This is a genomic window from Brevibacillus sp. NPDC003359, from assembly GCF_042878995.1.
Lineage (GTDB): Bacteria > Bacillota > Bacilli > Brevibacillales > Brevibacillaceae > Brevibacillus.
Map to the genome: position 1 here is coordinate 1 of NZ_JBIAOR010000002.1, position 115,343 is coordinate 115,343.

Sequence of the window (115,343 nt, forward strand, 5' to 3'; positions counted from 1 at the left end):
CCATCTCCCAGTGACAGCCGAAGCCGCCTTTTCTTTTCGGATCATGCGATCCAAAAACCTATCCGGTATTAGCATAAGTTTCCCTATGTTATCCCGGTCTGAGAGGCAGGTTGCCTACGTGTTACTCACCCGTCCGCCGCTAGCCTCCGAAGAGACTCGCTCGACTTGCATGTATTAGGCACGCCGCCAGCGTTCGTCCTGAGCCAGGATCAAACTCTCCAATAAAGTTTGAAGATGAATCTGACTTCAAGTAAAACACAAGCTTCATTTCACAGATTAATTCTATTCCGGTTTTCAAGGAGCATTTTATTCCATCCGCCCCTCAAGCAGAGGCGACGTTTTTTAATATAGCATAGACTAAAACCTAATGCAATAGGGAAAACTAAATAAGTTAAAAAATGACGTCAAAAACAAAAAGGAAGTGAACTAGGTTGCGTGTAGTCAGCTACAACATTCATAGCGGCCGTGACCTCTGGTGGCGAAAACGTCTGAACGAAATGACGCTTACTTTAAAGGACTTGCAACCAGACATCATTGGTCTTCAGGAGATCCATCAAAACGGGAAGTATGGGTATCAAGCGAACTACATCGCTGATCAATTACAGTATCACCTGGCCTTCTCCCCTTCCATCGCGATAGGAGACGGATATTACGGTAATGCACTGCTATCAAAGTATGCACTCGAAAATGTCGAGGCCATCGTTTTGCCAGCCAAAAAAGAGCAACGAACCCTCCTGTATGCATCCTTCCAAGAATACGGTCGTACGATTACGCTTTGCGTTACGCACTGCAGCTTAAATCAAGTAAGCAGACTTGCCCAGCTACAGTTCATGTCGGCATTGATACAGCAACACGCAAAAGACCCACTACTCCTAATGGGGGATTTCAACGCGAGTAATGTGTCTTTTACTCCACACCTTATGGACTGTGCTCTTGTCTCAGGTAAGGAAAAAAGACCAACGCTTCCTACCTTCCGCCGACGTCTTGACTATATTTTCGCTTCTCATCACTGGAATATTGAGCGCTATGATCTGCTACCTGTCAATTGGTCTGATCATGTCCCCGTAATTGTAGACCTGAGGCTATCGGAATCCCCAGCTCACAGAGAATAAAGTCTTTGACATCAACCAATCTTGCAGGGAGTGGAAACATCTCCGAAGCACCTGCAATCACTAACGGAATCAGCGAATCTTGCTTATGCAGCGATCCGTGACTTCCGCCACCTAAATGCGTAGGTGCACATTCCGATAAAAATTCATAGCTCTTGGCAGCAGTCACGACTACCACCTCAGCTGTCTGCGAGAACAACGACCCGTATAGTCGAGAAAAAGCATCCGGGTATGTATCAAACGAAAGACGCTCTCCATCATATTGCACATCCAGCACAGAGACGTCTCCTTCAACGGACCAAGAAGAGCCGTACGCATCATGATACTCCCCATTTCTCCAAAAACACATCTCCTGTTGTGTTCCGCCCCGACGCACCTTTACCTTCTGTCCCTCTTTCCATGAAATCAAATCAATTCTTTCTTCCATACTAACCGCATCGACAATAGAAAGTGGCGCCGTTCCATTCACTGGATACAAAAAGGTCATACGCTCATTATTGCAAATGACCACCTCCACTTCAGGCGTCACGTCAGTACCAAGCGCATGAATGGAAAAACTCGTCAGGAGATGATCCAGCGGAATATTGTGGTCTTCACTTGCACCTATGACCGTTTGTCCATGATCACTAATCAAAATGCACACGTTTCTCTCCAGCATTTGCTCCCATGATGCGAAGCTATCCAGCAAACGTGCCAATTGCTTGTCCACATCTGCCAAGTGCTGTACGGCATCCTCCGGAGAATTGTGGAGCTTATGATCATTCTCTGGCAGATAGACCAGTGTAAAATGTGGCTGCTGACCGCTGCGTATTACCTCAATCATGACATCGATTGCATAGGTATCATTAATTCCGTAGCCTTCCAGAGCGGATTGGGAGAAATCCCACGGGACAGTACGAAATAACGCTGGGCGTACCAGTGTCCCCATACTCATGATCGTTGGACCACTCACATGCTCTCGCAGGGAAAAAGATGTGATGGCATCAAGCAAGGTAGGCATTTTCACCTTATGCTGCTTATGTCCGCGATGGGCTATGACATTGATGGAACCGGATACGAGATTGTTTTCTTCCAGTACCTCATGAATGGTTTTGACATCCTTGCTAAGATGACGTTCATTCATATCAAAAAGGACATTTCCGCCACAGCTTGAAATCCCTATTTTTCGTACGGGAGTGGCGCCATTAATATAATTCACCATCTTTTTGCGCTCTGCATCATACCACACTAACCCCGGTACTTTGTGCTGATCGGGGTAAACTCCCGTAATGAGGGAGCAATCTATCGAAGCTGTCATCGTAGGAAAAACGGTGACACAATCGGGTATGTACTGGCTATGCTCCATGAAAAACCGAAGCGCCGGTGCTTTATTGGCAGCAATGCATCGCTCCAGAACGTCAGGCATCATGGAGTCGATCAGGAAAAGTATGACCTTTTTCATCCGGCTGCCACCTTTCTCGTCGTAATAGTCATAGTCGCACCTGATAGTGTTCTATTTTCCATGAACGAGTATACGCCCGAAAAAGAAAAAGCCCCTGTTCGCCAGAAACGACAGGGGACGATGATCACGAAGTAAATGTAAGGGTGTTGATACCATTTTTCGTTTGCAGTTTTAGTGTTGGATACTTTTTCAAATAAGGAGCAAGTACCACGTAATCTTTTTCGCCAATGGACGGATCACCTAGCAAATGCGAAAGTACAGCAGCTCGGATTTGCAGCCCTTGAGGCGTTTGTTTAAAGAGAGGATCCACTGTTGGGAAAGGAATTCCATTGATGACTGTATCGCCTTCTGCGTCACTCAGTTCCCACGTATTGACGTTCAATGACTGGAGAGCTTCTACTACTTGCGCGCCATAATCCTCCACAACCATATCCGGTTGAAGTCCTACGTGATTCACCACGGTATGCTTAGGTGTAAAATATTCATTCAGTGTAAGCTTGAGTGCGTCACCGTCTGACAGCGGAATGACTTGTTGGGCACTCCCTTTTCCATATGTTTTGGTACCCACAAGTTTTGCGATGCCATGATCACGCAAGGCACCTGACAACAGCTCAGATGCAGAAGCTGTTCCGCCGTTTACTAAAATTCGTACAGGAATGCCGATATCCTGCCCATTTCTTACCCACGTCTCTACCTCTACCCCATTGCGATTCGTGGTGTACATGAGCAAGCCTTCTTCCATAAAGAGACTCGCGATGTCCCGCGCTGTGGACAAGTATCCCCCGCCATTATCCCGCAGGTCTAACACCAATCCGGACAAAGGGTTTTGCAAACGGGAAAGTTCAGCGAGCTTATCCCTTACCTGAATGGCTCCTTCTGATCCGAATGTTTCAAGACTGATATAGCCAACCGAGCCTTTTGTAAACATCTGTCCTTCCGCTTCTGGCAGGGTCATGAATGCACGCTTCAGCTTCACCTGGTGCTCCCTTTTGTCGGATGGACGATACACAGTAAGTATGGCTTCGGTCCCTTCGTTGCCCTTCAAATAAGCATATGCTTCTTCAAAAGTCTTTCCGACCAATGAGGTCTCATTGACTTTGATCAATTGATCGCCTCGTTGCAAGGAGGATGCTGCTGCTGGAGAATTCGGAACGATTTCACGGATGATAATATGATCTTTTTGCAGCCGCAGACGAAAGCCAAATCCAACAAATTGATTTTCAACGTCAGATTGGAACAGACGTAATTCATCTTGAGTAAAAAATACGCTGTGCGGGTCATTAAGCGTGGAGAGCATTCCATCGATCGCCCAAGTGTTCATCGTCGGCGTATCAAACCCGCCTTTCTTCTGCCATTCTGCCAACCTCAATTCCAGCTCGTCCCAAGTATCATCTTCTTCTGAAACTTTGAACTGAAGTTGTTTTTTCTGTTCGGCCTGCTCACTGACTTCCTCTAGAGCCCCTTTTACCAATTGTTTGGCAGCAGGCTTGCTCAAGTGGCTCTCCATAACGTGCAGGAACACTTCTTCTGTTTCCTCATAAGGATACTCTGCAGCTTGTACGGGAAGAACAGCTGTGAGTATCAGGACAATCGCTACTGCCCATTGACTAATTCGTTTCATGGCGCCACCCCTTTTCGAACATCATCAGGTATCGAGAATGCAACATTGCTTGTAAAGTCGTAATTGTCGGTACCCGAATAAGCTACATAGCCGTCGCCCTCATAAATTTCTTCATAACGCCACGTATGTTTAACAATTTGGTCACTAGCTCGATCAATATAATACTTGTTCATGAACAAAGGAACGTCTTTTACTTTTCCTTGTCCGAGCGCAACCTTCTTTGATTTCTCTACCAGCATCGAGCCCGGAATCCACTCCGTAATGACATCGTACTTTCCGTATGATTGCTTGTAGTAGCGAGCATGAAGCTCCTTGGCCCGATCGGTTACCTTGACCGCACCGACCCATTCGTGCAAAAAGTCAACTTTGTCAGTTCTGTTCTTATCCCAAGTCTGCCGATCCGTATCGTACGAGTATTGCGTGTTTGTTTTCCCATCTGTATAGGAGAGCAGCTTGTCTGATATTAGTTTTTGCGGAGATTGATAAAAGCCGGATATTCTGCTTATTTGTTTTTCCTTATTAATATCCTGCGTATAAGAGAACGTCAATCCACTCAACACTGCTTCACCTTTCACTTGGTAGGTGTCAGCATTGTCCAACTGGCGCAAAGAGTATCCCAAATCAGAAATAATAGCTGGCTGATCTTTTAAAGATTCAAACTCTTGACGCAACAATTTGTGCAACTGATTCATTCTGCTGTCTGACGCCTTCGGTTTCATCGCAGCAAGAACATCTTCTGCTTCCTGCATACGACCTTCCTGCAAATAATAATAAGATGTATTCAACAATGCTTCTGGACTCCTGTCGACAAAACGCTTGTAACGCGCCAACGCCAGTTCTACCTGATCATTCCTGATTTCGAGTGCCCCCAGATACATGGCGAGCGATTCCCATTCTTTGGAGTCTTGCTTCACTTTTTGTTCATACGCACTGAGTCGGTCGAGCACTTTTTTGTATTGGCTTTGATCCTTGTTCCCTAGCTGCAAGGCAATATCGTACACATTGGCACTCAATAGCCCGAGTGTGTCCGGGAGAATGATTTTGTCTTCGAAGTAAGCGTCGATAGCAAGAAATGCTTCCTCCAGATTGGTTTCAATCGGTGTTTCAGGATTCCAGCTCAATAAATAGTGAACTCCAACTTGATTGGGGAAGGAGGAATCCGCCAGCTTGCGCAACTGTTCAAATGTCTCTTCACTATCATTTCTAATGCGAATAGCGGAAGCCGCATCTACATAAATCTGTTCTTCTGTTGTTTTGGGATCTGTATAGGTTGCGAATAACGGCAATACCTCATCGACATCCGGGACCATTGGGAACTTTTTCCCATCGTAATTCAAGAGAGGCATGATTCCATCCTGAAGGAAATAGTTCACCATGCGATCAGCTGCGACCGCAGCATCTCCCCGCTTCACCCGATCCATTTTTTCTCCCTCTAGCCATCCCCAGGAACGCACTTCTTCCCAAGCATTTTTACTATCTGGAGACATGGTGAACATTTGCAATATCTTGGCAGCTTCTTCGTTGGTGATCGGCTGATTCGGATTCATCATTTCACCAGGAAAAATATACTGAATCGCATTCGGGCCATACAGTCTATCCAAGATCGTAGAGATGCGCAGAGTTGGTTTGTACATCCACGTCAGGCGATCGACATCTTTGTAAGGTAAATACGGTTCCTGAAAACCTTCTGCTCGCGACCACTCCGAGTGCTCAGATAGGAAGGTAAGCGGATAAATATGATACTGCCCACCGTAATAGAGACGATCGATCATGACGAGAAATTCCGCACGCGTCATGTCACGATTTGGGTAAAACTTCGGAACATTTGGGCCAGCCTCAAACAAACCAAGCTGCACACCTTGAACGATTGCGTTTTTCGCCCAGTGCTTGTTGATGTCACTGTATGGCAATAAGCCCCCAGCCGCTGATGCGACGCCGGGGGTGAGCAAGCTTAACGTCAGTAATCCACAAGAAATCGTCCGGATTAGTTTTTGCACATAAAATCCTCCTACACTTCATCTGGCAGCCAACATTAAGGTGAACCGGCTACGTTTTAAACAAACTGGAATGGATCTGTGTGCACGCGCGAAGGAATAACTTCTGTTTCGTAACCATTTGCCTGCAATTGTTCCAGCAAGATGGTTGCCAGCTTTTCTTTCATGATTTTTTCGATATTGTGACCAGCATCTACGATGGACAAGCCTTCTGCTTGCGCATCGTGTGCGGTGTGATAACCAATATCTCCAGTCAAATAAACATCCGCGCCTTTAAAAATGGCTTTGGAAACAAAAGAGCTACCGTCTCCACCTACTACCGCTACTTTTTTGACGGTCGCATCCATGTCACCAACCACGCGAAGACCATGGAGGGAAAATCGTTCTTTTACAAGTAAAGCAAACTCACGAAGTGTCAGTGGCGTGGGCAGCGTACCGATTCGCCCAATTCCGTATACAGTACCGGACTGTTCCAGAGGAATGATGTCATACGCGACTTCTTCGTAAGGATGGGCAGCAAGCATTGCTTTGACCACAGCTGATTGCCTGGACGCAGGAACAATCATCTCAATGCGAACTTCCTCTGCTTTTTCCAGCTGACCAGTCGAACCGATATGGGGATTCGTTCCTTCCCCTGGCAAAAAGGTTCCCGTGCCTTCGGTTTGAAAAGAACAGTGGCTATAGTTGCCTACATGTCCAGCCCCCGCTTCTGCAAGAGCGGTGAACACTGCTTCCTTATGGGTAGCGGGTACAAATACGACGAGCTTCTTCCAAGCCTCTCGGGAAAGAACATCCAGTACATCTACGTCCGTGAGTCCAACCGCTTCTGCGAGCCAGTCGTTCATTCCTCCATACGCAACATCCAAATTCGTATGGGCCGTGTATACCGCAATGTCGTGCTTGATCAGCTTTTCAAACACACGTCCTGCGGCGAGATCCGTCCGGAGGTGTTTAAGCGGTCGATAGATGACGGCGTGGTGAGCCACAATCAGATCTACACCCTCTGCAACGGCTTCATCAACCACAGATTCAAGCACATCTAGTGCGACCATCACTTTTTTTACCTTTTTTTGCAAGGTGCCTACATGAAGGCCAATCTTGTCGCCTTCCATCGCCAACGATTTTGGCGCCAGACGTTCTACATATTGAATTACTGTTTGTCCGTGCGCAAGCATGCGATCACCTCATCCATCCATCTTACTTCTGCTTGAATTTCTTTAATTCGTTCTGCTGCTTCCGGCTTGTCCGAACGATTTAATTGAACGATAACCTTTTGCCATTTTTCTTGCTCGTGCAGCCACTTCTCTTGTAAAACCTCTGATTTTTCATCCCAAAGAAATGGACCAATGCGCAGGAGCTCTTCCTGTGTACGATCTTTGCCCTCATAAGGCAAGGTAGGATTGCCTCGTTCTGCGACGAGAATCTCATAAATCACGCCATCCTCCTGCAAAATGGACTCCGCGATTAACTGCCAACCATTTTCTATCATCCACAGGCGAACCGCTTCTTCCCCTACGTTTGGTTGCAGAATCAAGCGTTGCACACCTTCCAGCTTGTCTTTTCCTGCTTCCAAAATGGAAACGATCAATTGTCCGCCCATCCCTGCAACGCAGATCACATCTGCTTCGCCAGGATGTAATACCGCGAGCCCGTTTCCTTTTCGCACCGAAGCGCGATCTTTCACCTGCAATGTATGTATTTGTTTTTGTGCCGCTTGAAAAGGCCCTTCATTCAATTCGCCTGCGATCACGAACGAAGCAATTCCTTTTACAAGCAAATAAGAAGCCAACAACGCATGATCCGACCCGATGTCGGCGACGCGGGCTCCTTGTGGACAATAGCGGGCAATCGTTTGTAGCCGCTTAGATATTGATACTGATGTCATCTGTATATTCACCTTCCGTTGCCTCTATTCTACCCTATTTGGCAGCAATTGCGAAATGCTAATTCCCTAACAGATGATCAGCAAAGAATGACAAAATCCTCGCTGTTGCACCCAGCAGGGACAAGGCAACGAAGAGGGGAGTCTTGGCTAGTAGTCGGGAGGCTTACAGGTGGCCATTCTGTTGGATGTAATGTTCGGAATAACAAGGAAAGTTTTTAAACATGACGATATTATTGTTATTTTATGTAATTTAACTTAATTTTTACCAAATTGTGAACTTTATTTTAATAAATAAATATTTACAAATTTTTTACAGATATGTATATTAACGCCATGCACATCATGAACTACACAGACTAAATAACTTTCAAGGAGGAGAACAGTTTGAAAAAAAGAACCGGCAAGTGGTGGGCAATGGGTTTACTCTCTTCGACGCTAGTGATGAGTGTCTTCACAGGTGTGGGGGCAGCCAGTAATGATTCAAACAGCGAATTCAGTGAACTTGGTACTGCACGGGTATTAATTCAGTCAGATTCGGATGTGAGAACTGGTTATTTTGCTGAACCATTGGACGTACGCCATGATTTTGGTGAAGAAGGCTTCTCCCTTGATGTAAATAGTGATCAACTTAACCAACTAAAAAGCGATCCCAATGTAAAAATTACCGTGTTGAAAAAATTAAAGATCGCTGAGTATATAGAAGAAGATCAGGCAAGCGAGCCAGAGTTCTCTCCTGCGGCAGTCGTTCCGTGGGGAATTAAAGCGATCTATAAGAACCAGTCCCTCTCCGCTACGACTGGAGGTGCAGATGTTCGTGTTGCAGTCCTGGATACTGGCGTGTTCACGCAGCACCCGGACCTAACCGCTAACGCAGAGCAGTGCAACGATTTCACGCAAGCTTCTCCTGTTGTTACCGGTGCTTGCAATGATGCGCATGGTCATGGAACACACGTCGCTGGAACTGTTCTCGCTGATGGCGGCGGTGGCGCAGGCATTTATGGTGTAGCACCAGATGCAAAGCTATGGGCATATAAAGTATTGGATGACTCAGGCTCCGGCTATGAGGATGACATTGCCTATGCAATTCGTTACGCTGCTGACCAGTCCGCTCAATTAGGCGTGAAAACGATCATCTCTATGTCCCTTGGCTCTAGCAGAAAGAGTACCCTTATGGAAAGTGCCATCACGTATGCAAACCAAAACGGAGTATTAGTCGTGGCGGCAGCAGGTAACTCTGGACCAACAGTGAATAGCATTGGCTACCCTGGGGCATTAGTGGATGCAGTAGCCGTAGCAGCGTTAGAGAATGTTCAACAAAACGGTACCTACCGTGTGGCTGACTTCTCTTCTCGTGGTCAGAGCGGGCAAGCGGGAGACTACGTGATTCAAGAGCGCGATGTGGAAGTATCAGCACCAGGACGCGCTATTCAGTCTACATGGAATAACGGAGGCTATAACTCCATTAGCGGAACCTCCATGGCAACACCACACATTTCAGGTTTGGCTGCAAAAATCTGGGCATCCAATCCATCTTGGAGCAATCAAGATGTTCGCGTAGAATTGCAAAAACGTGCGACAGGAAATGACATCAAAGGTGGCTCAAACGCTGCTGTAGGTGACGATATCGCTAGTGGCTTTGGATTCCCAACTGTACAACCTGGCGATCAATAAAAAAATAAGAAACAAAAAAAGAGCCATGGCTGTCAGTTTTCGCTGGCAGTCATGCTCTTTCATTGTAAACAAGGAAAGGCTAGCACCCGATTTCTCTTGCGATGACATTACGTAAAATCTCTGAAGTCCCCTCGCCGATCTCTAACAGCCGGGCATCGCGGAAAAATCGTTCCACCTGATACTCCCGCATATAACCATAGCCACCGTGAATCTGAATAGCCTGATGAGTAGCAGACATGGCAATCTCCGAAGCATACAATTTTGCCATTGCTGCTTCTTTCGTAAATTTGCGGCCATGATCCTTCAGCCAAGCTGCTTTATACACCATCGTTCTCGCTAGCTCTATTTGCATCGCCATATCCGCCAGCTTGTGCTGGATCGCTTGAAAATGACTCAAAGAATTACCAAAAGCCGTTCGCTGCTTGGAGTATTGCAATGCCTTGTCGTAGGCAGCCTGTGCAATTCCTACAGCCATAGCGCCTATCCCGATTCGCCCACCATCAAGTGTAATGAGGAACTGCTTGAAGCCTTCGCCCCTCTTCCCAAGGATGTTTTCCTCTGGCACCCGGACATTTTCAAGCACGAGCTCGGTCGTATTAGAGCTGTGCAAGCCGAGCTTTTCATAGTTCGCCAGCACTTGAAAGCCAGGCGCATCTGTCGGAACGATAAAAGCAGTAATACCGCGTGAGCCCTGCTCTTTGTCAGTGACAGCAGTCAAGGCGAGAAACGAGGCATAGGAAGCATTGGTAATGAAGCATTTGGAGCCGTTAATTGTCCACTCCCTGTCAGCCAAGACCGCATTTGTTCTCGTACCTCCTGCGTCAGATCCTGCATTCGGTTCCGTCAAGCCAAACGCGCCAAAGCTTTCGCCCGAACAGATTTTGCTTAAATAGTTCAGCTTTTGCTCTTCCGTGCCAAACAAAGCCAATGGAGCGCCACCTAACGAAATATGCGCCGAATACGTGATTCCTGTAGAGCCGCACGCACGACTAAGCTCTTCTACAACAATCGCAAAACTCGTGGAATCGGCTCCCGCACCCCCGTATTTCTCAGAGAAGGGAAGACCCATCAAGTTCAGCTCACTCATCTGCTTGAATATTTCGACAGGGAATTGTTTGGTTTGATCGCGTTCATCTGCTCCTGGCGCTACTACCTCATCAGCGAATTCGCGTATCATTTTTTTCAACATTTGTTGTTCTGAAGTCAAATCGAAGTTCATAATCGTCGCCCCCTTGAAAACGCTTTAGTAAAGAACTATCAAGAAACACACAATTTTGACTGAGCGTTTGTTCAGAATACTCTTACCATTATACACCACGATTTGGATTCATGTGGGAATTTCTCAAAAAAAAAACACACGCCTATGATCGGCGTGCTCCCAATAAAATTGCTCCCAAAAAAGATACGGAGGCTGCTATGTATCCGATGCTGTATGTATTTACTCCTGTAAGCTTTGCTGCTGTTTCTCCACCCAGAAAAATAGCCGCCAGCAAAATACCGAATAAGACCTTCCACTTGTTGTCCATTTATTCACCTCGTTTACTCTCTTCTGAAATTGTAACAGATAAGCTGGGAGAGGAAAACGAGAAGTCAGCCATAGTCCTACAGTCGCAACCACGCATACCAGTATCCACGCGTGAAGAAGAACAAAGCTGACACCATGAACACCTTAATGAATAAAAGCAATTGAATCATATCCCGCTTCGCTGCTGGAATATACAGAGCCTGTATCTCTGCACCAAAGAAAAAGGCAAGTCCGCATACGGCAAATACTCCCGCCCATTTCGTATTAGCCTTGTTCATCAAGAAGCCCATACCTGTGAGTAAGCACGCCAGTGGAACCCAGTACAACTCCGAAGTCCACCATGTATAATCCATCTCTACCCGATAAACGGTTGTAATGCCATACAAGATGGCCAATCCGAGCAACCCTGCATAAAGCAAATAAGCATAACCGAAAACAATTGCGCTGATGCACAATAGCATGCAAACGAAGCCTAAATAAAACAGGACAAACGGCAAGTTTCCATCCAATTTTTGGATGCAGTAAACGCCTCCCGCTATCAAGATCACAAAAGACAAAGCCAAGAATAAATGCGTCAATGGCGGGGACGATCTCCGATAAGCGAATCCCAGAATATAGAAAACAAGAGCGAAACAGGCAAAGATGGTAATTTGCATTGGGGTTTGAAAACGGTTAAAATGAAAAGCAAGTAAGATCAAACCAGCAATGACAAAGGCACCAAGGAGCCATGCCACTACCATTTTCCCCGTCACTGGAGAGACAGTTCTAGGTGCATATGTATTCTTGACTGATGAAGATGAATTGCCTTTTCCTGACAGCACACCCGGTGCCGTTTCCACTCGCTCATTCCCGCCTGCGGACGCCGGTGTATTTGGCCGATCCCCTTCTGTATATAGATTTAACAAGAAGATGCAGTAATGTTCAGGCAGTAAATGGTTGCGCCGCCAGTTTTCAATTTCGGCGATGATCGTGCGCTTGCGCTGGTCGTCCAACGCGGCCCCTCCTAACTACGGCAAAAAATGCTTACCTTCAAGAATAAGAAAAGCCTACGTCGGCTAACGTAGGCCACATACTTCTTATATCGGTTATTCCAAGAAATCTTTTAAGCGTTTACTTCTACTCGGATGACGCAATTTGCGAAGAGCTTTGGCTTCGATCTGACGAATCCGTTCACGGGTTACGCCAAACACTTTACCTACTTCTTCTAACGTCCGTGTACGTCCGTCATCTAATCCAAAACGTAGACGCAGTACGTTTTCTTCCCGGTCTGTTAATGTATCCAAAACGTCTTCCAACTGTTCTTTCAAAAGTTCATAAGCAGCTGCATCAGATGGCTCCAATGCATCCTGATCCTCAATGAAATCACCTAAGTGGGAATCGTCTTCTTCCCCAATTGGAGTCTCCAGGGACACTGGTTCTTGGGCAATCTTCATGATTTCCCGAACTTTTTCTGGAGTGAGATCCATTTTTTCAGCGATTTCTTCTGGCATAGGCTCACGACCTAGCTCTTGGAGAAGCTGGCGGGAAACGCGGATTAACTTATTGATTGTTTCCACCATATGAACCGGAATCCGGATTGTTCTAGCCTGGTCTGCAATTGCACGGGTAATCGCTTGGCGAATCCACCAAGTTGCATACGTACTGAACTTGTAGCCCTTGCGATAGTCAAACTTTTCCACCGCTTTAATCAGACCCATGTTCCCTTCTTGAATCAAGTCGAGGAATAGCATGCCGCGTCCTACATAACGCTTCGCAATCGATACCACCAATCGCAAGTTCGCCTCAGCCAGACGTCTTTTTGCTTCCTCATCACCTTGTTCAATTCGCTGTGCCAGTTTAATCTCCTCTTCTGCGGAGAGCAGAGGAACTCGACCAATTTCCTTCAGATACATCCGTACAGGGTCATTGATCTTGATTCCAGGCGGAACGGAGAGATCGTCATAATCGAATTCTTCGTTGTCCTCGTCCTTGCTGATCATTTGATCGACTTCATCGTCGTCATCTTCATTCTCATTGTTGTTAATTTCAATGCCTTGATCACCAAGATATTCAAAAAACTCATCCATTTGATCAGAATCCTGCTCAAAACCTGCGAGACGAGCAGTAATCTCCTTATACGACAGTGCGCCGCGTTTCTTACCTAATTCGACCAACTGTTCCTTCACTTGTTCGATGGACATTGCTTCCATGTCGGAAGTGATATTTTGCTTGTTCATCTACTTTCCCTCCTTCCCCGGGAATGATCTGAAGCTACCCTTCTTTTAAAGCATTTTCCAATTCAAGAATCTTCATCCCTGTAACGGCTGCTTGAAGTTCAAGTTGTTTGCGCGCATCCTCGCTGTCCGCTGCGGCCGCTTGGAGGTGTAAGCTCCGCTGCTCATCGCGCAATCGTTCCAACTCGGCACGCTTCGGGTAGTTATTCACTTGTTTGATGTAGTCACCGATCTCTAATTCAGATACGTCGTTGTTGCACTCCATCATGGCCAATCCCGAGGCTAATTGCTTTAACAAATCGTCTTGCACATAATGTATAAACTTTCCAGGGTCTTCCGGGTTTCCCTCTGCATAGTAGGCGTACAGGTAGGCAGCCAACGCATCGTGTTCATCCACCTGAAAGTGGGCGCTGCATTCCTGTTGGACGCGGGCGGCTATTTCTTCATTCCGCATCATGTAGTAAAGCAGCATGCGCTCAGCCGTGTGATAAGCGGGTGGCAGTGTTTTCGCGAGCGTAACTTTGCCATTATTTATACTATTATTCCATGCTGGCGTCACTTTATCCCTTTGGCGCTCACTTTTTTGCTGATTGTATGCGCGTTTGGACTCCCACTTGAGATCACCGAGAGTCAGGGAGTATTCTTCTGCCAATTGCCGTTGATACATGTCCCGTTCCACCGGGCTGCCGAGCTCGTTGATGATCTCGACCGCCTTCGCGATTAAGCGAGCTTTGTCCGTCTCATCTTTTATTACGAACTGGCTGCGTAAATGTTTCAGACGGAAAGCCGTAATTGGCATCGCCTGTAACAATACCTGCTGGGAAAATGCTTCAGCCCCATGTTGGCGGATGTAATCATCCGGGTCCACTCCTTGTGGAAGTGGAGCGACTCGAACGATCAAACCGGCTTGCTGCAAAACGTGAATCGCTTTGCTCGTTGCTTCTTGTCCTGCAGCATCTCCGTCATAACAGAGTACAACTGACTCCGTATTACGACGAAGAATTCTGGCCTGCTGCTCCGTCAAGGCTGTTCCCAAAGTGGCAATACCTTGCATAAAACCCGCCTGCCATGCCGATATGACATCGACATATCCTTCAAACAACAGCGCCTCTTTTCTCTTTCTAATAATGGGGCGCGCACGATGAAGATTAAACAGCGTAGCGCTTTTGTTGAACAAAAGGCTTTCCGGGCTATTCAGATACTTGGGTTGAGACTTTTGGTTGGAATTGGGCTTCGATCCTTGCAGTAAACGCCCACCAAATCCGATGACGTTACCTTGGGAATCCTGGATCGGAAACATGATACGACCTCGAAAGCGATCAAAGACTTTTCCTGCATCGCTCCTGGCCAATAGCCCTGCATCCACCATCAATTCCTGTAAAAATCCCCGCTTTGCTAACTGTTGCGTTACGAAATCCCAGGAATCCGGAGCGAATCCGATTTGGTATTCGGCTATTGTCGCCTCAGACATTCCGCGCTTTGCGAGATACTTCATCGCTTCTGTGCCATAAGGGGTTTTCGTAAGCACGTAGTGGTAGAGGCGTGAAACGAACGTATGCGCTTCCTGCATCGCATGCTTCATCCGTTTTTCAGGTGAGTCCTCTACTTGCTGCGGCTGGGGCACAGCTATCCCGGCACGCTCCGCCAATTTGTGCAGTGCCTCTGGAAAAGTCAATTGCTCCAGTTTCATTAAAAAGGAAAAGATATCCCCACCTGCTCCACAGCCAAAGCAATGAAAAAACTGTCGCTCTGCATTTACGTTGAAGGAAGGGCTCTTTTCAGAGTGAAACGGACATAGACCGAGAAAGGCACGACCGCTTTTTCTCAGTTGAACGTACTCTCCTACAACGTCTACGATGTCGACAGCGGCACGCACTTGATTTACAAATTCATCTGAAGTGGGACCAGTCATGTCTTTCCACCTTTATAAGGAGAATTGCACGTGAGAATATTTAGTTCGTCAAAATTCGTCAATTTCCTTCTTTGCATCAAACTTCTTTTCTTCTTTTCTACTTTTCCACATTTCTAAGTGCAATAAACGCTGAGAAACTCAGTATGATAAGTACCTCGGCTAATTGATTTTCTACAAAAAACGTCAAAATCCTTCTTTCGGCCTATTTCCTTTCATTACGGAGATTATTTTTTCGAATCATCTCCAAAATGATGTTTGCCGTTTCTTCCACTGCCTTGTTGGATACATCGATAACTGTACATCCGAGGCGCTCAATAATGCGCTTGGAATATGCCAGTTCTTCTGCAATCCGTTCGAGATTGGCGTAGTTCGCTTGTGCAGTCAAGCCCAGCGCCTTCAAACGCTCAGTCCGAATTCCGTTCAGTTGCTCCGGATTGATGGTAAGCCCAATACAGCGTTCTATTGGCAATTGGAACAATTCTTCTGGTGGCTCTACCTCCGGGACAAGCGGAACATTGGCAACCTTAAGTCGCTTGTTAGCCAAATACATGGAAAGAGGCGTCTTGGAAGTACGCGAAACGCCAATCAAAACGACATCTGCTCGCAACAGGCCGCGTGGGTCCCGTCCATCGTCGTATTTGACGGCAAACTCGATGGCGTCTACTTTGCGGAAATACTCTTCATCCAGTCGGCGTACTAAGCCCGGTTTTCCTGTTGGCGGCTCTTTCAACATACCCTGTAATGTATTCATTAGAGGCCCCATTACATCAAGAGCTGGAATCCCGTGAAGAGCAGCTTGTTGTGTAATATACGCATTCAACTCCGGAATGACCAGAGTGAACACGATCATTGCCCGCGATTCTTTTGCCGAAGCAATAATTTCGTCAATGGATTCCTTGTCTTCTATATACGGATACTTTTGTACGTCAAACAAAAAACGATCAAACTGACTAGCTCCTGCGCGAACGACAAGTTCGGCCGTTTCGCCGATGGAGTCTGAGACTACATAGATGAGCTGTCCTTGCTGATTACCTTGCATCGCTTCTCCTCCTACACTTTCGGTTCGCTACCCAATTCTACAAATGCTTTCGCGATCGTCGTCTTGGTGACGCGCCCCAACAGCTCCATTTGCTTCGGATCTTCCTCGCCAGGCCTTACTACAGGCAGAGAATCGATCTGAAAATCAATCAGCTTTTTGGCGGCTGTGTACAAGGACTCATCAGGTGCGCATGTAATGATATTCGGCATCCTAGACATGATAATGCTGACCGGCACATCCTCCAACGTCTTATTGCCTAGAGAAGCCCGCAGGAGGTCTTTTCGTGAGATCACGCCAGCCAAATATCCTTTTTGATTGACGACGAATAACGTGCCAACATCCTCCAAAAAGAGGGTAACGATGGCGTCGTATGCCGAGGCGGATTCGGATACCACGATCGGCACCGCCTTGTAGTCATTGACGAGAAGCTTGTGAAGCCGTTCACTTATGACTGAGCTTGCGGGTCTGCCGGCATAAAAATACCCGACCCGAGGTCTGGCTTCTAGATATCCTGACATTGTGAGGATGGATAAATCAGGGCGCAACGTCGCGCGAGTCAAATTCAGTCGCTCCGCGATATGCTCTCCTGTTATCGGTCCGTCATCCTTCACTATCTGTAAGATGTGCTCTTGTCGTTTGGTAAGCTCGATGACCAATCACCCCGGTTCTGTCTTTACCTCTTCCTAGTATTACTCTATTCGACGGGATATTCCTTCTTTCACGGGGAAAAAAGGTGCCCCCGCCTGATTTTCAGACGAAGGCACCGGTTTTATTTTGTTTATGCGAAGACAATTTTGGAAAAATCTGCGTAGCGATAAAGCACACGAGAAAGCTGCAAGAGAAGCCCCAGACGATTCGCGCGAACAGCCTGATCTTCTGCCATGACCATTACCTTATCAAAGAAAGCGTTGATCGGCTGACGCAGGGTTGACAAGGTTGCGAGCACCTTCTCTTGATCCTTCAGACCTTCTACGTCCTTTTGAACAGCTTGGAATGCCTGATACAGTGCACGTTCCACATCTTCTGCGAACAAAGCCTCGCTGACTTGGTCTGCTTCCGCTTTTTGTGCCAGATTGTTTACCCGGTTAAACTGCTCCACAATCAGCTTGAATTCTTCTGTTTGTACGGCTCCCATCAGTGCTTTTGCTTTTGCCAGGACTTCTGGAACCAGTGTCAGGTCAGCAGCAAGAACGGCGTCGATGACATCGTAGCGAACGCCATGATCCTGCAAGACATTTTTCAGACGGAGTGCGAAGAAGTCTACCAGGTCTTTTTTCACGTCTTCTGCGGCTCTTTTGTCTACGCCTTGCGCTACATAGCCTTCCATTGCGGCATCCCACAGATCGGCAAGAGAAATTTGCCAGTCGCGCTCCACCAAAATAGAAACGATCCCCGCTGCCATACGGCGCAGACCATACGGATCCTGTGAGCCAGTAGGCACAATGCCGATCGAGAAGCAGCCTACGATCGTGTCCATCTTGTCAGACAGGCTGACAATAGCACCTTGGGGGGAAGAAGGCATTTTGTCCCCTGCAAAACGCGGGAGGTAATGCTCGAATACGCCGCTTGCGACGAGGTCGGACTCACCCGCTTTGCGCGCGTAATCTTCCCCCATAATCCCTTGCAGTTCAGGGAATTCGCCTACCATGTTGGTAACGAGGTCAAATTTTGCGATTTCTGCAATGCGGTCTACTTGTTTGGTTTCTTCCGCGCTCACACCCAGCTTGTTTGCAATTTGCCCAGCTGTTTTGCGTACACGGCGAACTTTATCGCCGATTGTTCCCAGCTCTTCATGGTAAACGATTGTCTCCAAACGTTTCAGGCAGCTCTCAATGGACCGCTTTTGGTCCTCCACGTAGAAGAAACGAGCATCAGACAGGCGTGCGCGAAGAACTTTTTCATTCCCTTTCGCTACGTTTTCCAGAGCGCGGCTGTCACCGTTACGCACAGTCACAAAATGATTCAGCAATTGACCCTGTGCGTTTTCAACAGGGAAATAACGCTGGTGCTCCCGCATGGAGGTAACCAAAACCTCACGTGGAATGGAAAGGAATTCTTGCTCGAATGTACCGTAAAGGGCGGTTGGATATTCTACAAGATGGACTACCTCATCCAAAAGACCTTCGTCCATTGGAATCGTCCAGCCATTTTCCTTCTCCAAGCGATGAATCTGTTCGACAATTGCTGCTCTGCGCTCATCAGGATTCACCATGACATATTGCTCAGCTAGCTTGCTCACATATTCGCTTGGGTGATTGAATGTAACCTCTGTTCCCAAGAAGCGGTGTCCACGAGAAACGCGCCCGCTTGTTACGCCTGCAATCTCCAGATCGATCAATTCATCGCCGAACAAAGCAACCAGCCAACGAATAGGACGAACGTATTTCAATTCGCGTGCGCCCCAGCGCATGTTTTTCGGGAAGCTCATTCCGGTGATCACTTCATCCAGTTGCGGCAAAAGCTCGGTAGTCGGTTTTCCCGCTTCGGATTTGCGAGCATGCACATACTCGATCCCGTTTACTTCTTTATAATACAGTTGGTCTGGCTCAACATTGTTGCTTCGTGCAAATCCGAGTGCTGCCTTGGACCAGTTACCCGCTTCATCTTGAGCAATTTTGCGTGCAGGGCCTTTCGCTTCATCATTGCGATCAGGCTGCTTTTCTGCCAGTCCATTGATCAACAGGGCAAAACGACGAGGTGTTTCTAATGCCGTAATTTGATCAAACGGCACGCGCTCAGCAGTCAGCCACTTTTCTACTTTTTCCTTGAATTGTGCCGCTGCCTGTGCGACAAAACGAGCAGGCATTTCTTCCAAACCAACCTCTACGAGTAGATCGCGCTTACTCATTTGTATCCTCTCCCTTCACCTGATTCACTTGATCCGCAGCGACGGCGTTGCCTTTTTGCAAAAGCGGGAAACCTAGGCGCTCACGCTCTTTATAGTAGGTTTGTGCGACTTCACGAGACAGATTGCGTACTCGAGCGATGTAGCCTGTACGCTCCGTCACACTGATGGCTCCACGCGCATCAAGCAAGTTGAAGGTGTGGGAGCATTTCAGCACGTAGTCATAAGCTGGGTAAACCAGTCGCTCCGCCATTAATCTCTTTGCTTCTGCCTCATACGTATTGTAGAGAGAGAACAGCATGTCGACATCAGACAGCTCGAATGTGTATTTGGAATGCTCGTATTCTGGTTGCAGGAATACATCTCCGTATGTGTACCCGTTGCACCATTCCAGATCGAACACATTTTCTTTTTCCTGAATATAGGAAGCCAAACGCTCCAGTCCGTAAGTCAGCTCGACTGCCACTGGTTTACATTCAAGACCGCCCACCTGCTGGAAGTACGTGAACTGTGTAATCTCCATTCCGTCCAGCCAAACTTCCCAGCCTAAGCCCCATGCGCCAAGCCCTGGGTGCTCCCAGTTGTCCTCTACAAATCGGATATCATGCTCCAGCGGCTCGATTCCGAGTTCGCGCAAGCTCTCCAGGTACAGCTCCTGAATGTTGTCCGGCGATGGCTTCATGATCACTTGGAACTGGTGATGCTGATACAAACGGTTCGGGTTTTCCCCATAACGTCCGTCTGCCGGGCGACGGGAAGGCTCTACATATGCCACATTCCACGGCTCAGGACCAATGGAACGAAGGAAGGTCATCGGGTTTAGCGTACCTGCCCCTTTTTCAACGTCATACGGCTGGACAATGAGACAGTTTTGCTTTGCCCAAAAGTTTTGCAGCGTCAAAATGATGTCTTGAAATGTCATTTTCATGCTTTTTCCTCCTCTAAACTTATTAGAACTTGGCTTTACGTCGAAACTAAAAAAACCTCCCGCCTCTACACTGCCTAATGCGACAGTGTAGGGACGAGAGGATTCTCGCGGTTCCACCCTACTTGGCGAATGACTTCTTCGCCCACCTTACAATCAAATTGCTCCAGAACGCCCTTCATCAGCATGGTGACCGGGCTCACACTATCCCCGATTCGCTATTCACAGCCAGTGGCCGACTACTCTTTTCCTTCATGGCAACATTCGGTATACAAGTTTGGTTCTTATCATAACGAAAACAAATTCGTATGTCAATTAGTCCTGATCGGATTGCGTCATTCTTTCCATACGCTCCAGTTGTTCCAGAAATGCTCGACTTTTCAGCCTGATATCCAGATACTCGTCCATGAAGCTCCGCAGTACATGCTTGAGCTGGTTGCGTGTTGCCGGTTTTACTTCAATGTCACCAAGCCGCTCCAAATCAAATACCTGGAACAGCCGTAACAGCTTCCAGGTCGAGGGTGTAACCGCCATAGCATACGGATCGGAAGGCTGGCAAACTGGGCACAACAGTCCACCCTGTCCTACACTGATAGCATAGGGCTCACGCTGTTCGCCACAGTTTACACATGCCGTGAGTTGTGGGGAGATTCCCGCCACAATTAGCATCTTGGTCTCAAAAATACGACACAGGATCTCAGCATCTCGTCCTTCATCCAAGTGGCGGAACGTATGAAGAAGAAGCTGAAACAAGTAGGGATTCGGTTCCCTTTCCTGCGTCAATCGATCCAAAAGTTCTGCTATGTAAGCGGCATAAGCCGTAGCAGTTAGGCTTTGCCGCATATCCCGGAACGAATCAAGCATATCTCCCTGAGAGAGATCGGGCATTCCCGTACCGGGTCCTGTCTTGCATAGATAATAACTATGCGAAAACAACTGGGAGACGGCGGCAAGACGGCTTTTGGTCTTTTTGGCACCACGGGCCATCACGCCTAATTTGCCGTTCTCCCGTGTAAACAATGTCACCACTTTGCTGGACTCACCATAGTCCACACTGCGAATGACAATCCCTTCCCACTTTACAAGCATGCCTGCGTGTCACCCAATTCTTCCTGGGCGAGATCAAACGAGGTTTCCTCGCTGGAAACATCCGTTTGATGGTGATCACGGTAGAGAAGGTAAGCATGGATGTCACCGGTTGAAGCGAAAACTCTCCAAGAAAAGTCACGAAGCAAGGAGCATCATCCTTTCCTATATCGGGTCTATCCACTTCCTTCTTAGAATCACCTTTGCCCGTTATTCTATGCCTTGGAAAAATTAACACATCGCGATGGGAATATTATTGCTCGTTGTAGAAACCGAAGTTACGCAGCATCCGGTCTTGATTGCGCCAATCCTTTTTCACTTTGATCCAGAGCTCCAAAAATACTTGGTCCCCCATCAGCCTCTCGATATCCTTGCGCGCGCGTTGACCGATTTCTTTAAGCATCTGGCCTTTTTGTCCGATCAAAATACCGCGCTGGGAATCCCGCTCTACGTAAATGGCCGCATAAATGTAAAGCGTTTTGCCATTTTCGCCCCGCTTCATCTCTTCAATGACGACAGCGATGGAGTGAGGTACTTCTTCTCTCGTCAAATGCAGAACCTTTTCCCGAATCAACTCGGCTGCAACAAAGCGTTCCGGATGGTCTGTCACCTGATCTGCAGGGTAATACATTGGGCCTTCTTCCATTTCACCCAAAATAGCCTGCTGCAATGATCCGGTATTGTTACCTTCCAGTGCAGAGATTGGAACAATTTGCTTGAAATCATACAATTTGCGGTAATCGTCAATAATCGGCAGCAGTGCTTCCGGGTGCACTTTGTCAATTTTGTTGATGACCAAAAATACTGGAGTTTTGACTTGCTTCAACCGCTCGATGATGTAGTCGTCCCCGGCTCCGCGTTTTTCTGTTGCATCGACAACAAACAAAACGAGGTCTACTTCGTTCAATGTATTTTCGGCAACCGAAACCATGTAGTTTCCGAGTTTGGATTGAGGCTTGTGAATCCCCGGTGTATCCAAGAAAATAATTTGTCCCTCTTCCGTCGTATGCACAGCCGTAATTTTGTTACGTGTGGTTTGCGGCTTATTCGACATGATCGCGATTTTATGTCCCACAATATGATTCAACAGTGTTGATTTCCCAACATTTGGACGTCCCACAATGGAGACAAACCCCGATTTAAACGATTGCTTGGTCTTGCGATTATCCACGTAAATCCTCCTTGGTGAATGCGCCTGGCAGCAGGGCAGATACTGTCGTTTCCCAAATGTCGCCTTTGAGATTCGTCAAAAATACAGGCATGTCCGGCGGGCAAAGTTCTGCTATGACTTGTCGGCAAGCCCCGCACGGTGATACAGCTTGCGGCGTATCGGCAGCGACGGCTAATGCCTTGTAAGTCTTATCGCCTTCCGAGTACGCTTTAAAAAGAGCCGTACGCTCTGCGCAGTTACACAGCGAGTACGCCGCATTTTCAATATTACCTCCCAAGTAAACTTTGCCACTCTCAGCTAACAGAGCTGCTCCTACCTGAAACTTGGAGTACGGAACATAAGCGAGCTTTCTGGCTTCGATTGCTTGTGCTAATAATGCTTGTTTATCCATTCTCATCATTCCTCATATGATTGGTCTTTAACATCATTTCACAACAAAATGTGTCCAAAGAGACACGAAGAAACCAGACTGAATGGTCAACTGGAATGACCCGTCCGGTACTTCATTTGGCTTATGAAAAAATTTCTTCTTCTCTACTAGTAAAAACTATCCCCATACTTTTTGCAACAGTGGCTGTCCAAACACGAGGACACCGATGATAATAGAGAGGATCGCCGCCATAAGTACAGCTCCTGCTCCCACATCTTTGGCAATCTTCGCCTTGGCATGCCATTCCGGGGAAGCTAAATCAACGACTGCTTCGATCGCGGTATTAACCAGCTCAAGGGATGTGACCAGACCGATAGAAAAAAGGACCAGCAAAACATCGCTGCGGGGTATCTGCAGCCACCACGCTGCCACCAGTACCATGATAGCAGCGGCTACGTGGATTTGCATGTTTCGCTGTGTCCGTACGGTATAGGAAATTCCTTGCAGAGCGTAGGTGAAGCTGCGAGTCAATCGCCGCCATTCCTTCAACGTAATCTCCTACCTCGTCAAGCCGATTTGTTCCAGCACCTTTTCTTGACGTGAAAACATTTCCTTCTCTTCTTCTGGTGTTCCATGATCATAGCCCAGTAGGTGAAGAAAACCATGAACCGTGAGAAATCCGAGTTCGCGTTCGAATGAATGGCCATAGTCTTCGGCCTGCTCATGTGCTTTTGGCACCGAGATGATGATATCTCCAAGCATATTCGGAAACTCGCCGGCCTCATCCTCATCGATAAAGATTTCCATTTCCCCTTCACCTGGCTCGTTCATCGCAAAGGACAGAACATCTGTAGGCCGATCAACGCCACGATAGTCGCGATTCAGCTCGTGGATGCGCTCGTTGTTCACCAGCGTGACAACTACTTCTCCTTGTACGTCTTCCAGCTGTGCCGCTGCTTCCAGGCAACGGACAAGCAGGTTTTGCAAATTCTCATCGATTGGTTCGATTTCTTCATGAAGGATTTCTACAGATAACACAGGTAAACGATCTCCTTTTTGTGATGCTATTTATCAATAGCCATGATCTACTTCTTCCTTGGCATAGGCAGCGATGATTTTTTGTACCAGACTGTGGCGAACGACGTCTCCCTCTTGGAAATGAATAAAGGCTACATCAGAAATCGGATTTAGGATGCGCTGTGCTTCGCGCAATCCAGATTTCTTGCCTTTTGGCAAATCCACCTGGGTCACATCACCCGTAATGACCATTTTGGAACCAAAACCAAGTCGGGTCAAAAACATTTTCATTTGCTCGGGAGTCGTGTTCTGGGCTTCATCCAAAATGACAAACGAATCTTCGAGCGTACGACCACGCATGTACGCCAAAGGTGCAACCTCAATGAGTCCGCGTTCCATCATTTTGGCGACTTGTTCATTGCCCAGCATGTCGTACAAGGCATCATAGAGCGGACGCAGGTAAGGGTCTACTTTTTCCTGCAAATCTCCTGGCAAAAATCCAAGGCTCTCTCCCGCTTCTACGGCCGGTCTGGTAAGAACGATCCGTTTGACGCGCGCATTTTTCAACGCATTTACTGCTGTGACAACAGCCAAATACGTTTTTCCGGTACCAGCTGGTCCAATTCCAAACACAATGTCATGCTTCTTGATCGCAGACAAGTAATGACGCTGGCCCAAAGTCTTTGCCCTGATTAGTTTGCCACGTTGGGTACGAGCGACTTCTTCATCATACACATCGAGCAACTGGGCACCTTCTCCCCGTTCAATCAACGACATCGCATACGAGATATCTCGTTCGGACAGGGCAATCCCTCTGCGAATCAACTGCAACAGAATATCAATCAACTCTGTCAGTTTGTCCACTTCCGGCTTATCCCCGCTAATAACCAGTTCGCCTTCTCGGGTCATAATTTTGGCGGAACTTCTTTGCTCGATCAGTGTTAGGTACGCGTCATGTGGTCCGAACAACAGCAAGGCCTCAGATGCGTCTGAAAACGGGATTCTTACCTCATCTTGTACGTGCAACAGGCTTCCATCTCCTTGCAACGGTAATCAGCAATGCGTCATTTGCTTGCCGTCCCTCACTGGCCCACGAGAGGTTGTTCAATGGCAATATCTTCAATGACGGAAAAATGAATGCTTACGTAAACTTTACCATTCTCTGTTGTGACGTGCAAAACTTTTTCGTCCTGAATGAACGCATCTTTCCCAGCTTTTTGCAAGATATCCTCCCTGGCGAATTTTTTTGCCAGTTCCGTCGCTTCCGCCACGCTCAATTCTGTTTGAGCGGGTTCTGTTTGCGCGTACGTTACTGTCTTCCAGCCAAGCGGTGAGGTATATCCCGCATACGAGGGTAAAAACCGTTGTTCTGCAATTTCTGCTTGTGCAAAGGACTGCTTCTCAAATGGCCACACGTATATTGCATAAGGGCCTACCAGCAGGTATTGATGCTCCAGCTTTTCTCCTGTCAGACGGTGCGTCGTTTGTTTTAGCGGAACCGATGTGTTGCTCATATACCACACTTCCCCTTGCACCTTGCCTCGCGCTGATACGGCTTGTTGGCGTGCGTCGTTGCCAATGATCCCAGAAATGAGCACTTGGCCTTTTTCTACCAATTGATTGCTCACAACCTGGCTGCGACCAACCTCCGGGAGAATTTTATGGACAACCGCCCTCTTTTTCGCTACAAGATGGCGGGGACCTGTTGCAAGCGGCTTTACGGGAGCATCTTTTTCAACCACTTGAAGCATGACCTTGGTTCCTTGAATCTCAATTCCAACCCAGGACGCTTCAGGCAGCAGACTCAACAGCTCTTTTTGCAAAACCAACGGTTCTTTTAGTTTGACCTTCCATGCCCCTTCTTTAATCCCCACTTGTTCAGCAGCTTGAATCACTCGTCGTGGATCAACCATTTTTGTCCCACTCACTTCAACACTCCAGACAAAAGAGGAGAGCATGTACAATCCGATGAAAAAAAGAGCAGCCCCAATTGCCAATCCAGATCGTCTGCGCATACGCAGTAGCCAGAAAGGCAGCCCGTCTCTTGCCTCGACGTGACTACGACAGCCTGTCTCTTTTAAAAGTGGCCGCAAACGAAAATAATCTCGAATCAAAATATCGCAGCGAGTCACCTCTTCTCCTACCCTGCGAATATTCCAGATTCGAATTCCATCCCGTACGGCCATATTTAGCATCCGCTCAAACCGCTTCCCCCGAACGGTAATGGTTACATGTCCATCCACCCACTCCTTGATTCCATTCCGCATACGTGCCGCCCCCTACCTCTGACAAAAATTATGAGCTTTGTGGTCCCGTCTCCAAAAATTTCACGCCACCGATTCTACCTTCTAACAGAACCTCCTCAGGCAAAATCGCTCGGATGACAAGCTGTTCACCTGACACAATCATTTGTCCGTTCGTCAACAACAGACGAAGTTCTTTTTCGCTAAAATGCAAGACTCCTCGATGATTCTCTATATACATTTGCAAATGACCGATCATCGTAATGCGCGGGACTTCCAGGACTACATCTTGCGGCAGATCCAACACACCTCCGGCCAACTGGCGCAGACGGCGGCTCCAACGCTTCATGGATTAGCCCCCCTTCTCGTTCTATATATTGGCGAATATGACGGTCTCATCTGTTTGCAGGTGCAAAACCATTCTTATCTATGCGTATGCGCGAGCATAAAGAGGCATTCATCAAAAACAGCCACAAAAAAAGAGCCCTCGGCGCTCGCGATTTAGCAAGCAGTTGAGAACTCAATCTTTGAAATACATTCAACAAAACTCATCGATTATTTGCTTTCTTTTGCAGCAGAAACCAACTCTTTTTCTTTTGTAAGCGCCTTCCATTTTTTCATGACTCGTTTTACTTTCTCAGCTGAACACCCGCACGCGATCGCCGTTTCATATACTGATTTGTTTTCGAAGATGGCAAGCCGAATCACTTTTTGACGAAACCGCCCCATTTGTTCAAAAATTTGTTGATTCATCGCTTGACCTCTACTCCTTCTTCTATTAGAAGAATTTTCTTTACATTCAGGATAGTCAACCAGCATACGAGAAACAAGATAAGTTATTCGATATATTTCGACACGAAAACATTGCCTATCAAAAAAAACAGGCGAACCGAAGTTCACCTGTTTGACTAGCTACTGTTATCATATTTTTCTTTGTCGAACCTGCTGGGCGTACGGAGCTTTTGAGCGCGGCTCGCCAAAAATGAGTGCCCATTTCATCCCATCACGCGGATTGCCGTGTTTCGATGTGAATGTTTTCGCTCGTTCCGAATCAGCGACCTTCATCGGTTCCGATTGCTTCACTATGATAGTTGGACCTGTTGAAGCGCGCGCTGTCCTGGAGAATGCCCATTCCTGCTCGACTCCAACACCTTCCATCGATTCAGGCTGGGTAGGCTCATATTTGGCGGATGCCCGCACCGTCTTTCTGCCGTAATCCTCAGTTTCCATAGGGATATCTGACGTACTTGTCGGGGTAAGCGGAGGCATTTTTTTGCCTTGTGACATCTTCTTTCCGGCTTTGCCAAGCGCTTTATATCCTAAGTAACCAAGGATGACAAACCAGAACTTGCCGATAAGAGGGATGATCCACTCAACTAAACCCAGTAAATCTACGACGAGATCCATGAGATCTTCCATGGCACTCGCCCTTATTCTTTCTCATCTGGCAAAGCAGGATCTTGTTTGTCACCTGCATGCCCGAAGGATTGACGCATTTGTGTATCAGCAGCAATGTTTTGCATGTTGTAATAATCCATTACGCCCATTTTGCCACTTTTCAATGCTTCGGACAAAGCGAGTGGTACCTGTGCTTCTGCTTCTACTACTTTTGCTTTCATTTCTTGTACGCGCGCAATCATTTCCTGCTCTTGGGCTACCGCCATAGCGCGACGCTCTTCCGCTTTCGCTTGGGCAATACGTTTATCTGCTTCCGCTTGATCGGTTTGCAATTGTGCCCCGATGTTTTTCCCTACATCTACGTCGGCAATATCGATCGAGAGAATTTCAAAAGCAGTTCCGGCATCCAGACCTTTGTTCAATACGGTTTTCGAGATCAAGTCCGGATTTTCCAATACGTCTTTATGTCCTTTTGACGAACCAATTGTCGATACGATCCCCTCACCTACGCGGGCGATAATCGTTTCTTCACCAGCACCACCGACCAATCGATCGATGTTGGCACGAACCGTTACTTTTGCACGAGTGCGCAGCTCGATACCGTCCTTTGCCATTGCTGCTACAACAGGTGTTTCAATCACTTTCGGGTTAACACTCATTTGTACCGCTTCTAATACATCACGACCAGCGAGATCAATTGCTGCTGCTCGTTCGAAGCCGAGCGGAATATCTGCGCGCTGTGCTGCTACGAGCGCATCTACTACACGGTCTACATTACCACCTGCGAGATAATGACTCTCCAATTGGTTTGTATCCAACTGCAAGCCCGCTTTGCGCGCTTTAATCAACGGATTCACGATACGAGATGGTACGACGCGACGCAAGCGCATAGCGACGAGGGTAATTATTCCGATATTCACACCGGAAGCCAGTGCAGAAATCCAGAGCATGACTGGTACGAACGAGAAGAAAACCGAAAGTACGACGATGGCTACTGCCACCATAAAAATAAGGGGAATCAAACCGCCTTCAAACATGAAAAGCTCACTCCTTTTGTTCTAGTTCGGCAACGACGATACGCGTGCCTTCTACTTGCACAACGGTGATGGTGGTACCCGCTTCAATGAAACCACCAACCGATACGGCATCCACACGTTTACCTTCCACCTTGACGACCCCTGCCGGGCGCAATGATGTAAGGGCGATGCCTGATTTTCCTTCCAGCTCACGCTGATCGCGCGGAGCTACGTAACCTTCTTCATTTTGCTGCGTGTCACCCAAGATAAACTTGTTAAATAGACCTTTGACCCCGTATTTCTTCACTAACATGAACGTGACAATTGCCGTGATCAAAGCGGCCACACCCAGAGATGCGAGTCCTTGCTGCGTGTCGTAGGCTGCCATCACGAGACCTGTCACAATGCTCACGAAACCAATCGCACCGACAATGCCACCCGGAAGAAAAATTTCCAGAAGCATCAGTAAGATTCCGATGACAAACAGTCCGATGTGCAACCAGTTGGCAAATCCCGCAACATAATGCCCGAAGAAATACAGACTGAACGCGACGAACGAAACCGTCCCTGCCACACCAAAGCCAGGGGCAAACAGTTCTACGACAATTCCTCCCAATCCAATGATGAGCAGAAGACTCATCACAATGGGACTCGTCACCCATCTAGCTACCAGCTCTCCGCCCGTTGGCTCAATCGCCTCAAGAGAATCTGGCTGAATACCGAGCTTTTTGAGCAGATCTTCCTTATTGGATACCACATCGTCCGCATAACCCAACTGCTTCGCTTGTTGGGCATCGAGAGAAAGCACCGTGCCTTTTGGCTTTAATCCAGGGAACTCCGTATCGATTTCCACCATCGCGCGAGCGACATCAGGATTGCGATTGTTCAGCTCAGCTGCCGCCTTCATTTTATTGCTCCAACCGGAAATGAACTTGATGTCTGCTGCATTCCCTGCCAAGTCAATCGGTGTGGCTGCTCCCATACTACTACCTGGAGTCATAATAATTTCATTTGCATTCAGGGCGATGTAAGTTCCCGCTGAAAAAGCCTGGTTATCAATGTAGGCTATTACATGCATGGGAGCCTGACGGATCAACTGCCCAATCTGGTCGGCAGCGTTCACTTCTCCACCTGGCGTATTGATATGCAAGATAACAAGGTCTGCCTGCTGATCCTGTGCGTCAGCAAATGCTCTGTGCAAAAAGCTCTCCAGTCCTCGCTCGATCGTGCTATCTACTGGAATCCAGACAGCTTTTTGATAGGTCTGAGCTGTTGTGGTTGCGGGAGCAAGAAGCATCGTCATTCCCATAATCAAGCAAAGAAGTGAAAAAAGCAATCGCACGCGGCTTTTTACTAGCCTTGTTGCACTCATTGCATGTACCTCCTTCCTTCTATCAGCTTCAACGTATGTGCAATAAGGTATACGAAAGAAGGGGGCAATTGTTTCATATTTATTTCACATCTTGGAAAAAAGAAAAAACCCAACCTTTACAGGTTGAGTTTTTCTGTTCGTATCTATATGAGGTGTTACTCTCGTCTACGATGGTAGTTCCTCAGATACAATCTTTTGCACGAGGTTTCCGTCTGCTCTGCCTTTCACTTTCGGCATGATCGCACCCATCACTTTGCCCATCTCCTTTTTGGAGGAGGCATTGGTAGCTGCGATACCGTCCCGAACGATATCACGAATTTCTTCTTCGCTAAGCTGAGCGGGTAAGTAAGCGGAGAGCACGTCGATCTCTTCGCGCGTTTTCGAGGCAAGTTCCACGCGGCCTGCCTTCTCAAATTCGTGGAGGGATTCACGGCGTTGTTTTAACTCACGAGTCAAGATGGTCAGCACTTCGTCTTCAGACAAAAGTCTGCCCTTGTTAATCTCTTCGTTCTTTAATGCGGCTTTCACCATGCGAATAACAGAGAGTTTTAGAGCAGCTCTGTCCTTCATTGCTTGCTTCATATCTTGATCGAGTCGCTCCATTACACTCATGATGAGCCCTCCGTCAATTAAAACTTGCGCTTGCGAGCTGCTTCGGATTTCTTCTTGCGCTTAATGCTAGGCTTCTCAAAGTGGCGACGTTTACGCAGTTCCGCCATCACCCCGGATTTTGCGCTTTCACGCTTGAAGCGGCGAAGTGCGCTATCCAAAGACTCGTTTTTCTTGACTCGAATTTCTGCCATTTGTCTTCCCTCCCTCCGCTAAAACCGTGGGACGCCTGAGTCGAACGTACGAACAGACTGTCACACTTCATTATAGGATAGATGACTAAAGAAGGTCAACCTTTAGTTGAATTTTATTCGTAAAAACCGGACAACAGGTGATAATGAATGTGGAAAACCTCTTGTCCACCCTCTTTCCCGCAGTTGTTAATCAGGCGAAACCCTGACAACTCTAGCTTTTTCGCCAAGTGCTGTGCTACATGGTGGATATGCCCGATCAGCGGCAGGTCCTCAGCGCTTACATCCATTAAAGTCGGAATTGGCTTACGCGGGATAATCAATAAGTGAACGCGTGCTTTTGGTGCAATATCGTGAATGACAATGACGTGCTCGTCCTCATACTCGATGCGAGCAGGGATTTCACCGTCCATGATTTTGGTAAAGATACTTTTTTCCATGGGAGACTCCTTTCCTTCCTATGTAGATGAATCGTCATTATGTAAGAATCGATCGTATCATATTCCCTCACTTTTGTCTTGCGGCGCTACCTAACGCATGGTAGCATGACTTCGAGGTTACTACTGGATCATTAGAAAACTTGGCTTCGCCAAGCTTTTTGGTGAAGCCTTAGTTGCACTTATGTCGATAAGAATTTCTATAAATTCTTATCTACCAAGAAAAAGGAGTTCGTGCAGATGAAACCAATTGCACTGGATCAGGCAGCAATCAAAGCAGAAGGACTTTTGCTCGCTGGTTCCCCAGGGCTTGCCTTGTCATCCATTCACTTTGATACCCGCGAGCTGACTGCGGGATCTTTGTTTGTAGCGCTGACAGGCGGTGCAAGGGATGGACATGATTTTCTTTTACAAGCCGCTGAACAAGGAGCTGTAGCTGCTCTCGTTTCGAATCAGGAGAAGATTCCTGCGAACTTGCCCAACGATTTTGGGTTAATTCTCGTCAATGATACACTGCGTAGCTTTCAAAAGCTGGCTGCCGCTTATCGAAAAAGCTTTTCGTTCCCTCACATCGCTATTACCGGAAGTATCGGGAAAACAACCGTGAAGGACATCGTGGCTCACGTACTTACGAGCCGCTCTCCCGTATACAAGACGTATAAAAACTTCAACAATCACATCGGCGTACCTTTGTCGTTATTACAGATGGAGGAAAAGCATCAAACTGCTGTACTGGAGCTCGGGATGAACCACGCTGGGGAAATCGATCTTCTCGCTTCGCTGGTGCAGCCTGATATTAGCGTGATTACATTTATCGGCGAGTCCCATATTGAGCATTTTGGCACGCGTGAAAAAATTGCCCTTGCGAAGGCGGAGCTCCTTCCACATACCGCTACTGACGGGCTCGTGCTGCTCAACAAAGATAACGAATATCTACGGTTGGTCGCCCATCTGTATCCGGGTGAAATCATGTACTACTCTGTTAATGAGAAGGCGGATATTTGGGCGGAGCAAATCGAAACGGTTGAGGGTGGGACCCGCTTCAAAGTGTGCTTTGCCTCCGGCGAACATTTCGAAGCATCCCTTCCGCTGCATGGCCGCCACAGTGTCCTGAATGCACTTCCTGCTGTCGCGATTGCCAAAAGGCTCGGGATGGATACGGTGCAAATCATTCACGCCCTGTCCACCGTGCAGCTCTCCGCCATGCGCTTTGAGCAGATCAACTCCAAGCACGGTACTGTGTATATCAGTGATGCGTACAATGCCAGCCCCGTCTCCATGGAGGCTTCCGTACGGACGTTTGCTGAGCTGTACCCTGAGCACGCAAGAGTCGTCGTGTTAGGTGACATGTTTGAGCTCGGTCCAGAAAGTGCGGCTATGCACGCGGGCGTCGGAGCCTTGATTCAAGACATAGCTGAGCGCTTCGAGCTGCTCGTGACAGTCGGTGAGAATTCACGCCATCTCCATGACGCCTATTCGGGGAACAAGCTGCATTTCGCTACCAAAGCAGAGGCAATAGCTGCTCTACTGCCGCTGCGGAATGAAAAGCATGCATTTTTGTTCAAGGCATCCAAAGGAATGTCATTATGGACGCTTATCACTGATCTGGAAGGTTACGAATAAAAGATAGAGAACAGCCGCCTCTCGTATTAAACGGGAGACGGCTTCTTTATTTACTGCTTGTCATTGTCATTCCACAGACGTTCTACCTGGATCAATTGATCTAATTGAGTAATCATCGCAGTTCAATGACACCGTTGGAGGGACTCAACTTTTCAAGCGGAAAATCGCTATGGTGAGTAGACGCCAGATCAGCTACATAGTACGACTTCCCATCCTTCGCCCAGCCGATGATGCGATGATTGTCACTTAAATCATAGTAACCACCAACTCCCTGATCAGGACCACCAAATGGATAGCTGGATTTCGTGATTTGCTTGTAAGTTTGAATGTACATATACGAATCTTGGGAGTTGGAAGTTCTATAGTGCTGTTCTACCGCCAATTGATGTCCTGAAGGCGACCAAACAATCTTGCCCAAGGAGCTCTCAGTGACAACGGGATCTTTCAAATTGATCTTTTTCCCCGTCTGCAAATCCAGCATATACTCTTCCGTAAAAGTCCGTATATAACGGTACTTCATATCATTCGAGTAAGATGGAAATTCAGTCATTTTATGCTCGTATTTCAGGCCAGTCGGCAAGTCCAGTTCCTTGGTTGCGGTCTGGGTTTTGTAAAACAGCTTTTTCGAATTCGGCACCCAGTAATACATTTCTTCAACTGTACCAGTCCGCCACTCATACTGGTCATTCTTTTTCATTTTGAGAGTCGGCAAATGCTGCAAGATCAGGTGAGCATTTACCTTGGTATTGGATGAGAGCATATCCATTCGGGTAAAAGCCATGTACTGTTCATCCGGTGAAACGGAGAAATCACGAACGGGATAACTAGCTGAACCTGCGACCAGTACTGTTTTTTTGCCGTCTGGTAGACTCAGCTTCGCGATCCCGTTATTTTCTCGGATGTAGAGCAAGTCTTGCTTTGACGACCATTTGCCATAGCCGGATAATTGCGTCATTTTTTTGGTTTGCATGTCGTACAGGTACGGAATGTTTCGGTCTTCCTTCCCGTATCCGATTCGCTCCCCGTATACGAATCTTCCCGATGGCGACATGCTCGCATGGTGCATCAAAGGCATGTTTGTAACGGTTTTGGTGATCTTACCTTCTACTCCTACTTGATAGATGATAACTGGTTCTGGCTGACGAGGGTCTGCTTTCGCTGGCGTAGCGGCATTGATTTGTCCAGGGACAAGGATGCCGATCATCGTAATCAGCAAGCATGAGAGCAAGAAGCATTTTTTCATTCAAGGGTCCTCCCGAATAAGTGGTCGATATTTAGACGCTTACTGGAAGCACTTGGTTTCCGCAAAAGAAAAAAGATCGGAAGCAATACCCGCTCCCGACCGTTTTTATCACTTACGCACTAACATCATAGCTTTCCGCAACCATTCTACCTCATCTACCAAAACACGCTGCGGACTGTGACCAAACCATTCAATTGAAGCAAACAAATCTGTATCTGCAATCTTCTCTACGATCGGACCATAATCTACAACACCTTCACTGAGTGGTACCATGCCCTCGCGATCGCCATTCGGAGCGTACACATTATGCGGAGCAAATACTGGCAGATGATCGGATGAAATGATATTTTTCAAATGATAATGAGCTACCCACGGCTTCAATTGGTCGTAGCTGTCGAGTGGATCCGCACCCGATTCCCAAACATGAAGAAAATCAAGGTTAACTTTAAGCGCCGGATGATTTACCTCCTGTAACAGAGCAAGCGTAGAGCTCATCTGATCCGTGAGCGTGTTTGGATGTGTTTCGACCAAGAGCTGAATGCCGTGCTCCTGACACATCTCACATAAGATTTGCAAATGATGTACATAGCGCACACGCTCATCTGGCCCAACGTCTTTGCTTGCCTTCTGTCCAGCAAATGTCCTGATTTGCTTTACATTCAGCCATTTCGCCAGCGCAATCAGTCTTTTTGCTTTTTCCAGCAAACGGGCAAATCCAGATGAAGTCGCAATATCCAGATAATCACTTAGCATAGTGATACTCATGCCTTGAGCCTTGAGCAACTGCAACTGTTCCTCCACCTCTACGCGATCATGATCGTACAGATGTTGGGCGTGGATTCCCCACAACTCAATTCCATCAAAATGATGACGATGAGCAAAACGAACGATCTGCGCAAAAGAAATCAACTGGTGGCGAAAAGAAATGGTGCACAATGAGAGTTTCATTTCACCTTACCTCCACCCTGTTTCGTCTACAGTGACGAGATTTTTATCCATTTGGGTCCACAGAACAAACTGACGTTCCAACTCTCTCTTCACTTCAAGTTCGATCAGATCAATCTCTTCTAACGCCTCGATAATCGGAGGTAACAGCGACATGTTCTTGGTCATCGCCATTTTGACAGACAAGTACTGAGCTGTCGTAAATCCTTGATAGATGTCTTCCACTTTATAAGCGATTCGCAAAAACTCATCACGATGGTATTGCAAGTAATCTTGAAGATATTGGAAAGCATACTCGTAGCTGTATTTACGGATCGCAATCACCTTAACCTGCGTCACTGCTGGGAGTAACATGTTTAGGTTGTATCCATTGCGCTCCTCAGCCATGTCCGTAATCAACTGTTTCAACTCCTGGGTAAACGGATTATGATCACGTTTGAGAGTTGCGTAGAAATAGTCGTGGATCATCTCATAGGTTGGTTCCTTAATTTCACTGGCATCCACCATAAAGCCGCCACCAAACGGATTTTCCAAGAAGGCTTTGATCACCGTCTCCTTCTTCACATTGCCTTCCCAACGAAAATCCGGGTCAAACATAAACCACTCATCTTCGTTCTCAGTCTTTGTGATCATCAAGAAATGCGGGAATGGCTTCAACGCAAATTTATTATCTCGTTCGGGAACCAGCGACATGTCGATCTGAACAAGGACAAACTGATCCTCGGTACGCTGATCAATAAGCTGCAAGAACCTGTCCAGATTGGAGGCTTTATCTTGGGAATGATCATACCATTCTGTTACTTTCGCTCGGAAAAGTCGTTCATATCCCTTGATAATCTCCTCATGGTTATCGATGTAATACGTAACCACTCCCTGATCTGTAATGGAATACTCGGCATCCCATATGCCAAAGTAATAGGGACGGTAATCTATCTTTGTGTAACGTTTAATCACTTCGCACAGGCATGAAATAATGCAATGAACCTTAATCATCTGTATCCCCCACTCGGTGTTTGTATAGATCTAATTAGAGACATGCTGCGGTTCCAACTGTTCAACAAAAGTAAGGAGTGATCCGACAGTTTGGAAGATTCGTGGATCTAGCTCATGAGCAGGTACTACCAAATGCAAATCTTCCTCGATATAAACAATCAGTTGTAATAGCATAATCGAATCAATATGTAAATCTTCATTCAAACGCTTGGATTCCTCTAGCGTGAGGATATGCGATAACTTTAATTTTTCAGTCATGATCGTATGGATTTGCTCCAGTCTTTCTTTACGTGTCATTCGTTGATCGTCTCCATTTCTAGTAATCGGCGGCTGATTTTTCCTGTGGCTGTCTTAGGTATGCTTGTCACACACTGGATGTCGAATGGGACCTTATAAGCCGACAAATGACCTTGGCACCATTCCCTGATTTGTTCAGGAGTAGTTCCACCCTCTATAATGACCTGCGCCCTCACAATCTCTCCCATGACCGGATGACGACCACGATACACGACCACTTCTTTCGTCCCGCTTATTTTCAAAATGACATCCTCCACCTCTAAAGGAAATACCTTTAAGCCAGAGACGTTAATCACATCATCCATTCTGGACACAAATTGAATATGACCGTGTTCTGTCCAGAAACCTAAATCCTGCGTCGCTATCTCATTCTGTCCATTCCGAATCATGATTTCGGCGGGGTGTTCTTTATTTTCACCTGCTGTCATTGTTACATGGGAAAGAGGAACCCCCAGATCTGTATGCGTTCTCATCTGCTTACTAACACTGACGCACCCTGCCTCCGAGCATCCATATTGTTGCATTAGGATGTCGCTCATGCCTTGTAGCTTTTGAAACAAGCCTTCTGGCATCGGGGCCCCAGATGTCATTATCCGGTGAAAACGTACCTGATCCCGCGTAAAGCTTGTCAGGATGTGATAAAAGATTGGCAGACCATAGACAATATGCTGTGGAGTATCTTGAATCACTTGCAAAGCAAACTTTGGATTTTTGTGAGTTACAATAGATGGCTTACTTCCACGTTCCAAAGCTGACAAAACCCCGCAAATCAATCCGTACGAATGTGTAACTGACGCGAGTACGATCGGAGTTAACGCTTCCTCTCCCTGAAACAACTCGTTGTAAGCATGAATTTCCGTTTGGATATCATCCCAGCTTCTCCCGATTAGCTTCGCGTCCCCCGTAGTACCTGAGCTATATTGGTAGAGCGATGGTTTTTCGCTCTGTTGTTTATCAGCGATAGGCAAGAAGTGCTTCGTCTCCTGATAAACAAGCCCATAACATCTTGCCTTCACTGCCATCTGATAGGCTGTTTCCATTGGGGTTTCCCCATGAATTAACAACACCGAGGCATTATGCTCACGTAAATATTGAACGAGACTAATCACGTCAAGTGGGTCAGCTATGCAGACTGCGTACCTCTTTCCTTCTGGCTGTCGAAAATGATCCATGCTTTTGAATCCTTGCTTATGGCTCTTCATTTCATACACAGAAATCTCATTTTGATTCACAATTAACATGCGATTAACCTCCCACAGCCATGGAATGAAGCCTTTTCCTTGCCTCGAACAAAGGATTGGGAACTTCATGCAAATGATAGTTCTCGTTCGTCGTATATAGCTTTTTCTTGGTTAATTTCTCTACCTGGACGCTTGGAACAAAGAGATCGAATCGCTTAAATCGCTCGGCCAATTCCGGGAATCGTTGCTGGTGACCCTCCAATACCTTCACGGTCAACTCCCAGAAGTGCTCTTCGGCATATCCGTAATGTTCCTCTAATAACCGTGCTAATTGCCCCAGATTGATCAGAAATAATGTCTCCAACGTCAAATCTCTGACTGTTGATGTATCATTCATGTGAAACATCACATCATCGGGCTTCGTTGCGTAATATTCATGCACTTCCGCAAAGTTCGGGCATTTGTCTGGCTCACTCAAGAACGGTTGGCAAAAAATCAAATCTTCATGGAAATCCTTCAATGCTACCCGCGAAGGGACACCCTCCCGATGCACCAGGAGCATATTCTGCGCATGAGTTTCCATTGCAATTCCGTGTTTCACAAGAATATGAACGACCGGCAACATACTGCTTTCCAATAATCGCGCAAGCCAATTCTCTAGCCCTTGCTCACGTATCCAACGATCAATGAATGGCACCCCATCCACCTCTACTGCCGCTAACACGTTATAAGGAACCGCATCTTCTCCCACTTCGAGATGAGGGATGAGACTTTCCCTCCACATGCACCCAATTACCCCGAATGTAACCATTTCCACCAGGTCAGAAGCCGGGGGAGGATCGTATGCCACTGCCGCAAACTCTTGGAGCATGATCACCTTTTGCACGTCTCGTAAATACGAATCTCCGTCCGTTATCCCCTTGAGCCACCTCGAAACAATGGGGGCACTTGCCAGTGAATGGGGGGTGAGATGACGTGCCGCTGAGGTATTCACCACGTTGATCGAGAGTTTTAGATACGGTTTATGCGGATTACTTTTGTTAGCAAATGTTCGGATGGATTGTTGTGGACGATGACCATCAGATCCTACTCCTAGCACAATGATCTGTTTGCGATGGATATCGTCCAGGAATCCAGGCACAATATGAGTTCGCCACTGCCAAGGATGGACAGGCACGAAGGCATACTGATCAGGATCGCATCCATGATTAACGATGATTTGCTGAAAGGCCTCTTTTTGTTCCTTACCTATTTCCTCTATGAGAAGATCATCGAAATTTCTCACTTGATCAATGGACACTAGGGAATATTGCTTATGTATCGCTAACCAAAGAAAATGAACTTCCTGTTTAAATTCAGGACCATAGGCATAATGATCCACATAAGTAAATCCAACACGTGATTTATAACTAGGGTGGTATGGGTGACCGTCCATCAGATCACCTTCCAGCTCATCATACGATTTGCCCTGCATTCGAATATCATTTTGGACCCGGTAGTATTGGGACAACGTATCCTTTAATAACGTTTGCTCCAGATCATTGGCAAATTGCTTCAGTCTGTGCTCATCTACCGTATTCATTCGGAACAGTTCCATTAAAAAACGAGTGAGGGATATCGCTTCTGATTCTTGCTGGGCTACTCCGCTTTGATCGTAAACAACACGAGTAACGGAGTCATGCCCTAAACGAACAAGTCCAAAACTAGTGCTCCTCCGCCCTCGGCAACGATAGCTAACAGGCAGATCACCCTCATCAAGCCCACGTAAGGTGTAAATCGTCTCTTCACCCTCTTGCACGGTCTCAGGAATTACGATTCCCTCATATAACAAAGACTCTATGCATTGTCGAAACACCCTTCTTCTCACCTGCAGGTACTGTGTCGAGTGAAGTGCCCCTTCAATCGCGAAATCTTGTAAAGTTAACTCCATTACCTTACCCTCCAAATCTCTTCAATCTAGATGCAAGTAAGCTATCCAAAAGCATGCAGCCCTGCTTTTTCGGTCTGCTTTACTTTCGCTAATGGATTATCTATGTAAACAAAAACAGATGATCTCTCTTCTGGTTGGGCTAATTCATCAAGATCGTAGAACCGCGTGAGCAGATTCGCTTTACACGGAAGCTTTTCGTGAGTAAGTAAATTCTCTAGGAATTTCGACGACTCTCGATTCATCGGTAAAAACTCTGTCAAAACCTCATGCATCTCTGCCAATAAGATTTGTTCATCAATTAATCCTTCCGTTCCAAATCCATTAATGAGTCCAAACATATGGTTAAAAATCATGTAGTACGTGATTCGCTCGTCTACCAGATGGTCTTTGTAGATGTTTCTGCTCACCTTGCCAACACCAGGCAATTCTGCCTCTAATACATCTTGCATCGACTCTGAAAAATAGTAGCCTTGATTGTCACGATAATAGAACTGATCGGGGTATCCGTCTTTAAGAGTGACCACACTATTTTGTTGATGGGCTTCCAAGCCAATTCCGTACGTAAGATAGAGCCATACCATTGGTTTCAATGAAATATCTAAATATCGCTTGAACCAATCCAAGCTCACCACTTCCACTGCCTTGCCTTCCTTCTGGGCCAGATGGTGAATGATCGTTGCCAACCTACTCTTGTAACCAGGAAGTGGATCTTGCACAAGCGCAGCAATTTGCGTGACTTGCTCTGCATTACTCCCCATAAAGGGATTATCACGTAGGATCACTTCAAATCCCGTTTCTTCTTCCTGATCCAACGTGATCGTGATATAAGCAGGATCAGAGATAAATCCAAAACCTGGATACTTGCGACTTACCACACCGATCCCTGTTTCCAAAAGTTGCTTCGCCTCTAAACCAATCTCCATCTCACTTAACTTGTTGATCCGTAAAGAATTCGTAACTTTGATTGGGACGGACAGCTTGAGCATATATTTCTTCTCAGCATGATAAACCGTTCTAAGTGAAGAGGTCGCCATATACTCCTCACCTGCTGGACCCAGGTAAAGAAGCAGCCCTTTCTCTATAAAGGATTGTACGACTACCTGTTCAAGTAACCATTCTGCTTGGAGCGGATGAATCGGGACGATTGAAAATGATGGATCGACACCAGGTATCGAAGGAAACTCATCCTTCAGTAATTGAGTAGCGGATTCTATTAACCCAGATCTTTCGTGAACAATCGACGGATGAGCAGCAAACAAGTGGAGTTGAAACTTCCCGCAACACTCCGGTGCATACATCGCTTGCTTGGCCTCAGGTATTCCCTGCTGACTCTTCGGTGTTGGATGGAACAAATGACCGAACAAAAGTGCCTGTTCTGCTTCAATGAAATTTTGTTCCACTCCATATAAAATCTCCGTATTACTTTGGCGCGTCCTAATAAACTTCTCAATGTTTTGGCAGCTTTGAATCATACGTAAGACTAATTCATCTGGAACTGCATTTTCCCCATGCTGAAGCGTCAGTTCTTTAATCAAAAGAACAGCCAATGTCAAATAATCCGCCTGAACGAAACGAGTACAGTCACCACTTCGATAGCAAGCTGGATAATGAAACAAATGCCTACCTGTCACCGAATGATATTTGACACCAACATACAAAGAAATCCCCTGATGTGGGAGTTCGCAATGAAGGTACGTACCTGTTGAACTCGGCTGTATGATTTTCGTTAGCTGCTTCGTAATCTCGTCTTTCCGATTGATCCACTCGCCCCTACCTGTTTCTCGGAGATAACAATTGAGAAAGCTCTGCATCGTTGCATGCTCTGCGATATGCTTGACTACGAACATGTTACCTCTCCTCTTGCTTGATCCAATTTTTTATCCAAGCACTGCGACTTACATAACTGGTAAAACGTCCCATAAATAATGTAAACGATTATCATTCTCATTTCAAGTGATAATATTCATCTTGTACAGTTAGGAGATATAGGCTGACAGAAATTCGTTCCATCATCCTACACAAAAAGAAAAAAGATGCCGATTCATCAGCATCTTTTTTCTCATGATTCGTCCAACTTTTCTGCATAGACAAAAACGAACTCCCGACGTGCTTACAAGCTAACGTTTTTCATAAAATTCATACGTTTCCCAGTTAAGCTTGCCCGGACCAAAATCGTAAATATGAGTAGAAGCAAGATCAGCAAAATAAAATGATTTACCATCACCTGCCCAACCAATCAGTTGATAGTTGTCTTTACCATACATATAGGGGCCAAACATCCCGGAATTTACATGACTGCCGAACGGATTTCCGTATTTGTTGGGTTCTTGGAACACGAACAGCAGCATGTAAACATCTAAAGAGCTCGGTGACGCCGTTAAAATTTGTTCAGCCGCAAACAGATGGCCGACTGGCGACCATAAGATTCTTGACAGGTCTACTGCGTGTTCCTCTTCGAATAGTAGTAAGTTCTTTTTCCCTGTTTGCAGATCCAGCAAATATCGTTCTTGTTCGGTCTTGATATACTGATACTTCATATCGCTGGAGTAAGAGGGAAGAGCGGTCGTTTTGTGAACCGTTTTCATCCCTGTGGGGATGTCCAATTCTTTGGAAGCTTCTTTCGTTAGGTAAAACAGCTTTTTGGAATTTGGCATCCAATAATACTTCTCTTCTAGTGCAGTTTTGTCTTGTCTCCACTCATATTGATCATGCTTTTTGATTTGAAGCGTTGGCAGATGTTGAATGTAGAGATGAGCACTTCCTTTTGAATCAGCAGCTTTTTCATCTTTGCGGGTAAAAGCCACGTACTGTTCATCCGGTGAAATCGCAAAATCGAGCACTGGATACTGGAAAATGCCCGGAACGAGTACAGTCTTTTTACCGTCTGTCGTTGTAAGCCTGACGATTCCGTCATTTTCACGGATGTACAGTACGTCCTGCTTGTTTGACCACTTGGCAATGCCCGACAATTGCATCAGCTTTTTCGTCTGAATGTCGTACAGGAAAGGGATTGTCGGATCTTCCTTACCATACCCGATTCGTTCTCCGTACACAAATCTCCCTGAGGGTGAAATGCTTGCCCGATGAATCAAGGGCATGTTGGTTTGGATTTTTTTCGTTTTTCCATCCGGAGTCGCATGATAAATCGTCACCATGTCAGGTTTTCGCGGGTCCTGTGATGTAGGATTGGCTGCACCCGTCTGTCCAGGAAAAAAGGAACTTAGCAGAGTAGCTAGCAAACATGAGAGCAAGAACTGTTTTTTCATTAAGGTCCTCCTAATCAATTATCAATACTCAGACGTGCCCCATTACAATTTGGTTACCTAATTTTATACAAAAGAAAAAAGATGCCGATTCATCAGCATCTTTTTCTCATGATTAGTCCAACTCTTCCGCATCTACGACATTGCGACCTTTATCCGCATGTCGCTCGATACCGAGTTGCACCAGACGGTCGATCAGCTCGCTGTAGCTCATACCCGCAGCTTGGAAGAGCATTGGATACATGCTAAACGGCGTAAAGCCTGGCATCGTATTCACTTCGTTAATGTAGAGCTTGTCGTTTTTATCATCCCAGAAAAAGTCTATACGGGAAAGGCCAGAGCCATCGAGTGCTTGGAAGGCCTGCTTGGCTATATCCGCGATTTGTACGGATACATGCTCGGGAACGATCGCAGGAATGGAGAGCTCTGTTCCCGCCCCTTTGTACTTGGCTTCGTAATCGTAGAATTCTTTAGCGGCAATGACTTCCCCAACGACAGATGTCATCAGTTCTTCATTCCCCAAAACGCCAATCTCCAACTCACGTGCTTGAACGAACGCTTCCACAATCAATCTGCGGTCAAATTTGGCAGCTACCTCTAATGCGTGCTTGAGCTCTTCACGATTTTTCGCTTTGTTAACCCCTACGCTGGAACCCATATTCGCAGGTTTGACGAAACACGGATAGCCAAGTTCACGCTCGATCCGATCCATGACATCGTCCTGGCCTTTTTCCCATTGCGAGCGCAGAAAGCCTACATATTTCACTTGCGGAAGTCCAGCTTGTGCAAAGACGGTCTTCATCATCCATTTATCCATTCCGATAGCGGAAGCCATTACTCCGGTTCCCACGTACGGGATATTCGCCAATTCTAACAATCCCTGGATCGTCCCATCTTCACCAAATGGTCCGTGAACCACAGGGAAAACAACATCCAATTGCTCATTCATAGAAAACAGCGGCCCTGGCTTGCTTGCGACTGCCAGCTCTTTCCCTGTCTCTGTTGCCTCGGTAATGGCTGACGTTTTTGCCGATAAGCGCAACGCTTCGATCCTCTCCGGCAGTTGACCAGCCAGTGTTTCTCCAGTCACCCAAGAGCCATCCAATTGAACGTACACAGGGGTTACCTCATATTTATTTGCATCTACAGCCTTCATAATGGACATGGCTGTACGCAATGAAACTTCGTGCTCTGAGGATTTTCCTCCATAAATAATGCCCAGTCGAATCTTTTGATTTCCCATCTGTGTCATGCTCCTTTCCCCTCCGTTACGAAAACGGAGAGTCTACCCAGTTTCTACTCTCTCCTATGCTATGCAAAAGCCCAACATCTGCTCTATTTACCGGGCCGAGCCCGTCAATTAGCATACACAAACCAAACGCCAAAAACAAGAGAAGCAAGTATCACCTGCTCACGTTTTTTCTCATACCATGTAAATAAAATTCCTGTCATGGAGCTATTTTTTGGAGGGATTTCCATGAGAGATTATTTGTTGTACTGCACGTACTGCTCTTCTTACACATTATTGCACAGTTACGATAAGGACAGTGGCTCTTTTTGGGGGGAATATTCCCTGCTGCATAACAACTACACCCGAGACTCAATCGTCTTGAACAAATTTCTTCTCGCCCATCTCGGTCACACCATCCGTCCTATTCCCTCCCAAACGGATGACTACCGCCATATCATTAGCAATGCCTCGCATTTTTTGGAGGATGATATTCACAAGTACGTGGAGGAAAGTCAGCAGCGTGCTAAATTCAAGGAGCGTGATCGGAAAAGCGAGCGGGAAATTGGTCAGGTACAGCTATATCTGGTCGAGCATCTCTTGACCCACGAGCTTCAGAATTTAAGCCAGGCCCGCGCTTCTACCCCCGCCGAAGGACAAGTCTTTTTAGGCAAGGAACTCGGGTTCAAGCAGGCTCTCGATCTTGTCAGGCGTGTAAAAGATGACAAGCAATTTTCATGAGCACTTATTTCTTTGTTCGAAATGATTCACATTCTTTTTGCAACTCTTTCCGCTCGTCGCCCGTATAAAAAGAGAGACGATACAAGCGGGGGGAAAGAACATGTTTGAATACAAATTCGTCCGAGTTGAGCTGTCTTCTTTTCGACGGCAACCAAAAGAAGATTATCAGACCGTTGTCCACGAACACGCCAAGGAAGGCTGGCGTTTGGTGCAAATCTTTGCTCCAAGCATCGGAGGCGACGGTATCGCCAAATACTTCGAATTGATTTTTGAAAAACCAAAGTCGTAAATCAGACAGAAACCAAAAGAAAAACAGCGCCATTGTTATACGGACGCTGTTTTTCTTTTTCTCTATCGACGATCTCTTACTTCAAAGATGGCAAATTTCAAGTAATGAGCTTCGTCAGCCCCACTGATTTGTGGATGATCCTTGCCCGCGCCTCGCCATTCAATCAGGCGCAATATCTTTTTCGCATCGACCGCTGCCTCTTGTATCGTTTGCAGGAACAGCTCAGGTGACATATGGTACGAGCAAGACGCTGTAACGAGAAATCCACCGGATCGGACGAGCTTCATCCCGTTTAAGTTAATATCTTTGTAACCACGGCAAGCGCCTTTCACTGCTCCACGCGATTTCGCGAACGCTGGCGGATCAAGAATGACTACATCCCAGCTCTTCCCTGCCTCAACATTTTCACGCAAGTAATCAAACGCGTTAGCCACAACAAAATCTACACGATGCAGGAAGCCATTGAGTGTAATGTTTCGCTTCGCTGTTTCAATAGCGTGATCGGAAATATCGAGGGCTGTCACTTTTTTAGCACCGTGCTTGCAAGCATTCAGAGTAAAGGAACCTGTGTGTGTAAAGCACTCCAATACCTCTGCGCCATCCCAAAACGGATTTTTGATCGCTTTACCGCGCTTGTCTACAGGCACCTGCTTTGTCTCGCCGTCTACTTCCATCGTCGTCAGGGTAATGCCGTGCTTTTCACCCCAGCCTTTCATCAATGGCGCGATGGAAGCACGATTCTCCCGCTGATCATAGAAAAAGCCGGTCTTTTGCCCCTCTACGATATCGACATAGTATTTCAGTCCGTTTTCTTCGATCAATACCTCACGCGGACATTCTCCGTACAGAACTTCTTTCCCCTGTGTCAGCCCTTCCAGTTCACGCACAGAGACATCATTGCGCAAATAAATACCGGTCGGTGCAAATACCTCTACAAGTGCATCCCGAATCCAATCGATGCGCTTCTCCATCCCCAATGAGAGGACTTGGACAACCAATGTGTCCTCGTAGCGATCGACGATCAGTCCTGGCAAAAAGTCAGCTTCGCCGTAAACGACGCGGCAAGCACGAGGGTTGTCCACAAATCTCGTCCTAAATTCTGCTGCCTGCTTGATTTTGCGCAAGAAGAAGTCATAGTCGATCTCTTCCTTTTGGTCGTAGCTCAAAATGCGTACGATCATTTGCGAGGCCGGGTTGATGTAGCCCTTTGCCAAAAAATATCCTTTATGATTGGTGACCTCGACGATTTCACCTGGTTCTACATCCCCTTGAATTTCTAATACCTCTGATTGAAAAATCCACGGATGTCCTACTTCTAGCCGCTTTTTCCGATGTTGATTCAATAGCACACGTGCCATGCAGCTATTCCTCCTCTTGTCATGCTTGCCCTTGTACAGGCATAGCGTTATAGTAACTTGCTAAAAATGGACAGGGAGGAACGTATCTTGTGATAGTCTCCATCCTCGCCCCTTTTACCTTTGGGCTCACTTTTTTTCTGTTCGGTATGTACGCCATGCGCTCCGGCTTTCAAAACCTCGCCGGCAAAAAAATGGAAGAATGGATGGGGCGATTTACTCGTACCCCTCTCCATAGCTTCTGGATTGGTCTACTTGCCACTTTTGTCTTGCAAAGCTCCAGTGCGGTAACTGTCCTGACGATTGGGCTGACGAACGCCGGCATCATCCAGTTCACACAAACCGTCGGCATCATATTGGGAACCAATCTGGGCACGACAGTGACAACGGAGCTCGTTGCGCTCAAGCTCGAGTCCTTTGCCATTCCCATGCTCCTCATCGGAGTGGCTCTATGGCTGATGCCGCGCCGAAACATTCGTTGCATTGGTCTCGTCGTCGCAGGATTCGGACTGATCTTCCTCGGAATTGATACATTGAAAGTCATGGCGAAGCCTTTGGAGCAGTCTGAGACATTTCGTTCGCTTTTTCTGGAGAGCAGTCATTCCATCTGGATTGGACTGATTACCGGGATCATTTTCACCGCGCTCATTCATAGTGGTTCCGCTACGACTGTGATCACGATGGGCCTGCTCAGTCATCAAATTCTTTCGATGGAAACGGCTCTCGCCATCGTACTCGGTGCGAACGTCGGAACTTGTTTTACCGCTGTCATCGCTGCTATTGGCACGAATACGGCGTCCAAGCAGGTCGCATGGTGCCATACGCTCTTCAACGTCGCAGGCGCGATTGTTTTTTTACCGTTTCTTTCCCAGCTTGCCCTCGTCAGTGCATTTTTAACGGATAGTCCTTCGATGCAGATCGCCCATTCACAGACCATCTTCAATCTCGTCTGCTCTCTGGTCGCACTGCCATTCGTACCGCAGATTGCTCGCTTCATTCAATGGCTGATCCCGGATAAACGTCGCCCTACGGATCTCACCTTCAGAAAGAAAATGGTATCAAGTAGATGGAAGTAATGACGCCTGCCACGATCATTGCGACACTTGACGCTGCCGTTTGAACAGCGGAAACGCGGTTCAAGCTAGCCGTACCAATGGCGTGTGCACTCGTACCGATAGCGATCCCGATTGCCCAATCATCAGTGATTTTACCCCATTTGAGAACAGGACGGGCAATCAACACACCAACCATCCCTGTCAACGCAGTAAAAAACGCCGCTAGCGCAGGTTCCCCACCTATGGAACGACTCAGCTCCAAGGCAATCGGGGTGGTCACGGATTTGCTAAGCATGCTTTTGAATACGAGCTCATCTGAACCCAGACACCAATGAACAGCGATAACGACGATGATCGCGACTGCACAGCCTGCGCATACACCAAGCAAAACCCCACGCCAAATATGAGCAAACTCCTTGATCTGTTTAGCCAAAGGAATAGCGAGTGCCACCGTTGCGGGGCCAAGCCAAAAGGAAATCCACTGGCCTCCAGCAGAAAATGCCTCCCAATCGCCGCTGAACGCCCACCACATGGCCCAAACCAAGATCACAGCCACCAAAAGAGGCTGCAATCGTTGGAATCGAGCGTTGATCATAGTTGCGCCTTTGTACCCTGCTATCGATACCAAAATAGCGAAAAATTGACTAAGCATCCAGAGTCCTCCCCTCTTGCTGCAAGGACGGCTCTGCCTTTTGTTTTTGATGCTTCAAATACCATTGAACCACCACACCTGTCACAAGCATAACTAAAAATGGTCCAAGAACCATGGATAGTATGATTGGCAATGGATTTTGGGTGAACACGTTTAAATAGGAAGCCACCCCGACGATAATCGGGACGAAAAAGAGCAACATGTGACGGATTAGAAAAGTGCCCGCTTGTTCGACCCAATCCATCCGAATCCATCCCATGCACAGTCCCAGTGTTAACAGCAGCATTCCCACCAAGTTACCAGGCAAGGGAATATGCAGCCATTTGCTCGCAGCTACGCCCACTCCATAAAAAGCCAACAGGATGACGATTCCCTTAACAAATTTCATTTTGCTAATCTCCTCCCCGCTCCCTATCCTCTCTCTATAGGAACAACAGCATGCAGGACGGAAAAAGCCCGGCCTTACCTCGGCCAGGCTTTTCTTTCGTATTAGTATCCGCTGCCTGTTGTATTTGCTCCAGTTACAATGGAAACACCTGAACTCGTACCGATACGGCTCGCTCCTGCTTCGACCATCGCAACTGCTGTTTCGCCGTCACGAACGCCACCAGACGCTTTTACACCTACATTTGGTCCTACTGTTTTGCGCATCAGGGCGATATCTTCTACGGTTGCACCACCAGTTGAAAAACCAGTGGATGTTTTCACGTAATCAGCACCAGCCTCTACGGAGAGCTTGCAAGCGACTACTTTTTCTTCTTCGGTCAAGAGGCAATTTTCCAGAATCACCTTCAAGAGAATATCACCAGCAGCTTGCTTCACAGCAGCGATGTCTTTCTTGACAGTTTCTAGATCACCGGATTTCAGGGCACCTACGTTCAGTACCATATCCACCTCAGTCGCTCCGTTTGCAATTGCATCCCGCGTTTCAGCTGCTTTGGACTCGATGGTGCTCGCTCCCAGAGGGAATCCGATCACGGTGCACACTTTTACATCAGAGCCTGCCAAGAGTTCAGCAGAGCGCTTTACCCAATAAGGGTTTACGCATACAGACATGAAGTCATGCTCTCTTGCTTCCGCGCACAGCTTGTCAATCATCTCTTGTGTAGCATCAGGCTTCAACAGCGTGTGATCGATAAATTTGTTCATGTTCATAGAACTACACCTCTATCCCTAATTGTTCGAATGCAAGGCGAAAAATGCTGTCATTGTTACGGTATCCTCGTTGCAATTGCAATTCCCAAGCTTCTCTTGCCGGATGCCAATGGACATCATTGATTTCTTCGAGCTGTACAGTGATCTCTGTGTTGTATGCTTCCACCAAATAGTAATGCACTTCTTTGTCGACGGATTCGCCCGTCACCGGGTGCGTATACACATAGGTGATCATATCGAGCTTTGAACCCAATCGTCCTGCCACGCCTGTTTCTTCCAAAACTTCGCGCAGAGCCGTTTCTTCGATGGTCTCGCCAATCTCCTGCTTCCCTTTTGCGAGTGTTACTTTGCCATAGCGGTCTTCAATCAATAGGAGCACGTACTCTGTGTCTTGCTTCTGGTATACAACGCCTCCTGCCGATATCTCCCTCATATAGCACGCTCCTTCAGGTAAGGCAGCGCCTCTGTTTCCACTACACGTACAAAAGTCCCTTTGCAGTATTCCGAGCCTGGTTCGTCCAGTCTGACCTTGCAAATCTTGCCGATCATGCTCTCATCGCCAGGGAATACGACGTTCAGGTAGTTATCGGAGTAGCCCATCAGAAGACCGCTGTCAGGTGCTTCTTTAAACGGACGCTCCGGAATGACTTCCAGTACATCGCCTACGAATTTCTTGGAGTATGCCAAGGTCAATTCCTGATTGAGCTCAAGCAGCTTCGCTACCCGCTCGTTTTTTTCTTCATCAGGAATCTGATCCGTCATACGTGCTGCTGGTGTACCGGTACGCATGGAGTACGGGAATACGTGCATCTCGGCAAAACCGATTTTCTTCATAAACTCGTATCCGTTCCAGAATTGTTCCTCGGTCTCACCCGGGAAGCCTACGATGACGTCTGTTGTAATCGCTGCTCCTGGCAATGCCTCGCGTACTTTGACCATTCTTTCGTAAAACTCAGCCGTCGTATACTTGCGACGCATGCGTTTCAACACTTCGTCATCGCCCGCTTGCAGCGGTACATGCAGATGGCGCACGACACGATCGGAGTTGTTGATGACCTCAATCACTTCATCGGTGATTTGGCTCGCTTCAATCGAACTGATGCGGATGCGCTTGAGGCCTTCCACTTGATGAAGATCAACCAACAGCTTGGCCAAATTGTAGTCTTCCAGATCCTCGCCGTATCCACCCGTATGAATACCAGTCAAAACGATTTCTAGATAGCCCGCTTCCACCAGCTTTTGGGCCTGTTCGACGACGCTTTCCGGTTTGCGGGAACGCATCAGACCGCGCGCCCAAGGAATAATACAAAACGTACAAAAGTTGTTGCAGCCCTCTTGAATCTTGAGGGAAGCACGTGTGCGATCCGTGAAGTTAGGAACATCCAGCTCTTCGAATTCGCGAGCTTTCATGATGTTGCCAACTGCATTGATTGGCATGCGCTCTGCACGAATTTGATCCACGTACTCGATCAGTTTCTCGCGCCCTTGTGTACCAACTACGATATCTACACCGGGAATTTGCGCAATCTCACTTGGAGAGGTTTGCGCATAGCAACCCGTTACGGCTACGATCGCCTCGGGATTACGACGAATCGCACGACGAATCACTTGGCGGCTCTTCTTATCTCCCGTGTTCGTAACCGTACAAGTATTAATAACGTAAACATCTGCATCATCTTGTTCAAAGTCAACTCTCTCATAGCCGTCAGTCTTGAACAATTGCCAGATGGCTTCTGTCTCATAGCTGTTTACTTTACAGCCCAATGTATGAAAAGCAACGGTAGACATTGCCATTCCTCCTTTTCCGTGAAAAACGTCTCGACGTTTTTCATAAAAGTGGATGTGACCGCTTGCGGTCAACACTTTTGTCCCCCGAAGAGAGGGGAAAACGGTCATAACCGCTTTGTTCCTGCTCATCCTTTGCGAAGTGATGAAGCCTTTCGTTCAAACTGATAGGAAGCGCAGGCCAAAACGTACTGGCTTGCCGTTTCCGTGCGCAAAATACGCGGGCCGAGGGAAACCGTCAGGAACCCTTTGCTCTCTGCTTGGGCCACTTCCTCAGGAGAGAAGCCTCCCTCCGGTCCAACGAGGACGAGAAGGGAATCGCCCGCAGTCATCTCATCTAACACTTGATGTATCGTGGTACTGCCTTCTTTTTCATAGGCAATTGCGCAATGCGTATACGCCTGGCCAGCTTGAAGTATCTCACGAAATGAAACAGGAGACAAAAGCTCTGGCAAAACAGCACGATGCGACTGTTCCGCAGCCTCCTTGACAATCTTGCGCCAACGCTCTAGCTTTTTCGCTTCTTTTTTTGCGTCCAGCTTTACAATGGTTCGCTCAGAAGAAAACGGGAAAAAAGAGTACGCCCCAAGTTCCGTCCCCTTTTGCAAAATCCACTCCAGCTTCTCGCCTTTTGGAAGCCCTTGACCAATTGTGACCCGGATCGGCAGTTCTCGTTCTTCTTGAAGCATTTCGATTACTTCTGCCCGCACTTCCTTGGCAGAAAGATAGACAAGCTTGGCCCGTGCCGACCTGCCCGCTCCATCAGAAACGATGATTTCTTCGCCTTCCCGAGCACGCATTACATTTACGATATGGTGTACATCGTCTCCGACAATCGTTAGCTCATTCTCACTAAAGGAATGTGGCTCGACAAAATATCGTTGCATCTCGCCAACCCCACTATTCTATCGTTTTTTTGCTACAATTGCTACCCAGTCATCGATGAAATTGGTTTCCACGACCTCTAGACCGGAAGCCGCCAAAGCCGCTTTCACATCCGCTTCCCGTGCAGCAATAATACCGGAAGCAATGAAGGTACCATCTGGCTTCAGTACACGGAATACATCATCCGTGAATCGCAGTATAACTTCCGCCAAAATGTTGGCGACAACCACTTCTACCTGTTCCACGATGCCGTCGAGCAAGTTGTTTTGTTTCACGTTAATATGCTCATGCACACCATTCAGTTCGGTATTGGCTTGAGCGGATCGTACAGCCACTTCATCCAAGTCCATCGCAAGCACATCTTTTGCTCCGAGCTTGATGGCAGCAATACTCAAAATAGCAGTGCCTGTCCCAACATCATACACCTGATCGCCTTTCGCCAGATACTTTTCGAGTGCACGCAGACAGAGAATGGTCGTCGGATGCGTACCTGTTCCAAATGCCATGCCTGGGTCCATCTCGATAATGATCTCATCTGGATGCTTCAGCTCGTACTCTTCCCATACTGGCTTAATGGTCATGCGATCAGACACATAAACCGGCTTGTAATATTTTTTCCAGGCGTGGGCCCATTCATCTTCGTGGACATCGTTTACCGCAATCGATGCCTTGCCGATGTCCAGACCGTACTCGATCAACTGCGCCAATTGCTCTTTCAGCTCTTCTACAACGTCTAGCAACTCGCTACTGTCAACCGGCAGGTATGCTTTAACGAATACGCCCTCGGCCGGAAAATCATCAGGAGAAAGCTGGTAGATTTCGCCAAAGGGGGTATCCCACTCACGATAGAGCACCTCCGGGTCTTCGATTACGACACCATTGGCACCCAATTCATACAAGAGGCTTGACACCGCCTCCGTAGCCTCCGCTGTAGTATGGATACTGATTTCTGACCATTTCACGAATCTACCACTCCCCACATAAGCTCCCAATCGGGCTTTTCATTTAATCGACTTCGCTACATGAAACATTAGGCAAAAAGCGGACAAAACCGCGACGGATTACTCGCCGCGGAATGCCCGTTTCATTTTTTCGAAAAAGCTTTCGTCTTCTCCCCCATGCTGTCCTGGCTTTTCTCCAGACAGTTCGGCGAGCTCACGCAACAGTTCTTTTTGTTTATCGCTCAGCTTGGTCGGTGTAATGACGCGCACTTTGACATGCTGATCTCCACGACCGTTTCCTCGCAGATGCGGAACACCTTTTCCACGCAAGCGGAAGAATGTCTCCGTTTGAGTACCCGCAGGGATCTTCAGCTTCACGCGACCATCGACGGTCGGAACTTCGATCTCATCACCAAGTGCTGCCTGCGCGTAAGTAAGCGGAACCTCACAGTAAATATCATTTCCTTCACGCTCAAAAAATTCATGACTCTTGACGCGCAATACGACGTACAAATCTCCTGGAGGTCCACCGTTTGCGCCTGGTTCTCCCTCACCTGTTACGCGCAATTGTGCTCCATCGTCCACACCTGCTGGGATGTTGAGATGAATTTTGCGGCGTATCTTTACACGTCCATTGCCACGGCAGGTCGAACATTTTTCTTTGACAACTTTACCCTTACCTTCACAAGTAGAGCACACACGGCGATTGACGATTCGGCCGAACGGCGTGTTCGCGACCACTTCTTGCTGTCCTGTCCCACTACAAGTCTTACATGTATCTACACCGGAACCAGGCTTTGCACCAGAACCAAGGCAGGTATCGCATTCTGCTTCTTTTGGAATTTCCACATCGGTTTCTTTTCCAAAAATCGCGTCGATAAAGTCAATGCTGAGGCCAAATTGCAGATCAGATCCTTTGCGCGGTGCATTTGGATTCGAACGTCTGCCTCCACCACCGAAGAACATATCAAAAATGTCTCCGAAACCGCCCATGCCTGATCCGTCAAAACCTCCACCACCGAAGCCCTGATTCGGGTCTTGGTGACCGAAACGGTCATATTGCGCACGCTTTTGTGGCTCGGACAGGATGTCGTACGCATCTTTTACTTCTTTGAACTTTTCTTCCGCGTCAGCCTCTTTATTTACATCCGGATGGTACTGGCGAGCTAGCTTGCGGTACGCTTTTTTGATTTCATCAGCGTCCGCGTCCTTTGCAACGCCCAGAACCTCGTATAAATCACGTTTCATCTCCTACATCACTCCCATGACAGTCAACTGTTATCATAGCATGTGACAGACTTGAAAAAAAGTCAAAGTCAGCATTCCGTGACTTTGACTTTCATGGGTCACATCGTGGGAAGTGAGGGAAGAAAGATCTCCCCTCACAGTTCCAGCGTGTTACTTTTTATCGTCTACCACTTCGTAATCAGCATCAACGACATTGTCTTTCTTCGGCTCTTGACCTTCAGCGCCACCTTGTGCAGCTTGCGCTTGAGCAGCCTGCTCATAGAGCTTCACCGAAATTTGTTGGATGATCTCGGACAGTTCATCTTTCGCTGTCTTGATCTCATCGAGGTTGCCACCTTCCAGAGCAGCTTTCACTTTATCTTTCGCAGCGTTAGCGCGATCGATTTCAGCTTGGTCGATTTTGCCTTCTACTTCTTTCAGTGTTTTCTCAGTCGTGAATACGAGTTGGTCAGCTTCGTTGCGAACTTCTACTTGCTCTTTGCGTTGTTTGTCCGCTTCTGCATTCAACTCAGCATCTTTTACCATGCGATCGATATCATCGTCGGACAGACCGGAGTTGGAAGTGATCGTGATGCGTTGCTCTTTTCCGGTACCCAAGTCTTTTGCACGTACGTTTACGATTCCATTCGCGTCAATATCGAAGGAAACTTCGATTTGCGGGATGCCGCGTGGCGCTGGCGGGATATCGGACAGATTGAAGCGACCGAGAGATTTATTGTCGTTCGCCATTTGACGCTCACCTTGGAGAACGTGGATTTCTACAGATGTTTGATTGTCAGCAGCTGTAGAGAACACTTGGGATTTGCTTGTTGGGATCGTCGTGTTGCGATCGATCAACTTGGTGAATACGCCACCCAATGTTTCGATACCCAGGGAGAGTGGAGTTACGTCGAGAAGAACGACGTCTTTCACATCACCAGTCAGTACACCTGCTTGAACTGCCGCTCCCAGTGCTACTACTTCGTCTGGGTTTACACCTTTATGTGGTTCTTTACCTGTAAATTTCTTAATTGCTTCTTGTACCGCTGGGATACGAGTAGAACCACCGACCAGAATCACGCGATCCAGCTCGCTTGGAGTCAGACCTGCATCTTTCAGTGCTTGACGAGTTGGGCCCATTGTACGCTCTACCAAATCAGCGGAGATCTCTTCGAATTTTGCGCGAGTCAGGTTCATCTCCAAGTGTTTTGGACCGGTTGCATCTGCTGTAATGAACGGCAGAGAAATGGTCGTAGTCAGAACACCGGACAGGTCTTTCTTCGCTTTTTCAGCAGCGTCTTTCAAACGTTGTTGTGCCATACGATCCTTGGACAGATCGATGCCATGTTCTTTTTTGAATTCACTCACCAGGTAGTTCATAACTACATCGTCGAAGTCGTCTCCACCCAGCTTGTTATCACCGGAGGTCGCTTTTACTTCGAAGAAGCCATCGGACAATTCGAGAATGGATACGTCAAAGGTACCGCCGCCCAAGTCGAATACGAGAACAGTTTGATCTTCTGTTTTCTCCATACCGTATGCAAGAGCAGCTGCCGTTGGTTCGTTCACGATACGCAGTACTTCTAGACCAGCGATTTTACCAGCGTCTTTTGTCGCTTGACGTTGGCTGTCATTGAAGTATGCTGGAACCGTAATCACTGCCTGCGTCACAGGTTGACCAAGGTAGCTTTCCGCGTCTGCTTTCAGCTTTTGCAGAATCATAGCAGAAATCTGCTCAGGCGAGTATGCATTGCCTTCAAGCGTTTCTTTATGAGCAGTACCCATGTGGCGCTTGATCGAGATTACGGTATTGTCTGGATTCGTGATGGCTTGGCGTTTTGCCGCTTCCCCAACGATGCGCTCGCCGTTTTTAAATGCAACTACAGATGGTGTGGTACGGTTTCCTTCCGCATTGGCAATAACGACAGGCTCTCCGCCTTCCATTACTGCTACACAAGAGTTGGTAGTTCCCAAGTCAATTCCGATTACGCGACTCATACAAAATGTCCTCCTAACACTATACGTCTAGTGATTTTTAGTACTTTGGATTTTACTCGTTTACTTGAACCATCGCCGGACGAACGACGCGGTCTTTGAACATATATCCTTTTTGCAGCTCGTTTACAACGACACCTGAATCAAACTCAGGGTCTTGTGTCTGCATTACCGCCTGATGAATGTGCGGATCAAATGGTTTTCCTTTTGCCTCAATCGCGGTCAAGCCTTCTTTATCGAAAACTTGAACCATCTGACGATATACCATGTTTACACCCTCCAAGAGGGAATCTACTGTCATGGAATCTTTGTCAGCAGCAAGTGCTCGCTCGAAATTATCGAGAACGGGCAGAAGTTCTTCCACGATTTTTTGGGAAGCGTATTTAGCCAGGTCTTCCTGCTCTTTGCGAACACGGCGGCGGAGGTTATCCATATCAGCCATGGCGCGCAGCATGCGGTTTTGATGTTCCTCAGCCTGAGCCTTCCAGTGAGCAGCCTCTTGCTCCCCGTTCATTTCGGTTGCTTCCGCTTGGTCTGCATCCTGTGTTACTTGTTCTTCTTCGAGAGTCGGGTCTTGCGTTACTTTTTCCTCGCTCAACGTCACTACCTCCTGACGGCCTTTCCCAGTCAAAAAGACTGTTTAGCCTTTCACTCCATTTATTTCTCAAACTGCGAAGTCAGCATGCGCGATAAGCCTTCCGCCAAATGATTAAGCACGGTAATAACCTTGCCGTATTCCATTCGCGTCGGGCCAAGTATCCCCACCATTCCTACTGGCTTGCCTCCAAGCGAATAAGAAGTGGTAATAATACTGCATTGCTTGATCGCGTCTAGCTGGTTTTCCTGTCCGATGCGTACCGTTAGACCATCACCCTGCATGCCGATCATATTCAGTAATTGATCGTGCTGCTCCAATAGCTCCAGAATATCCTTGACTTTATCAACGTCTCGGAATTCTGGCTGGTTCAAGATCTTGGTCGCACCGCGTAAGTATACTCGTTCTTCTTCTTGCGTCAGCGAGTTGTTGAGAAGCTGAAGAATTTCTTCATATTGCTCTGTATGACGTTGCATTTCACCGGAAATCTCTTGATAAAGCCGTTGCCGAAGCTGCCATAGTGGCACATCGGTCAGCTTTGCATTCAACAGATTGACGAGTCTCTCGATTTCCCCGGCACCAATGCCTTCTGGTAGATCGATCAGCTTGTTCTCCACTCGACCAGTATGCGTCACCACAATCGCCACAGCCTGTTTTTCATTAAGAGGAACGATTTGAATATGTTTTAACCGATGCTCAAAAATCTCTGGACCCAAGACAATCGCCGTGTAGTTTGTCAGTTGAGAGAGAATCTGGGCAGTGTACTCTACCACTTGTTCAGAATGGAGAATACGCTCGGCAAACAACTGCTTTAGTTTACCCAATTCAGCTTCCTCCAAAAGATGAGGCTGAATCAAGTTATCGACGTAGAAGCGGTATCCTTTTGTAGAAGGCACACGTCCCGCCGATGTGTGGGGCTGTTCTAAATATCCCAGCTCCTCCAAGTCAGACATCTCGTTGCGTATCGTTGCCGAAGAGAATCCGATGTCCTCCCGTTTGGAAATAGTTCTGGAGCCAACAGGTTCGGCAGAATGAATGTAATTATCGACAATCGCGTTTAAAATCATTTGTTGACGGTCTGATAACATGGATGTCGCTCGCCTCCTGTTGGATTGTTAGCACTCATGCTTATCGAGTGCTAAATCTATATACTAAGGTATCAATAGTAGAAGGATTTGTCAACGAGCTTGCACTAGTTCCTGAGACAAAAAATCTCATATTTCGCCAGTTCTCCTTCGTTATTAGCGGAGAAAACGTGCAAATACCTCATTTCCGAGCGGAAGCCCTTGCTTCGTCAGCTTCAAAAACCCGTCCTGTTCTACCAGCATTCCTTTGGAACTCTCTTCTTCTATTATTGTCCCAAAAACATCATGAACAGTTGCGCCAAAGCGGGATGCAAACGCCGAAAGGTCAACCCCTTCTCTCAATCGCAGCCCCAAAATCATCTGTTCCTCCATGGCATCCTCACGCGGTACCTCGAATTGTTCTACACGCGGCAGCCCTTCCTTGCACTTCTGCATGTAAATCGCAAGTGGTCCAGCATTCACATGTCGATGGCCGCATACATAGCCGTGGGCACCTGCACCCAACCCATAGTATTCACGATTGAGCCAATAGGTTTTATTGTGTTTGCTCTCGAAGCCCGGTTTTGCAAAATTGCTGATTTCATACTGCTTGTATCCGTGACGCTCCATCTCTTCTATTAGTACCATGTACATCTCAAGCTCTGTCTCTTCAGAAGGAAGTGGCAGCTGATCCTTTTGGTAGAGCGTGTGGAACAGCGTGTTCTCCTCCACCTTGAGACTGTATGCGGAGAAATGTGTGGTACCGAGCCCAAACGCCTTGTCCAACGTCTGGCGGAAAATATCCAGCGTCTGATCCGGCAACCCAAACATCAGATCGATACTAAAGTTGTCAAAGCCTACTTTTTTCGCATTATCGATGCTGCGGTACACGGCTTCCTGGTCGTGAATGCGTCCCAATCGTTTTAAGAGAGCATCGTCAAAGGACTGCACACCAAAGCTCAGACGATTGACGCCGAGCTCACGCATGATGCGCAGCTTTTCCATGTCTGTCGTTCCCGGATTCGCTTCCATCGAAAATTCAATATCAGTTGCCCAGTACTTGCCCAATTGCTTTTGTACTATTTCCAAAAACGCGCGCATTTGGGCGTGATCGAGGAACGTAGGCGTCCCTCCGCCGACAAAGATCGTTTTCACCTGCTCGATTGGTTGCTGACTGAAGGTGAGCTCCATTTCACTTTTCAACGCATCTAAATAATCCCAGATGAGCTGCGGATTGTTCGTCACAAATGAGTTAAAGTCACAGTAGTAGCATTTATTCGTACAAAAGGGAATGTGAATGTAAACCGATTGTGGCATCATGTCCCTTTCCCTCCTAAATTAAAATGAAAAGTCAAAAAGTCGGCTTTTCAGCACCGAGAAAGTGGCGAGAACCTGATGAAGGAGGAGCGGAGTGTAGAGAACCTACATGAGCACCGGACTTCGAAGGTGAACGCCAATTTCGACGCAGAATAAACTTTCATTCCTACTTCGTGATCAAAAGCCGATTTTTTGGCAACCTCTTTATTTGACAACCTCTTTAATGGAAAAGACCTGACACAAGGTCAGGCCTACTTCTTTTCATCCATGCGCAATACAGCCATAAATGCTTCTTGCGGTACCTCTACGGAACCCACAGACTTCATGCGCTTCTTACCTTCTTTTTGCTTTTCGAGCAGTTTGCGCTTACGTGAGATGTCCCCGCCGTAACATTTGGCAAGAACGTTTTTACGCAAGGCACTGATCGTTTCACGAGCTACAACCTTCTGTCCGATGGTCGCTTGAATCGGCACCTCGAATTGCTGACGCGGAATCAATTCCTTCAACTTTTCGCAAATGACCTTACCGCGAGCATAGGCCGTATCTTTGTGTACGATAAATGACAGAGCATCCACCACTTCGCTGTTGAGGAGAATATCCATTTTCACCAGCTTGGAAGCCTTGTAGCCAGCCAGTTCGTAGTCAAAGGACGCATATCCTTTTGTTCCCGACTTCAGCATGTCAAAGAAATCATAGACGATCTCGGACAACGGCATGTCGTACTTCAATTGCACGCGATTCTCGCCCAAGTACTGCATGTCAAGAAACTCACCGCGCTTGCCTTGGCACAGCTGCATAACGTCGCCGACGTATTCTTTTGGCACCATGACCGTCGCGGTAACGTAAGGCTCCTCGACCATTTCGATCTTTTGCGCTTCCGGCATTTTGGACGGGTTGTCAATTTCGAAAACCTCTCCGTTCGTTCTGGTAATCCGGTAAATAACGCTTGGCGCAGTAGTAATCAAGCTAATATTGAATTCCCGTTCGATCCGCTCCTGGATGATCTCCATGTGCAGAAGTCCCAAGAACCCGCAACGGAAACCAAAGCCGAGTGCTTGAGATGTCTCCGGTTCAAACTGCAAAGACGCATCGTTGAGCTGGAGCTTTTCCAACGCATCACGCAAATCGTTGTACTCGTTTGTTTCGATTGGGTACAGACCACAGAAAACCATCGGGTTGATCTTACGGTAGCCAGGCAGCGGTTCAGTAGCAGGGCGACTCGCATCTGTAATGGTATCCCCCACACTCGTGTCTCCCACCGTTTTAATGGAAGCAGCTACGTAACCTACGTCTCCAACCGTCAATTCTTCTACTTGTGTTTGGCGTGGCATAGAGGTACCGATTTCTGTTACCTCAAACGACTTGCCCGTCGCCATCATTTTGATTTTCATACCCTTTTTCAAGGTTCCATTGATGACACGGATAGAAGCAATAACACCACGATACGCATCAAAATAGGAGTCGAAAATCAGTGCTTGCAGTGGTGCATCAGGATCACCCTCTGGAGCCGGTACTTTTTGTACAACCGCTTCCAGTACTTCCTTAATCCCAATACCCGCTTTGGCAGATGTCAGAACCGCTTCGCTGGCATCCAGACCGATAACGTCCTCAACCTCTTGCTTCACGCGCTCAGGCTCTGCGCTCGGCAAGTCGATTTTGTTAATAACCGGAATGATCTCCAGGTCGCTGTCCAACGCCAAATAGACGTTCGCCAATGTCTGGGCTTCGATTCCTTGTGCGGCATCCACCACGAGAATAGCCCCTTCACAGGCAGCCAAACTGCGGGATACCTCATAAGTAAAATCGACGTGTCCAGGGGTGTCGATCAGGTGGAGAACGTATTCTTCACCGTCATCTGCTTTATAGTTCAAACGCACGGCATTCAGCTTAATCGTAATCCCGCGCTCTTTTTCCAGCTCCATCGTGTCAAGAAACTGGGCTTCCATCTCACGTGCAGTCAAAGCACCGGTCAGCTCCAAAATACGGTCTGCCAGCGTCGACTTTCCATGGTCAATGTGGGCGATGATGGAAAAATTTCGTATCCTTTTTTGTCTTTCACGACGATCCATGTGTTGTTCGTTCCCTCCCACGCGAATCCATTCAAACGTTCAGATTGCGCCTCGCAAAAAATACACTAACAGTAATTATAACAAACCGATGATATAAAGAGCAACCAAAGAGAATCAGGCGTTTGCCTCCTTTTTCTCGTATCCAAACTTTTCCTGTGCTAAAGTGGTAAATAGATGGAGGTGGATAGGCATGAAGCCACAGCAAGTCGATTGTTTGGGATGTCGCTTGGCCCACGGAATCGAAGCTGCTCATATCGTCTATGAAAACGAATGGGTGGCGTGTATCTTGGATATCGATCCTTTTTCAGAAGGGCATGCGCTCATCCTCCCGAAGCAGCATCTGGTAGAGTGGACTGACTTGGATGAACAAACGATGCCATCCCACGATTTCATCATGATGGCTTCGCATGGAGTGAACCGTTGGATGAGCATGGAGCCGAAACGCGACTAGCAACTACTCGTATAAAAATGACGGAAGCATTGAACGACCAACATAAAGAAAGAAACGGAGAATGATCAAAGTGAATAGCATTGACTCCTGCTTACAATCCTTAACGATATCGGATATTCCCGGACTCATTGCCTTGTCTGATTCCGTAGGCTGGGATTACAACGAATCAGAAATTCGCACAATTCTGTCTATCGGAACCGTATTCGGTCACAAAGACGCGAGTGGCACCTTACTATCCAGTGCGGCTATCATTCCGTACGAGGACAAGCTTACCAGCATCGGTATGGTGATCGTCCATCCCTCGTCACAAGGCAAAGGGTATGGCCGCGAGCTCATGAAGGCGTGCATGGCGTCTGTTTCTGCCGATACAACGATCATGCTCATTGCAACCCCAGAAGGAGAGCCCTTGTACAAAAACCTCGGATTCCAGACAGTGGATCGTATCCGAAAATTTATAGCTGAACGTTTTGTACTTGAAGCACCCCTGCAAAACGAAGCCAATGACGAGTTCGAAATTGTCCCACTGGAGATAGACGATTTCTCAAGCGTGATTGAATTGGACAAAGCAGCATTAGGCAGCAGACGCTCTCATTTTCTCGACGCACGCATGAGACAAGCTACTACCTGTTTGGTAGCCAAAAATCGATCAGGCAAGATCATCGGGTATGGCTTCGCCGTTCAAGGCCCGGTCAACCTAATCGCGGGGCCAATCGTCGCAGAAAATGCAGTCATGGCTGAACACATCCTGTACAAGCTGACACAAAATCATACCGGACATGTCCGGATAGACGTACCGGATGAGCAAGCAGCATTTCACGCAAATTTGGAGCAAAACGGCTTCACACAGGTTTCCCATCCCCCAGTGATGGTTGCGAATGCGGATAGCCTACCACGCCGTGCTGGGACGTACTGGGCGATAGGCGCTCAAATATACGGATAGACATGAAAAGCTAAAAACGGACCTTCTATTAGGAAAAGGTCCGTTTTGTCATTCTTACTTTGTTTTTGATCGATTGTTGATTTGCTCTTGCACTTTAGGTGGAAACAACTTTTGCAGGCTACTCTGGTAGTTGCTGCCGTCCTCGGGCATTTTAAAGTCTGTTACCCGATAATCATTCCCATTGTAGACGATTTGAAAGGCCATTGGTGCACTGAGCGCGGAAGAATTGCTACCCGTTATTTTCACCCAAGCGTATACCGTCCGCTTTGCAGCATCTGGTGCTTCCACTCCGAGGAGCTCGACGTTTATCTCGCGGTGTTTTCCCAGCCACCCCAGCTGATCGCTTTCCATCTCCAAATACTGCTGAATGATAGGGCCGACCAGTTGACGGTTCGCAGGTGATATCCCCTTTTTCACCTCTACAAAAACTTGTCCGAGATGTTTGCCTCCTGATCGTACTTCCAGCTTCCATTTTCCCGGTTCAGGTAACACGATCCCTGATGGAAAATGGCCATCTGCATCGTATAACGGGTCCATCACCTTGTAGCTACCCAATGCCAGACGAGTCCCATCCGTGTTGTAAGCAGCGATCTCTACTTCTGGTGCGTAGCCCCCATTCAACAGCCAAATCACCCGCTGCGTCTGCCCTTCGTAGAAACCGTCTTGATCTGTCATGATGCGGACGGGTTTCTCTCCCAAATAAGAAAAGGACTGATTGTCGTAAGTAGATGACAAAGAAGGCGACAGCTTCCACAAATCCGCTTCGACAATTTGGCCCCCTGGCAATAAGGATGGTACTTGTGTCTCTTGCTCTGCAGATCGCCTCTCCTCCTGGGTGGGGAGGCCAAGCCACAATAGCAAGCCCATTATCAGCACAACGCCCGGCAAGGATAGTTTCTTCCAGCCAGTCATCCACCCTGTTCTTGGTCTCACCCTTTGCCGCACTCGCTCTTCCATCGAAGCTGTGAATTGTACATCACGAAGAATGGTCTGATCTGCCCGTTCCTTTAAGTCCGTGAGCCATCGGTTTTCGTCCATTCCCAGTCCCTCCCCTCTCCCATACTCTGCCGAAGCTGCTGTCTCGCCCTATGCAACCGGGTTCTGACTGTTCCTTCCGTTACTCCAAGCACATCCGCCACCTCAACTATGGATAAATCCGCATAGTAATGAAGGGCAATCACTTGGCGATAGAGCGGAGAAAGCAGCAACACTTCTGCTACGAGCTGGTCCCTCTCGGCTTGATCGAGCACAAGACTTTCCGTAGAAAGCTCCCCATCCTGTCTAATCCACGAACGGGGAAGGATATGGCGGAACGACCAAGAACGTAAATAACCCTTACACTCATTGACCGCGATTCGATACAACCAGGTGTGCACACTGCTCTCCTGCCGAAAGCGAGGAAGATTCCGATACACCTTGACGAATACATCCTGGGTAATATCCTCTGCCAAGCTGCGATCTTTTACCAGAAAAGTGACGAGTCGAAGCACGCGGGTCCCATAATCCCTCATGATTTGTTCAAAAGCAGCATCTGTCGTTGGCTGCAATTTTTCCAAGGGCGCGACCTCCTTCACTCGCATTCATACTGGTTAGATGCAGCAGCAGACATTTTGTTACAAAGTGGAGGAAGAAATTTTTTTCGCCAAAATTGTCCAACGTGTAGCTTCACCCGGTGTCCCGACAGGTTCAGCGAATGGATACCCCCCATGTTGCCAACGATCCATATCGTAGCCTTCGTCCGCTTGACTCGGCTCGAAGTCTTGCGTGTGGAATACATTCTCTTTGCTATAGGTGACGCGAAAGCCTGATCCTTCCAATAAAAGCGCAAGCTCTGTAGGCAAAAGCAATGCCATCTCGCGCTCTACGCGATACCTTGGCTGTTCGATCTGCTCAAGAAAAGTCTCATAAGTAAGCGTGTAGCGGAACTTTTGCTCCAAGAGCGAGGTTTCCCCCTCCACCTTTTGGTATACCATACGGTCCGGGAAAACGAATTTGCGTTGCATCGTTGTCCATTGACTTTTTACTGGGGGTAAGAGTAAGTCAATTGCCAATGTTCCGTCCTCGGTTATGTAATCGTGGATAACCGAAAGCAATTGACGTTGCTTGTCTCGACAGGTGGCCTGCTGAAAAATCCCTTCTGGGAGAAGCACATGCGTAAATTGCCGATTGTGCTCCATCTCCCACATATTTTGTTCTACAAGCTCCAGCAGTTCTTCTTTCCCTTTTAACATGCGCCGTTTCTTTTTGGCGGCCATCTCCAGCATATCCGAGCTCCAATCTATACCGCAGACGGACAAGCCATTCCGAGCAAGCTCAATGGCAATTCTCCCTGTTCCAACACCCAGCTCCAGCACGGAGACTGGGGCTTGCTCCGCTTCCTGAAGCAGCCAGTTTCGATAAAAAGCGATGCTAGCCTTTCCGGCAAACTGATCGTAATACGTAGCTTCCACGTTCGTGTACTTGGTTTCAGGAAGCGGCAAGTGCCGTCCTTCCTCGTCCATCCCACAATCGGTACACACAGAACCTGCTAAATGAGGAAAAGGCACCCCGGGCGGGACGCCATTTTTCGTATCACCTAGCCACTCGTCGTAGCGGAACTTGCATATTCTGCAACTGTAAACAGTCATAGTACTTTAGATACCTCCTGAAGGTTGTTTGCTTCCCCCAGAACGCAAGAGAGGGAGCTTGATATGGCTCGGATACTGGCTGTCATGGTAGACACGTTGCACGGCGATTACCGTCTCGGTTTCCGTTGCCAGATCGTTTCCTGTATTCGGATTTGGGAACGAGAAGTTCTCGGCGCCGGAAGTAACGGAGACGCGAATGCGGTGACCTTTTCGGAAGACATTGGCGATCTTGGTCATGCGAATCTCATAGCATTCGATTTGTCCGGGAACAAGTAGCTCAGGCTCTTCGAATGAGTGGCGGTAGCGTGCGCAGATAATCCCGTCCGATAGGCGAATCGAATTGCCTTCCTCATCTACATCACACAGTCGGACCAGCCAATCTGTATCTCGCGCTGAGCTGGATGCATAGATAACAGCAGAGATTTCTCCCGCGATGACGACTTCCTCATCCAATGGCTCCGATGTGTAGACAAGCACATCTGCCCTTTCTTCCACATCACGATAGTTTTCCGGAACGCTGTTTTCGTTCTCCGACAAATCTAGTAGATACGGTGCCGCATCCAGCGGATCATAGCTGTAAGTATCCACCGCCTGTTCATCCGGGATAGACAGGGTAAGCGTTCCATCCCCAGCGCTTGTATTGGCTTTTCCTCCACTGCTTAAATACAAATTCGTCAGCGTCGTCTCTGCTGGCGGCCAAGTCTGCGAAGTCTTCCACTCGTTTTCTCCCACCATGTAGTACTCGACACGCGCCTCCTGATCAACGCCATTTTCCACTCCTTTTAAATAGCGATCAAACCAGCGGAGCTGTGTCACATCCAGATCGTAGCGGATGGCGTTGTTTCCAAATGGCACATGATGGATTTCTCGGGTCGTATTCGCCTTGTGATACCACGGCCCCAAGATGAGCCTGGCGTGCTCTGGCACATTTCGGGAGACAACCTCCCACGATTCGCTCGTCCCCATCCCGTTGTCGTCATACCAGCCTGATACGAGGGTAGCTGGCACCTTTACCTGATCGGCATGCCGTTTCCAGTCTGACATGGCCCAGAACTCGTCTCCGTCCGGATGTTCCATCCATTTTGTCCAAAACGGGATTTCTTTCCCCAGTACTTTTTGCGGAATTTCCTTGATCGGGCGCATCTTGATGACCTCACTCCAGTCATCCCGGGAGAGAGCCGCAACATTCCGACGCTTTTCTGCCATCATGAAAATCCATGACAAACCGCCTAAAATCGTTCCCCCTTTGCGAGGAATATCCACATACGGCGTCCCTACTGTCACGTAGCTGAAAATCGCCTTCAGATGCGGATTTCCGCTTGCGGCCGCAGCCCATTGCACATACCCCACATACGATCCGCCGAGCATCCCGATGTTGCCATCCGACCACTCCTGACTCGCGATCCAGTTGAGACTGTCGTCTCCATCATTGCGTTCGTGAATGAGTGGAATCCACTCTCCCTCAGAATCTTCACGTCCGCGTGTATCCTGCACAACCAGCGCATATCCGCGAGCTACAAAAGGCAATCGGCGAAAAATGGCATCCATTCGTCCATAGGGAGTGCGCATGAAAATAGTTGGAACTCGCTGACCCTCCGCCAAACCCGCAGGCAACCAAACTTCGGTCGCCAAGCGAACACCATCTCTCATCTCTACATCATGCCTACCTAAATGATGTACGCCGTAGTTTACTTCGGACAGCAAAGGATCTTCCCACATCGTGAGCGGAGTCAAATCCTCCCACCCTGTTTTAGCCAATACGACGCTATCGCCACGACCTGTCAGCACAAACGCGATGACTTCGTTCTCACAAATGATTAAATCAATTGGCTGTGTTGCTTCCCGTACCGCCCAGATCCACGCTTGTTTTTGCCCTGTGGGACCTGCTCCTTCGATGGATAGATGGCGTTGATAATGTCCTCCGCATTCCGGAAACACGACTTGTTCGCTCTCCCAGTCGATCTGCTCCCAGTCCGGCAGCTTTAGTGCCAGGTTGAGGAGCGGCAATTCGTAGACTGCTTCCCCTTCAACCAGCTGTACAAATGGACCGTCAGCGGCTCTGCCCGTATCCCAACCTGTGCTCTGATGCCAAACTTCCCCATCCACAAAGCGTATATCGGCTACCTTGATACCAGATTGATAATAGCCAAATGAAGATTTTGTCTGTGCCATCCTTCATTCCTCCTGTTATCTGATCTACTTCCACACTTCCTGATACACTCTGAGGAAATTGCCACCCAGGATTCCTTCGATTTCTCCATCCGTGTACCCGCGCTTCATCAGCTCATGCGTAATGTCTGGTAGAGACGAATGGCCTTTTACTACGTCAAATGGCATCTCTTTGGTTTTGGCAATCTTGTCCAAGGGCAAATATTTCGTCAAATCATCGCAAAGGTCCAGGCCTATCCCGATGTGCCTTGCTCCAACAAGCTTTTTCATATAGTCAACGTGGTCAATCAGTCTCACAAGCGTTGCGTCAGCGCTATTTGTCGCCGCGAACATGCTAAACGCATTCAGCCCGACAAGCCCGTCCTTTTCCGCAATCGCTTTGATCTGCTCATCTGTCAGATTCCGCATCGTCGGCACGACTGTTCGACTGTTGGAGTGTGAAGCGATCACTGGCTTTTCTGCGATTTCCATCACGTCCCAGAACCCTTCGTCGTTCAAATGGCTCACATCGATGACAATGCCCAGCTTTTCCGCTTCCTCGATGAGACGCACACCGAAATCGGTGATGCCTCCTTTTTTCCCTTCACGTACTGGTGCAAAGAAGCTACCATCCCCAACGAAGTTGCGCCGACTCCAAACCAGACCCATCATCCGAACACCCAGCTCATAAAAGACACGCAAGAGACTCAAGTCGTTATGCAGCGGCTCAGCCCCTTCCAAGGACAGGATAAACGATACTTTTTGCTCCGTTCTTGCCCGCCGCAAATCATCCAGATTTTTGGCGATGACAATGTGCTCGGGAGACTCTGCCGCCTCCGCATGCATAGCGCTGATCTGATTGAGCGCCTTGCGCAGACTCATCTCCGGTACAAAAGCGTCCTCGACGAACACTGCCGCCACGATGGAATGCACGCCACCCTTCTGGAACCGCGGCAAATACTCCGTCTCGATCATTTTGGTTCGACCGTATCCACGCTGAATTTCCACATCCATTAACAGATCAAAATGCCCATCCAGAACGTGAACACCGTCATGAAATTTGCGCGCCTGTTCTCTCGTTACTTCTGCCATGTGGGTCATCTCCCATTTTTGGTCTATGAATTTTTCTTATCGAGATAGTTGTAAACTGTGAATTTGGATATATCCAGCAAATCCGCGACGTATTGCACGGCTCCTTTGATCAAAAAGAGACCCATTTCATCCAACTGGTGGATAAATTGAATCTTCTCTTCTTTTTGCATCAGGGCGATCGGTTTGCCTGTACGTTTCAGGCAGTCATCAATCATTTGCTCCATTAAATTCCCGACAGTCGGAGCGAAGTTCTCTTCCGCTTTTTCTGCCTCACGCTTTTCTTGGATCACCATCATCGATTCGATGAATGACTGCGCCATTGCGAGATGAGTCATATCAAGATTGATGCACAGGCTGCCAATGACTTCCCCATTCTCATCCTTAATATAGATGGAGCTCGATTTGATCTGTTTGCCTTTGATGGTGTCGTTGCGGTAGTTGAGGTCAAAAGCTTCTTCGCTGACCTTCGCCGTGCGTAAAGCCTGTAGTGCCAGATTCGTTACCGGTGAGCCGATTTGTCTGCCACTGACATGGCCGTTAGAAATGGCAATGATCGATGAAGAAATATCGCCGGTTAGATCATGCAAAACCACTTCACAATGCTCACCAAATGTCCGTGCCAGTCCCTCTACTACCGGAATGTAGCTTGCTAAAATCGGATGTAAGTTTTTCATTTTACCCCTCGTTCACTTCCACAATCATCTCGATTTCGATCGGGTTGTTAAACGGAAGAACAGATGTCCCAGCAGCCGCTCTCGCATGCTTGCCCGCTTCACCAAAAATTTCGATGATGAAATCAGAAGCTCCATTGATCACCCGTGGTTGTTCGTAGAAATCAGGGGCGCTGCTGACGAGTGCGAACAGTTTGACAATCCGTGTGATTCGATCCAAATTACCAATCTCACTTTTCAAAATCGCTAGCAGATTAAGAACCGTGACCTTTGCAGCCTCATAGCCCTGTTCGATCGTCACATCCGCTCCCAGCCTGCCCAGATACATCGGACTTCCATTTACGTAGCACCCCGCACCAGATGTATAAATGACAGAGCCAGTCTGTACACATGACACATAATTCGCCATGGTTGGAGGAACTGGCGGCAACTCATACCCCAACTCTTTTAAACGTTGCTCCACTTTGGACATAAAGCCATCACCTCGTCATAAATTTCATTCCTTTCTTTCACCATACTATTCCGCAAAATCTTCTTCAACAATTTTTTGTATGATAAAAAAATTATTTGAAATCAATTTACCTTCCCTCTTAACAAAAAAGGACGCCAACTAGGCATCCCCTTTATGAAAATCAAAGAAACTCAGCATTGCCCCTATCAGTTGGTCCCATTCATTACCTTCTGGATAGATGGCTTCACACGGATCGCTTCCGAGTAGAAATACACATGTTTTTTGCCTGTAATCGGATGGGTCGTCACCTCTGTCTCAACGCCGAAAACATCCCGAATCAGATTGGGTGTCAAGACTTCTTCTGGGGTCCCTGACGTAACGATTTCCCCTTCACCGATCACGTACAGACGATCACAGTACATCGCAGCAATATTGAGATCATGCAACGAGGAGAGGACCGTAATTCCCAGCGTTTTGATCAGATCCATCACCTGCAACTGGTATCGAACATCCAAATGATTCGTCGGTTCATCAAGGACTAGAAACTGGGCTTGCTGCACCAATGCTCTGGCAATCAGTACTCGCTGCTTCTCCCCGCCCGATAAGCTAAAAAAGCTGCGATCGGCGTATGTATGCATCCCTACCCGTTGTAGTGCTTCTTCACAAATTCGAAAGTCTTCTGCGTTATCCGACTGAAATAGCTGTTTATGCGGAGCACGTCCCATATTCACAATTTCAGTTACCGTAAAATCGAATTCAACAGAAGACTCCTGTCGTACTGCTGCCATTCGCTGAGCGTTTTGACGCGAGGTTAGCTTGTATACATCGTCGCCATCGAGCGAGATCCATCCCGAACGCGGCTTCAGTACGCGATAGATGCTTTTTAGCAATGTGGACTTCCCACTGCCATTCGGCCCGATCAGCCCCACAAACTCACCGGAGCGCACCTCCAGACTAACGTTGTGCAGGATTTCCTTTTTTTCCAGCTCGACCGATATATTCTCAACCAGTAAATTCATCGTCCGCTACCTCCAAAGGAATAAGAACTCCGCAACATCAGCCAGATAAAGAAAGGCCCTCCACACAGCGCTGTCAAAATACCAATCGGCAGCTCTTCCGGTGCAAATGCGAGCCTGGCGACTACATCAACCCAGATGAGAAATATCGCGCCAAACAAAGCGCTGACAGGCAGAACACGTCGGTGATCTGAACCGACCATCACCCGGACGATATGGGGCATCATTAATCCGACAAAACCGATTGATCCCGCGATAGAAACGATTACGCCCGTCAGCAAGGCCGTGATCACCAGGAGAAACTTGCGGAACTGCACCGTATTAACCCCCAATGTCCCTGCTGATTCCTCGCCCATCAGCATCGCATTAAGCGAACGATACTGAGCCATTAATACAATCAGACAAATAACCACAATCAACGAAGGAATGGTCAGATACTCCCATTTACCGCCAGCCAGACTGCCACTTAACCAGAACAGGACGGTACCAATCCCGTGTTCATTCGGCGCCGAAAAAACAAGGAGACTGGTGAGCGCCGACAAGATCGCAGATATCGCAATTCCAGCCATAAGCAGGCGTACTGTTGAATTTTGCCCACCGATACGGGATAGCGTAAAAATGAGAATAATCGACACAAGCGAGCCTGTAAAAGCACCAAAGGATAGCGCGTACTGCCCGTACATACTAAATGCACCGAATATAATGACCGAGGTAGCTCCAACCGAAGCACCTGAAGATACACCTAACACGTACGGGTCAGCCAGGGAGTTGCGTACCAAGGACTGGATCGCTACTCCCACGACAGATAGACCTGCACCAACAATCGCTCCCAAGAGCACACGCGGAAAGCGGATATCCCAAATGATAGTCTGCTCCCCTTTGGACCAGTCTACCTCAATCCATTCGGTGAACATCGGGATTTTCGACAAAGCAATTTTCCATACTGTGGTCGGTCTGATCTCAACCGAGCCCAATGTAATTGCAAACGTAATCGAGAGAAAGAGCCCGATCAGTAAAGTAATGATGATATAGGGTAATTTAATCTGCTGCAGTGCCATTCCCTCCCTTTAAAGGGGCGTACTTTATTTGAAGCTATCCGGATAGAGACCTTCCGCCAAAATTTTCAGCGCAATCGGTGCTCGAACGCCCTCAGAAGCAGCAGACAATGGCAATACGATCAGGTGTTGATTTTTAATAGCCGGTATATCTGCCAATTCCTTTTTGTTCAAAAGAAAACTGCGTTTTTGATCAACTGTTCTGTCACCGTAGTCTACGATAATAATGACGTCTGGATTGCGACTCAATACTTCTTCCCAGCTAACTTCTGCCCAACCCTTTTGAATGTCGTCAAAAATATTTTTGCCACCCGCTGTTTTGATTAAGGACGTCATGTAATTGTTTGCTGCTGTAAATGGTTTATCTTCCCCATTGTCGTACACGAACACCTTGAGCGGCTTGTCCACTTTACCTATTTTACTAATGGTTTGATCCATTTCACTCTTCATTTTGTTGATCAAATCATTGGCTTTGTCTTCCACACGGAAAATGCGTCCAATGTTCGTAATGTCCGCAAATACATCGTCAATTGTCGGGCCAGGCATCGTAGATGACGCTTGCAGATACGATTTGATGCCGACCTTTTCCAAATCCTGCATCGATCCTACGCCCTTTTCACCGAATCCGCTTTTCCATCCAGCGTACACGAAGTCTGGGTTCGCTGCCATCAACACTTCTTTGGTTGGATACTTGTCAGACAGTACCGGAACCTTATCGTAATCTGCTTTCAACTCCGGAAGAATTTTATCGTCTAGGTAAGCGGTTCCGACCATTTTATCAGCGAGGCCCAATGCCAGCATAATTTCGGTGACGTGTTGGTTCAATGTCACTGCACGCTCAGGTGCTGTTGGATAAGTCATATCGATGCCATTATTGACGAGCGTTACAGGATTACTCTCTGCTGTTGGTGCAGCTGTTTGTTCTGTTTTGACTGGAGCCTGTGTTGTCGTAGTGGAGCCGCATGCCGAAACCAAAAGCATAGCAGCTGTCATGATGCCGAAACCTAGTCCTTTCATTACTATGTTTTTTCTGTTTGTCATAAACATCTGTAATCCCCTTTTCTGTATGTAATGATGACGTGATCCCAAATGCTCCCACAAAAAAAGCACCCCCCCATACTCAATCGGGAGGTGCACGACAAACATAGACACAGCTATGTGCAGGCACAAGGGCGCCCTTTCATAGACTGCTTCCACATCTGCCCCATCCTCGTGGGTCGATTGTATATGATCGCATGGCAGGTCTCCTGGCTTACGGATCAACACCCCCAGCTACCTTCCCATTTTTTGTCTCGCAAAAAACAGTGGCTATTCGCTAGGCGCTCCTCGTTACAGTGGCGGGACCGCGCCGGTTTCTCACCGGACTTCCCTTTTAAGCTGATGGCATATGCCATCTAGCACCATTCGATACTTATTCAATTGTTGCGATTCATCCATCAGTTGATAGAAGTCAGTTTTTTCGGGAACTGCGTCAAGATTTCAACGCCCGTTTCTGTAACCAATACATCGTCTTCAATCCGTACGCCGCCAATACCTGGCAGATAGATTCCCGGCTCGATCGTAAAGACCATCCCTGGACGAAGCACTTCTTGGTTCTGGCTGTGAACAGATGGATATTCATGGACATCCATGCCAAGTCCATGCCCAAGACGGTGCATGAAGTATTCACCGTAACCTTTTGCAGTAATGACATCGCGAGCGGTTTTATCCAAATGCGCAAAAGTCACACCTGGACGAATCTCAGCAATTGCCGCTTCATTGGCAGCCAATACCGTCTCGTAAATTTCTTGAAGCTGGGCACTAATCTCGCCTACAGCAAAGGTACGAGTAATATCGGATACATATCCGTTCGCTGCTACTCCGATATCAAACAAAAGCAAGTCGCCTTCTTGAACCTGGCGCGTTCCTGGTTTTCCGTGTGGCAGTGCCGACTTCTCCCCTGCCAATACCATGGACGTAAAGGATGGACCTTCCGCACCCAAGCGCTTCATCTGGAATTCCAGCTCAGCTACGATCTCTGTCTCGGTCATGCCTGTCTTAACTTTTTTCAACGTCTCCCGCAAGGAATCCTCGACCAATTGAACGGCGTGCTTCAAACGATCTACTTCATCTGCAGATTTAATCAAACGCATTTCACGCAGCGGCTCTTCTACATCCACATAGCTCGACGCCAGAACAACTTGTCCAAGTGCTTCATAGCGCTCGACAGTCATATGACTTTTTTCAATGCCGAGCTTCGTCAAGTTGGCTGGCAACACTTGCTTGAGGATTTCATACGGGTTTTGGATATCGGTATGTGTATGGATATCTTGAACGAACGAAGCCTCTGCTGCTGCCTCACGATCAAGAGCAGGTACAATTAAGGAAGGTTTTCCCTCAGCAGGAATAACGAGACCCATAAAACGTTCATGCGGGTCTGTAAAAAATCCGGTCAAATAGTATACGTGCTTGGGAGAGGTAATCAACACCGCGTTCAGCTCTTGCTCTGTCAAAAACGTGTGGAGCTTCGAAATGCGCTCTTGAAACAACTTCTTCACCCTGCTTTCACGAATTATTCTATTGCGAGAATACCACTTCCCCACAAAAAAAAGAAGAGTTCAGTTGAAAAATCTACCTCGAATCGGACAACCTAAGGTTGGGGTGAATCAGAAAATGGAACAAATACTCGTCCATCAGGATGGCAAGCAGTTTGCTTTCCACATATCGGGAAAAGGCACACCGTTATTGTGTATCCATGCGCCATGTATAGGCTCTGTCAATTTTGTTTATCAGCAAACTCTCGCGGATACGTATCAGCTCATTGTCCCTGATTTGCCCGGACATGGCGACAGTTCCCCAATGGAGAAGCCCTATTCCATTGGAGAACTAGCAGAACAGCTCCATAAGCTGATCCCGTCACTCGGCATTGAGCGTCCCTTTATTTTGGGGTACTCCCAAGGCGCCTCTATCGCTCTTGAATATTGTCTTCGTTATTCGGATCATGTACAAGGCGGCATACTGGTGAGCGGTTATTCTGAAGTGAATGATCTGTATTTACATGGACGATTGTGGATGGGGCAGGCATTGTCGATGCTTCACGGAGTCCCTCTTCTTGCCCGTTCGATTAGTTCCTCACATGTCGATGACCCAGAAATGCGGGCGAAATGGACGCTGCATGCTTCCAAAACAGATCCCGCCAGCCTGAAATACCTATACGCTGCCGGACATCGTTATCAATGTACGGAGCGTCTGGGCAACATCCAGCTTCCGATTTTACTTGCCTATGGCGAACAAGATCAACGGATGCACCATTATGCGCAGATGCTTACCATGAAATTGCCAAAAGTAAAACTCGAGATGATCCCTAACGTGAAGCATCAAGTCATCACGAAAGCTGCTCCTACTTTCAATCAGTTGTGCCGCACCTTCATGGAAGAAGGATAACTAATAAAAGACAGAAGGACGGTACCTCTAGCCCCTTCTGTCTTTTTTCAATTTGACTAGCTCTTCATCCGCGGGTCGAGTGCATCGCGCAAGCCGTCCCCGATTAAGTTAAACCCGAGAACTGTCAGCATGATGGAGAGCCCTGGAAAAATAACGGTCCATGGTGCTTTCTGAATGTACTGACGTGAATCAGCGAGCATTTTTCCCCATTCCGGTTCTGGCGCTTGTGCTCCCAGTCCGAGAAAGCCCAGTGCTGCTGCTTCAATAATCGCTGTTGCGATCCCCATCGTCCCGGTCACAATGATTGGTGCGAGGCTGTTCGGCAAAATATGCTGCATGATAATCCGGGAATTTTTCATCCCGATTGCCCGTGCGGCCATTACGAATTCTTCTTCCTTCAAGCTCAATACGCGTGCGCGTACCAAGCGTCCAAATGTCGGAATGTTAATGATGGCAATCGCAATCAAGGCGTTTTGCAAGGAAGGCCCCAAGATGGCAACAACGGCAATCGCCAGAAGAATGCTTGGAAAGGCAAGCATAATATCAAAGATACGCGAAATGATCGTATCGATCCACCTGCCATAGTATCCTGCCATAAGACCGAGCAAGGTCCCTGCGAGAACGGAGCCAATGACAGAGAACGTTCCTACCCACAAGGAGATTTGTGCCCCATATATCACACGACTGAACACATCGCGACCATTGTAATCTGTCCCAAACCAATGCTCTTCGGAAGGTGGCTTGTTTTTCATCACGAGCTGGCCTTCGTCGTACGGATACGGGGCAATCCATGGTGCTAAAACCGCCACAGCAATGAAAAACAAAATAATCCCGAAGCCCACCAATGCCAGCTTGTTTTTGCGTAGCGCCCTCCATGCATCCTTCCAAGGAGAGACTACTTCTTCTTGCTTCACTTTTAAAGGTACTACCTGATCTCGTGGTTGTAATTGTGGTTGTGCCATGTCTCTTCGTCCCTCCTTAGCGATATTTGATGCGCGGATCGATATAGGCGTACAGAAGGTCGACTAAGAGATTGATCAGGACGAAAATCGTCGCGATCACAAGAATACCGGACTGGATAACCGGATAGTCACGGTTTCCAATGGCGGTCACAATATAACGACCGACACCTGGCCATCCGAAGATTGTCTCTGTCAAAACTGCTCCACCCAATAGCAACCCTGTTTGCAATCCAATTACCGTCAAGACAGGGATCATCGCATTTTTCAGCGCATGCTTGTACACGACCCAAAACTGTGCCAACCCTTTTGCACGAGCGGTTCTAACATAGTCGGCACGCATGACTTCCAGCATGCTCGAACGAGTAATGCGTGCAATGATCGCCATCGGGATCGTACCTAACGCAATTCCTGGCAGGATCAAATGCTTGATGACTTCCCATAGCTGATCCCAACGACCAGCGATCATCGTGTCCAGTATATTAAAGTGCGTAATGGCCTCTACGGGATTACGCGAATTGTCGCGACCAACTGATGGCAGCCATTTCAGTTCTTGGGCAAACACCCATTGCTCCATCAAACCTAGCCAAAAAATTGGCATGGATACACCAACCAATGCGATCAACATCGCACAGTAGTCAAACCAGGAGTTTTGCTTCCACGCAGAAAGAATCCCTGCATTTACACCGATAAACACCGCAATCAGCATACTCACAATTGTAAGTTCAGTCGTCGCCGCCAAATATGGCATGATTTCATCTGAAATTGGCGCATTCGTTTGCAATGATTCTCCAAGATTCCCGCTCAAAATATTTTTCATGTAATCGAAATACTGTATGTACCACGGATTATTCAAACCTAATGCCTCTCGTATGTCTGCAATCGCTTGTGGTGTCGCCTTTTCTCCCAAAATCGTTAAAGCCGGATCACCAGGGATGGCACGAATAATGGAAAAAACGATGATTGACATGCCCACTAAGACAGGAATGAGCATTAAAATTCTTCGAACGCTGTAAGCTAGCAATGCCATCTCCTCGCCTTCCTGCATAAAATAAACGCTAAATAATGAAAGGAGGGTAAGAAGAGGTATGCACTCCTCTTACCCTTTTGCTATCAATCAGCTTACTTGAAGTCTACCTTTTCCAAACTTTCAGTTCCTTTTGGATGCGGGTTGTAGTCTACGATATTCGCTTTTCCTGCCAATGCTGGCGTAGAGTGTGCCAGTGGTACCATTGGCACGTCTTTGAAGATGATCTCTTGTACTTGTTTGTACAGTTTTTCACGCTCAGCTTGGTCTGGAGTGGACTGTGCTTTCATCATCAATTGATGTGCTTCTTCGTTTGCCCATCGTGTATAGTTGTTGCTGCCGATGTTGTTTTTGTCGAGCAACACAGCCAGGAAGTTGTCAGGGTCGCCGTTGTCACCTGTCCAACCAAGCATGAACATTTCTTGCTCACCCAAGCGAGTTTTTTCCAAATACGTTGCCCATTCCATTGTCACGATCTCAGCATCAATCCCGATTTTCTTCAGATCTTGCTGGATTGCCTCTGCAATCTTCACACCTTCAGGCATGTATGGACGCGGTACTGGCATTGCCCAGAACTTGATTTTGAAACCGTTTGGATGTCCTGCTTCTGCAAGCAATTGTTTTGCTTTATCGAGGTTGAACTCACGATCTTTAATGTCGTTGTTATGTCCCCACATGGTCTTTGGCATTGGGTTAACTGCCGGTTCTCCAACGCCATCGAAGAAGGCCGTTACGATTTCAGGTTTGTTAATTGCATAAGCAATTGCTTCACGAACTTTTGGATTGTCGAGTGGCTTCTTCTCTACGTTAAAGCCAATGTAACCAATGTTATTAGTAGGACGGAGGAATAGTTGCAGCTCTTTGTTGTCTTTTACTGCTGGGATATCATCTGTGTTCAGACCATCCATCAAGTCGATCTCACCAGACGCCAAAGCAGTTAGACGGGCCGTGTTTTCCGGAATGACCTTGAACACGAGTTTATCCAGCTTTGGATATCCTTTGCTCCAGTAATCAGGGTTTTTCTCGAGTGTGATCGTGTCGTTGCGCTTCCACTCTACAAATTTGAAAGGTCCTGTACCGATTGGGTGCTCATTGAATTTTTTAACATCCTTTTTCAATGCTTCAGGAGAACCAATCGCGAAAGGAGACATCGCAAGGTTAGCAAGGAATGGAGCCAATGGACGAGTCAAGGTGAATTTTACAGTGGTTGGATCGACCGCTTCCACAGATTTGATGACGTGATTCGCGTCACCCTTGTAACCACCGAATTGGCTGATGTAATACTCGAAGCCCTCTGGTGAATGTTGTGGATGACTCTTGTCGCTCCAGCGTTCAAAGTTGTATTTGACCGCCTCTGCATTGAAATCAGTTCCATCGTGGAATTTCACGCCTGATCTTAGTGTAAGGGTATAAACGAGACCATCAGGAGATACTTCCCACTTTTCAGCCAATGATGGAGCCAGCTCCGTTGAGCCATCTGCGAAGCCAATCAAAGTATCCATGACGTTCTCAGTTACTTTGAATGTTTCACCATCTGTTTGGGTGATTGGGTCAAGCCCCTTTGTGTCTGCACCGCGACCGACGATTAACTGCTTCGGTCCAGTTTTTGCAGGCTCAGCTGCAGGTGCCGGAGTTTCTGTCTTTGGCTGTTCTGCCGGCGCTTGTGTCGTTGACGTGCTAGAGCATCCAGCAATCAGCATAGCCAGCGCCACTAGGCTGGTCATGGTTGCGGAGAGAACTCTCTTCTTCATGAAAACGTCCCCCTTTTTCTAAATAATGGTCGCATGTTACTTTTTGGTAAATGGTCGATACAATACCTCCTGCTTTGCATCCCCCCTTTACAAGACTTCCTATTCGGCAGGCAGACTCCCTTTTGTCGATTAGGACTTGTATAAGTGACAAGCAACAAAGTGTCCGTCGCCTGTGTCCGCAAATTCTGGTCGCACAGTACGACACTCCTCTGTCACATGGGGACACCTCGTATGGAATGTACAGCCACTTGGAGGTTTTGCAGGGCTTGGCACATCTCCCTGGAGGATGACTCTATCACGTACGGCATCAGGATCCGGCGAAGGTACCGCCGACAGTAATGCTTTCGTATAGGGATGAAGCGGATTGGAATACAATTGGCTACTCGTCGTCAGCTCGACAATTCTGCCAAGGTACATCACGCCTACCCGATCACTGATGTGCCGCACTACACTCAAATCGTGGGCAATGAACAAGTATGTAAGGCCGAACTCGCGTTGCAAATCCTGCATGAGATTGAGCACCTGCGACTGAATGGACACGTCCAGTGCAGACACAGGCTCATCCGCAACAATCAATTTGGGCTTGAGCATCAGCGCTCTCGCAATGCCGATCCGCTGCCTCTGTCCTCCACTAAACTGATGGGGATAGCGGCTCGCGTGATAGCTACTCAGCCCAACGATCTCCAGCATTTCCTGCACGCGCTTTTTCCGCTCTACCGAAGAACCCAAACCATGTACGATCAAGGGCTCTTCCAAAATTTTCTCAATATTATGTCTAGGATTAAGCGAAGCAAACGGGTCCTGAAAGACAATTTGCATGTCACGTCTCATCTTTCTCATCGCATCTGTGGAAAGCGACATGACATCTGTCCCGTCAAAGCTGATTTCACCGGAGGTCGGTTCAATCAGTCGCAGCAAGGAACGACCTGTGGTTGACTTTCCGCAGCCACTCTCGCCTACCAGCCCCAGTGTTTCTCCACTCTTAACGGTAAACGATACATCATCTACCGCCTTTACTACACCTACTTCCCCTCCAAGAACACCGCCTATGATTGGGTAGTATTTTTTCAAATTTTTTACGATCAGAAGATCTTCAGCCACCTGCATGCTCCTCTCCGGTTATTCGGTCAGCCAGCAGCGGGAAAGGTGATTGTCCCCTACCACTTTTAGTTCAGGCATCTCACTGCTGCATTTGTCTGATACCTTATCGCATCTAGGTGCAAAACGACATCCGACAGTAAGCGAACCCGGAATCGGGACGTTGCCTGGAATCGAATAGAGACGCTCCTGTGTTCCTTCCAGCTTCGGCAACGAATTCAACAAGCCGATCGTATAAGGATGCTTCGGACTTTTTAAGATCGTACGGACATCGCCTTGTTCAATCACGTTGCCTGCGTACATCACCACGACGCGGTGACACATTTCCGCAACGACCCCAAGATCGTGGGTAATGAGGAGGATTGCTGTGTCTGCTTCCCGGTTGAGTTGGCGCATCAGATCTAAAATCTGTGCTTGAATCGTCACGTCGAGCGCCGTAGTAGGCTCGTCTGCAATCAATAGCTCTGGATTGCATGCCATGGCCATCGCAATCATGACGCGTTGCCGCATGCCTCCCGAAAGCTGGTGCGGGTATTCATCGACGATAGCTTCCGCTCGAGGAATTCCGACTTTTTTCAACATCTCAATTGCCCGTGCTCTTGCTTCCTTTTTGCTCGCCTTCGTATGTAATCGGACTGATTCTCCTATCTGGTCTCCAATCGTAAACACCGGATTTAAAGACGTCATCGGCTCCTGAAAGATCATCGCAATTTCATTTCCACGGATGTCCCTCATTCGCTTTTCGTCAACAGATACGAGGTCCTCCCCCTTGAATTTAATCGAGCCTCCCACGATTTTCCCAGGGGGATTGGGTACTAGCTTCATAACGGAAAGGGAGGTAACGCTCTTTCCGCAGCCGGATTCACCTACGATACCGACTACTTCTCCTTTTTGTACCGTGATCGTCACGCCATCAACGGCAGGGATTTGGCCGCGGTCCGTGAAAAAGTGCGTTTGCAGGTTTTCGATTTGTAGGACAGGATGTGACACGTGGCTCACCTCTCTCACCGATATATACTTCCTAAAAAGACCTATCAGTAGACATTATGACATTTATTCATTTTTTTCGCAACACAATAAATTCAAACTATTAACTATTTACTGACTAAAAAGAATATTTTGCTCGCGTTTTAAAATTATGTAAATAAATTTTATGATAGCCCTTTCATTGTAGATGTAGCCTCACTTGCACGGTTTAAGCCAATCGAAGAAATCATCTGTGGTCGCATGCAAAAGACCCGCTAGTACGGGTCTTTTGTCACTGGGGCTTTCTGCACCCCTTCTTTTTGCGCGTAAACCTTTTTCACGGTTCAAAGAAACTCCCTACCCAATCGACAAAACTCTGCGCCCCACTTTTTATGCTTCCGCCCAAAGTCAAACCGATCCGACTGACATAGTTGACCATTTCCTTCGGGTTGGCTGTCTGAACCTGTTTGCCCATTACCGCGATCTCCCCTTGCCCTTGATCCACTTTTTTGATGGAAAAGGTTTGAGCCTGCCCCTCAGGCACTCCACTCACCTTGGATATTCCACGCTCAGCCGTTTGCAATCCCAAAACTACCCCGACCAGCAAGATGATTAACAGTCCAGTCAGCTTCATCGTCACGTTCATGCCCGTCACCTCTTTGCAGGCTCGTCAGAAACTGTTTTGCCTACTTTTTCAGCTTGCTGATAATAGGCCGCGAAAACATCAGCCAATGCTTCTGCCGTATTTATGCTTTCCTGCACGCTGTTTTCCGTACCACCTATTTCTATTAACAGGCTTCCCGGGGAGAGGGACTGATTATACTCGCCGTGATCCGTTTTTGCGCCTTTTTCCATCACGCCACGCGAAAGCTCCGGGTACATTTTTTCCATCAGCTCATGAAGCTCCGTCGCAAATGCTTCATTTTTCTCGTAGCTTTTGTTTCTTTTTCCGATGACGAACAATATTCTTCCATACGTTTTTCCCTTGATCGTGACCGTCGTACGTTCGCGTGGCGCTGTGTCTCGGTGGAGATCGAAAAAGTAGTTCAGCTCCTTGTTTCTCTCCGTTGCCGCTTTGACCACTTGCAGAGATTCTGCGTAGGAGAAGGAGTAATGCATTTTTTTGTTCAACAGCTGCTGATAGACGTCGTCGGTGCTCACGTCCGAACCAATTCCTCTGTCATTCAACGCTTCTGATAAATGCTTGCTGATTAACGATATATTTCTCGTAGGATGATCGACGGAGGTTCCCACTGGCTTCGTCTCACTAAACCACGATTCCCGATTGTGCGAGTTGTAGACGTAAACAATTTTCTTGCCGTCTGTGATTGAATTGGGCACAGGAGCTGGCTTCGTTTCGCCCGACTTCGTAGTATCCTCCGGCTTAGGCTCTACGATCGGAACTACTTGCGAATGATCCGCTACCTGTCTCGGATGGGCGGGATACTCCAAATAAAAATCTGCGAGAGAAGCTCCTTTTCCCTGAACGACAAACCTGGCATCCTCTGTCGTCACCATCCCTGGGAGCTCCCTGCCTAGCAAGCTGCGCAAGTCTCCCGGCTGTATATTCGTTGCCAAGCGAAAGAGAAAACCCGTTACGCTATTCGTGCGATCATCTGCCTGTGCTTGCACCGTTTCGGACAAAACCGGAATTTCCTGCCCCATCCACCCCAAAATGGCCAGACTGGAAATATGAGAAGCGGCCTGCTGTATAGCGGAGGAAGAAATTGCGATTCGGTTCCCGCCTAACGAAAGCACTCCTGTCATGACAAACAAGAAGGCGGTTATAAAGGAAAGAACAACGAATTGGCGTTGAATGAGGGTCGCCATCTGTCTCACTCCTCTAGCTGTAGCATGGTTGCACGTCGGGAGAACTTTCCCTCGTGCTTGTCTATGCTTTAGCTTATGAGGCTCATAGAGACGATAGAACCCTTTTCTAGCTTTTCTCTCTCACTCTAGCTTTTCACGACTTAGTGGGTATACGAGCCGCTATTTTCTTCATTTACAGCACTGTGCAAAGCGCGATTCAGACCTGTTGCGATCACATTCGCCACACCTTCAATAAAATCGTCCACTTCTTTTGGGGTGACGACCAAATCCTGTCCCAGCGGTCGGAGGACCTCATGAATCAGTTGCCGTTTCTCTTCTTCGGGCAGTGAACCTACCAATCCCATGAATGTCTTGCGTGATTCCATGTCAGGCAAGTCCTCGTCCGTATACGGTTCCTTGCGCTCTGGCAGAGTACTCAATGCCAGCTTGTTAAACGCCCGCTTACTCTCCACCATCGATTGTCCAAAATGCCCCAGCAAATACGTAATGGCATCATTTACAATTGTGGAGGCAAAAACGACCGTAGGCACTCCTATCGCAATCACAGGCACACCAAGTGTCGCCTGATCAATCGCTTTGCGCTTGTTTCCAACCCCTGATCCGGGATGAATCCCTGTGTCCGAAATCTGAATGGTCGTGTTGACCCGATGCAGAGCACGGGACGCAAGGGCATCGATACAAATGACAAAATCGGGTTTGCTTTTTTCCACGACTCCAAAAATGATCTCACTCGTTTCAATACCCGTTATCCCAAGGACACCCGGTGATAGCGCACTGACTTCCCGATACCCTTCTCCAACAGTTTCAGGCGCCAGTGTGTACAGATGGCGTGTAATCAACAGATTTTCCACGACCATCGGCCCCAGCGCATCCGGGGTCACATTCCAGTTGCCGAGACCAACGACGAGAGCCTTTTTGTCCTCGGTGATTCCCAGTTGTTTGAGAAACATCGCAAATTCGACGGAGAATCGCTTCGCTACCTGCTCCTCGATTGATGTATCATTATCCCGCAGCTTAGGCACTTCGATCGTTAGGTAATGCCCCGGTAGCTTGCCGATTTCCTTCCCCGCTTCCTCAGATTCCACATGTAATCTCGTTACTTTTATATTGGGCTCACTGTCGTCAGCTTGCAGCCAAACGCCCTCAATGCTGGTCTGGTTTTGCTGCTGGGCAAGCTCGTGTGCCTCCAAGGCAAGATCCGTACGAATCGAATAGCCTGACAAATCGATGTTATGTGCCATGTTCATCAGCTCCTGTCATTCAATGTTAAAAATTACTGACCATTTTGTTCCTGCTACTAGCTTGCTTGAATCCTTCATTTTTATTCCGAATCCTTTCTTGCAAATGGGTTCGCCCCATGCTAGAATTACTTTGTTGTATGACTGTATGTCTATGGTCGTCTAAGGAGGTGACACACATGCCAAACATTAAATCCGCGATTAAACGCACCAAAACAATCGAAAAGCGTCGCGCACACCGTGCTTCTCAAAAGTCTGATCTGCGTACTTCTATCAAGAGCTTTGAGAAAGCAGTCGCTGCTTCCGATGTAGCATTGGCGAATTCTACTCTTCTGGTGGCTGTGAAAAAGCTGGACAAGGCCGCTTCGAAAGGTCTCATTCATAAAAACGCAGCAAACCGTCAAAAGTCTCGTTTGATGAAAAAGCTTAACGTTCTGAGCGCTCCTGTAGCGTAAGAGACCAAGCGCCAAAAAACCCCACGAACATCTTGTTCTAGGGGTTTTTTACTGTGGAAAAACGTCTCGACGTTTTTTATAAAAGTGTTGTGGTCAAACACGTTTGTCCCCCGAAAGAGGGGACTACGGTCACGACCGTTTTGTTCGTTCGTCGTGTGCACGTGCAATGAATAATTCGAGGGCGAGACGCTTGTCCACCTGCCCTGATTTCATACGAAAATCTTCTTCCGCCAGAATGCCCAGCAGTTTTTTCAGCGACTCCTCAGAAAAATGACGCGCTTGCTCCATTGCTTTTTTCACCGCGTAGGGATGCATTTTTATCATTCCTGCCATCTGTTGCTGTGAATAACCGCGCGGCGCCAATTGCTTAACATGCAACAGCATGCGGAACTGCCTCGCCAAGAGAGCCAGTAGCTTGATCGGCTCCTCTCCTGTTTTCATGCAGTCGTACATCATCCTGAGCGCCTTGTCCAATCTCCCTGAAGCGACCTGTTCGATCAGCGCGAATACATCCTGCTCCAGCGTACGTGCACCGAGGAGCTCGATGACGTCCTCCGTGATATTTTCTCCTGCCCCGACAAACAGAGCCATCTTTTCGATTTCCTTGTCCAGAAGACGCAGCTCGGCGCCCACTCGCTCCACAAGCTTCATAGTTTGCTGACGATCGATCTTCGCCTCGTATTTACCCACTTGCCGCTCTATCCAGCCGTACAAATCTCCGTCTTTTAACAACGGAAAAGGGATCACTTTCGCTTTTTGCTGTAGCGTTTTGACCAGCTTTTTTCGTTCATCGAGCTTGTCAGCTTCTGTATGTAAAATAAGTGTGGTATAGGAAGGCGGGTTTTGCAAATAATCGAGCAGAGCATCCGGGTCACTTTCCACCTTAGTCGAAGGCTTGCTTCCTGTTAAAAAGTAGGCTTGTCTGGCAATTACCAATCGATGCTCGCCCAAAAACGGCAAGGTTTCCGCATCCTGCAGGATTTCACTCAATCCTGTTTCGGTACAATCATACACACTCATATTCAGATCCGTAAATTCTGGATCAATCATTTCTTTACGAGCCAACGCCAAAAAATCTTCAGCCAGAAAAGACTCCGGGCCGTATAAGACGTAGATCGGCGAGAATTGTTTTTGCCTTATTTCGCGAATAGCCGATAGGAGTGGCATACGTTTTCTCCCCTTTCCTTCTTGTTACCTGCGTTATTATAGCACATGTTGATCAGAGCAAAACGAAAAAAACCGCCACCAGTGAATCGGTAGCGGTTTTTTCATCCGTTGGCACCTCTATGTAAACGTTTAGGGAAAAGCCCCGGGATTCCTCCTCCCCAAACGGTAAGCAGGGGGTGCTTGATAATGTACTATACGCAAAATCCCCGCAAGCGGTGCCGGTCCATACGTGGAAAAAAGTTAGTCATTATCTTTATTTTTTTTCTTCTCTTTATTTTTTCCCTTGTCTTTCTCCGCTTGCTTGTCCCTGCCGTCGTCCTTATCGTCATTAGCAGGTTCTTTGTCTTCTCTGTCCGGATTTTCGTCCAGTCCGATCGGCCATCCCGATGGTTGATCATCTGTAATTACTGGCGTTGGAGGTACAGCTTTCTTTGGTGGCGGTGTCGGATTCGTTTTCTTAGGTGGCGGTGTTTGCTTTTTAACGGTCTTAGCAGGTGGCTTTTTACTCTTCGTCTGAGTAGCCGCTCCAGAAGTCTTTTTTGACTTGTCCTCTTCCTCTTTTGAATTCGATGGTATTGGATTATTGCTTGAAGGAGTAGGATCTACTGGCTCAACGCTTTTGGGTTGTTCCGCGACCGCTGGCGTCATGTCCGTTCCGTTCTGGAACGAATCGACTTCATGTTTCTTACCATCACCGCCCGAAAACAGCATGCCAACCAATAAGCTAGCAGCGACGGCCGTACTACCAAGACTAGCCATCCATACTTTCATCCGCTTCCACTTTTTTGTTTCCGGCAGCGAAGACGACTCGCGCTTAACTTCCAGAGTGGGCAGGATTTCCTCGTTCACCGTAGATTTCACCGCAGCAGGCTTTGCAGCGGCTGATTCCAGCTTGGGCAGGATAGAATCTACGATGCTGAACGGAGGTACGACAGGGGGCAGATGTTCTAATTGTTGTGACACATCTTTCAAACGGTTGTACTTAAGCTGCAGTTCAGCATCTTTTTGAATCAAACGATGGAGCGTTTGCTGCTCTGACTCCAACAGATCTCCATCCAGATCCCGCTGCATGAGTTCAAAAACCTCTTCGTTGGTCATCAACCGATCCCCCCTTTCTGGTAGTCGTACAACAGCTCCTGTAACTGTTGCCTAGCCCGAAACAAATACGACTTTACCGTGTTAAGCGGCAAATCTAATGCCTCCGCTATTTCTTGATAGGACAAATCCTCTAGGTAGCGGAGTACTACAACCATCCGGTATTGCTTTGGCAATCTTCCGATGGCTTCCTGAATGTCATTCGACAGCCCGGTGAGAAGGATTTCTTCTTCTACGTTGTTACGATCAGGAATGATCAACTCGTGCTCGTCAATTGAGACCGTTTCCTTCTTCGCGCGAAATTTATCCATACAGACGTTGCTGACGATGCGTTGTACCCAGGTAGAGAACTTTGCTTTTTCCTGATAGGTGTCCAATTTTCGATAAATTCGAATGAGGACTTCCTGGGAGGCATCAAGTGCGTCTTGTTCGTTCCCTAGAATGTAATAAGCGCTACGGTAAACGGAGGTCTCAATGGATCGAAGCAGTTCGACTAGCGCGTCATGATCCCCGGATTGCGCCATCCTGATCAACTCTGCTTCATGCATATTCTCTTCTCCCCCCTACAGACGGTTCGCTCATTGAAAAAGTTGCAAACAGTTTATGTATCCAATATTTGGGCCTGCCAATATAATCCCTCAGGTGTAATAACCAGCGTAATTGCTCCATGAGCATCAGTCCTGTACACGACGGAACCCGATTTTTTTAAGCGATGAAGTACTTCGGACGCTGGATGCCCGTACCGATTTTTCACCCCGGCAGAGATGACAGCAACTTTTGGTGCTGTGACTGCAAGGAGCTCTTCGGTGCTCGAGGTATTGCTTCCATGATGGGCTACTTTCAAAACATCCACAGAAGTCAAACCGTTTTGAACAAGCTGACTTTCCCCACCCTTTTCAATATCACCCGTAAACAATACCGTCTTATTGAAAGCTGTAAGCTGGAGTACTACGGATGCATCATTTCCTGAGAAGGTCGATTCACCTGGGTGCAGCCACTTCCACTCGATTCCCGGCCCATCGGACCATGATTGACCCGGGAGCCCGGTTAGAATCGGAACTCCTTCTTGTTGGAAAAGCTGAACAATTTCGCCCTCCAATTTGGAAGGTGCTGTTCCATTCACCAATACCTCGCCAAAAGAAAAATGAGGAACAAGCGCTTTTAATCCCCCGATGTGATCCAGATCGCCATGCGTCATGACGACGCGATCGATTTTCTCGATTCCTCTCGCCATCAGAAACGGCAGAACGACGTCTTTCCCCACCTCAAATGGGTCACGCTTTTCCATCCATGGTTCAGCAGCTGGGAACCGCATTGTCCCACCCGCATCCATTAAGTATACCTTCTGATCACCAATTTCGACAACGATGGAATCCCCTTGTCCGACATCAAGGAAGGTAATTCGCACTTCTTCGACTCCAGAAAAAGGCTGTCTGGCCCCGACAATTAACAAGAGAAATATAACGAAAGTAAGCATTATATCACGCTTTCGATGATAGCCCAACTTCCATGAAATGGGCAGAACAACTAGAAAGCAGGTATACAAAACAAGCCACCACCAAGAAGGATGCGGCCAATAAGTGAAGGGGAGCCTCATTTTTTCAATAGCAAACAACGGGAGATGAATCCATTTCAGCATAGCCGTCGAAATCCAGACAGGGATCACGGCCAAAAACGGATGGAAGAAATCGAGGACAATCGCGATATACCCGAACGGTAGCGCTATTGCCGAGAGAATCGGTGTTACTACCAAATTAACGAGCCAGGACACAGGTGAAAACAAATGAAAATGGTAGATGAGAAACGGAAAGGAAACGAGCTGGGCCGACAAGGTGACCGCCACAAGTGTACGAATCCAGACGGATACCCGAACAAACACATGCAAACTAAATGGCACAAAAATAATCAGACCAAGTGTGACCGCAAAGGAAAGCTGAAAACCGACATGCCACAGCTGATACGGATTCACCACTAGCATCACAATGAGTGCACCTGCCCAGACGTCTTTGCCGTCCAACCTCTTTCCAAACACCTGACACAGAAGACCGACACTCCCCATCAGTCCAGATCGGATCGCAGACGCGCTAGCTCCCACCAAAAGCACATACCCGATCAAGAACAAAATCGTTACGACAAATGCCAATCTGCGTCTGATTCCAATCCGTTCCAAGCACCACATAAACATGGAACTGACCATGGTCACATGCAAACCGGAGATCGCGAGAATATGACTTAAACCCAAATTCGAATACATCGATGCAAGCTCAGGGTTCACCTCTTGTCCAAGACCGAGCAGAAGCGACTTCATGTACCCCGCTGTTTCTGGATCTGGAAATAATGATTCAATTCGCTTGGCACCCGAGTCCTGCCATTCTTGAAAGCTCGCCCAAACAGAAAAAGCAGGTGTCATATCAACCGCTTGATAGTTTGTTTCCCCTGTGACATGGACACCTTGCCTATACAAATAGCTGGCGTAGTCGAAGGAATGAGGATTGCGCGCAGTAGCTGGCAAGGACAATTGGATCGGAGCCACGATAACACTGCCACGTCTCCACTGCTCTATTTGTGCAGCTTCCTGGAAAGAAGCAAGTTTAACCCGAAGCGCAATTTTCTCGAGAGACCGATGCTCGTTCTGATCACGCTGATTTTCACCCCAGGATGTTATCGTGACAAAAAATCGTGCTACCTCCCCATCCCGTTTCACGGGTGAATCAATGACACCTTTTACCCAGATCCTCTGCTCCCTTTCTGCCAATGGTTTCACTTCAGAGCTATGGAGATTCTCGTACCCATAAAAAAAGAGACCTGCTAGAATAGAAATCAGTGCGTAGTATGCAACGTATTTGCGGTACCTAAACGGGCTCCATGCAACGAGTGCCCATGATACGCCTGCAGCCAACAGTAGCCAAGCAGGATGCAAATAGGCTGACAGAATGAGGCCGATCATCATCGCTAGGCTTGCTCTCCATACTGACACTGCAATCCCCCCGTCTTGTTCTTTACATGAAACCGTTTTGTCGAACGATAAATGGTCTCTTAAGGGAGTATATCTAACAGAATGGGGACAAAAATAGAAAAGAAGAAAGGCTAATTCCCTTGTAGAATCAGCGTTTTCGAGGTCAATCACTGGCACTCATAAGAGATTGCGCTGATGGTCGATACATGATAGAGTTAGCAGGAGCAATCCAGTGAGAGGAAGAGTCATTTCTTATGTGCGGAATCGTATCACTCTATAACAAGCGGCAAAAGCCTGTTCAACAAGAAGCGATTAGTGCAATGACGGGTGTCATCCTGCACCGTGGTCCAGATGACGATGGTTTTCACCTTGAAGACAACATCGCCCTGGGCTTTCGTCGTTTAAGCATCATTGACGTGGAAGGCGGACATCAACCGCTGTTTAACGAAACACGTGACATCTGGATTATTGGTAACGGTGAAATCTACAATTACAAAGAGTTACAGCAATGGTTAAAGGACATCGGTCACGTTTTCCATACCGATTCTGATATTGAAACCATCCTCCACCTTTATGAAGAGGTAGGAACAGATGCACCTAAGCATTTGCGCGGGATGTTTGGCTTTACGATCTACGACTCCCGTAAAAAACGTCTGTTTGGGGCACGCGACCATTTTGGAATCAAGCCGCTCTACTATGTAGAGACAAATGATTCAATCGGGGTTGCCAGCGAGATTAAAAGCTTGCTGGAGTCGCCAGGATTCAAGCGTGAAGTGAATCCAACCGCTTTTTATCACTATTTGACATTCCAATATGTGCCTGATCCTGATACGATGTTTGCTGGCATTTACCGTATACCGCCTGCGCACTCGTTCATTATTGAAAACGACCAGATCAAGCTCGAAAGATACTGGGATGTAGAATTCAAGCCCGATGAAAGCAAGCCGTTCTCTTATTTTGTTGAGGGTACGCGCAGTGTCATGCTTGAATCTGTCGACAAACACCGGATTAGCGAAGTTTCTCGTGGAGCCTTCTTATCTAGTGGCGTTGACTCTAGCAGTATTGTTGGGATGCTACGTACCTTCGAGCCAGTCAAATCTTTTTCTGTCGGCTCGGATATTCCTGGATACAGCGAACTCGATTATGCAAAACGAACCGCCGCGTATTTGGGATCGGAGCATTTCGAGCGCGTGATAAACGCCAAGCAGTACATGGATGAATTGCCACGACTCATCTGGCATCAGGACGAACCGGTAGCGGACCCATCTGCCATTCTGCTCTATTTTGTAGCTCAGATGGCAAGTGAACACGTAACCGTCGTATTGTCCGGTGAAGGTGCAGATGAATTTTTTGGCGGTTACAATATTTACAGAGAGCCTCATTCTCTCAAAATGTTTTCCGGGATGCCTGGCTGGATGCGTCAATCCATCGGATACATGGCAGAGCGCCTCCCCGACCAGGTAAAAGGGAAAAACTTCCTCATCCGCGGATCGAAAACGGTTGAGCAACGCTTCTTCGGAAACGCACTGATTTTCAGTGAAGAGATGAAAAAGCGTGTCGTCATGGATGATATTACCCGCTCGGAATCGTATGTATCTCCTTTCTCCATTACAGAAGATATCTACAAACGCGCTTCCGAATATGACGATGTGACCAAGATGCAATACTTGGACATTCACACTTGGCTCAGAGGCAACATTTTGATGAAGGCTGACAAGATGACGATGGCCAATTCTTTGGAGCTGCGTGTGCCATTCATTGATCTGAAGGTATTTGAATTCGCCGCTACCATTCCAACGAAGTACAAAATTGCCAACGGCACGACCAAGCACGTGCTTCGTGAGGCGATGAAAGACTTCCTGCCACCTGAGATTCAAACGAGAAAGAAGCTGGGCTTCCCTGTTCCGACTCGTCATTGGCTCAAAAACGAATTTTACAAATGGGCAAAAGAGATCATTTTCGAATCCAAGGTGGATAATTTGATTAATAAGGCCTATGTGCTTTACATGCTCGATGAACACCGCGAAGGCAATGCGGATTACAGTCGCAAAATCTGGACGATCCTGGTCTTCATGTTGTGGCATCAAATCTTCATTGAGCAAAAGCATAATTTCGAGCCTTATGTCAGCCCGAATGTAGACCTTCGCCGCAAAAAAAATTCGCTGCAGCATATCGGCTAACAGCGTAAACGCGATAAATAGATTTGCAGACCCTCTCTTACTTTTCGTAGCATCGTTGATAGAGAACAAGTTCTCTCTATGAACGTATCGCTATGTGAAGGACGGGAGGGTTTTTGTTATGGTGCTGGAATGGTGGGAGCGTTATCGTCGATATATCTTGCTAACTGCGGCTGTTCTGTTTGTCGGTTGTAGCTATTGGCTATATCAACGCGACCAATCGCATAAGACTGATGAACTACCGTTGCATTCTCCTGCTTATGCAGCATCGAATCTGGAAACAAAAGAACTGACAGATGATTCAGCAGCTGTTCAACCTGCCAAGCCTGTAAAAGCGACACCGGAAAGAGATCAGAATAAGGAAAAAGATAAGGAAGCACTCCCCCCTCCTCTCTATATCGATGTGAAAGGGCAAGTGAAAAGTCCCGGTTTATACCAATTTGAACCAGGTACCCGTGTCGCAAATGCCATCGAAAAAGCAGGAGGAGCACTGCCTGATGCTGACCTTGTACAGATCAATTTGGCAGAGCCGCTCACAGATGGAGCTGCTCTTGTTATCCCGGCAAAAGGCGCAAAGTCCCCCGTCTCCACTTCCATTGGCCTTGTAAAATCTGCTGCCCGCGTATCCACCACTGGTGACTCCACAGCCGTTAATCTCAACACGGCAACTGTAGAAGAGCTCATGAGCCTTCCGGGGATTGGAGAAGCTCGTGCCAAGGCAATCTTGGATTATCGGTCAAAACAAGGGCCTTTTCGTTCGGCGGATGACCTGAAACAGATTGAGGGAATTGGCGAGAAGATGTTCTCACGGATAAAGGATCGGCTGATCGTACAATGAGTGCTCAGCATCCGGTCATGATCATAGGCACTCCTACATAGAATGGGAAAAGAATATCGGAGGGAGGTATGCCCATGAATAGAATCGGGTTCATTGGTACGGGCAGCATGGGCAGTATCTTGATTGAATCATTACTGTCAGCCAAGGCGCTGACTCCTGGTCATGTCACGATCAGCAACAGAACCCCAGCAAAGGCGCAGCAACTGGCAGAAAAACATCCCGGGCTCATTGTCGCGCACAGCAATGCCGATCTGGTCAAAGAAACTACAACGATCGTGCTATGCGTCAAGCCACTGGAATATAGCGTGATGCTCGAACAAATTGCTCCTGCCTTAACTCCAGACCACCTATTGATTACGATCACCAGTCCGATCAAGCTTGCAGATTTGGAGTCTCAAGTTCCATGCGCGGTTGCCAGAGTCGTTCCTTCAATAACAAATGCCGTAATGAGTGGTGTCAGCTTATGTGAATTTGGCTCACGCATCCAAGAGGAACAACGTCAATTAATTCGGAGCCTGTTTGCCCATATTAGCTCCCCTATTGAGATTTCGGAGCCTTTTTTACGAATTACTTCTGACATTGTCAGTTGCGGGCCTGCGTTTATCAGCTATATTTTGCAGCAAATGATTCACGAAGCTGTTGAAGAAACGGGCATTTCCGAAGAAGCTGCTACCTACATGACCACGCAAATGCTAATTGGGATCGCAGATCTTTTACGCGAAGAAGCTTTCACCCTTCCTACTCTACAAAAAAGGGTCTGCGTGCCCGGTGGAATTACTGGGGAAGGACTGATTCCTCTGCAAGACGGTATTCCCGGTCTTTTCGCCCAAGTATTTCGTCGTACACAAGCAAAGTTTGCCGAGGATCAGGAACTGGTTGCACGAAATTTGAGCAATCAGCCACATTAGCCAAAGACGAAGAAGTGTTGATCTGCGAAAAAAGGAGTGGATACCTGTCACTCACAGGCTCCACTCCTCTTCTCATTTCTTTCCGTCCTTTTCTTAACGAACGACGATATTTACTAGCTTGCCCGGAACAGCGATGACTTTGACGATCGTTTTTCCTTCGATCAATTCTTGGATCATCTCGTTGTTTTTCGCCATCTCTTCCATCTGTTCTTTGGTGGAATCAGACGCGATGAGCAGTTTCTCTTTGTTTTTGCCGTTAATTTGCAAGACGATTTCTACCTCGTCTTCAACCAGCTTCGCTTCGTCATACGTAGGCCATGCTGCGTATGCCAAGCTGTCGCTGTGGCCCAGTTTCTCCCACAGCTCTTCACCCAAGTGTGGAGCGATTGGAGACAGCATTTTCACAAAGTCCTCCATGAATTTCTTCGGCAGAACTTCAGCTTTGTACGCTTCGTTAACGAATACCATCAACTGAGAGATACCTGTATTGAAACGCAGGCCCTCGTAGTCTTCTGTTACTTTTTTCACGGTCTGGTGGTACACGCGCTCCATGCCAGCCACGTTGGAGGTCTCCACGATTTTTTCGTTCAGCTCACCGTTGTCACCCACGAACAGACGATAGGCACGATCCAGGAAGCGACGTGCGCCATCCAAGCCTTTTGTCGACCAAGCGATTGAAGCATCCAGTGGTCCCATGAACATTTCGTACATGCGCAGTGTATCGGCACCATGGCTGTCGATGATATCATCTGGATTTACGACATTGCCTTTTGACTTACTCATTTTCTCGTTGTTTTCACCCAGGATCATCCCTTGGTTAAACAGCTTTTGGAATGGTTCCTTGGTTGGTACGACACCGATATCGTACAGGAACTTGTGCCAGAAGCGAGAGTAGAGCAAGTGCAATACTGCGTGTTCTGCACCACCAATGTAAATGTCAATTGGCAGCCATTCTTTCAGCTTGTCTGCATCAGCCAATGCTTTGTCATTGTGTGGATCGATGAAGCGCAAGAAGTACCAGCAGCTACCTGCCCATTGCGGCATGGTGTTTGTCTCACGGCGCGCTTTCATGCCTGTTTCCGGATCTACAGTGTTCACCCACTCCGAGATGTTTGCCAATGGCGATTCACCTGTACCGGATGGTTTGATTTCTTTTGTTTTTGGCAGAATGATCGGCAGTTCGGATTCTGGAACGACCTTCATCGTACCATCTTCGAGGTGGAGAATCGGAATTGGCTCACCCCAGTAGCGTTGACGGCTGAACAACCAGTCGCGCAGACGGTATGTGACTTTGCGATTTCCTTTGCCTTCCGCATCCAGCCACTCGATCATTTTGCTGATAGCCTGTTCTTTGTTCAAACCATCAAGCATGCCGGAGTTGATGTGCTCTCCATCACCTGCATACGCTTCTTTGGTGATATCTCCGCCAGCGATTACTTGCTTGATTGGCAGATCGAACGTTTTCGCGAACTCATAGTCGCGCTCATCATGCGCTGGAACCGCCATGATAGAGCCTGTTCCGTAGCTGATCAGTACGTAATCTGCAATCCAGATTGGCAGACGCTCGCCGTTCACCGGGTTGATCGCATACGCTCCGGTAAATACTCCTGTTTTTTCTTTCGCCAGATCGGTACGCTCCAGGTCGCTTTTGCGTTTTGCTTGCTCCAGGTACGCTTCCACTGCTTCTTTTTGAGCTGGTACGGTAATTTGCTCAACCAGCTTGTGCTCAGGAGCCAGTACCGCATAGGTTGCACCGTAGAGAGTGTCTGGACGTGTCGTAAAGACGGTGAAAATTTCTTCATGACCCTCGATACCAAAGGTTACTTCTGCCCCTTCAGAACGACCAATCCAGTTGCGCTGCATTTCCTTGATGCTCTCCGGCCAATCCAGTTCATCCAGGTCAGCGAGCAGTCTTTCTGCATACGCTGTAATTTTCAGGACCCATTGTTTCATCGGGCGGCGTTCTACCGGGTGTCCACCACGCTCACTTTTCCCGTCAATGACTTCTTCGTTCGCCAAAACCGTTCCCAAAGCAGGGCACCAGTTTACAGCTACCTCGTCAATATAAGCCAAGCCGTGCTCATACAGCTTCGTAAAAATCCATTGTGTCCACTTGTAGTAATGCGGATCGGTCGTATTGATTTCGCGATCCCAGTCGTAGGAAAATCCGAGCGCCTTGATTTGGCGACGGAAAGTGTTGATATTGTGCTCGGTGAATTCTGCCGGATCGTTTCCGGTATCGAGCGCGTATTGCTCCGCTGGCAGACCAAACGCATCCCAGCCCATTGGATGGAGCACGTTATATCCTTGCATCCGCTTCATGCGGGACAAAATATCAGTAGCCGTATAGCCTTCTGGATGTCCTACGTGCAGGCCAGCTCCAGATGGATACGGGAACATGTCGAGTGCGTAAAACTTTTTCTTGCCCTCATCCTCGGAGGTTTTGAAGGTCTTGTTTTGCTCCCAATATTGCTGCCACTTCTTTTCGACATTGCGATGACTGAATACCATGGTAAAGCACTCCCATCTTAAAATAGGTGAAAATAAAGAAAACCTCACATCCCAGATCGCTATTGCGAAAGGGACGAGAGGTTGTTTACATTCCCGCGGTACCACCCAGATTGGCAAATGACATGCATTCACCCACTTGTTTCATCCGTATCGGGGATAAGCCGCTCACCCTTACGCAATCATTGCTTGAATGACCTTGGGGGCAAGTGCTGGGAGGTGAGTTCAGATAGATCCGGGTTGACTTGCACCATCCGTCAACTCTCTGTGAATGCTCGAATCCTATTCTTACTATTCCTCTTAAACGCGTCGAAATCTGTAGTTATAACGCCATTATAGTCAATCCGAACCAATCATGTCAAACTTTTCGGCTTGCGGGCTGAAAAAAATAGGCGCTCACTTGCTTCTTGTGGCGGCATATCCGAGTAATCAGCGGTGATGACAATGTCTGTGAAGCCTGCATCTGTCAGCCAGCGCATCAGTTGGACAGGCTGGTAAGCCCGTTGCCAATGCTCTTCTTCCATCCGCTCATACAAACCGTTTGGCTGACGAATGAAAAACGTTAGCTGATGCTCTACCTCCAGTCGCAGCGGGTCGCAAAAACATTGCCAAATGTACGAAACTTCATCTTCTACGTGTGTGAACGTCTCATCTCCGAAAATGTGCAGCATCTTGTATGGACTGTGCACATCAAACAGAAAGCTCCCACCAGGCGCAAGATGAGCGAAAACGCGCTTGAACGTTTCCTGCACATCCCCTTCCTCCGTGAGGTAGCTCAATGAATCACACAAGGAGATGACCGCATCCGCTTCTGGCAACGAAAGCTCCCGCATATCCTGTTCGACCCACGACACATCCACTTGCTCTTGCCTCATTTTGTCATAGGCAATCGCAAGCATTTCTGTGGAGAGATCCACACCCGTAACACGGTATCCCCGCTTGGCGAGTGGAATTGCAATCGTACCCGTCCCACAGCCCAGATCAATGACCCGGACAGGCTTTTCTCCCTTTTCCCAATTGCGCTCAACCCAATCGAGCCATTGGTCATAAGGAGTATCGGCCATCAGCCTGTCATATACAGCGGCCATGTGTGCATATGCCATCTGACCTTACCCTTGCGCGCTGAAGGAAACTTCCTCTGCGTCCTTCCACAGGCGCTCCAGGTTGTAAAAATCGCGATCTTCGCGATGGAAAACGTGAATGACGATATCGCCCAGATCAACCAGTACCCAGCGACCTTCATCCGCTCCCTCGATACCGCGGACGTCATAGCCGTTTTTGTGGGCTTGATCACGAATTTCGCGAACAATTGCCTGTACTTGACGCTCGTTGTTTCCGTGGCAAATCATGAAATAATCTGCGATCACGGACAGCTTTTTAATATCGAGCACCTTCAAGTTCTCTGCTTTCTTGTCCTCTACTGCCTTCACTACCAATTGTGCCAAATCTTCTACTGTTTTAACCATCAGAACCCTCCTTCTCTCCCTTTTCGGGAAATCAAATCGTTATATGCAGTCAATGTCAACGGGAAAACCGTCTTCTGCTTCTCTATCAAAAATTGAATCGTGCCTCCCAAGGCGAGTGCCAGGGCGGCATTCAAATCATGCATGGCTTTGGCGCGAATAAAATCGACACCAGGGTAAACCCGGTTTGGTTCTATATAGTCTGCCACACAGACGACCTTTTCTAACAGGGACATGCCAGCCCGACCTGTTGTATGGTAGCGAACAGCTTGTAAAATATCAGTATCCGTCACACCCAGATCAGTCTGGATCACAATGGCAGCTGCAAAAGCGTGCCACAGCTCTTTTTCCCCTTCCAAAAGCTCTGTAGGCATATCGTGGCGCACGAGAATCTCAAACATTTTTTCCACAGGCCAGCACTTACAGTAATCGTGCAAGAGACCAGCAAGCTCGGCTTTGTCAGGATCAGCCCCGAATCTCTCTGCCAGCTCGCGAGCCGACGCAGCCACACCTAGCGTGTGCTTGTAGCGTTTCTCATGCATTTGTTGCCGTACGCGAACGAGAAGCTCTTCCCGATTATCCAAAAGTTTCATAGATTCGGTTCTCCTTTATATAGCGCTCCACGGCATCAGGTACAAGATAACGGATGCTTTTCCCGGCAGCTGCCTTCTCGCGAACCATCGTAGAGGAAATGTCCCAAACAGGCATCTCCACAAATGTGACGTCCTCGCTCGATTCCCGATCCAGTTCGGTTCCTGGCCTCGCTAGACCTATAAATCGTACCATATGAATCAGCTCTTGGTACTGGTACCATTTGGGCAAGATTTTTACCATATCTCCTCCCATGATAAAGGAAAACCGGCAATCCGTGAACTGCCTGATGAGCTGAACCATCGTGTCATAGGTGTATGATGGACCTTCTCTTGCGAACTCTACATCTGTTACACGAAACACCTCGTGATCAGACACGGCAAGCTGAACCATTTGCAAGCGGTGATTCGCCAACGTCAGACTCTCTCTCTTTTTGTGCGGTGGAACGTGCGGTGGAACGTGTGTTGGCATAAACCAGACTTCATACAGGCCCGCTTGCTCTCTGGCTTGTTCGGCCGCTAGCAAGTGCCCGCAATGAATCGGGTCGAACGTTCCTCCCATGATCCCTACTTGCTTGATTGGCTGTCTCATCGCATGCAGGTCACTTATGGCAGCTTGATCGTCTTGTTCTCCCGGGACTCTTTATACAAGACAACCGTATGGCCAATCAACTGCACGAGCTCTGCTCCTGCACCTGCTGCCAAATCTTCTGCTACTTGATGTTTATCGTCATTATTGTTTTGCAAAATCGCTACCTTGATCAATTCACGTACTTCCAACGCTTCTTTGATCTGTGTGATCATATTTTCGTTTACGCCACCTTTTCCTACTTGGAAAATGGGGGTGAGATGATGTGCTTCTGCGCGCAAAAAGCGCTTTTGCTTGCCGGTCAACATCGGCAATGCCTCCTTTTACATCCTGCAATCAGGTTGTTTTCTGTAATTGTTGCAAGACGACCTCACGCATAACACCAGTTGGTGCTCGTTCGCCCGTCCACAGCTCGAAAGCCAGTGCACCTTGATTCACGAACATGCCGATTCCGGAATGAACAGTGGCTCCGATGGCACGCGCTTCTTTGAGCAGACGTGTCTCGAGCGGGTTATAAATCAGATCGCTTACCGTTAAACCAGAGTGAAGCCATTCTGCTGGCACAGGTGTCTCCTGTACGTTTGGCAGCATTCCAATGGATGTCGTATTGATCAACAGCGAAGAGTCTGCAATGGTAGCTGCACCTTCGCCCTGTTCTACGATTTTCGTAGGTACAATCATCCCGACATGCTCAGCCAATACTGCGGCTCTTTCCCGGGAACGATTGATGATGCGAATTTCTTTGACTCCTTGTTCAGCCAAGGTAAATGCCACTGCACGCGCAGCGCCTCCAGCCCCTACCATGGTGACCACTTGCTTTTCAAGAACGATTCCCGTCTCTTCCACAAGCGAACGAACATAGCCCATCCCATCTGTGTTGTAGCCAATCAAGCGTCCATCACGAGAAACGACGGTATTGACGGCACCGATTCGTTTGGCAAGCGGATCGATTTCATCCAGCATCGGCATAATAGCGACCTTGTGGGGGATCGTGACGTTAATCCCTTTCAAGCCTAATGCGCGAATACCCGCGACTGCATCTTCCAGATTTTCCGGTTCAACGTCGAACGCAGCATAGGCAAATCCCAACCCGGTCTCTGAAAAAGCTGTATTGTGCATCATCGGTGATTGCGAGTGGGAAACTGGATGCCCAAACAGGCCAACCAGTTGTGTTTTGCTTGTAATCATGGAGCTTTTCCTCCCCGGACGTCTCTCTATAGCATATGGCAAGGGGCAAGGCTAACTCGGCTTTTATTGCTTACGCTAGATCAGCCCTTTGCGCATCCCAACACTTACGCCTTTAGGTGCATGCACGACAACACTCGCTTCGTGTTTTCCTTGGATGCTGACCCAGCCCAAACCGGAAATTACGATGTCAGTCGTCATGGTGGACTTGTTGATTTTGAAACTGTGCTTCACAAATGGCGGAAGTGCCTTCGCAGCTTCCTCGCCTGTTGGTGGTACCAGCAAGGTTCCGTGATGCTTTTCCATCACTTCATCCGCTTTTTCCAGCTTCGTCCGATGAATGTACAGGTCGTTATCCGCATAGACGATTAACGGCTGTCTCTCTCCGCGTACAAAGTCGATACGAGCTAGGCCACCCAAAAAGAGTGATTGACCATCGTCAAGCTGATAAACCTTGGAGTTGATACGGCTGGTCGGTGTAATCTTTCGGAGGTCAGTCGGGGATACCATGTGTCCGATCTGATCGCGATTGATAATTCCTGGCGTATCGAAAATGGAGCGGCCGTCCTCGAGTGGAATCTCGATTTTGTCCAGCGTCGTACCTGGGAATGGCGATGTGGTAATCTCCAGCTCAGCCGCACCGTAGTCATGCAAGATGCGGTTGATCATGGTTGACTTTCCTACGTTGGTCACACCGACAATGTACACATCTCGGCCTTTGCGCAGCTCTCCAATACGATTCAACAGTTCATCGATATGAAGTCCTTTTTGTGCGCTGATGAGCACGACATCCTCCGGGCGCAATCCGCGTTCCTTCGCTTCGTGCTGCATCCAGTTGCGTACACGGTTTAGATTGATATTTTTTGGCAGCAGATCAACCTTGTTACCTACGAGCAAGATCGGGTTTTTCCCGACAAAGCGCGGCAACCCTTTGAGCCAGGAGCCTTGGAAATCAAAAATATCGACAACCATCACAACAAGCGCCTGCGTAGAGCCGATGCCGTCCAAAATCTTAAGGAAGTCGTCATCGCCCATTCCTACGGGAGCAACTTCATTATAATGCTTGATGCGATAACAACGCTGGCAAATGACTACCTTTCTGCCAAGCGCGGATTCAGGTGCATAGCCAGGCTTTTTCGCGTCTGCAATCTGAATGGTAATCCCACATCCAGCACAAGAGCCATGCGTTTGTTCCGTCATGCTTTTCTCCTCCACGAAACCATTCCTTTCCTCTCCATCCAAATAAGGGCCACACGCTCCATCTGACGATTAAAGCGCGTCCAAAAACCATCCGTCTGGGCCACAGGAACAACCAGGATCGTATGAAATCCCAATCGATTCCCCCCCAGCACATCGGTAAACAATTGATCGCCAATGACAACAGTCTCAGCGATGGTTACATTCATCTGCCGCACTGCCTGCAAAAAGGCACGGTTCGTCGGCTTTTTGGCCGCACAAATAAATCCGAGGTCGAGTGGTGAACAGAAGCGGTCTACACGCTCCTTGTTGTTGTTGGATACAACAGTGACCTGTATACCTGCCTCATCCAAGCGAGCAAGCCAATTGATGACCTCCTGAGTTGCATGTGGCCTGTCCCATTCCACCAAGGTATTATCCAAATCTGTAATCACCGCACGGATGTTATTTCGTTTCAATTGATCTATGTCAATGTGGTGGATTGATTCGACGAACTGACTAGGCATCAGCTTTTCTAAAAACACGGGGCACCTCCAAATGATGTGAAGCAATCAACCGCGATTTCGGCACCTACTATACCATAATCGACCACTTGGTTGCAAAACAAAAAGCATGATCATCGCTTGCCTTGCTCTGTAATCCTGTGTAAAATGATGTTACCAAGAAAACTGTTTTTGTTTTTACAGTTTTCCTTTACGCTGTTTTGGCTGGGGGTCGATTGCTATTAAAAACCGGATCATGAAAGGTTTTATTGAAGAGATTCGCGATAAAGGCATGAAATTTTCTATGGATGATTTGGTGAAGCGGCTCGGGATCAGCAAACGCACGCTATACGAGCACTTCTCGTCCAAGGTGGAAATTCTGGAAACAATCATTCGGCAATCCTTTGAAGAGGGCGATGAAAAAACACAGCAAATTCTCGCAGACGAGAGTCTCTCTCTTATCGATAAAATCAAAGGCGTCATGATGGTTTTACCAACACACTATGAATTTTATGATTTGCGCATCCTCGAGCAGATGAAGCGATATTATCCTGAGCAATATGCCCATGTCGAAGCTTCTTTATCCGAGGATTGGCAGACACTTCGTGTACTTATCGAGCAAGGGATTCGAGAAGGACTCATCGTCAATATGAACGTCACGCTGATGCTGAAGGTGATTGTCGATGCTCTGAATTCCACACTCGACCAGCGTTTTTACATGAAAAACCAGATTACAGTCTCTGAGGCGCTTTCCGCTATTGTAGATGTCCTCTTGTTTGGATTGGTACCAGCAGATAAAAGGTAATAAATGAATCGTGGTCGTTCCAGTAACGTTGGAAGACCACGGAATCGTTTTTTGCAAGAAAACCAATAAAACAAAAATAGTTTTTATAGTTAAGAGGTGTTCTATCATGTCAATTTTTACGCAAATGACCAAACAACAGCGTACAGGACTCTTGTTTGTCATCCTGATCCTTTTCATCGACATGCTGCTGTACAGCTTGTTGATTCCGATTGTTCCTTATTTTACGGAAACATTGCAACCCTCCTCCACGATGATGGGCGTGCTGTTTAGCAGCTATGCCGTCGCCATGCTCATTGCCACCCCCATTTTCGGGCCGATATCCGATCGGGTCGGCAGACGGACCATGCTTTTGATCGGCTTGCTCGGTCTCGCCGCTTCCACGTTATTGTTTGCTTTTTCTGAGACGATGGCCTTGTTGATTACTGCTCGCTTCGTTCAAGGTATTGCTGCGGCGGCCACATGGCCAACTGCCCTTGCCCTCTTGGCGGATTTGTTCCCGTCCAAAATGCGCGGAGCTGTTATGGGAATAGCCTTGACGGCGATTTCGACCGGTACGTTGCTTGGAGCGCCGATTGGAGGATGGTTATTTGAAATCAGTGACCATCGCATGCCATTCCTGGCAGCAGCAGCCTTTACCGTAATTAACATTGTGCTGGTCTACTTGTTCTTGAAGGAAGACGCGACGAGAACCGTCAGTGAAAAGCTTCATGTCGGTGGATTCATCCGCAATCCGCAAGTCATCTTTATCGCTGGAATCGTCCTGTTGGCTGAGGTTTCCCTTTGTTTGCTAGAACCGACTCTGCCCGTATTTTTTACAGAGAAGCTCAGCATGACGCCGACAACGATTGGTCTTTTGTTTGGGGTCATGACACTCGCCTATGGATTGATCGCCCCAGTTGCCGGCTCACTTTCCAGCCGCATGAATCCGTATAAACTCATGTTTGGCGGAATCATCACGCTGGCTGTCTTTCTGCCATTTTTGGCGTGGGCGGACTCCCTTTGGCAGGCAATGCTCGCGATGGCCCTTGTCGGAGCTAGTATTGGCTTTACTTTATCCCCAACCTTGGCTACGTTGGGAGCCATTATCGACCAGGGAGGCAGCGGCGCATATGGGACTGCCTATTCTCTCTTCAACATGTTTCATGGGATCGGCATGGTTGCAGGTCCATTGGCTGGGGGGATTCTGACGGATTTGCTGCCCGTATCCTCTGCCCTCCTAATCGTGGCAGCGTCTATCCTTGGTTTTAGCATTCTGCTGTTCGTCCAGTTGAAAGCAAGCAAAGCCTCCCGTTTCACCACCAATGAAACCGAGATGAAATTTTGAGCTTGTCTATTCGTGAAATAACGAAGGAAAACTGGCGCCAAATTGCCTGCTTGACTGTAACGGAAGGTCAACACTCCTTCATCGAGAGCAACGCTTTTTCCATCGCCCAATCAGGATTTGAACCGGAATGGATATCATGCGGTCTGTATGACAACGACATCGCTGTCGGTTATGCCATGCATGGAATCGATGTAGAGAATGGCCGAATTTGGCTGGATCGCTTTATGATTGATACTGGTCATCAGGGCAAGGGCTACGCCAAAAAGTTCCTGCGCATGCTGGTCGAAGAAATGTCCAGACGTTACAGCTGTACGTGCATTCACTTGAGTATTCATCCTGAAAACGAGTTCGCTCGCAAGCTGTATGAGTCGTTCGGCTTTACCTCAAATGGCGAAATGGATGGTCCGGAGGAAGTGATGGTCCTCGACCTGACAAATGAATAGAAAAGGCATCCCCTCTGTCGATTATGACGAAGGGGGTGCATCTTTTTGTAGCTATGGTTGGCTATTACGAGCTTCCATCAGTCGCTTGACCTTCTCTGTCGGGGTCCAGCATTGGAAGCGATAGTCAGGACGTGTCTCGTAGGTAAGGCGAGAACATCGATAGCTGACTCTCCCCGTATTTTTCTCCACGCGAAAATGAATACAGGTCGCACAGCAATGATAGGCATTCTCTGTCTCCACTGCTCTCCCTCCCTTACTTCCCTAGCTTCCACGAAAACATCGAGAGCTGTTCGTACCGCTCCCCTTGCTGCTCCGCAAAATTCGAAAAGCCTACGCCCACCAATCGAACGCCTGCTGTATAGTCAAAGGCGTCGAGCAAATCGTCCAACAACTCCTGCCAGTTGGCCCCGGCCACCGCCTTGTGCTGCTTGGTCCGCTGGGTAAAGTCCGCGTACTTGATTTTTAGCGTAATCGTTTGGGGCTCGACCCCTTCTTCGCGGATGTCCTCTTCGACCTCACGCAAAAGTGAGGTGGCAATCGGAGTAATCGCATCCCTGTCAAACAAATCAAAGGGCAATGTCGTTTCGCGACTCATTGATTTCGGCGCTCGATCCATTTCGATTTCGCGATTGTCTTCGCCTCTCGCCCGATAATAAAGGGAACGACCGAACTTCCCAAATAATGTGGTGGCCTCATCCAGTGAAAGCCGCCAAAAATCCTCTACCGTCTCAATGCCCTTCTTTGCAAGCAGCTCTTGTGACTTTTTGCCGACTCCATGCAAGGTGCCAATCGGCAGCAACCGCAGCACATCCAAAGCCTGCTCAGGTCGAATGATCACAAAGGCATCCGGCTTTTTCAAATCACTGGCAATCTTAGCCAACGACATATTGTAGGAAAGTCCGATGCTGCAAGTAAGTCCGGTCTCCCGTTTAATTCGCCTCTTAATATCGCGGGCGATGGGAACCGCATTCTCATAATGCGACAAGTCTAAATAAGCCTCGTCTAGCCCTACTGTTTGATAGCGCTCTGTATAAGAAGTAAATACTTGTCTGACTTCAGCAGATTTTTCGATATAACGGCTATAGCGGACAGGCAAATAAAAACCTTGCGGACATTTTTTTCTCGCCATGGCTACAGGCATTGCGGATCGAACACCATATTTTCGTGCCTCGTAGCTGCAGGTCGATACAACACCGCGATTGCCAGTTCCACCGACAATGACCGGCTTCCCCCGCAATTCGGGACGATCTAACTGCTCTACACTCGCGAAAAATGCGTCAATATCCAAGTGAAGAATTTTTTTCATAGGGATACCCACCAAACATACATTCTCATTTCTATTATCCCTTTTTTGTTCCATTGACGCAAGCAAGAACGTCCTAAGCTTGGCTTTCGATGACCTGCATCAGCTCAGACACTGGAGGATTTCCTTTTTTGGCATAGATGATTCTTCCGTTTTTACCTATGATGTACACGATGCGTTGCTGGAAAAACAATCCAAGAACCTTTCCGACATCATATGCTTTTCGAATGGAATCGTCTTCGTCCACGATCAATGGAAATTCATAATGGAACTTATCAGCAAACGAGCGTTTCTTATCCATGCCACCTGGATTGACGCCAAAAACGACTGTATTTGCCTGTTCGATTTTCGTGTAGTGATCCTGCACCGCACACAGCTGCTTCGTACAAATCGGGGTATCATCTCCCGGATAAAAGATGAGGACGATATGTTCATGTCCGATGTGTGCTTTCAGATCAATGGTTCCTTTCGTGCTCTCCGCTGTAAAGACGGGCGCCGAATCTCCGACCTTTAACATTTCTCTCACCTCTATCCTCATTTTGAAGGGACTACCGGAATGTCAAAATTCATTCTCCCATCCCGATACTTTGTAAACGGATCTTCCTCCTCCCCCATAATCCATACCTTTCCTTCCCATATATGTACTATCTCAGCATATTCCAATCTTTGTCCACCCAGCTCAACTTCAAGCTTCATTTCAAGTAAGGCGGTGTGCCCATCTTCGTATCTAAACTTTTTGATCTCAAAAGCGTTCAGTTTATACTGATGAGCTTTTAAGAATGCGATCTTTTTCATGTAAAACTCTTTCGCTTCCTGGTCACTTAATGTTGTGCCATCAACTCAAAAACTCACCTCGCGGAAATACATCCTCTCAGTGAAATTCGATTCTAGCAGTCTTTTATCCTTGTTTCACCACATGCCAGTGAATCGGGACATGGAGCTTTTTTTGGACAACAATCGAACCTTTCGCATACCTGATTCGACAGAGCCTCCCGTTATCGGGGGAATCGGTAGCTGCTTCGGAGAAATGACCAGAATGCGCAAGTTGCCGCCCTCCTGTATGCAAAAAACCGCTCCGGGCAATCCCAGAACGGTTTCTCTCTTTTCTATGCTATTTCGCCGCTTGCAGCTTCTGCTGCTTTACCCGGGCAACAAATGCCTCGGCTATCTTTAACATGTCGTCGTCGTGTGCCCACATCCGTTCTGGATGCCACTGTACGCCTACATGTAGCCCGTCGAGACTTTCCATCGCCTCAATCACACCGTCAGCCGAGCATCCTGTGACTTTGAAGCCCGGTGCTATGTCTTTGACCGCTTGATGGTGAGAGGTGTTCACGAGCACCTCTGTCTTTCCAAGGGCATCCGCTACAAAGCCAGGTTGCAGCGTAATCTTGTGCGCCCCGTATTGTCGGGAACCCTTCTGTGCATGCTGTAATGCACCTTGTACTTGGCTCGGGATATCTTGAATGAGGGTGCCGCCACACGCCACATTCAAAATTTGCATCCCGCGACAAATGCCCAGAATCGGCTTTTTCAGCTCCAGGGCAATCTTGATAATCTCAAGCTCTGTGATGTCTCTTTCATAATTGATATCGCCCAGCCCTTGCAGGGGGTCTTCGCCGTACAAATGCGGCGCAGGATCTTCACCACCGGACAAAATCAAGCCGTCCAGCGATTCGATCATCTCACGAAACGGAGCATCCTGAATTGTCAGCAGTGGCAAGATCAGTGGAGTACCACCACTGCGGGCAATTCCGTTCACATAGCCTGAACCTACATAGAAAAACTGGTCGAGATCGTTCTTCGGAAAATACATTTTCGTACATGCCACACCAATGATCGGACGCACACCAGTCACTCCCTCATAGATTCATGATTACTTTTGATTGGAAGCGTACTTGAAGTCGATAAACCCGAGTGCATCTACTACTACATCTTTTACGCTATCCTGCTTCACCCATGCATAGGTGAAATAGTAGATTGGCAACGCAGGCATTTCATCCATGATTTGTTCAGCATTCTTGAGGATTTCCTTACGCTTCGCTACATCCCCTTCTTTGGCAGACTGCGCGAGCAAATCGAGGAACTCCTTGTTTTCCCATTTGGATGTATTCAGTCCACCCTTGAAGACTTCCAGGAAGTTGATCGGATCGTTGAAATCGCCAATCCAGCTACCACGGCCGATTGTGAAGTTCCCTTGCTTCATGTCTTCACGGTGAACCTTGTTCTCTTTATTGACCAGTTTCACTTCGATGCCAAATGCTTTGCGCCATTGATCCTGAATGACTGTCGCAATACGCGAATTGACCTCTGACGTATTGTATGCAATCGTGATTGGCGGCAACTCAGTAATACCCGCTTCTTTCATACCTTCTGCCAAGAGCTTCTTCGCGGTCTCTACATCGCCATCTTTGATGTAGCCCTCTGGTGTGAGTGCCATGGTTGGCGGGAGAATACCCGTCGCAGGCGTACTCTTGTACGGTACGACATTATCGGAGATTTCCTTGCGATTGACTGCCGTAGCAAATGCCTGACGAATCTTTTTGTTGTCAAACGGCTTTTGCGTCGTGTTGAAAATGTACCAGTACGTACCCGCTGTCGCCTGTGATTGCATCTTTCCGGATTCTTTCAGAGCATCCAGCGCATCCAGTGGCAAATCGCCCAGTGGTGAGCCTGCCCAATCCAGGTCACCTTTTTCAAACATCGACAACTCCGTATTCGCATCCTCGATCATGTTCAAGGTCAGCTTGGACAATTTGACAGCGTCCTTATCCCAGTAGGAGTCGTTCTTCTCGAATTCGATCTTTGATTTGTGCTCCCAATTTTTCAAGCTGAATGGTCCGTTTGTAATGTACGTCTCTGGCTTAGAAGACCACTCTTTGTTACCCTCAACCGCTTTTTTGTTGACCGGGAAATAGGTGACAGACGCAACCAGTTCCGGAAAAAACGGTGCCGGGTTTTCAAGCGTAACAACCAGTGTCTTGTCGTCTGTTGCCTTCACGCCGACATCTTCGGCCTTTGCCTTGTTGGCGTTAAAGGCTTGCCCATTTTTCAAATAGTACATCTGGTACGCGTATCCGGAAGCGGTTTTCGGGTCGAGAACCCGTTTCCATGCGTACTCGAAGTCATGAGCGGTAACCGGATCTCCATTGGTCCATTTGGACTCCCGCAGATGGAAGGTATACGTGAGACCATCAGCGGAAACCTCGTACTTCTCTGCGACCGCCTCTTTCAGCTCGCCTTTTTCATTCAAGCGCAGGAGGCCATCAAATGCTGCACGGGCAACAGACATCGAAGGGATATCTTCTGCCAGTCCAGGGTCGATTGTGCTTGGCTCACCAGAATTCAGGTTGACCTGCATCGCTTGGGGGGCGCTACTCTGCTCCTGCTTCGCACCTGTCGTCTCCCCCGTTGTGCTTGCTTGCGGTGTTCCACAACCAGCGAACGCTAAACTGGTTAACAGAACGGCACAAAATGATAGTTTCTTCCACTTATGCACAGCAAAACCCCCATCTTAGGAATAATTCTTCTTGATTGTTAGGAGCATGACTAAATAATATTATCTTGAGAAAATTTTGTCTACATCGAAACAAAAGGAGATGGGTCTACATGTTATCCAGTCTTTTTGCCCAAATATCCAATCTGACAAAGGATGCTGGAGGGGAATGGGGAATCTTTTTGGAAGATTTGCAAACCGGTGAAACATTATCCATCAACGAAGATCAACGCTTTTATGCAGCCAGTGTGATCAAAGTCCCAATCATGACAGCCGTTTTTGCAGAGGCGTACGCAGGCAAGTTTGCCTTAGAAGACAAGATCAAGCTATGTGCAGAGGATCTCGTTGGCGGTGCAGGTGTTCTTCAGCATATGACTCCCGGCACTGAATTTACGATTCGCGACCTGGTTACCCTGATGATCATCCAAAGTGACAATACGGCAACGAACATGATGATTGATCTCGTCGGAACAGAGAGCATTCGCAACACGATGCAAAAAACAGAAATGACAAACAGTCACTTCTACAACAAGCTCATGGTCATCCCAGCCGAATTGGAAGGCTACAATGAGGTGACGGCAAAAGACATGGGAAGTCACCTCCGATGCTTGGCAACAGGAAAAGTGATCTCCTACGACAGCTGCTTGAAAATGGTCGCCATCTTGAAGACTCAGCAGCACCGTGACCGCATTCCCTTCCTTTTGCCTGACCCAGACGGTGATGTCATCGGGATGATTCCGAAATGGGAATTCGCCAACAAGACTGGCTCTGTGACCAAAATCACGCATGATGTTGGTATCCTTTACATCGGTTCTCATGCTGTCACCTTGTCCATTTTAAACAAGGGACTCGAACAAAAGGATGCTGCCAACGTCATGGCGCAAATGGGCAACCTCGTTTACCAAGTATATAGTCAGAAAGCGTAATCCATTTGGCCTGCCAGCTCCATTGGCGGGCTTTTTTCTTTGAAACGTTGAATGAGAAAAAACAAGCAGGCATTCCTTTTGCCAAGGAACACCCGCTTGTGATTGACTTATTCTTTTTCCAAAATCAGTTTGGCAACGTTCATCGCGCTAGAGAAAGACAGCTCAGACAGCTGGCCTTGTCCTTCACACCAGTCACCCGCGAAAAACAGGTTGCGGTAATCCGGCATGAAAATTGGCATTGGCTTCTGATTCATGGTCCACTTGATCTCCTGTACGATCGCACGAGCAGAAACGCGCGGCACAACCAGTTGCTCACGCCAGCCTGGGAAATGCTTGTCGTACAGGTTTTCAATCTCTTGTTTGCGGATTTCGGCCGCTTCCTTGTTTCCTACTTCGTCCTGACGCATGTAAGCAGTCGCCTGCAACAACTGCCCGCCTTCAGGTACACAAGTGCGGTCATAATACGAGATATCGGTAATGAAAATATTGTTTGCTTTTTCGTAGATGTAGGAGAACGGTACGTCAATACGCTCTTTCAAGCCAATGTCATACACCATAACAACCGTTGGCTCGTATTCAGCATGCTGGGCAACCGCATGTTCCAGGCGAGTCTCCGCGAAGACCTTCGCCATCTCCTTCGGCGGAATACAGCAAATAAATTCATCCGCCGTAAATTCACCCTCCGGTGTCACCACTCCAACCACACGATCATTCTCTACTTGGAACTTTTCTACTTTTGTTTTGATCAGAATCGTACCCTGATTTGCTTCAATCACACGCACGAATTCATTGATCAGCGCTTGCCAGCCACCACCGATATACGATACCGGTTTATTCGTTGTAAACAAACGGCTGTAGTAAGAAAAGAAAACGTCAGAAGGAATCTTTTCAGGCTCACGCGTGAAGAAGTTGGAAGATGCAAGCGTCAACATCATTTCTCGCACTTCTTCGTTGACTTGCTTTTTCTCCATCCACTTTTGAATCGACATATGTGGATGGCCCTTCTCCATTTTTAGCATCGTTTTCAAAATCTCAAACGTGAACAATACTTTGTCCATGCCTTTTAAGAGCTTCGTTTGGAAAAGTCCTTGTACATTTGCCGGAACTGCAGTCAGATCGCTACCAATATCGTACTTGGCTTTTGTCGGATTGAAATCCTGCCAATCGATGTTCAGACCCAATTCTTTTTCAAACGTTCTCAAAACGGAGCTGTCGCGAGCATAAATGGCGTGGGCACCGAAGTTGAAGTTAAATCCTTTGATCTTCAGTGTAACGGCACGTCCACCCAATTGACCGCGTTCCAAAACTGCAACTTTTTTGCCTTTCGACGACAGGTAGGCGGCGCTGGAAAGTCCAGCAAGTCCTGCACCTACAATAACAACGTCATAGTGATTGGTTGTCATACACAATCTCCCCTACGCGCTAGCGATGTTGATTACATAAGCTAAACCCTATCCTAGTCTAAGGGATGGATAAGGTGGAAGTCAACCATTATTGAACTGTGTCTATTTTTATACTGACTCATACCAATTTTTACCTAATGAACCAACTTGTTTACCACTCTTCTTGAAGCAGTATGCCCCGCTATTCGCCATATATCCAGCAGGCGAAACCACGACAAAAAAGCCCTCTATAGCAGTTAATCTGCTTGATAGAGGACTCTTAAGTTACTGGAAACAGCGACCTAATCGTTTCGGCGAGTCATTTGCTGCCAAACGGTACCGCTAGCCGCCTCTCCACTTTCAATGCGTTGCACGGCCATTTGGACTTGCAAGCTGACTTCGAACTCGGGATCGTTCTGTGCGGCACGCAAAGCGTCCAAGGCGGTTTCATCCCCCACCTCAAACAGGTAGCGAGCAGCACGCCAACGTACTAGCTTGTTTTTATCCTTCAACGCTTCACACATCGGTAGAATCGCACGTGTGTCGCCTAAGTCAGACAAGGTATCCCCCGCTGTGCGTCTTACAGAGACGGAGTCATCGCGGAGTGCTTCAAACAGTAGCGGGAAAACATCATCGCCACCGATCATGCCCAGATACACTACCGCCAGCCTGCGAATCGACGGCTTGCCATCACGAAGCGCTTTTTCCAAAACAGGCAAATCCTCTTCCGCTGGTTCCATTCGATCCAGCGCTTCATATCTTTTTTGCCAATCCGGGTCATCGAGCATTTCCAGCGTAACGACTTTCTTTTCACGCACGACTGGCTCTGGAGTTTCCCCGGGACCAAGCGCCATGGCCTGTTGCACGATCTCTTCCACACGGCTCTCCGGATAGGAGGCATCGACTTCCAATGCGACCTCCTCGCCAATCTCGCGCAAATCGCCGTAGCGCACGCCATGCTCGACCCATTTTCGCTCCATGATGAGGTTGGGCGAAGCAGAGCCTGCACGCACGGCTGCCTGTCCAAAACGCTCTGGCAACGCTGCACGAATCTGTTCTGTTCCCATGGTCACTTTGACCTGCATCGGAACACCGCGGAACATTTGAACGTACACTTGCGCCTCTCCAAATGCCCCCGCTTCCTCCGCAGACATGTCAGGAACAGCCGCTCCTCCACCTGCTTGCAAAACCTCGCGCGCGAAAGTCAAAATACGCTGCCAATCTGCATTGGACTTTCGCTCCAGCGCGAGAAAATCTGCCGTATGAAAAATGGAGGTAACCCCTTCAATCTCCAAGAGTTTGTTCATAAGTTCTGGTGCTTTACTCGCATCTTTCTTTGTATAGACATGTTGGACCCCATCCGGCAAACGCTCGTCTACATTCAGCTTCATGACATTTGGACTCGGCGTCGGTTCGATGGACAACAGTTTCATAGTGAGTCACTCCTTATTATACATGTTCAAAAAGTCGTCCTTTTTGAACAACCTTTGTACAGCGGACTTGCTTTCCCTTCTATCGTAGCATGGAACCCGATTCGTTTACCAACTCGCGAGCTGTACAAATGCAGTTTGACAATTACAGCTCCAGCTTATAGTAATCGTTCGCTGATTTCACAGAAAAACCGCATGATTCATACAAGCCCAAAGCCTTGCTGTTTTCACAGGCTACCTCAAGTGACACGTGCGGATACCCTTCCTCCTCCATGAGTAGGATTGTTTGGGCCAAAGCCTGACGTCCATAGCCTTTCCCCTGATGATCCGGGTGGACACAAAATCCATAAATGAATGCCTTACCTTCATTTTTCCTGACACTTATTTTGCCAATCGCCTGTTCGTCAACTACCATCATATATGTACGGGATTTCGGGTCTCCTGCCATATTCACTGACATCTCTCTGGCGCGTTCTTCCTCTAATTGAAAGCCATGGATATTCAGCCAGATCAATGTTTCGAGATCATTGGCAGTCTCGGGGCGGAGGTTTACATTTCCCAAGAGGTTTCCTGTTTTCTTCTCCCCCAATTCCATCCAATATTCCGAGAATTGATAATCCCCACCGATTCGCTCCATGTATGACTTGCCGCTTTGCGAATCTCGCTGAACGATATATAAATGCGAGGGGATGCCTCTTCTTCTGCATTCGTCTGCGGCTTTTGCTTGCAGTGCTGTAAAGATGCCCTTTCTTCTATAAGCTGGATGGACCATTCCGCTCACTTCTGCCTCGCCACTGTGAAACACATAAAGTCCGAGAAACCCGACCAGCTTTTCGTTCACATAACAAAAGAAATCTTCTTCATGCTCCCCCGAACGCTTTTCCAGCATACTCGGGTTCACTTTGAGATCAATGCCATCCTGCTCGTTACATATTGCAACCAGTTCTTTAATCTGTGCCAGTTCCTCTGAGGTGAGTGTTTTTCTTGCCGTGATCATATACGTCAAAGCGAAGCACCCTTTCTAAGGTTAGAAGTAACGTCTCTGTATTTCAGCAATGGTTTCTTCCAAATTATTGGCTACCTGTGGGATGGAATAGCCTACGTAAAGAGGAGAGGTAACAAACCTGGGAACCACTTTGGCGATCAGCTTTTCTCCCCAATGGTAAAAGAAAAAATTGTAGCTTTGGTTCCGCGGATTGACATGAGTCAGTATCCAATGTGCTAAAATTTGTAAGTAGTCTGCCATTTTCGGTAATCGATCAAAGTCCGATAGAATGACATTGTATTCAAAAAAACCTGCACGCGGATGCGTAGACAGATTACATTCAATCCCCGCCTCTTGATCGATGGTCATACCAATAAAATCACTGTCTTTTACCTGATCCAGATAGTTGTAGTCATGTAATCCGACGATCTGCATGTGCGGATGACGGATGCTCCCCCCTGAATACGGGCCGTGGTTTTTGAAAAACAGAACGGAACGATAAGACTTGCTTTGCTCCATTTCAAGCCACTTCTCCACTCCGAATGCCAGCAATGCTCGTACATGTTCTTTGGAATAGACAGACCAATCCCCTTGACATTCATCCGACTCAATCAAAACAGTCTGATGCGTATCCTCCAAAACAGGGAATTTGTTTTTGAGCCAAATCATGGAGCCCCGCTGCTCCAAAACGTCTGTGAGACTGTTTCGATCACAAAAAGGACAGGCCGTTTCTGTGTTGTTTACACTCACTGGCTTTTTTCTGCCTATTTGCATGTTAAAGTGCAAGTGCGTCTGCTTCATTCCCGTGTCCCTCCATTTTTTGCTTACTTCCACTTTACACGCATTTTCTGGGAAAATCATGACGTTTTTGCCCAGACGACACTTTTGAAACCTCATTTGGACTGCCTAATTTTCAATGCCTGTGGCGTTTGATTCTTTTTTTATCTCAAATGTTTTTCATACAATGAGAAGCAGTGAAACCTGGAAAGGTGTTGGAAATGGATGGAGAGATCATTTTATTATCCTGTTAGCTGGAGCGAGGCCCAACATTACAAATCGTTGCTTGATCAAGAAGGAGTCCCTTATGAAATTCAATCCCCGCTCGATTTGCCTGTCTTGGAAGAAGGTAAGCTGGCCATTGTCTTTCCTTCCATTCCTTTACGGATGTACGTCTGGGTGAGAACCTTGTTCTATCGTGACGGCCTGCGCTATCCGGATACGTTTTCGTTAGATTTCAAACTACATTAATCATGAGAGGAAAGGTACCGGTTTCGTTGGTTTTCATAAGATAGTAACAGCGGCATTTCGTATCGTTTGTGGGGGAGGTGAAGAAGCTGCCGTCCTACAACATCCGCATCTCGATTGCGAAGCTACGTCTCGATCTCTTCGATGGGAATCGACTCGTCCGCTCTTATCCTGTTTCCTTGGGTAAAATTGCCACATCGACGCCACGAGGGGATTTTACCATCATCAACAAAGTCCCCTATCCGAATTCCTATCCGGGAGGACCTTTGAGTGTATTCGGCACAATTTGGATGGGACTAAGCAAGCCACACTATGGCATTCACGGCACGAATGATCCTTCCTCCATCGGCAAGTACGTATCTCACGGCTGTATTCGCATGTACAATGAGGACGTGAACGCTCTCGCAAAAATCGTGCCCATTGGTACGCCCGTTCGAATCAGACAACAATAAGAAAGACCCGCCTCTCTCAAACTAAGGCGGGTCTTCTTTACATAAGATGAGTCTTTTTCGTTCTTTCTGCTTCCGTTTCATCCGATTCATCCGATTCCAAGTATACAAGAAATCTTCTGGCTTGCTTGTACATGATCGATAACGTCATTTCCCTGATCTTGTTCATGATCACTTCTTTATTCTCTGGATGCACTTCGGAAGAGAGCTCGTGTTCTTGCAGCTCTAGGTAAGACATCACCCATTCCGGGTCTAACTTATAGGCAGGCAACGACAGCGACTCC

117 protein-coding genes, 1 rRNA gene, 1 riboswitch and 1 other annotated feature are annotated in these 115,343 nt (G+C 47.7%); of the genes, 19 read left to right on the forward strand and 99 right to left on the reverse strand.

Features of this window, described 5'->3' with window-relative positions; all coding sequences use genetic code 11:
• Positions 1-225 (reverse strand): 16S ribosomal RNA (locus ACFYU8_RS09520); the annotation flags it as partial.
• Between the two features lie 206 nt (positions 226-431).
• Here ACFYU8_RS09520 and ACFYU8_RS09525 point away from each other — a divergent pair.
• Positions 432-1,112 (forward strand): endonuclease/exonuclease/phosphatase family protein, encoded by a 681-nt coding sequence (locus ACFYU8_RS09525; protein WP_390297410.1) that lies wholly within the window; start codon positions 432-434, stop codon positions 1,110-1,112.
• Here the strand turns inward: ACFYU8_RS09525 and ACFYU8_RS09530 are convergent.
• The 5 genes from ACFYU8_RS09530 to ACFYU8_RS09550 all read right to left on the reverse strand — a co-directional run bounded on the left by ACFYU8_RS09530 (position 1,042) and on the right by ACFYU8_RS09550 (position 8,050).
• Entirely contained in the window at positions 1,042-2,550 is a 1,509-nt protein-coding gene (locus tag ACFYU8_RS09530; RefSeq protein WP_390297413.1) for an alkaline phosphatase family protein, read from the reverse strand. The two genes, ACFYU8_RS09525 and ACFYU8_RS09530, sit on opposite strands and share 71 nt — an antisense overlap.
• Before the next feature lie 124 nt (positions 2,551-2,674).
• The gene (locus ACFYU8_RS09535) at positions 2,675-4,171 is read right to left on the reverse strand and encodes a S41 family peptidase (protein WP_390297416.1); all 1,497 of its coding nucleotides are present in this window, start codon (positions 4,169-4,171) and stop codon (positions 2,675-2,677) included.
• Positions 4,168-6,168 (reverse strand): S-layer homology domain-containing protein, encoded by a 2,001-nt coding sequence (locus tag ACFYU8_RS09540; RefSeq protein WP_390297419.1) that lies wholly within the window; start codon positions 6,166-6,168, stop codon positions 4,168-4,170. The genes ACFYU8_RS09535 and ACFYU8_RS09540 overlap by 4 nt, the downstream gene beginning before the upstream one ends.
• A 56-nt stretch (positions 6,169-6,224) precedes the next feature.
• A complete protein-coding gene (locus ACFYU8_RS09545) occupies positions 6,225-7,340 on the reverse strand; it encodes a Nif3-like dinuclear metal center hexameric protein (protein WP_390297423.1) in 1,116 nt (371 codons plus the stop codon).
• Positions 7,316-8,050, reverse strand: coding sequence for a tRNA (adenine(22)-N(1))-methyltransferase (locus ACFYU8_RS09550; protein ID WP_390297426.1), 735 nt, complete (start codon positions 8,048-8,050; stop codon positions 7,316-7,318). Before ACFYU8_RS09550 ends, ACFYU8_RS09545 begins: the two co-directional genes overlap by 25 nt.
• Positions 8,051-8,434: 384 nt before the next feature.
• On the opposite strand from ACFYU8_RS09550, the gene ACFYU8_RS09555 reads away from it, so the two are divergent.
• Entirely contained in the window at positions 8,435-9,721 is a 1,287-nt protein-coding gene (locus tag ACFYU8_RS09555; protein WP_390297429.1) for a S8 family peptidase, read from the forward strand.
• 79 nt (positions 9,722-9,800) lie between these two features.
• Here ACFYU8_RS09555 and ACFYU8_RS09560 read toward each other — a convergent pair whose 3' ends face one another.
• From ACFYU8_RS09560 to ACFYU8_RS09685, 26 genes are all read right to left on the reverse strand, one after another.
• A complete protein-coding gene (locus ACFYU8_RS09560) occupies positions 9,801-10,940 on the reverse strand; it encodes an acyl-CoA dehydrogenase (protein ID WP_390297432.1) in 1,140 nt (379 codons plus the stop codon).
• Positions 10,941-11,082: 142 nt separating this feature from the next.
• Complete coding sequence (locus tag ACFYU8_RS09565) at positions 11,083-11,247, reverse strand: hypothetical protein (RefSeq protein ID WP_390297435.1); 165 nt, start codon at positions 11,245-11,247, stop codon at positions 11,083-11,085.
• A gap of 76 nt (positions 11,248-11,323) precedes the next feature.
• Complete coding sequence (locus ACFYU8_RS09570; RefSeq protein ID WP_390297438.1) at positions 11,324-12,238, reverse strand: hypothetical protein; 915 nt, start codon at positions 12,236-12,238, stop codon at positions 11,324-11,326.
• 93 nt (positions 12,239-12,331) lie between these two features.
• The gene (rpoD, locus tag ACFYU8_RS09575) at positions 12,332-13,462 is read right to left on the reverse strand and encodes an RNA polymerase sigma factor RpoD (protein WP_390297441.1); all 1,131 of its coding nucleotides are present in this window, start codon (positions 13,460-13,462) and stop codon (positions 12,332-12,334) included.
• 34 nt (positions 13,463-13,496) lie between these two features.
• Positions 13,497-15,371, reverse strand: coding sequence for a DNA primase (gene dnaG / locus ACFYU8_RS09580; RefSeq protein WP_390297444.1), 1,875 nt, complete (start codon positions 15,369-15,371; stop codon positions 13,497-13,499).
• 202 nt (positions 15,372-15,573) lie between these two features.
• Positions 15,574-16,410 carry a pyruvate, water dikinase regulatory protein gene (locus ACFYU8_RS09585; protein ID WP_017247752.1) on the reverse strand — a complete coding sequence of 279 codons (837 nt, stop codon included), beginning with the start codon at positions 16,408-16,410 and terminating at the stop codon, positions 15,574-15,576.
• Positions 16,411-16,421: 11 nt separating this feature from the next.
• Positions 16,422-17,066 carry a transcriptional regulator CcpN gene (ccpN, locus tag ACFYU8_RS09590; RefSeq protein ID WP_390297448.1) on the reverse strand — a complete coding sequence of 215 codons (645 nt, stop codon included), beginning with the start codon at positions 17,064-17,066 and terminating at the stop codon, positions 16,422-16,424.
• A 122-nt stretch (positions 17,067-17,188) separates the two neighbouring features.
• Positions 17,189-19,258: a glycine--tRNA ligase subunit beta gene (glyS, locus tag ACFYU8_RS09595; protein WP_390297451.1), complete on the reverse strand. Its 2,070-nt coding sequence runs from the start codon at positions 19,256-19,258 to the stop codon at positions 17,189-17,191.
• A complete protein-coding gene (glyQ, locus tag ACFYU8_RS09600) occupies positions 19,251-20,183 on the reverse strand; it encodes a glycine--tRNA ligase subunit alpha (RefSeq protein WP_390297454.1) in 933 nt (310 codons plus the stop codon). Before glyQ ends, glyS begins: the two co-directional genes overlap by 8 nt.
• Positions 20,184-20,257: 74 nt before the next feature.
• Positions 20,258-20,383 (reverse strand): hypothetical protein, encoded by a 126-nt coding sequence (locus ACFYU8_RS09605; protein ID WP_390297457.1) that lies wholly within the window; start codon positions 20,381-20,383, stop codon positions 20,258-20,260.
• 112 nt (positions 20,384-20,495) lie between these two features.
• Positions 20,496-21,269, reverse strand: coding sequence for a DNA repair protein RecO (recO, locus tag ACFYU8_RS09610; protein ID WP_390297460.1), 774 nt, complete (start codon positions 21,267-21,269; stop codon positions 20,496-20,498).
• Entirely contained in the window at positions 21,260-21,415 is a 156-nt protein-coding gene (locus ACFYU8_RS09615; protein ID WP_012685773.1) for a YqzL family protein, read from the reverse strand. The genes recO and ACFYU8_RS09615 overlap by 10 nt, the downstream gene beginning before the upstream one ends.
• A 104-nt stretch (positions 21,416-21,519) precedes the next feature.
• Entirely contained in the window at positions 21,520-22,437 is a 918-nt protein-coding gene (gene era, locus ACFYU8_RS09620) for a GTPase Era (protein ID WP_390297463.1), read from the reverse strand.
• Positions 22,430-22,828 (reverse strand): cytidine deaminase, encoded by a 399-nt coding sequence (locus tag ACFYU8_RS09625; RefSeq protein WP_376899465.1) that lies wholly within the window; start codon positions 22,826-22,828, stop codon positions 22,430-22,432. The genes era and ACFYU8_RS09625 overlap by 8 nt, the downstream gene beginning before the upstream one ends.
• Before the next feature lie 156 nt (positions 22,829-22,984).
• Entirely contained in the window at positions 22,985-23,356 is a 372-nt protein-coding gene (locus ACFYU8_RS09630; RefSeq protein WP_390297466.1) for a diacylglycerol kinase family protein, read from the reverse strand.
• A 9-nt stretch (positions 23,357-23,365) separates the two neighbouring features.
• Complete coding sequence (ybeY, locus tag ACFYU8_RS09635) at positions 23,366-23,845, reverse strand: rRNA maturation RNase YbeY (RefSeq protein ID WP_390297469.1); 480 nt, start codon at positions 23,843-23,845, stop codon at positions 23,366-23,368.
• 33 nt (positions 23,846-23,878) lie between these two features.
• The gene (locus ACFYU8_RS09640) at positions 23,879-24,850 is read right to left on the reverse strand and encodes a PhoH family protein (protein ID WP_390297472.1); all 972 of its coding nucleotides are present in this window, start codon (positions 24,848-24,850) and stop codon (positions 23,879-23,881) included.
• A 56-nt stretch (positions 24,851-24,906) separates the two neighbouring features.
• A complete protein-coding gene (gene yqfD / locus ACFYU8_RS09645) occupies positions 24,907-26,091 on the reverse strand; it encodes a sporulation protein YqfD (protein ID WP_390297475.1) in 1,185 nt (394 codons plus the stop codon).
• A 28-nt stretch (positions 26,092-26,119) separates the two neighbouring features.
• A complete protein-coding gene (gene yqfC, locus ACFYU8_RS09650; protein ID WP_007727617.1) occupies positions 26,120-26,416 on the reverse strand; it encodes a sporulation protein YqfC in 297 nt (98 codons plus the stop codon).
• 206 nt (positions 26,417-26,622) lie between these two features.
• Complete coding sequence (locus tag ACFYU8_RS09655; RefSeq protein WP_390297478.1) at positions 26,623-26,820, reverse strand: sigma-70 family RNA polymerase sigma factor; 198 nt, start codon at positions 26,818-26,820, stop codon at positions 26,623-26,625.
• 168 nt (positions 26,821-26,988) lie between these two features.
• Positions 26,989-27,486, reverse strand: a complete 498-nt coding sequence (locus tag ACFYU8_RS09660) for a hypothetical protein (protein WP_390297481.1) — start codon at positions 27,484-27,486, stop codon at positions 26,989-26,991.
• Positions 27,487-27,497: 11 nt separating this feature from the next.
• A complete protein-coding gene (floA, locus tag ACFYU8_RS09665; RefSeq protein ID WP_012685765.1) occupies positions 27,498-28,502 on the reverse strand; it encodes a flotillin-like protein FloA in 1,005 nt (334 codons plus the stop codon).
• A gap of 7 nt (positions 28,503-28,509) precedes the next feature.
• Positions 28,510-29,853: an NfeD family protein gene (locus tag ACFYU8_RS09670; RefSeq protein ID WP_390297484.1), complete on the reverse strand. Its 1,344-nt coding sequence runs from the start codon at positions 29,851-29,853 to the stop codon at positions 28,510-28,512.
• Between the two features lie 165 nt (positions 29,854-30,018).
• On the reverse strand, positions 30,019-30,465 hold the full coding sequence (locus ACFYU8_RS09675) for a GatB/YqeY domain-containing protein (protein WP_144616581.1): 447 nt from the start codon (positions 30,463-30,465) through the stop codon (positions 30,019-30,021).
• Positions 30,466-30,482: 17 nt separating this feature from the next.
• A complete protein-coding gene (gene rpsU / locus ACFYU8_RS09680; RefSeq protein ID WP_007727630.1) occupies positions 30,483-30,656 on the reverse strand; it encodes a 30S ribosomal protein S21 in 174 nt (57 codons plus the stop codon).
• 113 nt (positions 30,657-30,769) lie between these two features.
• Positions 30,770-31,093 carry a histidine triad nucleotide-binding protein gene (locus tag ACFYU8_RS09685; protein ID WP_390297487.1) on the reverse strand — a complete coding sequence of 108 codons (324 nt, stop codon included), beginning with the start codon at positions 31,091-31,093 and terminating at the stop codon, positions 30,770-30,772.
• A gap of 237 nt (positions 31,094-31,330) precedes the next feature.
• Here ACFYU8_RS09685 and ACFYU8_RS09690 point away from each other — a divergent pair, with 237 nt between their 5' ends.
• Positions 31,331-32,713 carry a UDP-N-acetylmuramoyl-tripeptide--D-alanyl-D-alanine ligase gene (locus tag ACFYU8_RS09690; RefSeq protein WP_390297490.1) on the forward strand — a complete coding sequence of 461 codons (1,383 nt, stop codon included), beginning with the start codon at positions 31,331-31,333 and terminating at the stop codon, positions 32,711-32,713.
• Between the two features lie 112 nt (positions 32,714-32,825).
• Here ACFYU8_RS09690 and ACFYU8_RS09695 read toward each other — a convergent pair whose 3' ends face one another.
• The 9 genes from ACFYU8_RS09695 to ACFYU8_RS09735 form a co-directional block, all read right to left on the reverse strand.
• Complete coding sequence (locus ACFYU8_RS09695; RefSeq protein WP_390297493.1) at positions 32,826-33,956, reverse strand: TolB-like translocation protein; 1,131 nt, start codon at positions 33,954-33,956, stop codon at positions 32,826-32,828.
• A gap of 108 nt (positions 33,957-34,064) precedes the next feature.
• Entirely contained in the window at positions 34,065-34,904 is an 840-nt protein-coding gene (locus ACFYU8_RS09700) for a sugar phosphate isomerase/epimerase family protein (protein ID WP_390297496.1), read from the reverse strand.
• A 6-nt stretch (positions 34,905-34,910) separates the two neighbouring features.
• Entirely contained in the window at positions 34,911-35,894 is a 984-nt protein-coding gene (locus ACFYU8_RS09705; protein ID WP_390297499.1) for a DUF6005 family protein, read from the reverse strand.
• Between the two features lie 30 nt (positions 35,895-35,924).
• The gene (gene asbD / locus ACFYU8_RS09710; RefSeq protein WP_390297502.1) at positions 35,925-36,191 is read right to left on the reverse strand and encodes a petrobactin biosynthesis protein AsbD; all 267 of its coding nucleotides are present in this window, start codon (positions 36,189-36,191) and stop codon (positions 35,925-35,927) included.
• Complete coding sequence (locus tag ACFYU8_RS09715; RefSeq protein ID WP_390297505.1) at positions 36,188-37,432, reverse strand: AMP-binding protein; 1,245 nt, start codon at positions 37,430-37,432, stop codon at positions 36,188-36,190. Before ACFYU8_RS09715 ends, asbD begins: the two co-directional genes overlap by 4 nt.
• Positions 37,433-37,436: 4 nt before the next feature.
• A complete protein-coding gene (locus ACFYU8_RS09720; protein ID WP_390297508.1) occupies positions 37,437-39,302 on the reverse strand; it encodes an IucA/IucC family protein in 1,866 nt (621 codons plus the stop codon).
• A 41-nt stretch (positions 39,303-39,343) separates the two neighbouring features.
• Positions 39,344-41,149: an IucA/IucC family protein gene (locus tag ACFYU8_RS09725; RefSeq protein WP_390297512.1), complete on the reverse strand. Its 1,806-nt coding sequence runs from the start codon at positions 41,147-41,149 to the stop codon at positions 39,344-39,346.
• A 270-nt stretch (positions 41,150-41,419) separates the two neighbouring features.
• Positions 41,420-42,568, reverse strand: coding sequence for a WD40 repeat domain-containing protein (locus ACFYU8_RS09730; RefSeq protein ID WP_390297515.1), 1,149 nt, complete (start codon positions 42,566-42,568; stop codon positions 41,420-41,422).
• Positions 42,569-42,680: 112 nt separating this feature from the next.
• Positions 42,681-43,808, reverse strand: coding sequence for a D-alanine--D-alanine ligase (locus ACFYU8_RS09735; protein WP_390298595.1), 1,128 nt, complete (start codon positions 43,806-43,808; stop codon positions 42,681-42,683).
• A 234-nt stretch (positions 43,809-44,042) separates the two neighbouring features.
• Here ACFYU8_RS09735 and ACFYU8_RS09740 point away from each other — a divergent pair, with 234 nt between their 5' ends.
• Complete coding sequence (locus tag ACFYU8_RS09740; protein WP_390297518.1) at positions 44,043-44,534, forward strand: hypothetical protein; 492 nt, start codon at positions 44,043-44,045, stop codon at positions 44,532-44,534.
• A gap of 100 nt (positions 44,535-44,634) precedes the next feature.
• Positions 44,635-44,823: a DUF4177 domain-containing protein gene (locus ACFYU8_RS09745; RefSeq protein WP_390297521.1), complete on the forward strand. Its 189-nt coding sequence runs from the start codon at positions 44,635-44,637 to the stop codon at positions 44,821-44,823.
• A 62-nt stretch (positions 44,824-44,885) separates the two neighbouring features.
• Here the strand turns inward: ACFYU8_RS09745 and ACFYU8_RS09750 are convergent, their stop codons facing one another.
• Positions 44,886-46,181, reverse strand: coding sequence for a class I SAM-dependent rRNA methyltransferase (locus ACFYU8_RS09750; protein ID WP_390297524.1), 1,296 nt, complete (start codon positions 46,179-46,181; stop codon positions 44,886-44,888).
• A gap of 89 nt (positions 46,182-46,270) precedes the next feature.
• On the opposite strand from ACFYU8_RS09750, the gene ACFYU8_RS09755 reads away from it, so the two are divergent.
• The gene (locus ACFYU8_RS09755; RefSeq protein ID WP_390297528.1) at positions 46,271-47,254 is read left to right on the forward strand and encodes a Na/Pi cotransporter family protein; all 984 of its coding nucleotides are present in this window, start codon (positions 46,271-46,273) and stop codon (positions 47,252-47,254) included.
• Here ACFYU8_RS09755 and ACFYU8_RS09760 read toward each other — a convergent pair.
• The 13 genes from ACFYU8_RS09760 to lepA all read right to left on the reverse strand — a co-directional run bounded on the left by ACFYU8_RS09760 (position 47,220) and on the right by lepA (position 60,918).
• Positions 47,220-47,885, reverse strand: coding sequence for an LrgB family protein (locus ACFYU8_RS09760; RefSeq protein ID WP_390297531.1), 666 nt, complete (start codon positions 47,883-47,885; stop codon positions 47,220-47,222). The two genes, ACFYU8_RS09755 and ACFYU8_RS09760, sit on opposite strands and share 35 nt — an antisense overlap.
• Positions 47,878-48,273: a CidA/LrgA family protein gene (locus ACFYU8_RS09765; protein ID WP_106841127.1), complete on the reverse strand. Its 396-nt coding sequence runs from the start codon at positions 48,271-48,273 to the stop codon at positions 47,878-47,880. The genes ACFYU8_RS09760 and ACFYU8_RS09765 overlap by 8 nt, the downstream gene beginning before the upstream one ends.
• A 101-nt stretch (positions 48,274-48,374) precedes the next feature.
• Complete coding sequence (gene deoC / locus ACFYU8_RS09770; protein WP_390297534.1) at positions 48,375-49,040, reverse strand: deoxyribose-phosphate aldolase; 666 nt, start codon at positions 49,038-49,040, stop codon at positions 48,375-48,377.
• 4 nt (positions 49,041-49,044) lie between these two features.
• The gene (locus ACFYU8_RS09775; RefSeq protein WP_390297537.1) at positions 49,045-49,473 is read right to left on the reverse strand and encodes an NUDIX hydrolase; all 429 of its coding nucleotides are present in this window, start codon (positions 49,471-49,473) and stop codon (positions 49,045-49,047) included.
• Positions 49,470-50,828 carry a tRNA (N(6)-L-threonylcarbamoyladenosine(37)-C(2))-methylthiotransferase MtaB gene (gene mtaB, locus ACFYU8_RS09780; protein ID WP_390297541.1) on the reverse strand — a complete coding sequence of 453 codons (1,359 nt, stop codon included), beginning with the start codon at positions 50,826-50,828 and terminating at the stop codon, positions 49,470-49,472. Before mtaB ends, ACFYU8_RS09775 begins: the two co-directional genes overlap by 4 nt.
• A gap of 125 nt (positions 50,829-50,953) precedes the next feature.
• Positions 50,954-51,712: a 16S rRNA (uracil(1498)-N(3))-methyltransferase gene (locus ACFYU8_RS09785; RefSeq protein WP_390297544.1), complete on the reverse strand. Its 759-nt coding sequence runs from the start codon at positions 51,710-51,712 to the stop codon at positions 50,954-50,956.
• An 18-nt stretch (positions 51,713-51,730) separates the two neighbouring features.
• A complete protein-coding gene (gene prmA / locus ACFYU8_RS09790) occupies positions 51,731-52,672 on the reverse strand; it encodes a 50S ribosomal protein L11 methyltransferase (protein ID WP_390297547.1) in 942 nt (313 codons plus the stop codon).
• Positions 52,673-52,771: 99 nt separating this feature from the next.
• On the reverse strand, positions 52,772-53,899 hold the full coding sequence (dnaJ, locus tag ACFYU8_RS09795; protein ID WP_390297550.1) for a molecular chaperone DnaJ: 1,128 nt from the start codon (positions 53,897-53,899) through the stop codon (positions 52,772-52,774).
• A 150-nt stretch (positions 53,900-54,049) separates the two neighbouring features.
• A complete protein-coding gene (gene dnaK, locus ACFYU8_RS09800) occupies positions 54,050-55,876 on the reverse strand; it encodes a molecular chaperone DnaK (protein ID WP_390297553.1) in 1,827 nt (608 codons plus the stop codon).
• A gap of 52 nt (positions 55,877-55,928) precedes the next feature.
• Positions 55,929-56,471 (reverse strand): nucleotide exchange factor GrpE, encoded by a 543-nt coding sequence (gene grpE / locus ACFYU8_RS09805; RefSeq protein ID WP_390297556.1) that lies wholly within the window; start codon positions 56,469-56,471, stop codon positions 55,929-55,931.
• A 59-nt stretch (positions 56,472-56,530) separates the two neighbouring features.
• Complete coding sequence (gene hrcA, locus ACFYU8_RS09810) at positions 56,531-57,556, reverse strand: heat-inducible transcriptional repressor HrcA (RefSeq protein WP_390297559.1); 1,026 nt, start codon at positions 57,554-57,556, stop codon at positions 56,531-56,533.
• 153 nt (positions 57,557-57,709) lie between these two features.
• Positions 57,710-58,852: a radical SAM family heme chaperone HemW gene (gene hemW / locus ACFYU8_RS09815; protein ID WP_390297562.1), complete on the reverse strand. Its 1,143-nt coding sequence runs from the start codon at positions 58,850-58,852 to the stop codon at positions 57,710-57,712.
• A 248-nt stretch (positions 58,853-59,100) separates the two neighbouring features.
• The gene (lepA, locus tag ACFYU8_RS09820) at positions 59,101-60,918 is read right to left on the reverse strand and encodes a translation elongation factor 4 (RefSeq protein WP_390297565.1); all 1,818 of its coding nucleotides are present in this window, start codon (positions 60,916-60,918) and stop codon (positions 59,101-59,103) included.
• Positions 60,919-61,108: 190 nt separating this feature from the next.
• Here lepA and ACFYU8_RS09825 point away from each other — a divergent pair, with 190 nt between their 5' ends.
• Together ACFYU8_RS09825 and ACFYU8_RS09830 are read left to right on the forward strand one after the other, a co-directional pair.
• Positions 61,109-61,369: an HIT family protein gene (locus ACFYU8_RS09825; RefSeq protein ID WP_390297568.1), complete on the forward strand. Its 261-nt coding sequence runs from the start codon at positions 61,109-61,111 to the stop codon at positions 61,367-61,369.
• Positions 61,370-61,430: 61 nt separating this feature from the next.
• Positions 61,431-62,309 carry a GNAT family N-acetyltransferase gene (locus ACFYU8_RS09830; RefSeq protein WP_390297571.1) on the forward strand — a complete coding sequence of 293 codons (879 nt, stop codon included), beginning with the start codon at positions 61,431-61,433 and terminating at the stop codon, positions 62,307-62,309.
• Positions 62,310-62,363: 54 nt separating this feature from the next.
• Here the strand turns inward: ACFYU8_RS09830 and ACFYU8_RS09835 are convergent, their stop codons facing one another.
• The 11 genes from ACFYU8_RS09835 to ACFYU8_RS09885 form a co-directional block, all read right to left on the reverse strand.
• On the reverse strand, positions 62,364-63,347 hold the full coding sequence (locus tag ACFYU8_RS09835) for a hypothetical protein (protein WP_390297574.1): 984 nt from the start codon (positions 63,345-63,347) through the stop codon (positions 62,364-62,366).
• Positions 63,317-63,865, reverse strand: a complete 549-nt coding sequence (locus ACFYU8_RS09840) for a sigma-70 family RNA polymerase sigma factor (protein ID WP_390297577.1) — start codon at positions 63,863-63,865, stop codon at positions 63,317-63,319. The genes ACFYU8_RS09835 and ACFYU8_RS09840 overlap by 31 nt, the downstream gene beginning before the upstream one ends.
• A gap of 57 nt (positions 63,866-63,922) precedes the next feature.
• Complete coding sequence (locus tag ACFYU8_RS09845; RefSeq protein ID WP_390297580.1) at positions 63,923-64,936, reverse strand: methyltransferase domain-containing protein; 1,014 nt, start codon at positions 64,934-64,936, stop codon at positions 63,923-63,925.
• Positions 64,937-64,942: 6 nt separating this feature from the next.
• Positions 64,943-67,108 carry a CocE/NonD family hydrolase gene (locus ACFYU8_RS09850; protein WP_390297583.1) on the reverse strand — a complete coding sequence of 722 codons (2,166 nt, stop codon included), beginning with the start codon at positions 67,106-67,108 and terminating at the stop codon, positions 64,943-64,945.
• Between the two features lie 24 nt (positions 67,109-67,132).
• Positions 67,133-68,176, reverse strand: a complete 1,044-nt coding sequence (locus ACFYU8_RS09855; RefSeq protein ID WP_390297586.1) for a dipeptidase — start codon at positions 68,174-68,176, stop codon at positions 67,133-67,135.
• Positions 68,177-68,199: 23 nt separating this feature from the next.
• Positions 68,200-68,850 (reverse strand): helix-turn-helix transcriptional regulator, encoded by a 651-nt coding sequence (locus ACFYU8_RS09860; RefSeq protein WP_390297589.1) that lies wholly within the window; start codon positions 68,848-68,850, stop codon positions 68,200-68,202.
• A gap of 1 nt (position 68,851) precedes the next feature.
• Positions 68,852-69,319 carry a RidA family protein gene (locus tag ACFYU8_RS09865; protein WP_390297591.1) on the reverse strand — a complete coding sequence of 156 codons (468 nt, stop codon included), beginning with the start codon at positions 69,317-69,319 and terminating at the stop codon, positions 68,852-68,854.
• Between the two features lie 185 nt (positions 69,320-69,504).
• Positions 69,505-70,317: a heme ABC transporter ATP-binding protein gene (locus ACFYU8_RS09870; RefSeq protein WP_390297594.1), complete on the reverse strand. Its 813-nt coding sequence runs from the start codon at positions 70,315-70,317 to the stop codon at positions 69,505-69,507.
• Positions 70,314-71,372, reverse strand: a complete 1,059-nt coding sequence (locus ACFYU8_RS09875; RefSeq protein WP_390297597.1) for a FecCD family ABC transporter permease — start codon at positions 71,370-71,372, stop codon at positions 70,314-70,316. Before ACFYU8_RS09875 ends, ACFYU8_RS09870 begins: the two co-directional genes overlap by 4 nt.
• 24 nt (positions 71,373-71,396) lie before the next feature.
• Positions 71,397-72,410, reverse strand: a complete 1,014-nt coding sequence (locus tag ACFYU8_RS09880) for an ABC transporter substrate-binding protein (RefSeq protein ID WP_390297600.1) — start codon at positions 72,408-72,410, stop codon at positions 71,397-71,399.
• 179 nt (positions 72,411-72,589) lie between these two features.
• A riboswitch (cobalamin riboswitch) is annotated at positions 72,590-72,789 on the reverse strand.
• A gap of 16 nt (positions 72,790-72,805) precedes the next feature.
• Positions 72,806-73,897 carry a M24 family metallopeptidase gene (locus ACFYU8_RS09885; protein WP_390297603.1) on the reverse strand — a complete coding sequence of 364 codons (1,092 nt, stop codon included), beginning with the start codon at positions 73,895-73,897 and terminating at the stop codon, positions 72,806-72,808.
• Between the two features lie 124 nt (positions 73,898-74,021).
• Here ACFYU8_RS09885 and ACFYU8_RS09890 point away from each other — a divergent pair, with 124 nt between their 5' ends.
• Positions 74,022-74,792 (forward strand): alpha/beta fold hydrolase, encoded by a 771-nt coding sequence (locus tag ACFYU8_RS09890; RefSeq protein WP_390297606.1) that lies wholly within the window; start codon positions 74,022-74,024, stop codon positions 74,790-74,792.
• A gap of 56 nt (positions 74,793-74,848) precedes the next feature.
• Here ACFYU8_RS09890 and ACFYU8_RS09895 read toward each other — a convergent pair whose 3' ends face one another.
• From ACFYU8_RS09895 to gpr, 8 genes are all read right to left on the reverse strand, one after another.
• Positions 74,849-75,754 carry an ABC transporter permease gene (locus tag ACFYU8_RS09895; protein ID WP_390297609.1) on the reverse strand — a complete coding sequence of 302 codons (906 nt, stop codon included), beginning with the start codon at positions 75,752-75,754 and terminating at the stop codon, positions 74,849-74,851.
• Positions 75,755-75,770: 16 nt separating this feature from the next.
• On the reverse strand, positions 75,771-76,781 hold the full coding sequence (locus ACFYU8_RS09900; protein ID WP_390297612.1) for an ABC transporter permease: 1,011 nt from the start codon (positions 76,779-76,781) through the stop codon (positions 75,771-75,773).
• Positions 76,782-76,873: 92 nt separating this feature from the next.
• The gene (locus ACFYU8_RS09905; protein ID WP_390297615.1) at positions 76,874-78,529 is read right to left on the reverse strand and encodes an ABC transporter substrate-binding protein; all 1,656 of its coding nucleotides are present in this window, start codon (positions 78,527-78,529) and stop codon (positions 76,874-76,876) included.
• A 129-nt stretch (positions 78,530-78,658) separates the two neighbouring features.
• Positions 78,659-79,630: an ABC transporter ATP-binding protein gene (locus tag ACFYU8_RS09910; protein ID WP_390297618.1), complete on the reverse strand. Its 972-nt coding sequence runs from the start codon at positions 79,628-79,630 to the stop codon at positions 78,659-78,661.
• Positions 79,631-79,648: 18 nt separating this feature from the next.
• Entirely contained in the window at positions 79,649-80,617 is a 969-nt protein-coding gene (locus tag ACFYU8_RS09915; protein ID WP_390297620.1) for an ABC transporter ATP-binding protein, read from the reverse strand.
• Between the two features lie 313 nt (positions 80,618-80,930).
• Positions 80,931-81,239, reverse strand: a complete 309-nt coding sequence (locus ACFYU8_RS09920) for a DUF3679 domain-containing protein (protein ID WP_390297623.1) — start codon at positions 81,237-81,239, stop codon at positions 80,931-80,933.
• Between the two features lie 5 nt (positions 81,240-81,244).
• Positions 81,245-82,423 carry a stage II sporulation protein P gene (spoIIP, locus tag ACFYU8_RS09925; protein ID WP_390297626.1) on the reverse strand — a complete coding sequence of 393 codons (1,179 nt, stop codon included), beginning with the start codon at positions 82,421-82,423 and terminating at the stop codon, positions 81,245-81,247.
• A gap of 140 nt (positions 82,424-82,563) precedes the next feature.
• Positions 82,564-83,664 (reverse strand): GPR endopeptidase, encoded by a 1,101-nt coding sequence (gene gpr / locus ACFYU8_RS09930; RefSeq protein WP_390297629.1) that lies wholly within the window; start codon positions 83,662-83,664, stop codon positions 82,564-82,566.
• A gap of 176 nt (positions 83,665-83,840) precedes the next feature.
• On the opposite strand from gpr, the gene rpsT reads away from it, so the two are divergent.
• Positions 83,841-84,116 (forward strand): 30S ribosomal protein S20, encoded by a 276-nt coding sequence (rpsT, locus tag ACFYU8_RS09935; protein ID WP_390297632.1) that lies wholly within the window; start codon positions 83,841-83,843, stop codon positions 84,114-84,116.
• 129 nt (positions 84,117-84,245) lie between these two features.
• Here rpsT and holA read toward each other — a convergent pair whose 3' ends face one another.
• From holA to ACFYU8_RS09955, 4 genes are all read right to left on the reverse strand, one after another.
• Positions 84,246-85,283, reverse strand: a complete 1,038-nt coding sequence (gene holA / locus ACFYU8_RS09940; protein ID WP_390297635.1) for a DNA polymerase III subunit delta — start codon at positions 85,281-85,283, stop codon at positions 84,246-84,248.
• A gap of 240 nt (positions 85,284-85,523) precedes the next feature.
• Positions 85,524-86,381: an anti-sigma factor family protein gene (locus ACFYU8_RS09945; protein ID WP_390297638.1), complete on the reverse strand. Its 858-nt coding sequence runs from the start codon at positions 86,379-86,381 to the stop codon at positions 85,524-85,526.
• Positions 86,381-86,926 (reverse strand): RNA polymerase sigma factor, encoded by a 546-nt coding sequence (locus ACFYU8_RS09950; RefSeq protein WP_012685711.1) that lies wholly within the window; start codon positions 86,924-86,926, stop codon positions 86,381-86,383. Before ACFYU8_RS09950 ends, ACFYU8_RS09945 begins: the two co-directional genes overlap by 1 nt.
• A gap of 53 nt (positions 86,927-86,979) precedes the next feature.
• Positions 86,980-89,355, reverse strand: coding sequence for a DNA internalization-related competence protein ComEC/Rec2 (locus ACFYU8_RS09955; RefSeq protein WP_390297641.1), 2,376 nt, complete (start codon positions 89,353-89,355; stop codon positions 86,980-86,982).
• A 233-nt stretch (positions 89,356-89,588) separates the two neighbouring features.
• Here ACFYU8_RS09955 and asnB point away from each other — a divergent pair, with 233 nt between their 5' ends.
• The 3 genes from asnB (at position 89,589) to comER (ending at position 93,257) form a co-directional block, all read left to right on the forward strand.
• Positions 89,589-91,514: an asparagine synthase (glutamine-hydrolyzing) gene (gene asnB / locus ACFYU8_RS09960; RefSeq protein WP_390297644.1), complete on the forward strand. Its 1,926-nt coding sequence runs from the start codon at positions 89,589-89,591 to the stop codon at positions 91,512-91,514.
• 118 nt (positions 91,515-91,632) lie between these two features.
• Positions 91,633-92,349 carry a helix-hairpin-helix domain-containing protein gene (locus tag ACFYU8_RS09965; protein WP_390297647.1) on the forward strand — a complete coding sequence of 239 codons (717 nt, stop codon included), beginning with the start codon at positions 91,633-91,635 and terminating at the stop codon, positions 92,347-92,349.
• 74 nt (positions 92,350-92,423) lie between these two features.
• Positions 92,424-93,257, forward strand: coding sequence for a late competence protein ComER (comER, locus tag ACFYU8_RS09970; protein ID WP_390297650.1), 834 nt, complete (start codon positions 92,424-92,426; stop codon positions 93,255-93,257).
• A gap of 93 nt (positions 93,258-93,350) precedes the next feature.
• Here comER and leuS read toward each other — a convergent pair whose 3' ends face one another.
• The 9 genes from leuS to ACFYU8_RS10015 form a co-directional block, all read right to left on the reverse strand.
• Complete coding sequence (gene leuS, locus ACFYU8_RS09975; protein WP_390297653.1) at positions 93,351-95,768, reverse strand: leucine--tRNA ligase; 2,418 nt, start codon at positions 95,766-95,768, stop codon at positions 93,351-93,353.
• A gap of 66 nt (positions 95,769-95,834) precedes the next feature.
• Positions 95,835-96,079, reverse strand: a binding site (T-box leader).
• A gap of 39 nt (positions 96,080-96,118) precedes the next feature.
• Entirely contained in the window at positions 96,119-96,868 is a 750-nt protein-coding gene (locus ACFYU8_RS09980; protein WP_390297656.1) for a class I SAM-dependent DNA methyltransferase, read from the reverse strand.
• A gap of 6 nt (positions 96,869-96,874) precedes the next feature.
• Entirely contained in the window at positions 96,875-97,231 is a 357-nt protein-coding gene (gene rsfS, locus ACFYU8_RS09985) for a ribosome silencing factor (protein WP_390297660.1), read from the reverse strand.
• Positions 97,231-97,821, reverse strand: a complete 591-nt coding sequence (gene yqeK / locus ACFYU8_RS09990) for a bis(5'-nucleosyl)-tetraphosphatase (symmetrical) YqeK (protein ID WP_390297663.1) — start codon at positions 97,819-97,821, stop codon at positions 97,231-97,233. Before yqeK ends, rsfS begins: the two co-directional genes overlap by 1 nt.
• Positions 97,805-98,410 (reverse strand): nicotinate-nucleotide adenylyltransferase, encoded by a 606-nt coding sequence (locus ACFYU8_RS09995; RefSeq protein WP_390297666.1) that lies wholly within the window; start codon positions 98,408-98,410, stop codon positions 97,805-97,807. Before ACFYU8_RS09995 ends, yqeK begins: the two co-directional genes overlap by 17 nt.
• Positions 98,411-98,424: 14 nt before the next feature.
• The gene (gene yhbY, locus ACFYU8_RS10000) at positions 98,425-98,715 is read right to left on the reverse strand and encodes a ribosome assembly RNA-binding protein YhbY (protein WP_007727776.1); all 291 of its coding nucleotides are present in this window, start codon (positions 98,713-98,715) and stop codon (positions 98,425-98,427) included.
• Between the two features lie 28 nt (positions 98,716-98,743).
• The gene (locus tag ACFYU8_RS10005; RefSeq protein WP_390297668.1) at positions 98,744-99,595 is read right to left on the reverse strand and encodes a shikimate dehydrogenase; all 852 of its coding nucleotides are present in this window, start codon (positions 99,593-99,595) and stop codon (positions 98,744-98,746) included.
• A gap of 75 nt (positions 99,596-99,670) precedes the next feature.
• Complete coding sequence (gene yqeH / locus ACFYU8_RS10010) at positions 99,671-100,792, reverse strand: ribosome biogenesis GTPase YqeH (RefSeq protein WP_390297671.1); 1,122 nt, start codon at positions 100,790-100,792, stop codon at positions 99,671-99,673.
• Positions 100,789-101,313: a YqeG family HAD IIIA-type phosphatase gene (locus ACFYU8_RS10015; protein WP_106841199.1), complete on the reverse strand. Its 525-nt coding sequence runs from the start codon at positions 101,311-101,313 to the stop codon at positions 100,789-100,791. Before ACFYU8_RS10015 ends, yqeH begins: the two co-directional genes overlap by 4 nt.
• Positions 101,314-101,527: 214 nt before the next feature.
• Here ACFYU8_RS10015 and ACFYU8_RS10020 point away from each other — a divergent pair, with 214 nt between their 5' ends.
• The 3 genes from ACFYU8_RS10020 (at position 101,528) to ACFYU8_RS10030 (ending at position 103,843) form a co-directional block, all read left to right on the forward strand.
• Positions 101,528-102,076: a TetR/AcrR family transcriptional regulator gene (locus tag ACFYU8_RS10020; protein WP_390297674.1), complete on the forward strand. Its 549-nt coding sequence runs from the start codon at positions 101,528-101,530 to the stop codon at positions 102,074-102,076.
• A gap of 106 nt (positions 102,077-102,182) precedes the next feature.
• On the forward strand, positions 102,183-103,400 hold the full coding sequence (locus tag ACFYU8_RS10025) for an MFS transporter (protein ID WP_390297677.1): 1,218 nt from the start codon (positions 102,183-102,185) through the stop codon (positions 103,398-103,400).
• Positions 103,397-103,843 (forward strand): GNAT family N-acetyltransferase, encoded by a 447-nt coding sequence (locus ACFYU8_RS10030; RefSeq protein ID WP_390297680.1) that lies wholly within the window; start codon positions 103,397-103,399, stop codon positions 103,841-103,843. The genes ACFYU8_RS10025 and ACFYU8_RS10030 overlap by 4 nt, the downstream gene beginning before the upstream one ends.
• 51 nt (positions 103,844-103,894) lie before the next feature.
• Here ACFYU8_RS10030 and ACFYU8_RS10035 read toward each other — a convergent pair whose 3' ends face one another.
• The 7 genes from ACFYU8_RS10035 to ACFYU8_RS10065 form a co-directional block, all read right to left on the reverse strand.
• Complete coding sequence (locus ACFYU8_RS10035) at positions 103,895-104,083, reverse strand: hypothetical protein (RefSeq protein ID WP_390297683.1); 189 nt, start codon at positions 104,081-104,083, stop codon at positions 103,895-103,897.
• A 13-nt stretch (positions 104,084-104,096) separates the two neighbouring features.
• Positions 104,097-105,149: a DNA polymerase IV gene (locus tag ACFYU8_RS10040; protein WP_390297686.1), complete on the reverse strand. Its 1,053-nt coding sequence runs from the start codon at positions 105,147-105,149 to the stop codon at positions 104,097-104,099.
• Positions 105,150-105,222: 73 nt separating this feature from the next.
• Positions 105,223-105,663, reverse strand: a complete 441-nt coding sequence (locus ACFYU8_RS10045; RefSeq protein ID WP_390298598.1) for a peroxiredoxin — start codon at positions 105,661-105,663, stop codon at positions 105,223-105,225.
• Positions 105,664-105,680: 17 nt separating this feature from the next.
• Positions 105,681-105,941 (reverse strand): hypothetical protein, encoded by a 261-nt coding sequence (locus tag ACFYU8_RS10050; protein WP_390297689.1) that lies wholly within the window; start codon positions 105,939-105,941, stop codon positions 105,681-105,683.
• A 114-nt stretch (positions 105,942-106,055) separates the two neighbouring features.
• The gene (locus ACFYU8_RS10055; protein ID WP_390297692.1) at positions 106,056-106,190 is read right to left on the reverse strand and encodes a hypothetical protein; all 135 of its coding nucleotides are present in this window, start codon (positions 106,188-106,190) and stop codon (positions 106,056-106,058) included.
• Positions 106,191-106,257: 67 nt separating this feature from the next.
• A complete protein-coding gene (locus ACFYU8_RS10060) occupies positions 106,258-106,995 on the reverse strand; it encodes a gamma-glutamyl-gamma-aminobutyrate hydrolase family protein (protein WP_390297695.1) in 738 nt (245 codons plus the stop codon).
• A gap of 27 nt (positions 106,996-107,022) precedes the next feature.
• Positions 107,023-108,645 (reverse strand): peptide ABC transporter substrate-binding protein, encoded by a 1,623-nt coding sequence (locus ACFYU8_RS10065; protein WP_390297698.1) that lies wholly within the window; start codon positions 108,643-108,645, stop codon positions 107,023-107,025.
• Positions 108,646-108,755: 110 nt separating this feature from the next.
• Between ACFYU8_RS10065 and ACFYU8_RS10070 the strand changes: the two genes are divergently transcribed.
• Positions 108,756-109,568 (forward strand): serine hydrolase, encoded by an 813-nt coding sequence (locus ACFYU8_RS10070; RefSeq protein ID WP_390297701.1) that lies wholly within the window; start codon positions 108,756-108,758, stop codon positions 109,566-109,568.
• A 107-nt stretch (positions 109,569-109,675) separates the two neighbouring features.
• On the opposite strand, the gene ACFYU8_RS10075 is transcribed toward ACFYU8_RS10070, so the two are convergent.
• From ACFYU8_RS10075 to ACFYU8_RS10090, 4 genes are all read right to left on the reverse strand, one after another.
• Complete coding sequence (locus ACFYU8_RS10075; protein ID WP_106841189.1) at positions 109,676-110,971, reverse strand: phytoene desaturase family protein; 1,296 nt, start codon at positions 110,969-110,971, stop codon at positions 109,676-109,678.
• Positions 110,972-111,252: 281 nt separating this feature from the next.
• On the reverse strand, positions 111,253-112,383 hold the full coding sequence (locus ACFYU8_RS10080) for a virulence factor (protein ID WP_390297705.1): 1,131 nt from the start codon (positions 112,381-112,383) through the stop codon (positions 111,253-111,255).
• A 142-nt stretch (positions 112,384-112,525) separates the two neighbouring features.
• Positions 112,526-113,377 carry a GNAT family N-acetyltransferase gene (locus ACFYU8_RS10085; RefSeq protein ID WP_390298601.1) on the reverse strand — a complete coding sequence of 284 codons (852 nt, stop codon included), beginning with the start codon at positions 113,375-113,377 and terminating at the stop codon, positions 112,526-112,528.
• A gap of 30 nt (positions 113,378-113,407) precedes the next feature.
• Positions 113,408-114,166, reverse strand: coding sequence for a DUF4931 domain-containing protein (locus ACFYU8_RS10090; protein ID WP_390297708.1), 759 nt, complete (start codon positions 114,164-114,166; stop codon positions 113,408-113,410).
• 201 nt (positions 114,167-114,367) lie between these two features.
• On the opposite strand from ACFYU8_RS10090, the gene ACFYU8_RS10095 reads away from it, so the two are divergent.
• The gene (locus ACFYU8_RS10095; RefSeq protein WP_390297711.1) at positions 114,368-114,613 is read left to right on the forward strand and encodes a hypothetical protein; all 246 of its coding nucleotides are present in this window, start codon (positions 114,368-114,370) and stop codon (positions 114,611-114,613) included.
• A gap of 77 nt (positions 114,614-114,690) precedes the next feature.
• A complete protein-coding gene (locus tag ACFYU8_RS10100; protein ID WP_390297714.1) occupies positions 114,691-115,062 on the forward strand; it encodes a L,D-transpeptidase in 372 nt (123 codons plus the stop codon).
• Positions 115,063-115,099: 37 nt separating this feature from the next.
• Here the strand turns inward: ACFYU8_RS10100 and ACFYU8_RS10105 are convergent, their stop codons facing one another.
• On the reverse strand, positions 115,100-115,330 hold the full coding sequence (locus ACFYU8_RS10105; RefSeq protein ID WP_390297717.1) for a hypothetical protein: 231 nt from the start codon (positions 115,328-115,330) through the stop codon (positions 115,100-115,102).
• Positions 115,331-115,343: the final 13 nt, after the last annotated feature.

What these genes read in the sequence shown, in the direction of transcription:
- ACFYU8_RS09530 (WP_390297413.1), bottom strand. Translation starts at nt 2,550, where the DNA reads ATGAAAAAGGTCATACTTTTCCTGATCGACTCCATGATGCCTGACGTT.
- ACFYU8_RS09535 (WP_390297416.1), bottom strand. Translation starts at nt 4,171, where the DNA reads ATGAAACGAATTAGTCAATGGGCAGTAGCGATTGTCCTGATACTCACA.
- ACFYU8_RS09545 (WP_390297423.1), bottom strand. Translation starts at nt 7,340, where the DNA reads ATGCTTGCGCACGGACAAACAGTAATTCAATATGTAGAACGTCTGGCG.
- ACFYU8_RS09550 (WP_390297426.1), bottom strand. Translation starts at nt 8,050, where the DNA reads ATGACATCAGTATCAATATCTAAGCGGCTACAAACGATTGCCCGCTAT.
- ACFYU8_RS09560 (WP_390297432.1), bottom strand. Translation starts at nt 10,940, where the DNA reads ATGAACTTCGATTTGACTTCAGAACAACAAATGTTGAAAAAAATGATA.
- ACFYU8_RS09565 (WP_390297435.1), bottom strand. Translation starts at nt 11,247, where the DNA reads ATGGACAACAAGTGGAAGGTCTTATTCGGTATTTTGCTGGCGGCTATT.
- rpoD (WP_390297441.1), bottom strand. Translation starts at nt 13,462, where the DNA reads ATGAACAAGCAAAATATCACTTCCGACATGGAAGCAATGTCCATCGAA.
- dnaG (WP_390297444.1), bottom strand. Translation starts at nt 15,371, where the DNA reads ATGACTGGTCCCACTTCAGATGAATTTGTAAATCAAGTGCGTGCCGCT.
- ACFYU8_RS09585 (WP_017247752.1), bottom strand. Translation starts at nt 16,410, where the DNA reads ATGCAAGGTAATCAGCAAGGACAGCTCATCTATGTAGTCTCAGACTCC.
- glyS (WP_390297451.1), bottom strand. Translation starts at nt 19,258, where the DNA reads ATGAGTAAGCGCGATCTACTCGTAGAGGTTGGTTTGGAAGAAATGCCT.
- glyQ (WP_390297454.1), bottom strand. Translation starts at nt 20,183, where the DNA reads ATGAAAATGACATTTCAAGACATCATTTTGACGCTGCAAAACTTTTGG.
- recO (WP_390297460.1), bottom strand. Translation starts at nt 21,269, where the DNA reads ATGCTTGTAAAGTGGGAAGGGATTGTCATTCGCAGTGTGGACTATGGT.
- ACFYU8_RS09625 (WP_376899465.1), bottom strand. Translation starts at nt 22,828, where the DNA reads ATGGATAAACAAGCATTATTAGCACAAGCAATCGAAGCCAGAAAGCTC.
- yqfD (WP_390297475.1), bottom strand. Translation starts at nt 26,091, where the DNA reads ATGCGGAATGGAATCAAGGAGTGGGTGGATGGACATGTAACCATTACC.
- yqfC (WP_007727617.1), bottom strand. Translation starts at nt 26,416, where the DNA reads ATGAAGCGTTGGAGCCGCCGTCTGCGCCAGTTGGCCGGAGGTGTGTTG.
- ACFYU8_RS09655 (WP_390297478.1), bottom strand. Translation starts at nt 26,820, where the DNA reads ATGAATCAACAAATTTTTGAACAAATGGGGCGGTTTCGTCAAAAAGTG.
- ACFYU8_RS09660 (WP_390297481.1), bottom strand. Translation starts at nt 27,486, where the DNA reads ATGGAAGATCTCATGGATCTCGTCGTAGATTTACTGGGTTTAGTTGAG.
- floA (WP_012685765.1), bottom strand. Translation starts at nt 28,502, where the DNA reads ATGTTTGAAGGCGGTTTGATTCCCCTTATTTTTATGGTGGCAGTAGCC.
- ACFYU8_RS09670 (WP_390297484.1), bottom strand. Translation starts at nt 29,853, where the DNA reads ATGAGTGCAACAAGGCTAGTAAAAAGCCGCGTGCGATTGCTTTTTTCA.
- ACFYU8_RS09675 (WP_144616581.1), bottom strand. Translation starts at nt 30,465, where the DNA reads ATGAGTGTAATGGAGCGACTCGATCAAGATATGAAGCAAGCAATGAAG.
- rpsU (WP_007727630.1), bottom strand. Translation starts at nt 30,656, where the DNA reads ATGGCAGAAATTCGAGTCAAGAAAAACGAGTCTTTGGATAGCGCACTT.
- ACFYU8_RS09685 (WP_390297487.1), bottom strand. Translation starts at nt 31,093, where the DNA reads ATGGAAAAAAGTATCTTTACCAAAATCATGGACGGTGAAATCCCTGCT.
- ACFYU8_RS09690 (WP_390297490.1), top strand. Translation starts at nt 31,331, where the DNA reads ATGAAACCAATTGCACTGGATCAGGCAGCAATCAAAGCAGAAGGACTT.
- ACFYU8_RS09695 (WP_390297493.1), bottom strand. Translation starts at nt 33,956, where the DNA reads ATGAAAAAATGCTTCTTGCTCTCATGCTTGCTGATTACGATGATCGGC.
- ACFYU8_RS09700 (WP_390297496.1), bottom strand. Translation starts at nt 34,904, where the DNA reads ATGAAACTCTCATTGTGCACCATTTCTTTTCGCCACCAGTTGATTTCT.
- ACFYU8_RS09705 (WP_390297499.1), bottom strand. Translation starts at nt 35,894, where the DNA reads ATGATTAAGGTTCATTGCATTATTTCATGCCTGTGCGAAGTGATTAAA.
- asbD (WP_390297502.1), bottom strand. Translation starts at nt 36,191, where the DNA reads ATGACACGTAAAGAAAGACTGGAGCAAATCCATACGATCATGACTGAA.
- ACFYU8_RS09715 (WP_390297505.1), bottom strand. Translation starts at nt 37,432, where the DNA reads ATGTTAATTGTGAATCAAAATGAGATTTCTGTGTATGAAATGAAGAGC.
- ACFYU8_RS09720 (WP_390297508.1), bottom strand. Translation starts at nt 39,302, where the DNA reads ATGGAGTTAACTTTACAAGATTTCGCGATTGAAGGGGCACTTCACTCG.
- ACFYU8_RS09725 (WP_390297512.1), bottom strand. Translation starts at nt 41,149, where the DNA reads ATGTTCGTAGTCAAGCATATCGCAGAGCATGCAACGATGCAGAGCTTT.
- ACFYU8_RS09730 (WP_390297515.1), bottom strand. Translation starts at nt 42,568, where the DNA reads ATGAAAAAACAGTTCTTGCTCTCATGTTTGCTAGCTACTCTGCTAAGT.
- ACFYU8_RS09735 (WP_390298595.1), bottom strand. Translation starts at nt 43,808, where the DNA reads ATGGGAAATCAAAAGATTCGACTGGGCATTATTTATGGAGGAAAATCC.
- ACFYU8_RS09740 (WP_390297518.1), top strand. Translation starts at nt 44,043, where the DNA reads ATGAGAGATTATTTGTTGTACTGCACGTACTGCTCTTCTTACACATTA.
- ACFYU8_RS09745 (WP_390297521.1), top strand. Translation starts at nt 44,635, where the DNA reads ATGTTTGAATACAAATTCGTCCGAGTTGAGCTGTCTTCTTTTCGACGG.
- ACFYU8_RS09750 (WP_390297524.1), bottom strand. Translation starts at nt 46,181, where the DNA reads ATGGCACGTGTGCTATTGAATCAACATCGGAAAAAGCGGCTAGAAGTA.
- ACFYU8_RS09760 (WP_390297531.1), bottom strand. Translation starts at nt 47,885, where the DNA reads ATGCTTAGTCAATTTTTCGCTATTTTGGTATCGATAGCAGGGTACAAA.
- ACFYU8_RS09765 (WP_106841127.1), bottom strand. Translation starts at nt 48,273, where the DNA reads ATGAAATTTGTTAAGGGAATCGTCATCCTGTTGGCTTTTTATGGAGTG.
- deoC (WP_390297534.1), bottom strand. Translation starts at nt 49,040, where the DNA reads ATGAACATGAACAAATTTATCGATCACACGCTGTTGAAGCCTGATGCT.
- ACFYU8_RS09775 (WP_390297537.1), bottom strand. Translation starts at nt 49,473, where the DNA reads ATGAGGGAGATATCGGCAGGAGGCGTTGTATACCAGAAGCAAGACACA.
- mtaB (WP_390297541.1), bottom strand. Translation starts at nt 50,828, where the DNA reads ATGTCTACCGTTGCTTTTCATACATTGGGCTGTAAAGTAAACAGCTAT.
- ACFYU8_RS09785 (WP_390297544.1), bottom strand. Translation starts at nt 51,712, where the DNA reads ATGCAACGATATTTTGTCGAGCCACATTCCTTTAGTGAGAATGAGCTA.
- dnaJ (WP_390297550.1), bottom strand. Translation starts at nt 53,899, where the DNA reads ATGAAACGTGATTTATACGAGGTTCTGGGCGTTGCAAAGGACGCGGAC.
- dnaK (WP_390297553.1), bottom strand. Translation starts at nt 55,876, where the DNA reads ATGAGTCGCGTAATCGGAATTGACTTGGGAACTACCAACTCTTGTGTA.
- hrcA (WP_390297559.1), bottom strand. Translation starts at nt 57,556, where the DNA reads ATGTTATCAGACCGTCAACAAATGATTTTAAACGCGATTGTCGATAAT.
- hemW (WP_390297562.1), bottom strand. Translation starts at nt 58,852, where the DNA reads ATGATGCCACAATCGGTTTACATTCACATTCCCTTTTGTACGAATAAA.
- lepA (WP_390297565.1), bottom strand. Translation starts at nt 60,918, where the DNA reads ATGGATCGTCGTGAAAGACAAAAAAGGATACGAAATTTTTCCATCATC.
- ACFYU8_RS09825 (WP_390297568.1), top strand. Translation starts at nt 61,109, where the DNA reads ATGAAGCCACAGCAAGTCGATTGTTTGGGATGTCGCTTGGCCCACGGA.
- ACFYU8_RS09830 (WP_390297571.1), top strand. Translation starts at nt 61,431, where the DNA reads ATGATCAAAGTGAATAGCATTGACTCCTGCTTACAATCCTTAACGATA.
- ACFYU8_RS09835 (WP_390297574.1), bottom strand. Translation starts at nt 63,347, where the DNA reads ATGGACGAAAACCGATGGCTCACGGACTTAAAGGAACGGGCAGATCAG.
- ACFYU8_RS09845 (WP_390297580.1), bottom strand. Translation starts at nt 64,936, where the DNA reads ATGACTGTTTACAGTTGCAGAATATGCAAGTTCCGCTACGACGAGTGG.
- ACFYU8_RS09850 (WP_390297583.1), bottom strand. Translation starts at nt 67,108, where the DNA reads ATGGCACAGACAAAATCTTCATTTGGCTATTATCAATCTGGTATCAAG.
- ACFYU8_RS09855 (WP_390297586.1), bottom strand. Translation starts at nt 68,176, where the DNA reads ATGGCAGAAGTAACGAGAGAACAGGCGCGCAAATTTCATGACGGTGTT.
- ACFYU8_RS09860 (WP_390297589.1), bottom strand. Translation starts at nt 68,850, where the DNA reads ATGAAAAACTTACATCCGATTTTAGCAAGCTACATTCCGGTAGTAGAG.
- ACFYU8_RS09865 (WP_390297591.1), bottom strand. Translation starts at nt 69,319, where the DNA reads ATGTCCAAAGTGGAGCAACGTTTAAAAGAGTTGGGGTATGAGTTGCCG.
- ACFYU8_RS09870 (WP_390297594.1), bottom strand. Translation starts at nt 70,317, where the DNA reads ATGAATTTACTGGTTGAGAATATATCGGTCGAGCTGGAAAAAAAGGAA.
- ACFYU8_RS09875 (WP_390297597.1), bottom strand. Translation starts at nt 71,372, where the DNA reads ATGGCACTGCAGCAGATTAAATTACCCTATATCATCATTACTTTACTG.
- ACFYU8_RS09880 (WP_390297600.1), bottom strand. Translation starts at nt 72,410, where the DNA reads ATGACAAACAGAAAAAACATAGTAATGAAAGGACTAGGTTTCGGCATC.
- ACFYU8_RS09890 (WP_390297606.1), top strand. Translation starts at nt 74,022, where the DNA reads ATGGAACAAATACTCGTCCATCAGGATGGCAAGCAGTTTGCTTTCCAC.
- ACFYU8_RS09895 (WP_390297609.1), bottom strand. Translation starts at nt 75,754, where the DNA reads ATGGCACAACCACAATTACAACCACGAGATCAGGTAGTACCTTTAAAA.
- ACFYU8_RS09900 (WP_390297612.1), bottom strand. Translation starts at nt 76,781, where the DNA reads ATGGCATTGCTAGCTTACAGCGTTCGAAGAATTTTAATGCTCATTCCT.
- ACFYU8_RS09905 (WP_390297615.1), bottom strand. Translation starts at nt 78,529, where the DNA reads ATGAAGAAGAGAGTTCTCTCCGCAACCATGACCAGCCTAGTGGCGCTG.
- ACFYU8_RS09920 (WP_390297623.1), bottom strand. Translation starts at nt 81,239, where the DNA reads ATGAACGTGACGATGAAGCTGACTGGACTGTTAATCATCTTGCTGGTC.
- spoIIP (WP_390297626.1), bottom strand. Translation starts at nt 82,423, where the DNA reads ATGGCGACCCTCATTCAACGCCAATTCGTTGTTCTTTCCTTTATAACC.
- gpr (WP_390297629.1), bottom strand. Translation starts at nt 83,664, where the DNA reads ATGGCACATAACATCGATTTGTCAGGCTATTCGATTCGTACGGATCTT.
- rpsT (WP_390297632.1), top strand. Translation starts at nt 83,841, where the DNA reads ATGCCAAACATTAAATCCGCGATTAAACGCACCAAAACAATCGAAAAG.
- holA (WP_390297635.1), bottom strand. Translation starts at nt 85,283, where the DNA reads ATGCCACTCCTATCGGCTATTCGCGAAATAAGGCAAAAACAATTCTCG.
- ACFYU8_RS09945 (WP_390297638.1), bottom strand. Translation starts at nt 86,381, where the DNA reads ATGACCAACGAAGAGGTTTTTGAACTCATGCAGCGGGATCTGGATGGA.
- ACFYU8_RS09950 (WP_012685711.1), bottom strand. Translation starts at nt 86,926, where the DNA reads ATGCATGAAGCAGAGTTGATCAGGATGGCGCAATCCGGGGATCATGAC.
- asnB (WP_390297644.1), top strand. Translation starts at nt 89,589, where the DNA reads ATGTGCGGAATCGTATCACTCTATAACAAGCGGCAAAAGCCTGTTCAA.
- ACFYU8_RS09965 (WP_390297647.1), top strand. Translation starts at nt 91,633, where the DNA reads ATGGTGCTGGAATGGTGGGAGCGTTATCGTCGATATATCTTGCTAACT.
- comER (WP_390297650.1), top strand. Translation starts at nt 92,424, where the DNA reads ATGAATAGAATCGGGTTCATTGGTACGGGCAGCATGGGCAGTATCTTG.
- leuS (WP_390297653.1), bottom strand. Translation starts at nt 95,768, where the DNA reads ATGGTATTCAGTCATCGCAATGTCGAAAAGAAGTGGCAGCAATATTGG.
- ACFYU8_RS09980 (WP_390297656.1), bottom strand. Translation starts at nt 96,868, where the DNA reads ATGGCATATGCACACATGGCCGCTGTATATGACAGGCTGATGGCCGAT.
- rsfS (WP_390297660.1), bottom strand. Translation starts at nt 97,231, where the DNA reads ATGGTTAAAACAGTAGAAGATTTGGCACAATTGGTAGTGAAGGCAGTA.
- yqeK (WP_390297663.1), bottom strand. Translation starts at nt 97,821, where the DNA reads ATGAAACTTTTGGATAATCGGGAAGAGCTTCTCGTTCGCGTACGGCAA.
- ACFYU8_RS09995 (WP_390297666.1), bottom strand. Translation starts at nt 98,410, where the DNA reads ATGAGACAGCCAATCAAGCAAGTAGGGATCATGGGAGGAACGTTCGAC.
- yhbY (WP_007727776.1), bottom strand. Translation starts at nt 98,715, where the DNA reads ATGTTGACCGGCAAGCAAAAGCGCTTTTTGCGCGCAGAAGCACATCAT.
- ACFYU8_RS10005 (WP_390297668.1), bottom strand. Translation starts at nt 99,595, where the DNA reads ATGATTACAAGCAAAACACAACTGGTTGGCCTGTTTGGGCATCCAGTT.
- yqeH (WP_390297671.1), bottom strand. Translation starts at nt 100,792, where the DNA reads ATGACGGAACAAACGCATGGCTCTTGTGCTGGATGTGGGATTACCATT.
- ACFYU8_RS10020 (WP_390297674.1), top strand. Translation starts at nt 101,528, where the DNA reads ATGAAAGGTTTTATTGAAGAGATTCGCGATAAAGGCATGAAATTTTCT.
- ACFYU8_RS10025 (WP_390297677.1), top strand. Translation starts at nt 102,183, where the DNA reads ATGTCAATTTTTACGCAAATGACCAAACAACAGCGTACAGGACTCTTG.
- ACFYU8_RS10040 (WP_390297686.1), bottom strand. Translation starts at nt 105,149, where the DNA reads ATGAAAAAAATTCTTCACTTGGATATTGACGCATTTTTCGCGAGTGTA.
- ACFYU8_RS10045 (WP_390298598.1), bottom strand. Translation starts at nt 105,663, where the DNA reads ATGTTAAAGGTCGGAGATTCGGCGCCCGTCTTTACAGCGGAGAGCACG.
- ACFYU8_RS10050 (WP_390297689.1), bottom strand. Translation starts at nt 105,941, where the DNA reads ATGAAAAAGATCGCATTCTTAAAAGCTCATCAGTATAAACTGAACGCT.
- ACFYU8_RS10070 (WP_390297701.1), top strand. Translation starts at nt 108,756, where the DNA reads ATGTTATCCAGTCTTTTTGCCCAAATATCCAATCTGACAAAGGATGCT.
- ACFYU8_RS10075 (WP_106841189.1), bottom strand. Translation starts at nt 110,971, where the DNA reads ATGACAACCAATCACTATGACGTTGTTATTGTAGGTGCAGGACTTGCT.
- ACFYU8_RS10080 (WP_390297705.1), bottom strand. Translation starts at nt 112,383, where the DNA reads ATGAAACTGTTGTCCATCGAACCGACGCCGAGTCCAAATGTCATGAAG.
- ACFYU8_RS10085 (WP_390298601.1), bottom strand. Translation starts at nt 113,377, where the DNA reads ATGATCACGGCAAGAAAAACACTCACCTCAGAGGAACTGGCACAGATT.
- ACFYU8_RS10090 (WP_390297708.1), bottom strand. Translation starts at nt 114,166, where the DNA reads ATGAAGCAGACGCACTTGCACTTTAACATGCAAATAGGCAGAAAAAAG.
- ACFYU8_RS10095 (WP_390297711.1), top strand. Translation starts at nt 114,368, where the DNA reads ATGGAGAGATCATTTTATTATCCTGTTAGCTGGAGCGAGGCCCAACAT.